General features: G+C 70.8%; 109 protein-coding genes and 2 riboswitches (2 of these 111 running past the window's edge). Of the genes, 36 read left to right on the top strand and 73 right to left on the bottom strand.

The features are described 5' to 3' along the window. From ACFLIM_RS01410 to pyrR, 17 genes are all read right to left on the bottom strand, one after another. Positions 1-842, bottom strand: partial view of a hypothetical protein gene (locus tag ACFLIM_RS01410; protein WP_393160975.1) — the 5' portion only. Its footprint begins 511 nt before the window's first position; only the first 842 of its 1353 coding nucleotides appear in the window; its start codon is at positions 840-842; its stop codon lies beyond the left edge, outside the window. Between the two features lie 37 nt (positions 843-879). Then, positions 880-2343, bottom strand: coding sequence for a hypothetical protein (locus ACFLIM_RS01405; RefSeq protein ID WP_393160973.1), 1464 nt, complete (start codon positions 2341-2343; stop codon positions 880-882). A 49-nt stretch (positions 2344-2392) separates the two neighbouring features. Continuing rightward, the gene (locus tag ACFLIM_RS01400; RefSeq protein WP_393160971.1) at positions 2393-4555 is read right to left on the bottom strand and encodes a primosomal protein N'; all 2163 of its coding nucleotides are present in this window, start codon (positions 4553-4555) and stop codon (positions 2393-2395) included. 265 nt (positions 4556-4820) lie between these two features. Next, complete coding sequence (gene metK, locus ACFLIM_RS01395; RefSeq protein WP_393160969.1) at positions 4821-6008, bottom strand: methionine adenosyltransferase; 1188 nt, start codon at positions 6006-6008, stop codon at positions 4821-4823. 128 nt (positions 6009-6136) lie between these two features. Beyond that, positions 6137-6499 carry a hypothetical protein gene (locus ACFLIM_RS01390; protein ID WP_393160967.1) on the bottom strand — a complete coding sequence of 121 codons (363 nt, stop codon included), beginning with the start codon at positions 6497-6499 and terminating at the stop codon, positions 6137-6139. 150 nt (positions 6500-6649) lie between these two features. Further along, positions 6650-7903, bottom strand: a complete 1254-nt coding sequence (coaBC, locus tag ACFLIM_RS01385) for a bifunctional phosphopantothenoylcysteine decarboxylase/phosphopantothenate--cysteine ligase CoaBC (RefSeq protein WP_393160965.1) — start codon at positions 7901-7903, stop codon at positions 6650-6652. Positions 7904-7911: 8 nt separating this feature from the next. Then, positions 7912-8181: a DNA-directed RNA polymerase subunit omega gene (gene rpoZ / locus ACFLIM_RS01380; RefSeq protein WP_043638590.1), complete on the bottom strand. Its 270-nt coding sequence runs from the start codon at positions 8179-8181 to the stop codon at positions 7912-7914. A gap of 5 nt (positions 8182-8186) precedes the next feature. Further along, entirely contained in the window at positions 8187-8774 is a 588-nt protein-coding gene (gmk, locus tag ACFLIM_RS01375; RefSeq protein ID WP_393160963.1) for a guanylate kinase, read from the bottom strand. A 121-nt stretch (positions 8775-8895) separates the two neighbouring features. Further along, positions 8896-9219, bottom strand: coding sequence for an integration host factor, actinobacterial type (gene mihF / locus ACFLIM_RS01370; protein WP_020541698.1), 324 nt, complete (start codon positions 9217-9219; stop codon positions 8896-8898). A gap of 592 nt (positions 9220-9811) precedes the next feature. Then, the gene (gene pyrF, locus ACFLIM_RS01365) at positions 9812-10510 is read right to left on the bottom strand and encodes an orotidine-5'-phosphate decarboxylase (RefSeq protein WP_393160961.1); all 699 of its coding nucleotides are present in this window, start codon (positions 10508-10510) and stop codon (positions 9812-9814) included. Positions 10511-10550: 40 nt separating this feature from the next. Then, complete coding sequence (locus ACFLIM_RS01360) at positions 10551-11528, bottom strand: dihydroorotate dehydrogenase (RefSeq protein ID WP_344985232.1); 978 nt, start codon at positions 11526-11528, stop codon at positions 10551-10553. Next, positions 11518-12384 carry a dihydroorotate dehydrogenase electron transfer subunit gene (locus ACFLIM_RS01355; protein ID WP_393161587.1) on the bottom strand — a complete coding sequence of 289 codons (867 nt, stop codon included), beginning with the start codon at positions 12382-12384 and terminating at the stop codon, positions 11518-11520. The genes ACFLIM_RS01360 and ACFLIM_RS01355 overlap by 11 nt, the downstream gene beginning before the upstream one ends. Before the next feature lie 23 nt (positions 12385-12407). Then, positions 12408-15695: a carbamoyl-phosphate synthase large subunit gene (carB, locus tag ACFLIM_RS01350; protein WP_393160959.1), complete on the bottom strand. Its 3288-nt coding sequence runs from the start codon at positions 15693-15695 to the stop codon at positions 12408-12410. After that, positions 15682-16776, bottom strand: a complete 1095-nt coding sequence (gene carA / locus ACFLIM_RS01345; protein ID WP_393161585.1) for a glutamine-hydrolyzing carbamoyl-phosphate synthase small subunit — start codon at positions 16774-16776, stop codon at positions 15682-15684. Before carA ends, carB begins: the two co-directional genes overlap by 14 nt. 143 nt (positions 16777-16919) lie before the next feature. Further along, a complete protein-coding gene (locus tag ACFLIM_RS01340; protein WP_393160957.1) occupies positions 16920-18206 on the bottom strand; it encodes a dihydroorotase in 1287 nt (428 codons plus the stop codon). Beyond that, positions 18203-19120, bottom strand: coding sequence for an aspartate carbamoyltransferase catalytic subunit (locus ACFLIM_RS01335; RefSeq protein ID WP_393160955.1), 918 nt, complete (start codon positions 19118-19120; stop codon positions 18203-18205). The genes ACFLIM_RS01340 and ACFLIM_RS01335 overlap by 4 nt, the downstream gene beginning before the upstream one ends. Further along, positions 19117-19686, bottom strand: coding sequence for a bifunctional pyr operon transcriptional regulator/uracil phosphoribosyltransferase PyrR (pyrR, locus tag ACFLIM_RS01330; protein WP_393160953.1), 570 nt, complete (start codon positions 19684-19686; stop codon positions 19117-19119). The genes ACFLIM_RS01335 and pyrR overlap by 4 nt, the downstream gene beginning before the upstream one ends. 205 nt (positions 19687-19891) lie before the next feature. Here pyrR and ACFLIM_RS01325 point away from each other — a divergent pair, with 205 nt between their 5' ends. From ACFLIM_RS01325 to bldD, 5 genes are all read left to right on the top strand, one after another. After that, positions 19892-21139, top strand: a complete 1248-nt coding sequence (locus tag ACFLIM_RS01325) for an arginine deiminase (protein ID WP_393160951.1) — start codon at positions 19892-19894, stop codon at positions 21137-21139. A 3-nt stretch (positions 21140-21142) separates the two neighbouring features. Continuing rightward, complete coding sequence (gene arcC / locus ACFLIM_RS01320; protein ID WP_393160949.1) at positions 21143-22078, top strand: carbamate kinase; 936 nt, start codon at positions 21143-21145, stop codon at positions 22076-22078. Positions 22079-22088: 10 nt separating this feature from the next. Then, positions 22089-22811 (top strand): amino acid permease, encoded by a 723-nt coding sequence (locus ACFLIM_RS01315; protein WP_393160947.1) that lies wholly within the window; start codon positions 22089-22091, stop codon positions 22809-22811. Then, positions 22812-23678, top strand: coding sequence for a universal stress protein (locus ACFLIM_RS01310; protein WP_393160945.1), 867 nt, complete (start codon positions 22812-22814; stop codon positions 23676-23678). Positions 23679-23979: 301 nt separating this feature from the next. Then, positions 23980-24474 carry a transcriptional regulator BldD gene (gene bldD / locus ACFLIM_RS01305; RefSeq protein WP_049574916.1) on the top strand — a complete coding sequence of 165 codons (495 nt, stop codon included), beginning with the start codon at positions 23980-23982 and terminating at the stop codon, positions 24472-24474. A gap of 345 nt (positions 24475-24819) precedes the next feature. Here bldD and ACFLIM_RS01300 read toward each other — a convergent pair whose 3' ends face one another. The 3 genes from ACFLIM_RS01300 to ACFLIM_RS01290 all read right to left on the bottom strand — a co-directional run bounded on the left by ACFLIM_RS01300 (position 24820) and on the right by ACFLIM_RS01290 (position 27257). After that, positions 24820-25266, bottom strand: coding sequence for an SAV_6107 family HEPN domain-containing protein (locus ACFLIM_RS01300; RefSeq protein WP_393160943.1), 447 nt, complete (start codon positions 25264-25266; stop codon positions 24820-24822). A gap of 602 nt (positions 25267-25868) precedes the next feature. Continuing rightward, a complete protein-coding gene (locus tag ACFLIM_RS01295; protein ID WP_393160941.1) occupies positions 25869-26060 on the bottom strand; it encodes a ferredoxin in 192 nt (63 codons plus the stop codon). A gap of 6 nt (positions 26061-26066) precedes the next feature. Continuing rightward, positions 26067-27257, bottom strand: a complete 1191-nt coding sequence (locus ACFLIM_RS01290) for a cytochrome P450 (RefSeq protein ID WP_393160939.1) — start codon at positions 27255-27257, stop codon at positions 26067-26069. Positions 27258-27353: 96 nt separating this feature from the next. On the opposite strand from ACFLIM_RS01290, the gene ACFLIM_RS01285 reads away from it, so the two are divergent. From ACFLIM_RS01285 to ACFLIM_RS01275, 3 genes are all read left to right on the top strand, one after another. After that, positions 27354-27959: a TetR/AcrR family transcriptional regulator gene (locus ACFLIM_RS01285; RefSeq protein WP_393160937.1), complete on the top strand. Its 606-nt coding sequence runs from the start codon at positions 27354-27356 to the stop codon at positions 27957-27959. Positions 27960-28014: 55 nt separating this feature from the next. After that, positions 28015-28578 carry a hypothetical protein gene (locus ACFLIM_RS01280; protein ID WP_393160935.1) on the top strand — a complete coding sequence of 188 codons (564 nt, stop codon included), beginning with the start codon at positions 28015-28017 and terminating at the stop codon, positions 28576-28578. 69 nt (positions 28579-28647) lie between these two features. Beyond that, positions 28648-29031, top strand: coding sequence for a winged helix-turn-helix transcriptional regulator (locus tag ACFLIM_RS01275; RefSeq protein ID WP_393160933.1), 384 nt, complete (start codon positions 28648-28650; stop codon positions 29029-29031). Positions 29032-29113: 82 nt separating this feature from the next. Here ACFLIM_RS01275 and ACFLIM_RS01270 read toward each other — a convergent pair whose 3' ends face one another. Further along, the gene (locus ACFLIM_RS01270; protein ID WP_393160931.1) at positions 29114-29944 is read right to left on the bottom strand and encodes a L,D-transpeptidase family protein; all 831 of its coding nucleotides are present in this window, start codon (positions 29942-29944) and stop codon (positions 29114-29116) included. 98 nt (positions 29945-30042) lie between these two features. On the opposite strand from ACFLIM_RS01270, the gene ACFLIM_RS01265 reads away from it, so the two are divergent. Both ACFLIM_RS01265 and ACFLIM_RS01260 read left to right on the top strand, forming a co-directional pair. Continuing rightward, positions 30043-30522, top strand: coding sequence for a YbaK/EbsC family protein (locus ACFLIM_RS01265; RefSeq protein ID WP_393160929.1), 480 nt, complete (start codon positions 30043-30045; stop codon positions 30520-30522). A gap of 10 nt (positions 30523-30532) precedes the next feature. Continuing rightward, complete coding sequence (locus tag ACFLIM_RS01260; protein ID WP_393160927.1) at positions 30533-31138, top strand: GNAT family N-acetyltransferase; 606 nt, start codon at positions 30533-30535, stop codon at positions 31136-31138. A 554-nt stretch (positions 31139-31692) separates the two neighbouring features. Here the strand turns inward: ACFLIM_RS01260 and metF are convergent. Beyond that, complete coding sequence (gene metF / locus ACFLIM_RS01255; protein WP_393160925.1) at positions 31693-32610, bottom strand: methylenetetrahydrofolate reductase [NAD(P)H]; 918 nt, start codon at positions 32608-32610, stop codon at positions 31693-31695. 158 nt (positions 32611-32768) lie between these two features. Here metF and ACFLIM_RS01250 point away from each other — a divergent pair, with 158 nt between their 5' ends. After that, on the top strand, positions 32769-33836 hold the full coding sequence (locus tag ACFLIM_RS01250; protein WP_393160923.1) for a polyprenyl synthetase family protein: 1068 nt from the start codon (positions 32769-32771) through the stop codon (positions 33834-33836). A gap of 249 nt (positions 33837-34085) precedes the next feature. On the opposite strand, the gene thiE is transcribed toward ACFLIM_RS01250, so the two are convergent. The 3 genes from thiE to ACFLIM_RS01235 are packed head-to-tail and all read right to left on the bottom strand — an operon-like array spanning position 34086 to position 36276. Beyond that, entirely contained in the window at positions 34086-34724 is a 639-nt protein-coding gene (thiE, locus tag ACFLIM_RS01245) for a thiamine phosphate synthase (RefSeq protein WP_393160921.1), read from the bottom strand. Further along, positions 34702-35076 carry an Rv2175c family DNA-binding protein gene (locus tag ACFLIM_RS01240; RefSeq protein WP_393160919.1) on the bottom strand — a complete coding sequence of 125 codons (375 nt, stop codon included), beginning with the start codon at positions 35074-35076 and terminating at the stop codon, positions 34702-34704. Before ACFLIM_RS01240 ends, thiE begins: the two co-directional genes overlap by 23 nt. A gap of 30 nt (positions 35077-35106) precedes the next feature. Then, positions 35107-36276, bottom strand: a complete 1170-nt coding sequence (locus tag ACFLIM_RS01235) for an NAD(P)/FAD-dependent oxidoreductase (protein ID WP_393160917.1) — start codon at positions 36274-36276, stop codon at positions 35107-35109. A 52-nt stretch (positions 36277-36328) separates the two neighbouring features. After that, positions 36329-36445, top strand: a riboswitch (TPP riboswitch). Here ACFLIM_RS01235 and ACFLIM_RS01230 point away from each other — a divergent pair. The 4 genes from ACFLIM_RS01230 (at position 36414) to pknB (ending at position 40718) form a co-directional block, all read left to right on the top strand. Then, entirely contained in the window at positions 36414-37679 is a 1266-nt protein-coding gene (locus ACFLIM_RS01230; protein ID WP_393160915.1) for an FAD-dependent oxidoreductase, read from the top strand. It overlaps the preceding riboswitch by 32 nt. Continuing rightward, positions 37676-37876: a sulfur carrier protein ThiS gene (gene thiS, locus ACFLIM_RS01225; protein WP_393160913.1), complete on the top strand. Its 201-nt coding sequence runs from the start codon at positions 37676-37678 to the stop codon at positions 37874-37876. Before ACFLIM_RS01230 ends, thiS begins: the two co-directional genes overlap by 4 nt. Beyond that, positions 37869-38624, top strand: a complete 756-nt coding sequence (locus ACFLIM_RS01220; RefSeq protein WP_393160911.1) for a thiazole synthase — start codon at positions 37869-37871, stop codon at positions 38622-38624. Before thiS ends, ACFLIM_RS01220 begins: the two co-directional genes overlap by 8 nt. Positions 38625-38825: 201 nt before the next feature. Then, complete coding sequence (gene pknB, locus ACFLIM_RS01215; protein ID WP_393160909.1) at positions 38826-40718, top strand: Stk1 family PASTA domain-containing Ser/Thr kinase; 1893 nt, start codon at positions 38826-38828, stop codon at positions 40716-40718. Positions 40719-40804: 86 nt separating this feature from the next. Here the strand turns inward: pknB and alc are convergent, their stop codons facing one another. From alc to ACFLIM_RS01195, 4 genes are all read right to left on the bottom strand, one after another. Next, positions 40805-41749, bottom strand: a complete 945-nt coding sequence (gene alc / locus ACFLIM_RS01210; protein WP_393160907.1) for an allantoicase — start codon at positions 41747-41749, stop codon at positions 40805-40807. Then, the gene (allB, locus tag ACFLIM_RS01205; protein ID WP_393160905.1) at positions 41750-43054 is read right to left on the bottom strand and encodes an allantoinase AllB; all 1305 of its coding nucleotides are present in this window, start codon (positions 43052-43054) and stop codon (positions 41750-41752) included. Then, a complete protein-coding gene (locus tag ACFLIM_RS01200) occupies positions 43055-44209 on the bottom strand; it encodes a glycerate kinase (RefSeq protein WP_393160903.1) in 1155 nt (384 codons plus the stop codon). It lies immediately after the preceding gene. A gap of 85 nt (positions 44210-44294) precedes the next feature. Continuing rightward, entirely contained in the window at positions 44295-45611 is a 1317-nt protein-coding gene (locus tag ACFLIM_RS01195) for a nucleobase:cation symporter-2 family protein (RefSeq protein ID WP_393160901.1), read from the bottom strand. Positions 45612-45757: 146 nt separating this feature from the next. On the opposite strand from ACFLIM_RS01195, the gene ACFLIM_RS01190 reads away from it, so the two are divergent. Beyond that, entirely contained in the window at positions 45758-46933 is a 1176-nt protein-coding gene (locus ACFLIM_RS01190; protein WP_393160899.1) for a winged helix DNA-binding domain-containing protein, read from the top strand. Here the strand turns inward: ACFLIM_RS01190 and ACFLIM_RS01185 are convergent. The 8 genes from ACFLIM_RS01185 to ACFLIM_RS01150 form a co-directional block, all read right to left on the bottom strand. Further along, positions 46914-47123 (bottom strand): EF-hand domain-containing protein, encoded by a 210-nt coding sequence (locus ACFLIM_RS01185; RefSeq protein WP_393160897.1) that lies wholly within the window; start codon positions 47121-47123, stop codon positions 46914-46916. The two genes, ACFLIM_RS01190 and ACFLIM_RS01185, sit on opposite strands and share 20 nt — an antisense overlap. 63 nt (positions 47124-47186) lie before the next feature. Further along, complete coding sequence (locus ACFLIM_RS01180; protein WP_393160895.1) at positions 47187-48572, bottom strand: 8-oxoguanine deaminase; 1386 nt, start codon at positions 48570-48572, stop codon at positions 47187-47189. Further along, positions 48569-49039, bottom strand: a complete 471-nt coding sequence (locus ACFLIM_RS01175) for a (2Fe-2S)-binding protein (RefSeq protein ID WP_393160893.1) — start codon at positions 49037-49039, stop codon at positions 48569-48571. The genes ACFLIM_RS01180 and ACFLIM_RS01175 overlap by 4 nt, the downstream gene beginning before the upstream one ends. Further along, positions 49039-49899: an FAD binding domain-containing protein gene (locus ACFLIM_RS01170; RefSeq protein WP_393160891.1), complete on the bottom strand. Its 861-nt coding sequence runs from the start codon at positions 49897-49899 to the stop codon at positions 49039-49041. The genes ACFLIM_RS01175 and ACFLIM_RS01170 overlap by 1 nt, the downstream gene beginning before the upstream one ends. Before the next feature lie 5 nt (positions 49900-49904). Then, complete coding sequence (gene pucL, locus ACFLIM_RS01165; RefSeq protein ID WP_393160889.1) at positions 49905-50765, bottom strand: factor-independent urate hydroxylase; 861 nt, start codon at positions 50763-50765, stop codon at positions 49905-49907. Further along, on the bottom strand, positions 50766-51065 hold the full coding sequence (gene uraH / locus ACFLIM_RS01160; protein WP_393160887.1) for a hydroxyisourate hydrolase: 300 nt from the start codon (positions 51063-51065) through the stop codon (positions 50766-50768). Further along, positions 51062-51571, bottom strand: a complete 510-nt coding sequence (gene uraD, locus ACFLIM_RS01155) for a 2-oxo-4-hydroxy-4-carboxy-5-ureidoimidazoline decarboxylase (protein ID WP_393160885.1) — start codon at positions 51569-51571, stop codon at positions 51062-51064. Before uraD ends, uraH begins: the two co-directional genes overlap by 4 nt. 105 nt (positions 51572-51676) lie before the next feature. Continuing rightward, entirely contained in the window at positions 51677-52621 is a 945-nt protein-coding gene (locus ACFLIM_RS01150) for an NADP-dependent oxidoreductase (protein ID WP_393160883.1), read from the bottom strand. A gap of 159 nt (positions 52622-52780) precedes the next feature. Here ACFLIM_RS01150 and ACFLIM_RS01145 point away from each other — a divergent pair, with 159 nt between their 5' ends. Further along, positions 52781-53620, top strand: a complete 840-nt coding sequence (locus ACFLIM_RS01145; RefSeq protein ID WP_393160881.1) for a deoxyribonuclease IV — start codon at positions 52781-52783, stop codon at positions 53618-53620. Positions 53621-53979: 359 nt separating this feature from the next. Here ACFLIM_RS01145 and ACFLIM_RS01140 read toward each other — a convergent pair whose 3' ends face one another. The 5 genes from ACFLIM_RS01140 to ACFLIM_RS01120 all read right to left on the bottom strand — a co-directional run bounded on the left by ACFLIM_RS01140 (position 53980) and on the right by ACFLIM_RS01120 (position 58413). Next, the gene (locus tag ACFLIM_RS01140) at positions 53980-55470 is read right to left on the bottom strand and encodes a sodium:solute symporter family transporter (protein ID WP_393160879.1); all 1491 of its coding nucleotides are present in this window, start codon (positions 55468-55470) and stop codon (positions 53980-53982) included. A 28-nt stretch (positions 55471-55498) separates the two neighbouring features. Further along, positions 55499-55789, bottom strand: coding sequence for a hypothetical protein (locus ACFLIM_RS01135; protein ID WP_393160877.1), 291 nt, complete (start codon positions 55787-55789; stop codon positions 55499-55501). Positions 55790-55811: 22 nt separating this feature from the next. Beyond that, positions 55812-56552 carry a LytR/AlgR family response regulator transcription factor gene (locus tag ACFLIM_RS01130; RefSeq protein ID WP_393160875.1) on the bottom strand — a complete coding sequence of 247 codons (741 nt, stop codon included), beginning with the start codon at positions 56550-56552 and terminating at the stop codon, positions 55812-55814. A gap of 66 nt (positions 56553-56618) precedes the next feature. Then, a complete protein-coding gene (locus tag ACFLIM_RS01125; protein ID WP_393160873.1) occupies positions 56619-57761 on the bottom strand; it encodes a sensor histidine kinase in 1143 nt (380 codons plus the stop codon). A gap of 55 nt (positions 57762-57816) precedes the next feature. Then, complete coding sequence (locus ACFLIM_RS01120) at positions 57817-58413, bottom strand: molybdopterin-dependent oxidoreductase (protein WP_393160871.1); 597 nt, start codon at positions 58411-58413, stop codon at positions 57817-57819. 237 nt (positions 58414-58650) lie between these two features. On the opposite strand from ACFLIM_RS01120, the gene aroF reads away from it, so the two are divergent. Together aroF and ACFLIM_RS01110 are read left to right on the top strand one after the other, a co-directional pair. Continuing rightward, entirely contained in the window at positions 58651-59682 is a 1032-nt protein-coding gene (gene aroF, locus ACFLIM_RS01115) for a 3-deoxy-7-phosphoheptulonate synthase (protein ID WP_393160869.1), read from the top strand. A gap of 138 nt (positions 59683-59820) precedes the next feature. Continuing rightward, positions 59821-60108 carry a YiaA/YiaB family inner membrane protein gene (locus ACFLIM_RS01110; protein ID WP_393160867.1) on the top strand — a complete coding sequence of 96 codons (288 nt, stop codon included), beginning with the start codon at positions 59821-59823 and terminating at the stop codon, positions 60106-60108. Here the strand turns inward: ACFLIM_RS01110 and thiI are convergent, their stop codons facing one another. The 3 genes from thiI to macS form a co-directional block, all read right to left on the bottom strand. Continuing rightward, a complete protein-coding gene (thiI, locus tag ACFLIM_RS01105) occupies positions 60109-61305 on the bottom strand; it encodes a tRNA uracil 4-sulfurtransferase ThiI (RefSeq protein WP_393160865.1) in 1197 nt (398 codons plus the stop codon). A gap of 63 nt (positions 61306-61368) precedes the next feature. Further along, positions 61369-62010 (bottom strand): response regulator, encoded by a 642-nt coding sequence (locus tag ACFLIM_RS01100; protein WP_393160863.1) that lies wholly within the window; start codon positions 62008-62010, stop codon positions 61369-61371. Between the two features lie 123 nt (positions 62011-62133). After that, complete coding sequence (macS, locus tag ACFLIM_RS01095) at positions 62134-63231, bottom strand: MacS family sensor histidine kinase (protein ID WP_393160861.1); 1098 nt, start codon at positions 63229-63231, stop codon at positions 62134-62136. 114 nt (positions 63232-63345) lie between these two features. Between macS and ACFLIM_RS01090 the strand changes: the two genes are divergently transcribed. Next, positions 63346-64299 (top strand): MHYT domain-containing protein, encoded by a 954-nt coding sequence (locus tag ACFLIM_RS01090; protein WP_393160859.1) that lies wholly within the window; start codon positions 63346-63348, stop codon positions 64297-64299. Positions 64300-64419: 120 nt separating this feature from the next. After that, the gene (locus ACFLIM_RS01085; RefSeq protein ID WP_393161583.1) at positions 64420-65178 is read left to right on the top strand and encodes an MHYT domain-containing protein; all 759 of its coding nucleotides are present in this window, start codon (positions 64420-64422) and stop codon (positions 65176-65178) included. 136 nt (positions 65179-65314) lie between these two features. Here the strand turns inward: ACFLIM_RS01085 and ACFLIM_RS01080 are convergent, their stop codons facing one another. The 3 genes from ACFLIM_RS01080 to ACFLIM_RS01070 form a co-directional block, all read right to left on the bottom strand. After that, positions 65315-66340 carry a 6-phosphofructokinase gene (locus ACFLIM_RS01080; RefSeq protein ID WP_393160857.1) on the bottom strand — a complete coding sequence of 342 codons (1026 nt, stop codon included), beginning with the start codon at positions 66338-66340 and terminating at the stop codon, positions 65315-65317. A gap of 324 nt (positions 66341-66664) precedes the next feature. After that, entirely contained in the window at positions 66665-68008 is a 1344-nt protein-coding gene (locus ACFLIM_RS01075; protein ID WP_393160855.1) for a N,N-dimethylformamidase beta subunit family domain-containing protein, read from the bottom strand. Between the two features lie 52 nt (positions 68009-68060). Beyond that, positions 68061-68963, bottom strand: a complete 903-nt coding sequence (locus ACFLIM_RS01070; RefSeq protein WP_393160853.1) for a lactonase family protein — start codon at positions 68961-68963, stop codon at positions 68061-68063. A gap of 31 nt (positions 68964-68994) precedes the next feature. On the opposite strand from ACFLIM_RS01070, the gene ACFLIM_RS01065 reads away from it, so the two are divergent. Continuing rightward, entirely contained in the window at positions 68995-69909 is a 915-nt protein-coding gene (locus ACFLIM_RS01065) for a bifunctional helix-turn-helix transcriptional regulator/GNAT family N-acetyltransferase (RefSeq protein ID WP_393160851.1), read from the top strand. Here ACFLIM_RS01065 and ACFLIM_RS01060 read toward each other — a convergent pair. Then, positions 69878-72061, bottom strand: coding sequence for an MMPL family transporter (locus ACFLIM_RS01060; protein ID WP_393160849.1), 2184 nt, complete (start codon positions 72059-72061; stop codon positions 69878-69880). The two genes, ACFLIM_RS01065 and ACFLIM_RS01060, sit on opposite strands and share 32 nt — an antisense overlap. A 138-nt stretch (positions 72062-72199) precedes the next feature. Between ACFLIM_RS01060 and ACFLIM_RS01055 the strand changes: the two genes are divergently transcribed. Then, positions 72200-72796, top strand: a complete 597-nt coding sequence (locus ACFLIM_RS01055; protein ID WP_393160847.1) for a TetR/AcrR family transcriptional regulator — start codon at positions 72200-72202, stop codon at positions 72794-72796. On the opposite strand, the gene ACFLIM_RS01050 is transcribed toward ACFLIM_RS01055, so the two are convergent. From ACFLIM_RS01050 to ACFLIM_RS01035, 4 genes are all read right to left on the bottom strand, one after another. Next, entirely contained in the window at positions 72793-73815 is a 1023-nt protein-coding gene (locus ACFLIM_RS01050; RefSeq protein WP_393160845.1) for an alkaline phosphatase PhoX, read from the bottom strand. The genes ACFLIM_RS01055 and ACFLIM_RS01050 overlap by 4 nt on opposite strands. A 134-nt stretch (positions 73816-73949) precedes the next feature. Next, positions 73950-74561 (bottom strand): methyltransferase domain-containing protein, encoded by a 612-nt coding sequence (locus ACFLIM_RS01045; RefSeq protein WP_393160843.1) that lies wholly within the window; start codon positions 74559-74561, stop codon positions 73950-73952. Next, positions 74558-75040, bottom strand: coding sequence for a DUF2064 domain-containing protein (locus tag ACFLIM_RS01040; protein ID WP_393160841.1), 483 nt, complete (start codon positions 75038-75040; stop codon positions 74558-74560). The genes ACFLIM_RS01045 and ACFLIM_RS01040 overlap by 4 nt, the downstream gene beginning before the upstream one ends. A gap of 105 nt (positions 75041-75145) precedes the next feature. Then, positions 75146-75613, bottom strand: coding sequence for a Dps family protein (locus tag ACFLIM_RS01035; RefSeq protein WP_393160839.1), 468 nt, complete (start codon positions 75611-75613; stop codon positions 75146-75148). A 116-nt stretch (positions 75614-75729) separates the two neighbouring features. On the opposite strand from ACFLIM_RS01035, the gene ACFLIM_RS01030 reads away from it, so the two are divergent. From ACFLIM_RS01030 to mmuM, 4 genes are all read left to right on the top strand, one after another. Continuing rightward, positions 75730-76479, top strand: a complete 750-nt coding sequence (locus tag ACFLIM_RS01030; protein WP_393160837.1) for a helix-turn-helix domain-containing protein — start codon at positions 75730-75732, stop codon at positions 76477-76479. Then, positions 76476-78800 carry a VIT domain-containing protein gene (locus tag ACFLIM_RS01025; RefSeq protein ID WP_393160835.1) on the top strand — a complete coding sequence of 775 codons (2325 nt, stop codon included), beginning with the start codon at positions 76476-76478 and terminating at the stop codon, positions 78798-78800. Before ACFLIM_RS01030 ends, ACFLIM_RS01025 begins: the two co-directional genes overlap by 4 nt. Positions 78801-78911: 111 nt before the next feature. Beyond that, a complete protein-coding gene (gene otsB, locus ACFLIM_RS01020) occupies positions 78912-79739 on the top strand; it encodes a trehalose-phosphatase (protein WP_393160833.1) in 828 nt (275 codons plus the stop codon). Further along, the gene (gene mmuM, locus ACFLIM_RS01015) at positions 79740-80606 is read left to right on the top strand and encodes a homocysteine S-methyltransferase (protein WP_393160831.1); all 867 of its coding nucleotides are present in this window, start codon (positions 79740-79742) and stop codon (positions 80604-80606) included. A 9-nt stretch (positions 80607-80615) separates the two neighbouring features. On the opposite strand, the gene ACFLIM_RS01010 is transcribed toward mmuM, so the two are convergent. Next, positions 80616-81044 carry a DoxX family protein gene (locus ACFLIM_RS01010; protein ID WP_393160829.1) on the bottom strand — a complete coding sequence of 143 codons (429 nt, stop codon included), beginning with the start codon at positions 81042-81044 and terminating at the stop codon, positions 80616-80618. Positions 81045-81127: 83 nt separating this feature from the next. On the opposite strand from ACFLIM_RS01010, the gene ACFLIM_RS01005 reads away from it, so the two are divergent. Continuing rightward, positions 81128-81589, top strand: a complete 462-nt coding sequence (locus ACFLIM_RS01005) for a MarR family winged helix-turn-helix transcriptional regulator (RefSeq protein ID WP_393160827.1) — start codon at positions 81128-81130, stop codon at positions 81587-81589. Between the two features lie 29 nt (positions 81590-81618). Here ACFLIM_RS01005 and ACFLIM_RS01000 read toward each other — a convergent pair whose 3' ends face one another. After that, a complete protein-coding gene (locus tag ACFLIM_RS01000) occupies positions 81619-82326 on the bottom strand; it encodes a lysophospholipid acyltransferase family protein (RefSeq protein WP_393160825.1) in 708 nt (235 codons plus the stop codon). 151 nt (positions 82327-82477) lie between these two features. Between ACFLIM_RS01000 and ACFLIM_RS00995 the strand changes: the two genes are divergently transcribed. Both ACFLIM_RS00995 and ACFLIM_RS00990 read left to right on the top strand, forming a co-directional pair. Beyond that, positions 82478-83236: an alpha/beta hydrolase gene (locus ACFLIM_RS00995; protein ID WP_393160823.1), complete on the top strand. Its 759-nt coding sequence runs from the start codon at positions 82478-82480 to the stop codon at positions 83234-83236. A 46-nt stretch (positions 83237-83282) separates the two neighbouring features. After that, positions 83283-83753, top strand: coding sequence for a hypothetical protein (locus ACFLIM_RS00990; RefSeq protein WP_393160821.1), 471 nt, complete (start codon positions 83283-83285; stop codon positions 83751-83753). Here the strand turns inward: ACFLIM_RS00990 and ACFLIM_RS00985 are convergent. From ACFLIM_RS00985 to ACFLIM_RS00955, 7 genes are all read right to left on the bottom strand, one after another. Further along, a complete protein-coding gene (locus ACFLIM_RS00985; RefSeq protein WP_393160819.1) occupies positions 83750-84862 on the bottom strand; it encodes a hypothetical protein in 1113 nt (370 codons plus the stop codon). The two genes, ACFLIM_RS00990 and ACFLIM_RS00985, sit on opposite strands and share 4 nt — an antisense overlap. Positions 84863-84899: 37 nt before the next feature. After that, positions 84900-85595, bottom strand: coding sequence for an endonuclease/exonuclease/phosphatase family protein (locus ACFLIM_RS00980; protein WP_393160817.1), 696 nt, complete (start codon positions 85593-85595; stop codon positions 84900-84902). Between the two features lie 12 nt (positions 85596-85607). Continuing rightward, positions 85608-86540 (bottom strand): ROK family glucokinase, encoded by a 933-nt coding sequence (locus tag ACFLIM_RS00975; RefSeq protein ID WP_393160815.1) that lies wholly within the window; start codon positions 86538-86540, stop codon positions 85608-85610. 14 nt (positions 86541-86554) lie between these two features. Then, a complete protein-coding gene (locus ACFLIM_RS00970; protein WP_393160813.1) occupies positions 86555-86953 on the bottom strand; it encodes a hypothetical protein in 399 nt (132 codons plus the stop codon). Between the two features lie 89 nt (positions 86954-87042). Then, on the bottom strand, positions 87043-88203 hold the full coding sequence (locus ACFLIM_RS00965) for an ArsA family ATPase (protein WP_393160811.1): 1161 nt from the start codon (positions 88201-88203) through the stop codon (positions 87043-87045). Between the two features lies 1 nt (position 88204). Next, positions 88205-88642 (bottom strand): SRPBCC family protein, encoded by a 438-nt coding sequence (locus ACFLIM_RS00960; protein WP_393160809.1) that lies wholly within the window; start codon positions 88640-88642, stop codon positions 88205-88207. 61 nt (positions 88643-88703) lie between these two features. After that, positions 88704-89471, bottom strand: coding sequence for a metallophosphoesterase family protein (locus tag ACFLIM_RS00955; protein ID WP_393160807.1), 768 nt, complete (start codon positions 89469-89471; stop codon positions 88704-88706). A 137-nt stretch (positions 89472-89608) separates the two neighbouring features. Between ACFLIM_RS00955 and ACFLIM_RS00950 the strand changes: the two genes are divergently transcribed. Continuing rightward, positions 89609-91357, top strand: coding sequence for an AMP-dependent synthetase/ligase (locus ACFLIM_RS00950; RefSeq protein ID WP_393160805.1), 1749 nt, complete (start codon positions 89609-89611; stop codon positions 91355-91357). Between the two features lie 87 nt (positions 91358-91444). On the opposite strand, the gene ACFLIM_RS00945 is transcribed toward ACFLIM_RS00950, so the two are convergent. Next, positions 91445-92278 carry an ABC transporter ATP-binding protein gene (locus ACFLIM_RS00945; RefSeq protein WP_393160803.1) on the bottom strand — a complete coding sequence of 278 codons (834 nt, stop codon included), beginning with the start codon at positions 92276-92278 and terminating at the stop codon, positions 91445-91447. 1370 nt (positions 92279-93648) lie between these two features. Between ACFLIM_RS00945 and ACFLIM_RS00940 the strand changes: the two genes are divergently transcribed. The 3 genes from ACFLIM_RS00940 to ACFLIM_RS00930 are packed head-to-tail and all read left to right on the top strand — an operon-like array spanning position 93649 to position 96718. After that, a complete protein-coding gene (locus tag ACFLIM_RS00940) occupies positions 93649-94932 on the top strand; it encodes an ABC transporter substrate-binding protein (protein ID WP_393160801.1) in 1284 nt (427 codons plus the stop codon). Then, on the top strand, positions 94932-95804 hold the full coding sequence (locus ACFLIM_RS00935; protein ID WP_393160799.1) for a carbohydrate ABC transporter permease: 873 nt from the start codon (positions 94932-94934) through the stop codon (positions 95802-95804). The genes ACFLIM_RS00940 and ACFLIM_RS00935 overlap by 1 nt, the downstream gene beginning before the upstream one ends. Further along, positions 95801-96718, top strand: a complete 918-nt coding sequence (locus ACFLIM_RS00930; RefSeq protein WP_393160797.1) for a carbohydrate ABC transporter permease — start codon at positions 95801-95803, stop codon at positions 96716-96718. Before ACFLIM_RS00935 ends, ACFLIM_RS00930 begins: the two co-directional genes overlap by 4 nt. Here the strand turns inward: ACFLIM_RS00930 and ACFLIM_RS00925 are convergent. From ACFLIM_RS00925 to ACFLIM_RS00895, 7 genes are all read right to left on the bottom strand, one after another. After that, entirely contained in the window at positions 96715-97800 is a 1086-nt protein-coding gene (locus tag ACFLIM_RS00925; RefSeq protein ID WP_393160795.1) for a glycosyltransferase family 4 protein, read from the bottom strand. The genes ACFLIM_RS00930 and ACFLIM_RS00925 overlap by 4 nt on opposite strands. A gap of 20 nt (positions 97801-97820) precedes the next feature. Next, positions 97821-99398, bottom strand: coding sequence for a M48 family metallopeptidase (locus tag ACFLIM_RS00920; protein WP_393160793.1), 1578 nt, complete (start codon positions 99396-99398; stop codon positions 97821-97823). A 10-nt stretch (positions 99399-99408) separates the two neighbouring features. Then, complete coding sequence (locus tag ACFLIM_RS00915) at positions 99409-100230, bottom strand: hypothetical protein (RefSeq protein ID WP_393160791.1); 822 nt, start codon at positions 100228-100230, stop codon at positions 99409-99411. A 273-nt stretch (positions 100231-100503) separates the two neighbouring features. Continuing rightward, entirely contained in the window at positions 100504-100839 is a 336-nt protein-coding gene (locus tag ACFLIM_RS00910) for a C40 family peptidase (protein ID WP_393160789.1), read from the bottom strand. A gap of 256 nt (positions 100840-101095) precedes the next feature. Then, a riboswitch (cyclic di-AMP (ydaO/yuaA leader) is annotated at positions 101096-101261 on the bottom strand. 268 nt (positions 101262-101529) lie between these two features. Next, the gene (locus ACFLIM_RS00905; RefSeq protein ID WP_393160787.1) at positions 101530-101859 is read right to left on the bottom strand and encodes a hypothetical protein; all 330 of its coding nucleotides are present in this window, start codon (positions 101857-101859) and stop codon (positions 101530-101532) included. 114 nt (positions 101860-101973) lie between these two features. Beyond that, complete coding sequence (locus ACFLIM_RS00900) at positions 101974-102948, bottom strand: C40 family peptidase (protein WP_393160785.1); 975 nt, start codon at positions 102946-102948, stop codon at positions 101974-101976. 95 nt (positions 102949-103043) lie between these two features. Further along, a complete protein-coding gene (locus ACFLIM_RS00895; protein ID WP_393160783.1) occupies positions 103044-104315 on the bottom strand; it encodes an NYN domain-containing protein in 1272 nt (423 codons plus the stop codon). A gap of 195 nt (positions 104316-104510) precedes the next feature. Here ACFLIM_RS00895 and ACFLIM_RS00890 point away from each other — a divergent pair, with 195 nt between their 5' ends. After that, positions 104511-105584, top strand: a complete 1074-nt coding sequence (locus tag ACFLIM_RS00890; RefSeq protein ID WP_393160781.1) for a phosphotransferase family protein — start codon at positions 104511-104513, stop codon at positions 105582-105584. 249 nt (positions 105585-105833) lie between these two features. On the opposite strand, the gene ACFLIM_RS00885 is transcribed toward ACFLIM_RS00890, so the two are convergent. The 3 genes from ACFLIM_RS00885 to ACFLIM_RS00875 are packed head-to-tail and all read right to left on the bottom strand — an operon-like array spanning position 105834 to position 110317. Then, the gene (locus tag ACFLIM_RS00885) at positions 105834-107378 is read right to left on the bottom strand and encodes a hypothetical protein (protein WP_393160779.1); all 1545 of its coding nucleotides are present in this window, start codon (positions 107376-107378) and stop codon (positions 105834-105836) included. Positions 107379-107397: 19 nt separating this feature from the next. Beyond that, positions 107398-108825 carry a serine/threonine-protein kinase gene (locus ACFLIM_RS00880; RefSeq protein WP_393160777.1) on the bottom strand — a complete coding sequence of 476 codons (1428 nt, stop codon included), beginning with the start codon at positions 108823-108825 and terminating at the stop codon, positions 107398-107400. Beyond that, the gene (locus ACFLIM_RS00875; RefSeq protein ID WP_393160775.1) at positions 108815-110317 is read right to left on the bottom strand and encodes a serine/threonine-protein kinase; all 1503 of its coding nucleotides are present in this window, start codon (positions 110315-110317) and stop codon (positions 108815-108817) included. The genes ACFLIM_RS00880 and ACFLIM_RS00875 overlap by 11 nt, the downstream gene beginning before the upstream one ends. Before the next feature lie 75 nt (positions 110318-110392). Between ACFLIM_RS00875 and ACFLIM_RS00870 the strand changes: the two genes are divergently transcribed. After that, on the top strand, positions 110393-111501 hold the 5' portion of the coding sequence (locus tag ACFLIM_RS00870) for a DEDD exonuclease domain-containing protein (RefSeq protein ID WP_393160773.1). 616 nt of this gene lie beyond the right edge of the window; only the first 1109 of its 1725 coding nucleotides appear in the window; its start codon is at positions 110393-110395; its stop codon lies off the right edge, out of view.

The following is a 111501-nucleotide window of genomic DNA, read 5'->3' as shown; positions in this document are numbered from 1 at the left end:
TGCGTGGCCGAGCCCTTGACCAGGGCCGCCACCAACTCGGCCGCGGACAGGTCGGCGAACACCTGCACCTCGGCCGCCGTCGGCGCGTCGTGCCCCTCGCGCAGCAGGTCGCGGCGGATGGCCCAGACCCCGAGCGGGGTGAGCGCGGTGCGGCCCGCGGCGGTCTGCTCGACCAGGCCGCAGTAGGTCAGCAGTGACAGCGCTTCGAGCAGCTCGGCGGGCAGCGCGGCGGCGAGCCTGCGCATCTCGACGGGGCCGGGGGCGCAGGCGACCTCGTGGGACTGGAGGATGCCTCTGGCGAGGTTGGCGGTGGCGACGCCGGAGCGTACGGAGTAGATCGTGGCGAGCATCTCGGCCAGGTGGCCGTCGACCACGGCGGAGCCCGTCAGGCCCGCGTCGGCGCGGTCGAGCACGTCCATGACCACGCCGTCCCAGAACTCCAGGGTGGCCTCGACCGTGAGCCGCATCGACAGCGGCCCTCTAGAAGTGCGCCCGCCCAGAATCTGGAGCAGTCCGGTGTTGACGGCCACGATCCAGACCAGGCGGAGCCGGGAGGCGGGCAGGCCGAGCTCCGCGACCGCGCCCTCCGCATCGGCCTCGGACAGGTGCCCTTCGGCGGTCACCTGGCGGGTGCCCGTCCAGGTCGTGAGACGGATGGCGTCGGCCACGAGCGGCACCACCGGGACCGCCGCGGCCAGCTCGGCGTCGGCCGCCAGCAGGACCGGCGGGAACGTCAGCGCCTCGTGCTCCACAGGAGCCTCCTCAGGAGGCCGTGAGGGCACGGCAGCCTGCTCATCGATCAGCTTGCGCAGCTCGGCGAGGTCGAAGACGTTGTTGGCCACCCACGAAACTTACTGCACACGAGTCACAAGAGCGTACTCAACGGATGGCTCGGGAGCGGGCTTTGAACGCGGCCTTGCGCGCCGCCTTGGCCACCGTGCCGTCGGGAATGGAGCGTCCGAGCAGCTCCAGAACCTCGACCACATCGGGGTGGTCGACCCGCCACATCTCCTCGATCATGTGGGCGGGCGGGCCGGAGGCGGCCATGTTCTCGGCGAAGATCTCGGGGTCCTCCTCGGCCGCGGGCATCGCCAGCGCGAGCATGTCGACGCTGACCCAGAGCAGCTCCTCCTGGGTGAGCGGCGGCGCGGGCAGCCCTCTGGCGGCCAGCCAGTGGATGGCGTGCGGCCGCAGCTCCTGGTCGTCGAGGTAGCCGCGCACCTGCGGCTCGGCCGCGGCTTCGAGCCGGTCGACGATAGTGATCGCGATGCCGCGGGCCACGGCGGGCGCGCCAGAGGCGGCGGCCAGCAGCTCGGCCGCGGCCTCACCGGGCGCCCTGCCGGTCAGCCAGCGGCTGATGTCGTGCTCGGCGAACTCGGTCGGCACGCCGTCGAGCAGCCCTTCGATGAGGCCTAGCGCATCGGCCTCGGCCAGGTCGGGGGCCTGCGGGGCATCGAGCCCGAGCGACAGGTAGTGCTCACGCAGCCCCCAGACGGCCAGGGACGTCAGCTCGGCGTCGTCGCCGGTGACCTGGATCATGCCGTGCCAGGCCAGCCGGTCGAGCACCGCGGCCAGGTCGATCTCGCCGTCGTCGGCGAGCTCGCCGAGGTAGTCGCCGATCACGGTGACGGGCACCCGCACCTGCAGCCTGTAGAGCAGGTCGAACAGGTCGTAGAGCCCCTCGTCGAGCTCGGCCGAGCCGGTGACGGCGCCGCCCGTGCCGGGTTCGAGCAGGCGGGCGACGCTCGCCGCCCAGGCGGCCAGCGGGTCGCCGTGCGGCGGCTGCCCGGCCAGCATCGGTACGCCGCCCAGCGCGGCGACCAGGTCCTCCGCCGAGGCCAGCCGTACGGCGGGCAGCGGCGTGCACCCCGGGCAGTCGCAGGGCGCCTCGCCCAGGTCGGGCACCTCGCCGGAGGGGATGGCGATCGACTGCTCGAGCGACTCGGGGCCGATGGAGCTGAACAGGCTCTTGGCCATGCCGAAGTTCGCCGGGTCGGCGAGGGCCTCGCTCATCCGCGGCGCGATGCCGTCGAGCCGGTCACGCATCCGCGCCGCCGCCGTCTCGCCCACCTCGCCCGCCTCGCTGAGGTAGGCGATCAGGGTACGGGCGGCGGCGACGGTCTCCTGCGCGCTCTCCGGCGGCGCGATGACCTTGCGCGGATAGATGGACAGCAGCAGCTCGTCGAAGGTCTCGGGGGTGAAGTCACCCAGCTCGTTGACGTTGAGGTAGTCGCTGGCGTAGTCGCAGAGCAGGCGGACCTCGTCCGCGTCCACTTCGACTTCCCGCGTGCGCCCCCAAGCACGCAGGTCGTCGATGGCCTGGTTCACCCATTCGATCGACACAGGGGCACGCTAACGGCTGGTCTCCAGATGAGCGAATCGGGGAAACGGTCTAAATCAGGTCGAGGGGGTCGACACTGACCCTCACGACATCTGGTGTCTTACGCGCCGCACGTACCCCACTGGCCCCTTTGAGCGCGGCGGCCAGCGCGGCGCCGCCACCGCGGCGCACCCGGATCATGGCGCGTTCCTGACCGGACTCGTCCACGGGCACAGGGCCCAGCACCTGGGCGTCGGGCGGGAGGCGTACCTCGTCGAGCATCTGCCTGACCGCGCTCGCCGCGCCGGTGAGCGTCGCCATCCGCACCGCCGGGGGGAAGCCCAGCTCGGCCCGGTCGCCGAGCTCGCGCTCGGCGTGCGTGACGGGGTCCCACCGCAGCAGGGCCTGTACGGCGGGCAGCGCGGCGTCTCCGAGCACCACCAGCTCGGCGGCGGGGCGGAGCAGGGCGGCGGCGTTCATCCACCGGCGCACCGTCTCCTCGGCGGCCCGCAGGTCGGCCCGGCCGAGCAGCGCCCAGGCGTCCAGCAGCACGGCCGCCGCATAACCGCCGTCGGCCACGGGCTCCGCGCCCGGGGTGGCCACGACCAGGGCGCGGGTGGACGGAACGGTGGCCAGGACGCCGTCGCGGCCCGACGTGCGCACCGATACGGATGGGAAGGCCCTGCCGAGCTCCTCCGCCGTACGCCTGGCGCCGGTGACCACGGCCCGCATCCTGGGGCTGCCGCAGGACGGGCACCGCCAGTCGGCGTCGATCCGGCCGCACCAGCGGCAGTAGGGGGCCGCGTGACCGCCTCTGAGCGCGAGCGGGCCATGGCACAGCAGCTCCCCGGGCGCTGCGCCCAGCGGAATCGTCGTCGTCGCGTGGCCGCCTGCCTGGGCGCGCAGGTGCGGGGCGAGGCCGGCCGTGCGGGTGGGAGGCAGGACGCAGCGGGCGGGGGCGCGGCAGTGCTGGCAGGCCAGGGCGGGGAGATAGCCGCGCCTGGGCACCTGTACCAGCACGGGGCCGCTCTCCAGGCCCTGGCGCAGGGCCCGCCAGGCGATGCTGGGCAGCCTGGCCTGGCGTGCGGCCTGGTCCTTGGCCAGTTCCGCGTCCTCGCCCGCGGGGCGTACCCGGGGGGCGAGGCTCCTGATCGTCGTACGGGCGGCCACGATCGGCCTGGCCCAGCGGCCGGCGATGAGCTGGGTGGCCTCGGCGGTACGCGCGTAGCCGCCGATCAGCATGGCCGCGCCGGTCCTGAGGGCTCTGAGGCCCAGCACCTCGCGGGCGTGCGGGTAGGGGGCCAGGCGTTCCGCGTGCAGGTCGTCGCCGTCGTCCCAGATGGCCACCAGGCCGAGCTCCGCGACGGGGGAGAACATGGCGGCCCTGGTGCCGGCAACGGCCCGTACCTGCCCTCTCAGCACCTTCAGCCACCGCCGGTAGCGCTCGGCCGGGCCGAGGTCGGCGGTGAGCGCCACGTGCCGGCCGGGGCCGAGCACCCGCTCGAGCTCGCCGTCCGCCAGCGCCACGTCCTTGCCGTCGGGGACCACGACGACCGCTCCCCTGCCGCCGTCCAGCGTCGCCCGCACGGCCTCGGCCATCGCCCGCGCCCACCCTCCGCCACCGGGCAGAGCCGACCACACGGCGCGGGGCGCACGCCCCTTGCGCAGCGCGTCGAGGAACGAAGAGCCGGTCGGGTACGCGTCCCACGCGCTCTCGGAGCCCCCGGTCGCGGGAGCCTCTGAAGCACCGCCGGGCTCGGGGGGTTCAGCGGCGGCGGCTGGTTTGTCCGGTTTCGGGGCCTCCGACTCGGCCTTGGCGTGGCGGGGTGGGATGGCCAGGCGGAGCACGTCGGTCAGGGTGCCCGCGTACCGGTCGGCGACCGCCCTGGCCAGCCCGGCGATCTCCGGCGTGAGCACTCGCTCGGCGGACACCACCCGTTCGAGCGGCGTCAGCCTGCCCTCGTGATCGCTCTCGCTGACCCGTTCCAGCAGGAACCCGTCGACCAGCTTGCCCGCGAACCGCACCCGCACCCGCACCCCCGCCTCGGCCGTCTCGTGCATCGAGGCGGGCACCAGGTAGTCGAAGGGGCGGTCGAGGTGGGGCAGCGGGCTGTCCACGGCCACCCTGGCCACCGGCCGCTCGGGAGCGGGAACGGGCGCCCCCTTGGTGTCCTTCGACGACGCTGGGGGCCGCACGGCGTCGAGCGGCAGGAGGGCGTCGTCGGAGTCGGTCACGCATAACGTCTACCAGACCGCACCGCCCGGAACGCCCGCCGCCCGAGACGTGACCAACGCCGCGGAAACGGCGATCGCCGCACCCCACCTGGTGGGATGCGGCGATTGTGCAAGCGGGTCACAGACCCGCGGCACCACGAACGTGACACCGCGAGCCAGAGGCAATGCAACAGCCAAGCCCGCGTTGGGCTCGCGGTCCCGGGGACACCCTCGAATCGAGGGCCGTCACCGACGAAGCAGGGTCCGCACCACCGAAGCCGTGTCGTCAGAGCCCGGCGGCGGTCCGCAGGGCCTCGGCGCGGTCGGTCGACTCCCAGGAGAAGCCCTCGCGGCCGAAGTGCCCGTAGGCGGCGGTCTCCGAGTAGATCGGGCGCAGCAGGTCGAGGTCGCGGATGATGGCGGCTGGACGCAGGTCGAACACCTGGAGAACGGCGGTCTGGATCTGCTCCACCGGCAGCTTCTCCGTGCCGAAGCACTCCACGAACAACCCCACCGGCTGGGCCTTGCCGATCGCGTACGCCACCTGCACCTCGCACCGGTCGGCGAGCCCGGCGGCGACGACGTTCTTGGCGACCCAGCGCATCGCGTAGGCGGCCGAGCGGTCGACCTTGGACGGGTCCTTGCCGGAGAAGGCACCGCCACCGTGGCGGGCCATGCCGCCGTAGGTGTCGATGATGATCTTGCGACCGGTGAGCCCGGCGTCGCCCATCGGACCGCCGATCTCGAAGCGGCCGGTCGGGTTGACCAGCAGGCGGTAGCCCTCGGTGTCGATGTCGAGGCCCGAGATCACGGGGTCGACCACGTGCTCCTTGATGTCGGGCGTCAGCATCTCCTTGAGGTCGATCTCGGCCGCGTGCTGCGTGGAGACGACCACGGTGTCGAGGCGGACCGGCGTGTCACCGTCGTACTCGATGGTGACCTGGGTCTTGCCGTCGGGACGCAGGTAGGGGACCGTGCCGCTCTTGCGCACCTCGGACAGGCGCTGGGCCAGCCGGTGGGCCAGCATGATCGGCAGCGGCATCAGCTCGGGGGTCTCACGGCAGGCGTAGCCGAACATGAGGCCCTGGTCTCCCGCGCCCTGCCGGTCGAGCTCGTCGATGTCGCCGTCGATCCGGTGCTCGTAGGCGTCGTCGACGCCCTGGGCGATGTCCGGCGACTGCGCGCCGATGGACACCGACACGCCGCACGAGGCGCCGTCGAAGCCCTTGTGGGAGGCGTCGTAGCCGATTTCCAGGATCTTCTCCCGGATGACGCCGGGAATGTCGACGTAGGTCTCGGTCGTGACCTCGCCTGCGACGTGGACCTGGCCGGTAGTGATCATCGTCTCGACGGCGACCCGGCTCTTGGGGTCGTCCTTGAGCATGGTGTCGAGAATCGCGTCACTGATCTGGTCGGCGATCTTGTCCGGGTGGCCCTCGGTGACCGACTCGGAGGTGAACAGGCGACGTGACAACTCAGTGGCTCCTCATGCAGCGGCTGCTGACGGATGTAAGGCCCGGGGCGGATGGGCATGCCTGGGCTTCGCCGAAGTCTAGCCCTACCCGGTGCCGGGTCGCGAAACCGTCCACCATCTGTCTCCCATCACAGCTCGGGCAGGGGGTCGGGCGGCAGGGTCTCCGGCGCGAAGATCTCCGCGTCGGCGGCCGCCACCACCGCGGCGTACTCCTCATCGAACTCGAACGCCATCAAGCCCAGCTCGAGGATCGGTCCAGGCATGATGGGGCCGAGCCTGGTGTACCGCGGGAACTCCGCGAACACCGAGACCGGCCGATCACTCCTGAGCGTCCTGGTGGCCAGCACCGATATAGCCGAGTCGGTGACCACGATCAGGAAGTTCCCCGTCCCCGTCGGCCCCACGGATAACGCGGGAAAGACGTAGTGGATCTCCCCTTGGTCGCCGAGCAATGTTCTACAACGATCCCTGACAGCAGAACCCACCGGCATTCCGTCCCCCTTCGCCCCAAGTATCCGCAGGCGCGCGGGGGTGTCGCAATATGTGATCGAGAAATCGGTCTTACACGCTTTGTACGTTGTACGGGTTTGCATCCCATTCGTGGTACGTACGTGATGCATGGTAGACGCGAGGTGGATCTCTCAGGAGAGGCGTGCCGCGACGAGGTCCCACACGGCGTCGGCCACGTCATCCTTGGGCCCGAACGGCACCTCGACCGGATCACCGCCCGCCACGAGCACGGTGGCCGCGTTGTCGGGAGTGCCGAAGGCGAGGCCCTCCCCCACCTGGTTGACGACCAGCAGGTCACAGCCCTTGCGGGCGAGCTTGGCCTGCCCGTTGGCGAGCACGTCGTGCGTCTCGGCCGCAAACCCGACGATCACTTTCGGGTACGCCCCCTCGGCCCCGGTGGGGACGCCCGCACCCGATGGGACGCCCGCGTCCGGTGCCGTGGCCCGGGCCTGGCGGCGGCGTTCGCCGAGTTCGGCGAGGATGTCGGGATTTTTCGTCAGATGGATGGGCGCAGGCTCGCCATCCGTCTTCTTGATCTTCTCATCGTGCCGCGTCGCGGGCCGGAAGTCGGCCACCGCGGCGGCCATCACCACCACGTCGGCGTCACCCGAGGCGGCGAGCACCGCCTCGCGCAGCTCGGCCGTCGACTCCACCCGCACGACTTTCGCCCCGGCGGGATCGGCCAGCGAGATGTTCGCCGCCACTACGGTCACCTCGGCGCCCCTGGCGACGGCGGTGCGGGCCAGGGCGTACCCCTGCAATCCCGACGAACGGTTGCCGATGTAGCGCACCGGGTCGATCGCCTCGCGGGTGCCGCCCGCGGAGACGACCACCTTCCGCCCGGCCAGGTCGCGCGGCCGGCCGCGCAGCACGAGCAGGCAGACCTGGAAGATCTCGGCGGGGTCGGGCAGGCGTCCCGGGCCGGTGTCGGCGCCGGTGAGCCGTCCCACGGCCGGGTCGATCACGACGGCGCCACGCGAACGCAGCGTCTCGACGTTGGCGCGGGTGGCGGGGTGCTGCCACATCTCGGTGTGCATCGCGGGCGCGAACACGACCGGACATCGGGCGGTCAGCAACGTGTTGGTGAGCAGGTCGCCGGCCAGCCCGTGCGCCGCCTTGGCGAGCACGTCGGCGGTCGCGGGCGCCACCACGACGAGGTCGGCCTGCTTGCCGATCCGCACGTGGGGCACCTCGTGAACGTCGTCCCACACCTCGGCCGTCACGGGATGGCCCGACAGGGCGGCCCAGGTGGGCTCGCCCACGAACTTCAGGGCCTCGCGGGTCGGCACGACCCGCACCTCATGCCCCGACTCGGTGAACAGGCGCAGCAGCTCGCAAGCCTTGTACGCGGCGATGCCGCCGCTGACGCCCAGGACGACCTTCATCGAAGGGGTCAGACCGCGCCTTCGATGGGCTCGGCGTTGAGCAGGCCCTCGGAGACCTCACGCAGCGCGATGGACAGCGGCTTCTCCTGGGCGTGCGTCTCGACCAGGGGCCCGACGTATTCCAGCAGGCCCTCGCCGAGCTGGGAGTAGTAGGCGTTGATCTGGCGAGCGCGCTTGGCGCCCATGATCACCAGGGAGTATTTGCTGTCGACGATGTCGAGCAGCGCGTCGATCGGCGGGTTGGTGATGCCCTCCGCGGCCGGGGTGGTGCCTGCCACGATTGTCAGACCTCTCGGTTGGTGGTTGTCGTGACCCCCTGAGGGTCAGTCATCAAGGCTATCAGCCGATGGCACACGTCTTGGACACTCGTGTTCACCAATGTGAGGTCGAACTCCGACTCCGCGGCCATCTCGATCCGCCCCGCCTCCAGGCGGCGCGCGATGACGTCCTCGGGCTCGGTGCCGCGGCCGCGCAGCCGCTTCTCCAGCTCCTCCCAGGTGGGCGGGGCCAGGAACACCAGCAGGGCCTCCGGCATGCTGCGCCGCACCTGCCTGGCGCCTTCGAGGTCGATCTCGAGCAGCGTCGGCACGCCCTCGGCGAGCTTCTTCAGTACGGGCACACGCGGCGTGCCGTAGCGGTTGCCCGCGAACTCCGCCCACTCCAGCAGCTCGCCGGCCGCGACGAGCCGGTCGAACTCCTCGCCGTCGACGAAGAAGTAGTGGACCCCGTTGACCTCACCGGGCCGGGGCCTCCTGGTGGTCACCGAGACCGACAGCCACACCTCGGGGTGTGCCCGCCGGAACTCGGCGACGACCGTGGACTTGCCGACGCCCGACGGCCCTGAAAGGACCGTCAGCCGCCTTTCGCTCAAGGGCGGGAAGCCGACCTCCGCTCCCGATCCGACTGCCTCGTGGGCACTGACTTCGCCGGACCAGGACCTGTCGGTCACTTCCTACCCCCCGTTGAACCTGCGCTTTCGTGTGGAACAGAGATTAGCTCTCGTTGCCACCGAACTCGCGCTCGAGGGAAGCCCTCTGGTTCGCGCCGAGACCCCGCACGCGGCGGGACTCGGCAATGGCAAGCCGCTCCATGAGCTGCTTGGCGCGGACCTTGCCGACGCCAGGGAGCGATTCCAACAGGGCCGACACCTTCATCTTGCCGATGACGTCGTCGGTCTGCCCATCCTTGAGCACCTCAGCCAGAGAAACCGCGCCATGCTTGAGCCGGTTCTTGACCTCGGCACGCTCTTTACGGGCCTTGGCAGCCTTCTCCAGGGCTGCGGCGCGCTGCTCAGGGGTCAGTGGAGGAAGAGCCACGCCGGGTCACCTCGAATTTCTGTCGATGTACGCGGACGGGAAGGGAAACTAGCTGGTCATCGCCCCCTAAGCAACGTCAAGAGCGGTTTCTCTCCTCACAAAATCCACTTCATCACTCTCCGTATTCGTAAAATCACATTGTGCTGATCAAATCGCCCTCACTTCCCGCTTCACGCGTCGGCGTACGACGGTGTCGCGAAACGCAACGATGATCGCATTCCAGTCACGGGTCGATGTCCGAAACCCGGCCCGCACCTGGGCCGAAACCCGAATCCGAAGTGGCGTGCTACGGCCTGCACGGATACCTTATGATCTTGTGAACGGACCCGGAACCGGCGGCATCGGCACGCCCGTGAAGGCACCGCGAACGGGCGCGGCCAGGGTGACGATTCACCACGGCCGGGGTCAAGTGTGCGCTTCGTCACGGCGAGCGCCACGTGAGCCTTCACGACCGGCCATGACAGCCGGAGACCAGCGTCGGCGCGTGCGGGCAACTCGGCTCGCGTAAAAGATGGTCCTCACCCAGTGCGGCGGGCGAGGACCAGTGGAGGCCGGCCGTGACGGCGACGAGCAACCAGACGCAGTGGGGAGCCTATGGGACGTGGCGGCGCAGGGAGGCGGCTATGGCGGCGGCGGCCGCGCCCGGGTCGGCGGCGCCCGTGATGGGGCGGCCGATGACCAGCAGGTCCGCCCCGTCCGCCAGCGCCTGCTCCGGCGTGGCCACCCGCACCTGGTCCTGCATGGCGGCCCCCGTCGGCCGCACGCCCGGCGTGATGAGGGTGATCCCCGCCCCCACCTCCGCCCGCAGCGCCGACACCTCGTTGGGCGAGCACACCAGCGCCGTGGCCCCCGCCTCCACCGACAAGGCCGCCAGGCGGCGCACCGCGTCGTCGGCGGGCCCGGCGAGCCCGATGCGGCTCAGGTCGGCCTCCGTCAGGGACGTCAGGATGGTCACGGCGGCGATCTGGGTGTTGGACGCGGCGGACTCCACCGCGGCCCTGATCATGGCGGGCCCGCCGGCGGCGTGCACCGTGAGGATCGCCGGGCGCAGCCGGGACACGGCGCGGGAGGCGCCGGCGACGGTGTTCGGGATGTCGTGCAGCTTGAGGTCCAGGAACACCTGCACGCCGCTGGCGCCCCGCACGGAGGCGATCACGTCGGGACCGTAGCGGAGATAGAGCTCCAGGCCCACCTTGACCGTGCTGACGTGCGGCGTCACCAGGGCCGCCCACCGGGCGGCGGTCTCCAGGTCGGGCGCGTCGAGGGCGACGGCGATGGGTGCGGGAGTCAAAAGGTGCCCTCCTCGGAATCGCGAGTCAACGAATCGGTGGTCACGGGGTGCTCTCCTCGGAATCGACCAACAGGTGCCGGGGCGCGCTCCCCGGCGGGCGGTGTGCCAGACCGACGGCGTCGGCCAGCCGCTGGAAGCCGCGCGCCCTCAGGAGGTCCTCGAGCTCGCGTTCGATGCGCAGGCAGGCATAGGGGTCGTGGAACAGCGCGGTGCCCACTCCGACCACGCAGGCGCCCGCCAGGACCAGCTGGAAGGCGTCCCTGCCGCTCATCACGCCGCCGATGCCGATCAGCGGCACCCCGGGGAGGGCGGCGTGGACCTGCCACACGCACCGTACGGCCAGCGGCAGGATGGCCGGCCCCGACAGCCCGCCGGTCACGGCGGCGAGCGAGGGCCGCAGCGCCTCGGTGTCGATGGCCATGCCCAGCGGGTTGTTGATCATGGACAGCGCGTCGGCCCCGGCGTCCACGCAGGCCCGCGCGACGGACACGATGTCGGCCACGTCGGGGGCCAGCTTGGCGACGACCGGCACGTCGTACCGCATGATGGAGCGCACGGAGGCGATCACCTCGGCCGCCGCGCTGCCCTCGCGGGCGAAGACGCGGCCGCGGTCCTCCATGTTCGGGCAGGAGAGGTTGACCTCCAGTGCGGTGACCCCGGGCGCGTCGGCGAGCCTGCGGGCCAGCTCGGAGTATTCGGCGACGGTGCCGCCGCCGATCGAGACGATGGTCTTGATGCCCCTCTGGGCCAGCCAGGGCAGCTCGCGCTCCAGGAACGCGTCGATGCCAGGCCCCTGCAGCCCGACGGCGTTCAGCAGGCCCGAGGGCGTCTCGGCCATGCGCGGCGTGGGACGCCCGGCCCGGGGCGCCATGGTGATCGAGCGGGTGGTGAGCGCGCCGAGCCGGTGCAGGTCGAAGAACTGGGCCAGCTCCCGCCCCGAGGCGGCGCAGCCGGCGGCGGTGGTGATCGGGTTCGCGAGCTCCACGTGCGCCAGGAATGTACGCATATCAACTGACATGTCGTGCACCGCCCCCGGGGGCGCCGAGCGCGTCGAACGGGATCGTTCCCACGTCCTCGAACCGCACCCGCTCCCCCCGGAACACCGGCCCCTCAGCGCACGCCCTGACCATCCTGGTCACCCCGTCGTCCCCGATGACGGGCAACACGCACGTCATGCACACCCCGATGCCGCAGGCCATCGACTCCTCGACGGCCACCTGCACCGGGATGTCGAACTCCATCCCCACCGCCGTCACCGCCCGCAGCGTCTCCATGGGCGCGCAGGCGTAGACGGCGTCGGCCCGCGCGTCGGCGATCACCGAGGGCAGCGCGTCGGTGACCTTGCCGCGCAGGCCCAGCGAGCCGTCCTCGGTCGTCAATGTCGTGGTCTGGGCCATCCTGCGGGCCCGCATCGCCCCGAACACCCGCTCGGCCCCCGCCCCGCCCAGCACGAAGTCCACCCGGCAGCCCCGCGCCAGCAGCGCGTCGGCCAGCGGGAACAGCACGGCGGAGCCGTACTCGGCGCCGACCAGCACGCAGTTCGCGGGGTCGCGCGGCAGCGGAAAAGGGCGCCCGAGCGGCCCGACCAGGTCGAGCGTGTCACGGGCGCGCCGCTCGGCCAGCCAGGCCGTGCCGGGCCCGCCGCTGGTGAAGACCAGCTCGACCGTGCCGCCGTAGTCGGACTTGACGTCGTGGATGGAGAACGCGCGGCGCGTCACCATCGAGGTGTGAGCCCCGCCGACCGCCACGGAGACGAAGTGACCGGGGCGGTAGCGCTCGGCGATGCCGGGCGCCACCACCGTCAGCGCATGATAGGCGTCGACCCGGCGCGTCGTCAGCACCGTGCCCGTCACCTGCACCGGAGTGCCGGCCAGCCGTCTTCACCTCCCGTGCGGGGTCAGCCCCGGAGTGCCTGCGCGTGCTCCTGGAGCGACCGTACGCCCACGTCGCCGCGCACGATCGCCTGGATGCCCGCGGCCGCCGCGGCCAGCCCGGCGACCGTGGTGATGCACGGGATGCCGCGCAGCACCGCGGCGGTGCGGATGTCGTAGCCGTCGAGCCGCGGCCCGGACTGTCCCGGGCTGCCGAACGGCGTGTTGACGATCAGGTCGACCTCGCCGTCGAGAATGCTCTGCACGCTCGTAGGCTCACCTCCGGGCCCTGGTCCCTCGCTCTGCTTGCGCACGATCTTGGCATGGACGCCGTTGCGGCGCAGCACCTCGGCTGTCCCCTCGGTGGCCAGGATCTCGAACCCGAGATCCGCCAGTGCCTTCACAGGGAAGATCATCGCACGCTTGTCCCTGTTGGCCACGGACACGAACGCGCGTCCCTTGGTCGGCAACTCGCCGTAGGCCCCGGCTTGGGACTTCGCGTACGCGATCCCGAAGAACTCGTCGATGCCCATGACCTCGCCCGTGGAGCGCATCTCGGGCCCGAGCACGGTGTCGACGCCCCGGAACCGGTTGAACGGCAGCACGGCCTCCTTGACCGCGATGGACGCGTCCAGCGGCAGCGTCCCGCCGTCTCCCGTGGCGGGCAGCATGCCCTCCTCCCGCAGGGCGGAGATCGACGTGCCGAGCATCAACCGGGCCGCCGCCTTGGCCAGCGGCGCCGCGGTGGCCTTGGACACGAACGGGACCGTACGGCTGGCGCGCGGGTTGGCCTCCAGGACGTACAGGACGCCGGCGGACATGGCGTACTGGACGTTCAGCAGCCCGCGCACGCCGACCCCCGCGGCGATGGCCTCGGTGGCGGCGCGGATGCGCTTGATGTCGTTGCCGCCGAGCGTGATGGGCGGCAGGGCGCACGCCGAGTCGCCCGAGTGGATCCCGGCCTCTTCGATGTGCTCCATGACGCCGCCCAGGTAGAGCTCCTCGCCGTCGTAGAGCGCGTCCACGTCGATCTCGATGGCCTCGTCCAGGAACTTGTCCACCAGCACCGGATGGCCGCCCTCCTGGGCCGCCATGTACGTGGTCAGCGTCTCGTCGTCGTACACGATGGCCATGCCGGCGCCGCCGAGCACGTACGAGGGGCGTACCAGCACGGGGTAGCCGATCTCCTCGGCGATCTCCAGTGCCTCCGGCACGGTGAGCGCGGTGCCGTGCTTGGGCGCGGGCAGGCCCGCCTCGGCCAGCACCCGGCCGAACGCGCCGCGTTCCTCCGCCAGGTGGATGGACTCGGGCGAGGTGCCGACCACGGGCACGCCCGCGTCCTTGAGCGCCTGCGCCAGGCCGAGCGGCGTCTGCCCGCCGAGCTGCACGATCACGCCCGCGACCGGACCCGTCTGCTGCTCGGCGTGCACGACCTCCAGGACGTCCTCCAGCGTGAGCGGCTCGAAGTAGAGCCGGTCGGAGGTGTCGTAGTCGGTCGAGACGGTCTCGGGGTTGCAGTTGACCATGACGGTCTCGAACCCGGCCCTGGACAGCTCGAACGATGCGTGCACGCACGCGTAGTCGAACTCGATGCCCTGCCCGATGCGGTTGGGCCCGGAGCCGAGGATGATCACCTTCGGCCGCTCGCCGTAGGGGACCTCGCTCTCCTCGTCGTAGGTCGAATAGAGGTACGGCGTCTTCGCGGCGAACTCGGCGGCGCACGTGTCCACCGTGTTGTAGACCGGCCGCAGCCCGAGCGCGTGCCGCAGGTCGCGCACCCTGGCCTCGTCGATGCCGCGGATCTCGCCGATCTGCGGGTCGCTGAACCCGTGGTGCTTGGCGCGCTGGAGCACCTCCGCGGTCAGCTCGGGCGCGTCGGCGACCGCCTCGGCCTCCTCGTGCAGCAGGAAGAGCTGATCGATGAACCATGGGTCCACGTTGGTGGCCTCGAAGAGCTCCTCGGCCGTCGCGCCTGCCCAGATGGCCTGCTGCATCGTACGCAGCCGCCCGTCGTGCGGGGTGCGGCACGCGTCGAGCAGTTCGGCCTTCTCCCCGGGCGAGCCCGCCCAGGAGAAGGACGCGTCCTTCTTCTCCAGCGACCTCAGCGCCTTCTGCAGCGCTTCGGGGAAGGAGCGGCCGATGGCCATGGCCTCGCCCACGGACTTCATGTGCGTGGTGAGCGTCTGGTCGGCCCCGCGGAACTTCTCGAACGCGAAGCGAGGCACCTTCACCACGATGTAGTCGAGCGTCGGCTCGAAGGAGGCCGGGGTCTCCTTGGTGATGTCGTTGGGGATCTCGTCGAGCGTGTAGCCGATGGCCAGCTTGGCGGCGATCTTCGCGATCGGGAACCCGGTGGCCTTGGAGGCCAGCGCTGAGGACCTGGACACGCGCGGGTTCATCTCGATGACGATCATGCGCCCGGTGCGCGGGTCGACCGCGAACTGGATGTTGCACCCGCCGGTGTCTACGCCGACCTCGCGGATGACGGCGATGGCGACGTCGCGCATGTTCTGGTATTCGCGGTCGGTCAGGGTCAGCGCGGGCGCGACGGTCACGCTGTCGCCGGTGTGCACGCCCATGGGGTCGATGTTCTCGATGGAGCAGACGATGACCACGTTGTCATGCTTGTCACGCATGACCTCCAGCTCGTACTCCTTCCAGCCGAGGATCGACTCCTCCAGGAGCACCTCGGTGGTCGGAGAGGCGTCGAGCCCGGAGCCGGCGATGCGCCGCAGGTCCTCCTCGGTGTAGGCGAACCCGGAGCCGGCGCCGCCCATGGTGAACGACGGGCGTACCACCAGCGGGTAGCCCAGCTCACCCGCCGCGGCCAGGCTCTCGTCCATCGTGTGGCAGATGACCGACCTGGCCGACTCGGCGTTGAGCCCGTGCTCGCGGACGACCTTGGCGACGATCTCCTTGAACCGCTCGCGGTTCTCCCCCGCCTGGATCGCGTCGAAGTCGGCCCCGATCAGCTCGACCTCGTACTTCTCCAGCACGCCCGACTCGTGCAGCGCCACGGCCGTGTTGAGCGCGGTCTGGCCGCCCAGTGTGGGCAGCAGCGCGTCGGGCCGCTCCTTGGCGATGATCTTCTCGACGAACTCGGGGGTGATCGGCTCCACGTACGTGGCGTCGGCGAACTCGGGGTCGGTCATGATCGTCGCCGGGTTGCTGTTGACGAGCACGACGCGGAACCCCTCGGCCCGCAGCACCCGGCACGCCTGGGTGCCCGAGTAGTCGAACTCGCACGCCTGACCGATCACGATCGGCCCCGAGCCGATCACCAGGACTGACCTGATGTCCTCACGCTTGGGCACGGCTCATGACCTCACAGAACTCGTCGAAAAGGTATGCCGCGTCATGGGGCCCGGCCGCGGCCTCCGGGTGGTACTGGACACTGAAGGCCCGCCCCTCGAGCAGGCGCAGCCCTTCCACGCAGCGGTCGTTGAGGTTGACGTGACTGACCTCGGCCTGCCCGTACGGGGTGTCGAAAGGCCCGTCCAACGGCGCTTCCACGGCGAATCCGTGGTTGTGCGCCGAGATCTCCACCTTCCCGGTGCGCACGTCCTGGACCGGCTGGTTGACCCCCCGGTGCCCGTAACGCAGCTTGTACGTGGAAAGCCCCAGAGCCCGCCCGAACAGCTGGTTGCCAAAGCAGATCCCGAAAAATGGCACTTCGGCGCGCAGCACACCCTGAAGCGCCGAGACGTCCGCCGTGGCCGGGTCGCCCGGCCCGTTGGAGAAGAAGACGCCGTCCGGCTCGACCGCCATGATCTGATCGAAGGTCGCGTCAGCGGGCAACACGTGCACCTCGCAGCCGCGTTCGGCCATCCGGTGCGGCGTCATGCCCTTGATGCCCAGGTCCACGGCGGCCACGGTGAACTGCTTCGCACCGATCGCGGGCACGACGTAGGGCTCGGTGGTGGCCACCTCGGCGGCCAGGTCGGCGCCCTCCATGCGGGGCGACCGGCGTACCCGCTCGACGAGGTCCTCCACCGGCTCGGAAGGCGCGGTGAAGATGCCGGCGCGCATGGCGCCGCGCTCGCGCAGGTGGCGGGTGAGCGCGCGGGTGCCGGGGATCGCGATGCCGACGACGCCCTGCTCCTTGAGGTAGTCGTCGAGCGATCGGTTGGCCCGCCAGTTGGAGACGACCCTGGACGGCTCGCGCACGACGTAGCCGGCGACCCAGACGCGCGCGGACTCGGGGTCCTCGTCGTTGACGCCGGTGTTGCCGATGTGCGGCGCCGTCATGGCGACGATCTGCCGGTGGTAGGACGGGTCCGTGAGGGTCTCCTGGTAGCCGGTCATGCCGGTGTTGAAGACCATTTCGCCGAACGTCTCACCGTCGGCGCCGTACGGAGATCCCTGGAAGACGCGGCCGTCCTCCAGGACGAGCACCGCCACTCGGGGGGCTTCGCCCCCCAAGTACCCCCCGGAAAGCGAGGAGCCGCTACGCGGCACGCTCTGCACCGCCCCTCGGGGGGCTTCGCCCCCCGAGGGGCTACGCGGCACGCTCTTGACAACGTCAGCGTGGCTGTCGTTCACACCAGCTTCCCTTCGAGAACGGTCGGCCTGCCGCGCAGGAACGTGGCCACCACCCTGCCGGGCAGCGTCATCCCCTCGTACGGGGTGTTCCTGCTCTTCGAGGCGAAGGCGGACGGGTCCACCTCGGTGCGTACGGACGGGTCGTACAGCGTGATGTTGGCCGGCGCGCCCGCCTCCAGCGGCTGACCCTGACCGCCCAGGCGGCCGATGCGCGCGGGCACCACGGACATGCGCTGGGCGACGCCCGCCCAGTCGAGCAGGCCGGTCTCGACCATGGCCTGCTGGACCACGCTGAGCGCCGTCTCCAGCCCGACCATGCCCATGGCGGCGGCCGACCACTCGGTCTCCTTGTCCTCGACCGGGTGCGGCGCGTGGTCGGTGGCGACGATGTCGATCGTGCCGTCGGCCAGCGCGGCCCGCAGCGCCTCGACGTCGGCGCGGGTGCGCAGCGGCGGGTTGACCTTGTAGATCGGGTTGTACGCGCCGACCGGCGACTCCTCGACGAGGTCGTCGGTGAGCAGGAGGTGGTGCGGGGTGACCTCGGCGGTGATGTTCCAGCCCTTGGACTTGGCCCAGCGCAGGATCTCGACGGAACCGGCGGTGGAGACGTGGCAGACGTGCAGCCTGGAGCCGACGTGGGCGGCCAGCAGGCAGTCGCGGGCGATGATCGCCTCCTCCGCCACGGCCGGCCAGCCGGTCAGGCCGAGCCTGCCGGAGACGACGCCCTCGTTCATCTGGGCGCCGGAGGTGAGCCTGGGCTCCTGGGCGTGCTGGGCGATGACGCCGTCGAACGCCTTGACGTATTCCAGGGCGCGGCGCATCAGCACGGCGTCGTCCACGCACTTGCCGTCGTCGGAGAAGACGCGCACGCGGGCGGCCGAGTCGGCCATCGCGCCCAGCTCGGCCAGTTGCCGGCCCTCCAGGCCGACGGTGACGGCGCCGACCGGATGCACGTCGCAGTGCGCGAACTCGCGGCCGAGCCGCCAGACCTGCTCGACGACGCCCGCGGTGTCGGCGACGGGCGAGGTGTTGGCCATGGCGTGCACGGCGGTGTAGCCGCCGCGGGCCGCCGACTGGGTGCCGGTCTGCACGGTCTCGGCGTCCTCCCTGCCGGGCTCGCGCAGGTGCGTGTGCAGGTCGACCAGCCCGGGCAGCGCGATCGCGCCCCCGCCGTCGACGGCCTCCCCGCCGGTCAGCCCGGGTGCGACCTCGGCGATCCGCCCGTTCTCGACGCGGATGTCCACGGCGTCCCCGCCAAGGACCCTGACATTCTTGATGATCATGCTGTGTCTCCCCCGAGCAGCAGGTACAGGACGGCCATGCGGATGGTCACACCGTTGGCGACCTGCTCGACGATCGTGGAGCGCGCCGAGTCGGCCACCTCGGCGGCGATCTCCATGCCCCGGTTCATTGGCCCGGGGTGCATCACGATGGAGTCCTCGGGCATCTTGGCGAACCGGTCGCGGTCGAGGCCGTACCGCCGCGAGTATTCGCGCTCCGAGGGGAAGTAGGCGGCGTTCATCCGCTCCTTCTGCACCCGCAACATCATCACCACGTCCGACTTGGGCAGCACCGCGTCGAGGTCGTAGGAGACCTCGCACGGCCAGGTGCCGATGGACACCGGCAGCAGCGTGGGCGGCGCCACCAGCGTGACCTCCGCGCCGAGCGTGTGCAGCAGCAGCACGTTGGAGCGGGCGACCCGGCTGTGCAGCACGTCGCCGACGATCGTGACCCTGCGCCCTTCGAGGCTGCCCAGGCGGCGGCGCATGGAGAAGGCGTCGAGCAGCGCCTGCGTGGGGTGCTCGTGGGTGCCGTCGCCGGCGTTGACGACGCTGCCGTGCACCCAGTTGGCCAGGCGGTGCGGCGCGCCGGAGGCGCTGTGGCGGATGACGACCGCGTCCGCGCCCATGGCCTCCAGGGTGAGCGCGGTGTCCTTGAGCGACTCGCCCTTGGACACGCTCGACCCCTTGGCCGAGAAGTTGATCACATCGGCGGACAGCCGCTTGGCCGCCGCCTCGAACGAGATCCGGGTACGGGTGGAGTCCTCGAAGAACAGGTTGACCACCGTGCGCCCGCGCAGCGTCGGCAGCTTCTTGATGGAACGTTCCGAGACCCTCGCCAGCTCCTCCGCGGTGTCGAGGATGAGCAGCGCGTCGTCCTTGGTGAGGTCGCCCGCGGAGATCAGATGCCGGTTCACTTGGCGTCCCCCTTCATGAGCAGCACCGCGTCGCGGCCGTCGATCTCCTGCAGGTAGACCTTGACCTTCTCGCTCTTGGCGGTCGGGAGGTTCTTGCCCACGTAGTCGGCGCGGATGGGCAGCTCGCGGTGGCCGCGGTCGACCAGCGTGGCGAGCTGCACGGCCGTCGGGCGGCCGAGGTCGTTGAGCGCGTCGAGCGCGGCGCGCACGGTGCGGCCCGAGTAGAGGACGTCGTCGACGAGCACGACGACCCTGTCGTCGATGCCGTCGGGCGGCAGCTCGGTGCGGCCGAGCGGCCGGGCGGGCTTGAGCCTCAGGTCGTCGCGGTACATCGTGATGTCGATCGAGCCGACAGGCGTCTTGACGCCTTCGAACTGCTCGATGCGCTCGCCGAGCCGGCGCGCCAGCGTCGCGCCGCGGGTCGGGATGCCCAGGAGGACGACGTCACCGGCGCCCTTGGTGCGCTCGAGGATCTCGTGCGCGATCCGGGTCAGCGCCCGATGGATATCTGGGGCCTCAAGCACGGCCCTCGATTCCGACACGGAGTCGGACATGGAACCGGACATGGCGAATCTCACCACCTTTCCCGCCTCACGGGACGGGTCTTAAAAGGGTGTTGGTCGGGACACACAGTACCAGGGGCTACCAGGAACAACGCGCGAGCCCTCCCGTGGCGCGGATTCCCGGCGAGCCGCCGTGTCAACACGCTGCGCGCAGGGCACGTCACCGGAGGTCGGCGTCGCGCACACCCGGGGAGGGGATACCTCAGAGATGACCTTTCATGTCGATTCCGAGGTCGGGCGCCTCCGGCAGGTCCTGCTGCACAAGCCGGACCTGGCGCTCAGGCGGCTCACCCCCACCAACAAGGACGAGTTCCTCTTCGACGACGTGCTGTGGGTTCAGCGCGCGATGGAGGAGCACGAGGAGTTCCAGCAGGTGCTGGACAAGCGCGGCATCCGCGTCTACCTGCTGTCCGACCTGCTCACGGAGACGGTCGACATCCCGGAGGCGCGCAAGCACATCCTCGACGCGGTCATCGACGAGCGCTGGCTCGGCCCCGGGGCCATCGACGACATCCGCAACACGCTCGACGGCATGGACGCGGCGACGCTGCAGGTCTACCTGACCGGCGGCATCACCAAGCGCGAGCTGGTCGCGATGGGCTGCCACCCCGACGACGCGGTGACCTTCCACGCGATGGGCGAGGAGGACTTCATCCTGCCGCCGCTGCCCAACCACCTGTTCACCCGTGACACCTCCTGCTGGGTGTACGACGGCGTGTCGATCAACGCGATGAAGAAGAAGGCCCGCATGCGGGAGACGGTCAACATGGAGGCCGTCTACATGTACCACCCGACGTTCGCCGACGGCTTCAACCGGCCGGGGCAGGGGGGCTACCACTGCTGGATGCCGGGCCAGCCGGTGGCGCCTGCGACCATGGAGGGCGGCGACGTGCTGGTCATCGGCCGGGGCGCGGTGCTGATCGGGATGAGCGAGCGCACGCAGCCGCAGGCGGTCGAGATGCTGGCGCAGCGGCTGTTCAGGGCCGGCTCGGCGACGAAGATCGTGGCACTCGACATGCCGAAGGCGCGGGCGTTCATGCATCTGGACACCGTGATGACGATGCTGGACGTGGGCGTGTTCACCCAGTACGCGGGCCTCGGCATGCTGCCCGCGTACACCATCGAGCCCGGCGAGACGCAGAAGGAGCTCAAGGTCACCGACCACCCGCCGCAGGACATGCACAAGGCGATCGCGCACGCCCTGGACCTGGCCGACATCACGGTCCTGACCCCTGCCCAGGACGTGTCGGCCGCCGAGCGGGAGCAGTGGGACGACGGCTGCAACGGGCTGGCGCTGGAGCCCGGCGTGGTCGTCGCCTACGAGCGCAACACCACCACCAACAACTACCTGCGCGACAACGGCATCGAGGTGATCACGATCAGGGGCAGCGAGCTCGGCAGGGGACGCGGCGGGCCGCGGTGCATGAGCTGCCCCCTTGAGCGAGAGGGCATCTGAGGGATGCGGGTCATCGTCGCGCTGGGCGGCAACGCGGTGCTCAAGCGCGGCCAGCAGCCGGACGCCCACGTGCAGCTGGGCAACGTACGCACGGCCGTCAGGACGCTCGCCAGGCTGGCCGCCGGGCATGAGCTGGTCATCACCCACGGCAACGGCCCCCAGGTCGGCCTGCTGGCCCTGGAGAGCGCCGCGGACCCCAACCTGACCAGGCCCTACCCGTTCGACACGCTCGGCGCGCAGACGCAGGGCATGATCGGCTACTGGATGCAGCAGGCCCTGCAGAACGCGCTGCCGGGCAGGCAGGTCCTCGCGATGGTCACGCAGACGCTGGTGACGGCCGTGGACCCGGCCTTCGACCACCCGGCCAAGTTCGTCGGCCAGGTCTACGGGCGGGAGGAGGCCGAGAAGCTGGCCGGCGAGTACGGCTGGACGGTCGCGCAGGACGGCTCGCACTGGCGGCGCGTCGTGCCCTCCCCCACCCCGCGGCGCGTGGTCGAGACGCGGCTGATCCGCCAGATGATCCGCGAGGGCGTGGTCGTGATCTGCGCGGGCGGCGGCGGCATCCCGGTCGTACGCGACGAGCACGGCCGGCTGACCGGCGTCGAGGCGGTCATCGACAAGGACCTGACCGCCTCGATGCTGGCCGAGGCGCTCGAATGCGACGCGTTCCTGAGCCTGACCGACGTGCCGCGCGTCATGCGGGCCTTCGGCACGCCGCACCAGACGGAGATCGCCCACACCACGCCGCACGAGCTGCGGGCCATGGACTTCCCCGACGGGTCGATGGGGCCGAAGGTGGAGGCCGCGTGCCGGTTCGTCGAGACGACCGGCGACATGGCCGCCATCGGGAAGCTGGACGAGGCCGAGCGCATACTCGACGGCTCAGCGGGCACGATCGTCACACCCAACGGCAGGTGGCCGCTGACGAGCACCCTGTAGGGGGTGTCCGATGACACTGGCGCAACGGCTCTTCCGTACCAAGCCCACCGAGCGGATCGTGGCCGAGGGCGGGCACGACCTGCCGCTGGCGATCATCCTGTCACTGGCCATCGTGACCGCCGTCTACGTGCTGGTGGCCCTCGCCGCCGTCGGGGCGATGCCGTGGACGGACTTCGACGCCGAGGGCACCGAGGCCGGCCTGGCCAGCATCGCCGACCTGGCCGCCGGGGCGACCTGGCCGGGCCTGATCGTGTCGTTCGGCGCGGTGATCGCCATCGCCAGCGTCGTGCTCACGGTCATCTACGGCCAGACCTGCATCCTGTTCGCGATGTCCCGCGACGGGCTCATCCCCCGCGTCTTCCAGCGGGTCAACCCGCGCCACCAGGTGCCCGTCGCCAACACCCTCATCGTCGCCCTGTTCATCTCGGTGCTGGCCGGGCTGATGCCGCTCGGCCAGCTCGCGGAGGCGACCAGCATCGGCACGCTGTTCGCCTTCGCCATCGTGAACGTCGGCGTGCTCGTCCTGCGCCACCGCAGCCCCGAGCTGCCGCGCAGCTTCCGCACCCCGCTCTTCCCCGCCACGCCGGTGCTCGGCGCGATCTTCTGCGTCATCGTGATGGCGGGCCTGGCCGGGGTCACCTGGCTGGCGTTCGGGTTGTGGATGCTGGTGGGCCTGATCTGCTACTTCCTGTACGGCTACGGCCATTCGCGGCTGAATGCCGAGGTGACCTGAATGAAGCTCGACAACGTGCTGGCGGGCTACATCCCCGGGTCGCGGGGCAAGGACGGGCTGGCGCTGGCCGTACTGCTCAGGGACCAGGCGCACGGGCGCCTGACGGTGGCGGCCGTGCAGCCGCCCGCCTGGTCCCCGCCCGGGCCCGCCAGGGCAGATCTGAGCGCCTGGCGCGCCTACCTTGAGGAGCAGGCCGACGCGACGCTCGCGCAGGCCCGCGAGCTGGCGGGCGAGGACGCCGACTACGTGGTCCACACCAACAAGGGCAGCGGGCGCGGGCTGGTGGAGCTGGCCCGCAAGCGGGGCGCGGACGTCGTGGTGATCGGCTCGGCGCCGCGCGGCGGGAGGGACCGCATCACCGTCGGCAGCACCGCCGACCAGCTCCTGCACTCCTCCTCCGTCCCCGTCCTGCTCGCCCCGCGCGGCTACGGCGACAAGCCGCCCGCCGCCTTCGACCGCCTCACCGTCGGCTACCGCCGCGGCCCCGGCTGCGACGCCGCGGTCAGGGACGCCGCCAGGGCGGCGGTCTCGCTCGGCGTCCCGCTGCGGCTGGTCACGCTGGTGATCAGCAGCGCCAGGCGCGCGAAGGTCGAGGAGGAGATGCTGGTACGCCTGCGCGACCAATCGGCGGCCGACCTGCGAACCGTGGCGCGCGGGCCGCGGCGGCGACTGCCGGTGGAGGTCGAGGTGCTGGAGGGCCGCAACGTCGCCCAGGCACTCGGCACGACCTCATGGCTCCCCGGCGAGATGATCATATGCGCTTCGAGCAACACCGGGCCACTCAGGCGGGTCTTCCTCGGCGACACCTCGATCAAGATCGTACGTGCCTCGACCTGCCCAGTCATGATTCTCACCCGCGAAACCTGACTGCGGGGAGTCACTCGTCAAACTCTGACGAAGTACTGTTAGCAGTGGGACATGAGGGGCGTTTGTTGCGTTCCCTCCCGGACCGGATTCGGCATCTTTTTTCCAATCAGCTTGACCTTAGGCGTCCACCCCTTTACCGTCACTGTGCGTAACCACACCGCGCGGCGTTCTGGGGTAAACCCAGGGCCATGGCTACCGTTGGTGCCGAGCATGGCACCTCACCCCCCGGTGGCTCGGGCATTCGCCGCAAGGGAGCACAATCTACTGAGAGCGATACATACGAGAGCCGGGGGGCCACACGATGCCGTCTGAGTACGCAAAGTCGCTGGGTGCACGACTCCGCGCCATCCGCACCCAGCAGGGCCTGTCCCTGCATGGAGTCGAAGAGAAGTCCCGCGGCAGGTGGAAAGCCGTAGTCGTGGGCTCATATGAGCGTGGCGACCGAGCGGTGACCGTGCAGAAGCTTGCCGAGCTTGCCGACTTCTACGGGGTGCCCGTCTCCGAGCTGCTGCCGGGCGGAGCCGCGCCCAGCCCGCTCGGGCCGACACCCAAGCTTGTGATCGACCTGGAGCGCCTTGCGACGCTGCCGAAGGAGAAGGCGGGGGCGCTGGCCCGGTACGCCGCCACGATCCAGAGCCAGCGTGGTGACTACAACGGCAAGGTCCTGTCGATCCGCCAGGAGGACCTGCGCTCCCTGGCGGTGATCTACGACAAGTCGCCGACTGAGCTGACCGAGGAGCTCATCAGCTGGGGCGTCCTCGACGCCGAGGCCCGGCGAGCAGTCGAGTCGTTCTGAGGGCGCCTGAACCGAGGCGGTTCCTGACCTGAGGTTCGCCCGGCCTGGAGGCCACCCTGGTCGCCCGCTCGTGAGGCCTCCTGCGCCGGTTCGAGGGCTCGCCGCACCCCTGGCGAGCCCTTCGGCCTTCACCCCATCGCGTAACGCTCACTGAGGGGACGGCAGGAAGCGCCGCCACCAAGCGCGGCGGCGTCGGCCTGGCCCCTGCCGCGCCATCGCCCTGTGGCGCGCTCGAAGCGACCCCGCACCCCGGAATGGTGCTGTCCAGCGGGGGTCGCACGACTCGCGGGGGTCGCACGCTTGAGCGCGGGTTGCGCTCAGGAAGGTCGCGGGTGGTTGGGGTCGTCAGCCGGCCAGGGGGACGTCCACGGGGAGTTGGGGTTGGGCGGGGACGCCGAGGAGGTCTTCGACCGTGGAGACGAACGTCTCCGCCTCGGCCAGGATCTCGTCGGCGTCCGCCGCGCTGACTCTGCTGACCATGCCCGCCTCCGCGGCGGCGCGCTTGGCGGCGCTCACCGAGAAGTAGGCGGCCCACTCGGCCAGGTGCGGCTCGGCCTCGGGCAGCAGCTCCCACGCACTGCGCAGGCGACGCCTGCGGCCCTCCATGGGACGAGGCCGGGCGGCCAGGATCGCCGCCGCCGCTCGAAGGGCTGCCAGGTGTGCTGCCACATATCGGGATGCCGGGGTGCGAGCGCTCGTCGCCTCCGCCAGGCAGGAACGTGAATCGGTCAAGTGTGCCCGAACCGCAGGCGACAGCCGGGGCCCGGGTGTGTCTCTAGGCCTTGGTGCCATCTTGCGCGCCTCCTTGGAGTCGTGGGCGGCCGCCGGCGTCTCCGCCGGTGGAGCCAACACTTGCAGACCCCACCGACATTTCCGCCGGGCTGGCCGGACGAGGAGCTTCCCCTCACCCCGTCCGGCCAGGACACGCCCGCTCGTCTCCGCCGACGACGAGGACGCACCCTTCGCCCGTGGGCCTGGCCGCGGGCGATCGCTTGGGGAAGCGAACGGCCCGCGGCCAGGTCCTGGTGACGTTGAGCCGCGAGCCTCACCGTCACTAGGTCGAACATAATTTCGATCACCTTTGGTGTCAACCAGTTCCACGAACACAGGTTCGATGACCATGAAGTGAAATGACCGACACACACGGGGATAGCACGATGTTCACCCGACTGCACCATCCGCCATCGCCGCGTCCGCACCGCCGCAAGAACGCGCGGCCTGGGGCGGGAGAGGTGCGGGGTGCTGACGGCACAGGCGGCGTGACAATGCGGGCGGCATGACAACGCGGGTCGCATGGGCGGCAGCCATAAGAGCGCAGGCATGGGTGGGCCGTCGCCGCGCGGTAGGGAGCGGCGACGGCCGGTGGTTTCAGGGGGGTGTCAACGTGGTGGTGGTCATGAGGCGGAGATGGCCCCCGACGGGCACAGGGTCACGGCGCGGCGGACTCCGTCCTCCAGCTCCTCCGGCGGCACCTGCTGCAGGAGCACGACCGTACCCTCATCCTCGCTCTGATCGAACACCTCCGGCACCGTCAGCGCGCACATGCCCGCCCCGATGCACACCGTCGTATCCGCCTTGATTTCCATCGTGACCTACCAAGTGACAGGGAGGCGGTGCACTCCATAGATGCTCATGTCCGAGCGCATCGGCACCTCCTCGGGTGTTACGGCCAAGCGTAGGCCAGGGAAGCGGCGCAGCAGCGCGGGGTACCCGATGCGCATCTCGGCGCGGGCGAGCTGCTGGCCGAGGCACTGGTGGATGCCGTGGCCGAAGGTCAGGTGCCCGCCGGCGGGCCTGGTGACGTCGAGCGCGTCGCCGTCGGCGAAGCGGGAGGGGTCGCGGTTGACGGTGGGCAGGTGGATGCCGACCGTTTCGCCCGTCTTGATGAGGTTGCCCTCGATCTCGACATCCTCCAGGGCGGTCCTGAACGGGCCGAGGTGGATGATCGTGAGGTAGCGCAGCAGCTCCTCCACGCCGTTGTCCACCACCGACGGGTCGTCCCGCATGGCGGCGAGCTGGTCGGGGTTCGTGAGCAGCGCGTACGTCCCCAGCCCCAGCATGTTCGCGGTCGTCTCGTGCCCGGCCACCAGCAGCAGGAACGCGACCCCGGTCAGCTCGTCGTCGTCGAGTTCCCCGCTCTCGATGAGCCCGCCGAGCAGGTCGTCGGCCGGCTCCTTGCGCTTGCGCCCGATCAGCCCGTACAGGTACGCCATGACCCGCCCCAGCGCCGCGATCGCGTCGTCGGCCTTGGTCTCCAGGTTGACCAGGATCTTGGAGTCCTGCTGGAACTGCGCACGGTCCTCGTACGGCACCCCGAGCAGCTCGCAGATCACCAGCGACGGGATCGGCAGCGCGAACGCCTGCACGAGGTCCACGGGCCCGCCGGAGGCGGCCATCTCGTCCAGGCAGGCGTCGGCGATCTCCGCGATCCTGGGCTCGAGCATCTTCATCCGGCGCACGGTGAACTGCCCGGTGAGCAGCTTGCGGTAACGCGTGTGCTCGGGCGCGTCCATGCGCAGGAAGAACCCGGGCGGCATCCGGAACTCCTGCTTCTCCGTGAACCTCATCCTGGCCGGGATCGGCGGGTGCATCGTCTCCGGCCGGTTGCTGAAGTGCGGGTGCGCCAGCACCGCGCGGGCGGCCGAGTAGCCGGTCACCAGCCAGCCGAGATGGCCGTCGGCGTACCTCATTCGGTGCATAGGCGCCTGTTGTCGCAGCCGCGTGACCTCGTCTGGCGGGTCGAGCGGCCGCTGGCGGGCGGTGGGATACGTGACTTCGGACATGCTGCGGGTCCTTTCCTCGCTTGGCTCCCAGAAAACATCAACCGTTGCAAAATTTCAACCGATGAAAAACCTATATGCGTGCAGTATAGTTCCGGCATGGTGGGACTGCGGGAGCGCAAGAAGCAGCGCACGCGCCGGGCGCTGATCGAGGCGGCGCTCCGGCTGTTCGACGAGAAGGGGTTCGAGGAGACGACGCTCGCGGAGATCGCCGCCGCGGCCGACGTGTCGACGCGCACGTTCTTCAGCTACTTCGCGAGCAAGGAGGACGTCGTCTTCTACGACACGCATGAGCGGATAGAGCTGGCTCTTTCGACGCTGGCGAACAAGGCGGCCGGGCAGTCGCCGGCCGACGTGCTGGTCAGGTTCATCGAGGACAGCTTCGTGTGGTCGGCCGCGCACGAGGAGCTCACGTTCGAGGACGCGGAGGTGCGGCTGCGGCTCATCATGACGGAGCCGACGTTGCAGGCCAAGGCGTTGCTGGTGCTGTTCGACAGCCAGCTCAGGCTGGCGCGGGCGCTGCACGACGCGTACCCGGACAAGCTGGACCCGACCGAGGCGGCGGCGGCGGTGGGGGCGTTGGTCGGCGCGGTGAAGCTGGCGGTGATGGTCAACATGGAGCACGATCGGTCGCTGGAGGAGATGTGGGCCACGGCCCGCCGCGGGGCCGAGGTCGCGGTGCGGGGGCTGAGCTCCCTCTGCTAGGCAGGTACGGCGCGCATTTGAGAAGCTGTCCCCTCGGAGCTGGAGAGGAGAGCGGATGGCGGGGAGCGGTCGAGGGCAGCCGGTCGGCTTCGTCCTGCTCGCGCTGGGGCCGATCTTGGCGGCGGCGTACGCGGCCGTCAACCACGTCGCCATCCGGACGGCAGTGCAGGCGCAGATCGCGGGCCCGGAGTGGGAGGGGGGCCGGGTGGACGCCGACGGGATGACGGCGGTCGGCGTGGACACGTGGCGGCTGGTCTGGTGGACGGCCCTGTTCGTGGGGGTGGTGGCGGTGGCCTTCGTGCTGATCGGCGTGCTGCTACGGCGGCGCGGCCGGGGCCGCACGCTCCTCCTCGTGTTCTCCGGTGTCCTGATCGTGCCGTACGCCGTCGGGTTCCTCGTCGCGCTCATCAACCCCGTGAAGGGCCTCGGGGGGCTCTACGACGTTCCCGACTTCGTCGACGGCGTTCCCCCATGGCAGCCGGGCACGGCCTTCATCCTGCTCGCGGCCGGGCTGGCGCAGGCCGTCGGCCTGACGATGGCGGCCGGTGCGGGCAGGCGCCAGGCGGCGGCCGGCCAGGAGGGCACGCGAAGCACGCCGTCAGGGTCCGGACGCCCCTAGGGTGGATCTGGCAGGTCAACGGGTCCCGGCATGGGCAGAGGCCGGCGTTCGCCGCAAGGAGGCACTTTCATGTCAGTCGCGCACATAACCTCTCCGGTCAGTGGCCCCTGCGGGGACGACGACTGCGGGATCCGCGACGTGCTCGACCGGATCGGCGACAAGTGGACGGTGCTGGTGATAGTGGAGCTGGCCAAGGGGGTTCGGCGGTTCGGGGAGTTGCATCGGGCGATTCCCGGCATCTCCCAGCGCATGCTGACCTTGACGACACGGCAGTTGTGCCGTGACGGGCTGGCCGAGCGGACCGCGTACCCGACGATCCCGCCGCAGGTCGAATACCGGCTGACGCCGATGGGCCGCAGCCTCGCCGAGGCCATCGAGCGCCTGGCCGGCTGGTCGCGCGAGCACAAGGACGCCATCGCGGACGCCCGCGAGCACTGGGACGCGGCTCACTAGGGCGGCGCGGGTCCGACCAGGCGGTCCAGCCCTGCCGGGCGCGATCGCGGTCCACGACACCCGGCACGACAGCACCCGCCGCTCAGGGACGCTTGAACTTGCCTCGGACGTAGACCGGCACGCCCTTGCCGAGCATCCCCGGCAGGACCTGTGCCACGTTCATCGGCATCCGCACACAACCATGCGAAGCCGGATAGAGCGGCACCGACAGTGCCCCGTGGAAGGCGATCCCGCCGTTGAAGAAGATCGGGTTGTAGAGCTGCCCGAGATAGGACTTGTGCCAGCCGCTCGTGCGCCACGTCGTCTTGTAGTTGCCCGTCGGCGTGCCGGCCGAGCCGCAGAACCGCTGCTGCTTGCCCTGCCACGTCGCCGTCTCGCAGTACGGGATGCCGCTCCCGGACGACACGTGGGTGATCAGCTCCACCTCGCCGTCGACGTACAGGACCATGATCTGCTTCGTCAGGTTGACCTCGGCCCGCGTCGGCTTGCCGTTCTTGACCAGGACCTTGGGCGACTTCGGGGTCTCCAGGGCGGCCCAGGTGCGGTTGGCGATCTTGCTCGTCGGCTTGATGCCGTTGACCTTCTGGAACGCCCACACGGCCGCCAGCGTCGTCCCCCCGTACTTGCCGTCGGCCTTGCCGGGACGGTAGCCGAGCTCGGTGAGGCGCTTCTGCATCCACTTGACGTCTTCGCCCTTGGCGCCGAGCTTGAGCGTCTTGCGCGGCGCGACGACCGTGGCCGTGGCGGCCGGGCCGGACTGGGCGGCCGCCGCCGTGCTCGCCTGGGTGGCGGCGGGGATCACCGACGTCGCGACCGGCGAGGACCGCGCGGGCGCCTGCGTGCCGCAACCCGTGAGAACGACGGCGCCAGCCGTCAGGAGAGCAGCCACCCCGGGCAGCCGTCGAGCCCCCACCAGTACCACCTCTCATACCATTTACGAACAGATCAGTGGACCCTACACCACTCACCATGAACCGGTAATCAAGCGGTCAACTTGTTTAGAGTGTCTTCATGCCTGAGAAGTTGTTGCCGGCGAATGCCGTTGTCGTGGAATCCGCACTGCGCGAACTGGGGGCGAACGGCGAGATCGTCGTACTGCCGGAGAAGGCGCCCACGGCCGCGACCGCCGCCGCCCAGCTGGGGTGCGAGGTCGGGGCCATCGCCAACAGCCTGATCTTCGAGGCGGACGGCGCGCCGCTGCTGGTGCTGACGAGCGGGGCGCACCGCGTGGACGTGGAGCTCGTCGCCCGCACGGCAGGAGTCCAGCGGGTACGCCGTGCGACCCCGGAGTTCGTCAGGGCCGCCACCGGCCAGCCCATCGGCGGCGTCGCCCCGGTCGGGCACCCGGCGCCGGTCCGGACCCTGGTGGACAACTGGCTGAGCAAGCACGAGGTGGTGTGGGCGGCCGGAGGGCATCCGCTGACGGTGTTCCCGACGACGTTCGACGAGCTGGTGCGCATCACCGGGGGCGTCCCTGTGGACGTCGAGTAGTGTGCGACGGGTGATCGAGTTTCGCGGAGCGGGTCCGGCCGAGTTCACCGAGCGGCTGGAGACGGTGATCGACATCTACACGGCGGCCATGAACCCGCCCGAGGACCAGATCAACGGCCGCAAGACCATCATGCGAAATCACGGGACATATCCCCATTTCCAGTGTTATTTCGCGGAATTGCGCGATTCGTCCCCTTCTCTTCCCGACCTCGAACCCAAACAGGACGTCGAACTCAAAGACGTGGAGCCGAAAATCGTCGGCTTCGCGTACGGCTTCCGCGGCGCACCCGGGCAGTGGTGGCACGACGTGGTCCTCAGGGCACTGACGGAGCGGGCCGGCCGGGAGGCGGCCAACGCCTGGCTGGGACACGCGTTGGAACTGGCCGAGATCCACGTCCACCCCGACTACCAGGGCAAGGGCATCGGCCGCGCCATGATCCGGACGCTGTGCGCGGGCCGCCACGAACGCTCGGCCGTCCTGTCCACACACGACCAGCCCACGGCCGCCCGCCACCTCTACGCCAGCATGGGCTTCACGGACCTCCTGACCAGGTTCGTCTTCCCGGGGGGCTACGAGGAGTACGCGATCGTGGGCCGCCCGCTCCCCCTGCCCTGACCATCACGCCTGATACTCACGTGACTCGTGGGTTTACCGTGCATGACCATGGGCATCATCCATTACAGAAAGTAACTGACCTTTTACCCGTCGGCTACTATCCCCTACCCGTCACCCGCCCGGTCCCCCTGCGGGCGGGTGACGGGCCCCTGGCCGGGAGACGGTGTATCGGCCCCGGTCAATGCTTCTGGAACCCGCTTGTCCGGCCCAGTTGCGGCGTGGCAGCAGCTGTCCCTCCCCCGGTCAACGCTTTTGAACCACTTGTCCGGCCCACGTTGCGGCGTGGCAGCGGCTGTCCCTTGCCCGGTCAACGCTTTTGAACCACTTGTCCGGCCCACGTTGCGGCGTGGCAGCGGCTGTCCCTTGCCCGGTCAACGCTTTTGAACCACTTGTCCGGCCCACGTTGCGGCGTGGCGGCGGCCCGCCCTGTGCGGGTCAGCGGGCGTCTTCCTGGAGGCCATCAGCGCTGGTCGGCGGGTGGTGTGCCGTTGGCTCCGCCGTACAGGATGGGGGTTGGGGTTTTCGGGGGGAGACAGCGATGGGGGTTGGGGTTTTCAGGGGGAGACAGCGACTTCGAGGCGCTGGAAGACCTCGCGGGAGGCGCTGGAGCGGTTGAAGGTGATGAAGTGGATGCCCGGCGCGCCCTCCGCGAGCAGCCGCTGGCACAGCGCCGCCCCGTGGTCGATGCCCAGCCGCCGCACCGCCGCCGGGTCGTCGGCGACGGCCTCGAAGCGGGCCGCCACGTCCGGCGGGAACGGCGCCCCCGACAGCTGCTCCGACCGCGCGATCGTGCTCATCTGGGTGACCGGCATGATGCACGGGATGATCGGCGTCTCGCACCCCTCGGCCGCCACCCGATCCCGCAGCCGCAGATAGTCGTCGGCCTGGAAGAACATCTGCGTGATCGCGTAGTCGGCCCCCGCGCGGCACTTGCGCACGAAGTATTCGGTGTCGGACTCGATGGACGGCGAGCGCGGATGCTTGTAGGGGAACGCGGCCACGCCGACGCAGAAGTCGCCCGCCTGCCTGATCAGCCGCACCAGTTCCTCGGCGTAGAGCACGCCCTCGGGGTGCCGCACCCACTCGGCCGCCGGGTCACCAGGGGGGTCGCCGCGGACGGCCAGGATGTTGCGCACCCCGGCGTCGGCGAAGCGCCCCACCAGGTGGCGCAGCTCGCGTACTGAGTGGTTGACCGCGGTGAAGTGCGCCACGGGGGTGAGCGTGGTGGCGTGGGCGATCCGCTCGACGATGTCGACCGTGCGATCGCGCGTGGTGCCCCCGGCGCCGTAGGTCACCGACACGAACGTCGGCCGCAGCGACTCCAGCTCCCTGATCGCCCGCCAGAGCTGCCGCTCGCCCTCGTCGGTCTTCGGGGGGAAGAACTCGAAGGAGAACGTACGGCCACCGGCGGCGAGCATGTCGCGGACGGTGGGAACACGATCGGGCCGGATGGAGGGTCGACCAAGCGCCATGGCCCCAAGGCTACAGGTACCCGCCCGAGGCGGGACTACAGCGCTGGTCGAGCCTCGGGCTCCGGCAGCGGACCGGGCAAGGGTCACATCGGCGGGACCGGCGGCTACAGAGGCACCTGGAGATCGAAGCTCATCCACCCGGCCACTACCCTCAAGGCATGACCACTGACGCCGCCGGCATGGACGCCCTGCGCACGCGGGTCGAGCACGCCCTCGGAGAGTTCGTCGAACGGCGGTTGCCCGCCACCGGCGACACCGAGTTCGCGCCGCTGCGCACGTTCGCCGCCGAGTTGCTGTCCGGCGGCAAGCGGCTGCGTCCGGCGTTCTGTTACTGGGGCTGGCGCGGCGCGGGCGGCACGGACGTGCCGGAGATCTTCACCGCGGCGGCCTCGCTGGAGCTGCTGCAGGCCAGCGCGCTGGTGCACGACGACGTGATGGACAAGAGCGACCTGCGCCGGGGCATGCCGTCGGCGCACCGCCGCTTCCAGGCGATGCACGAGAAGTCCGGCTGGTACGGCTCCGCCCCCCAGTTCGGCGAGGGCGCGGCGATCCTGCTGGGCAACCTGCTGCTGATCTGGTCGGGCGAGATGTGGCGCACCAGCGGCCTGCCGCGCGAGTCGCTGGAGGCGGCCCAGCCCGTGCACGACCACATGCGCACCGAGTTGATGTGCGGGCAATACCTCGACCTGCTGGAACAGGCGCACGGGGAGAACACGTTCGACTCGGCGCTGCGGGTGGCGCTGTACAAGAGCGGCAAATACTCGGTGGAGCAGCCGCTCAGGCTCGGGCTGGTGCTCGCGGGAGCGGAGCTCGCGCCGTGGATGGACGAGCTGTGCACCGGGTACGGCACGCGGGTCGGGATCGCGTTCCAGCTTCGCGACGACATCCTGGGGGTGTTCGGCGACCCTGCGCAGACGGGCAAACCCGCCGGGGACGATCTGCGTGAGGGCAAGCGGACGATGCTCGTGGCCCGTACTCTCGTGGCCGCCTCCCCTGACGACGCGGCGACCGTGCGGCGGTTGCTCGGGGATCCTGGGCTGGACGAGAGCGGGGTGGAGACGCTGCGGCGGATCATCGACGACACGGGCGCGCTCCAGGAGTGTGAGGACTTGATCGGCGACTACCTGGGCGATGCGCTGGCCGCCCTCGACGAGGCGCCTGTCACGCCGGAGGCCCGCGCCGCCCTGACCGAACTGGCCATCGCCGCCACCTCCCGCAAAACCTGACCGGCCCGGACCCACGACACCCCGCTGCGTCCCGCCCGCCCCGGACGCACGCCGCTGCGGGCAGTTGCAGGGGCCGACCGGGCGTCGCGCACCGCGTCCGAGGCCGGCCGGGCGGTCGCGCGTCGTGTGCAGGCCCACCGGCCGACGCGTGTGCCGGGCAGCGCTGATCGGCTTTGCGGGCATGCTCGACTCACATTTCGGCGGACCGCCGTGGAGGCACCCACGTGTGTGGGCGGGTGCCTCCGTGTGTCAGTGCGGTGACAGGCGCTTGGCGAACTCCGCCGCGGCCGCCCCCGGGTCGTCCGCGTCGGTGATCGCGCGTACCACCACCACCCGGCTCACCCCGTACGACATGACCTCGTCGAGGTTGTCGAGGGAGATGCCGCCGATCCCGAACCACGGCCGCGCGACGCCCAGCGACGCCGCGTGCCTGAGCAGCGGCGGGCCGGGAGCGGGGCGGCCGGGCTTGGTGGGCGTGGGCCAGATGGGGCCGCAGCAGAAGTAGTCGACGCCCTCCTCCACGGCCGCGGCGGAAGCCTCGGCGGCGGAGTGGGTGGACCGTCCGATGACGATGTCGTCGCCGAGTATCTCTCGCGCGACCGTCACAGGAAGGTCGTCCTGCCCCAGGTGGAGCACGTCGGGCCGGGCGGCGTAGGCGAGATCCGCCCGGTCGTTGACGGCCAGCAGCTTGCCGTGCCGGTCGCAGGCGTCGCGGAAGACCTCGAGGAGCGCGAGCTCTTCGCGCGCCTCCAGGCCCTTCTCGCGCAGCTGGACGATGTCCACGCCGGCGGCCAGCACCGAATCGAGGAACTCTGCCAGGTCGCCGCGGTCGCGGCGGCCGCCGGTGCAGAGATAGAGGCGGGCCTCAGAAAGCGAGGGCTTGGGCACGCCGCTTGACCTCGGTATGACGGCCGGCCTTGATCGCCTGGATGGGCGACCCCGGCAGGGACTCGTCGGGGGTGAAGAGCCAGCGCAGCGACTCGACATCGTCGTAGCCGGCATCCAGCAACACGGTCAGCGTGCCGGGCAGGCCCTTCATCACGTCCTTTCCATCCAGGAACACCGCGGGCACCTGAGGCCCGCCGCTCCCCCGGCGCACGCCGAGGAGCTTGTGATCCTTGAGGAGTTGCTTGGCCCGCCCTATTGAAAGGTCCAGGCGCGAGGCCACTTCGGGGAGAGTGAGCCACTCGTCTACGAGCTGGTCGGTCTCCCGGTCGATCTGTGCAACAGAAAGCGTCACGAAACCACAACTACCACATGCCGTCCTTGCTCAAACAACACAATCCCGTAGGGAGACTTCTGGATCTACCAGGCGTTCCGCGTCGAGACGATGGCCTGCGTCGATGATCCTACGCCCCTGTACGAGGTCGCGCGGCCGGTCCACGGCGAGCACCGCGGCGAGGGCGTCGTCGGCCGTGAGCCAGACGGCCGACCACTTGCCCTCGGGATCGCCGCGGTGGATGAGGCGCTCGCCCGCCGGATGGTGACCGGCGTATTGCACCATGTGCCCGAACTGCTCCGACCAGAAGTACGGAACGGGATCGTACGCGACGTCCTCCCCCAGCAGGCTGGCGGCGGCGACCTCGGGGGCGTTGAGTGCGGTGTCCCAGTGTTCGACCCTGAGCCTGGTCTGCCAGCGGCGCGACCACCAGGCGGCGCAGTCTCCGACGGCGACCGTGTTCGGCAGCGAGGCGCGCAGGTGCTCGTCGGTGACAACGCCGTTGTGGAGGTCGATGTCGGCGCCGGTGAGCCATTCGACGGCCGGGCGCACGCCGATGCCGGTGACCACCACGTGCGCCTCGACGAACTCACCCCCCACCAGCCGCACGCCGCCCTCGTCCACGGAGTCGACCATGGTGTCGAGCCGCAGGTCGATGCCGTCGTACCAGCGCTGGGTTTGGGCGCCGAGCTCGGTGCCGAGCGCGGTGGCGAGCGGCGTGGGACCCGCCTCGATCACCGTCACCACGCACCCGGCGCGGCGGGCGGCGGTGGCCACCTCCGCCCCGATCCATCCGGCGCCGATGATCGCGACGCGGACGCCCGGGACCAGCATGGCTCTGAGCTCGTGGGCGTCGTCGATGGTCCGCAGCACGTGCTGGGGGCCGTCGCCGGGCAGTGTGATCGGCTCGGCTCCGGTGGCGATGACCAGGCCGTCGTAGCCGAGCTCGCCCTCGGTCGTCTCCACGACGCCGCGGCGCAGGGCCTTGGCGCTGACGCCGGGCCAGAAGTCGACCTCGAGCGCGTCCAGGTCGGTGTCGATGTAGCTGGTGTCGGCGTCGCCGAGCAGCACGGCCTTGGACAGGGGCGGGCGATCGTAGGGGTGGTGGCGCTCCTGGCCCATCAGCGTGATCCTGCCGCTGAATCCTCGTCCGCGCAGCGCCTCCACCGTGCGCAGTCCGGCCAGTCCCGCTCCTACCACCACGACATGGTTCACGTTCATGACCATAACGGGGGCGGTGTCTGGATGTGGCACCGAGGCCGTAGGCTGGGGTCGTAAGACGCGCGGGAGTCCGGCCGTTACCGGGCTGAGAGGAAGGCTTCACCGGGCCTTCGACCGCAAGACACCTGATCCGGATCATGCCGGCGAAGGGAGCGCATGTGGACGTGATCGTGGGTGGCGGGGTCGTCGGGCTGTCGATCGCCTGGCGGCTGGCTCGCGACGGGCGGCCGGTCACTCTGGTGGACCCGGCCCCGGCCTCGGGGGCCTCGCACGCGGCCGCGGGAATGCTGGCTCCGGTCAGCGAGGTCACCTATACGGAGGCGCCGCTGCTGCGGCTGGGGGTGGCCTCGTTGCGCCGCTGGCCCTCCTTCGCCGCCGAGCTGGCGGCCGACGCCGGGTTCGGGGCCGACGACGTTCTCGGTGAAGGGTTCGGCATCGGCGAAGCGGCCCGGGCGGGGCTGGATCTGCGGGCGGAGGGGACGCTCGACGTGGCGTTCGGGGCCGACGATCTCGCGGCGCTGGACGAGCTGGCGGCGTTCATGGACAAGCTGGCGCTGCCGGTCGAACGGCTGACCGGGCGCGAATGCCGCCGCCTGGAGCCCATGCTGGCCCCCTCCGTGCGCGGTGGGCTGCTGGCGCCCGGCGACGCCTGGGTGGACCCGCGCCGCGTGACGGCCGCGCTGCTCGCGGCCCTGGACCGGCTGGGCGTGCCGCTGGTGCGGGCGCGCGCGACCGAGCTCCTGCGCGACGGCGGCCGGGTCGTCGGGGTACGCCTGGCGCCATCCGGAGACCGCGACGCCCGGGCCGCCGGTGACGTGCCGTCGGAGATGCGAGCCGATCAGGTGATCCTGGCGGCCGGGGTCTGGAGTGCCGAGCTGGCCGACGTGCCCGTCCGGCCGGTGAAGGGGCAGATCATGCGGTTGCGTTCCGCGCGGCCGCTGCTCACCCGGTGTGTGCGGGGCACCGTGCACGGCGCGTCCGTCTACCTCGTGCCCCGGGGCGACGGCGAGCTGGTGGTCGGGGCCACTCAGGAGGAGATGGGGTTCGACACCAGGGTGACGGCGGGCGGGCTCTACGAGCTGCTGCGCGACGCCAGGGAGCTGGTGCCGGGGGTGACCGAGCTGGAGGTCGCCGACGTGGTGGCGGGGCTGCGGCCTGGGACGCCGGACAACCTGCCGCTCATCGGCCCCAGCGGGACGCCGGGGCTCACACTGGCCACCGGGCATTACCGGGGCGGCGTGCTGCTGGCTCCGCTCACGGCGGCCCTCGTGGCAAGCGCAGTGGCAGGCATTCCGGCGGGCGTGCCGGGCGGAGCAGGCGGGCTGGTGGGAGATGGCGTGCTGGGCGAAGAGGGTGAGCTGGCGGCGTTGTGCTCGCCGGGGAGATTTCGGGAAACTTCATGATTGTGATGATCAACGGGGCCGCGCACGAGGTGGCCGACGGGCTTACCGTGGCGCAGGCCGTACGGACTTTGACCTCGGCCACCACCGGAGTGGCCGTGGCCGTGAACGACGAGGTGGTCGCGCGGAGCTCGTGGGAGACGACGGTGCTCGGCGACAGCGACCGCGTGGAGGTTCTGACGGCGGTGCAAGGTGGATGATCTGATCATCGCCGGGGAGAAGTTCTCCTCCCGGCTCATCATGGGGACCGGTGGCGCGCCCTCGCTGGAGGTGCTCGACCAGGCGCTGGCCGCGTCCGGGACCGAGTTGACCACGGTGGCCATGCGGCGGCTCGACCCCGGCTCGCGCGGCTCCGTACTGGACGTGCTGCGCGAGCGGGACATCAAGGTGCTCCCGAACACGGCGGGCTGCTTCACCGCGGGCGAGGCCGTGCTGACGGCGCGGCTGGCCAGGGAGGCGCTGGGCACCGGCTGGGTCAAGCTGGAGGTCATCGCCGACGAGCGCACGCTGCTGCCGGACCCGATCGAGACGTTTGACGCGGCCGAGCGGCTGGTGGCGGACGGGTTCGTGGTGCTGCCGTACATCGGCGACGATCCGGCGCTGGCGCGGCGGCTGGAGCAGGCGGGCTGCGCGGCCGTGATGCCTCTGGGCGCGCCGATCGGCTCCGGGCTGGGCATCCGCAACCCGCACAACATCGAGCTGATCGTGGAGGCAGCCTCGGTGCCGGTGATCCTCGACGCGGGCATCGGCACCGCCAGCGACGCCGCGCTGGCGATGGAGCTGGGCTGCGACGCCGTACTGCTGGCCACGGCGGTCACCAGGGCGCAACGGCCCGATCTCATGGCGGCGGCCATGAAGGCGGCCGTGGCGGCGGGACGGCTGGCGCGCCAGGCGGGCCGCATCCCACGCAGGCGCTACGCCGAAGCATCCTCACCGATGACCCCCTGACAACCCATCCGACCATGGCGCAGCACCCCGGCCGCGGCGCTGCCGGCGGGCTCGTGGCGCCGCGCCGGAGCGTGTTCGACGTGACGCAGGCAGGGCTATGTCCGCTTCGGCGGGGGTCGTAACGTTCCAACGGGAACGTCTCCGCATCGGTTTCGGGCGGTCAGGCCCTGCCAGTGGCAAAACGCCCGTAAACTCTGCGGGGTGGATACGACGACTGCGGACCCCCTGGTCGGGCGGCTCCTCGATGGGCGCTACCGCATCGAGAGCCGGATCGCCCGGGGCGGTATGGCGACCGTCTACCTGGCGCTGGACATCCGGCTCGACCGGACGGTGGCGCTGAAGGTCATGCACCGTTCGCTCGCCGAGGATCCGGCCTTCGTCAGGAGGTTCATCGGCGAGGCCAAGTCGGTTGCCAGCCTCTCTCACCCCAACGTCGTGCACGTCTTCGACCAGGGCACCGACAACGACATCGTCTACCTGTCGATGGAATACGTGCCGGGCAAGACGCTGCGCGACATCCTGCGCGACCGCGGCAGGCTGCCTGCCCGCGAGGCGCTCGAGATCATGATCCCGGTGCTCGCCGCCCTCGGCGCGGCCCACCAGGCCGGGATGGTCCACCGCGACGTGAAGCCGGAAAACGTCCTGATGACCGACGACGGCCGGGTCAAGGTGGTCGACTTCGGGCTGGCCAGGGCCATCGAGGCGACCAACCAGACCCGTACGGGCGTGATGATCGGCACGATCGGCTACATGTCGCCCGAGCAGGTCACCACGGGCGGCGCCGATGTGCGCAGCGACGTCTACGCCGCGGGCATCATGCTGTTCGAGCTGGTCACCGGGCAGCAGCCGTATGACGGCGAGACCCCGATGTCGGTGGCCTACCGGCACGTGCACGACACGGTGCCGCGGCCGTCGTCCGTGGTTCCCGAGGTGCCGCCGCTGATCGACACGCTGGTGGCGCACGCGACGGCCCGTGAGCCGCACGACCGCCCCGCCGACGCGACCGCGATGCTGGTGGCGGCCGTCGACGCGCACCGGATGTTGCCGCGGATGACCAATCCCCCGGCGTCGCACTCCCAGCCGCACGTCATGACGGCCTCCGCGGCCCCGTCGATGCCGCGACCCGCCCCCGCCCACACGATGGTCCAGCCGCGGGTGGAGGTGCCGGCCCGGCGCGGGTTCAGGCCCAACTGGTTCCTGGTGACGCTCGCCGCCGTGATGGTGGTGGCGGTCGCGCTGACCGGCTGGTACTTCGCCCAGCCCGAGTTGGTCTCCGTTCCCCGGCTGGTCGGCAAGAACCTGGCGCTGGCCGAGAAGAACGCCGCCGCGGCCGGCTTCGTCGTGAAGACGGCCGCGGGCCAGAACGACGAGAAGGTGGCCGAGGGCCTGGTTCTCAGCACCGACCCGGCCGAAGAGACCCAGGTGGAGAAGGGCGCCACGATCACGCTGGTGCCCTCGCTCGGGCCCAAGCGCGTGGTCGTGCCCGACACGACGGGCATGACGGGCAACGACGCCCGCGCCACGATCGCCAAGGCCGGGCTGACCGTGGGCGCGGTCAAGCGGCTGGCCAACCTGCAGGTCGAGCGCGACAAGGTGATCCGCACCTCGCCGCAGAACGGCGAGAAGGTGAAGGAGGGCGCGAAGGTCGACATCTTCGTCAGCGCCGGGCTGGTCATGCCCGACGTCGCCGGCATGCCGAAGGACGAGGCCGCCGCGTACCTCGGCGGGCAGGGCTTCCAGGTGCAGGTCAACGAGGTCGACGACGACGCAGAGCCGTGCACGGTCATCGCCCAGGCGCCGAAGGCGAAGTCCGAGGTGGACAAGGGCGCACCGGCCATGATCACGGTGGCCCGGTGCCAGACGGACTTCTTGGACTGGTTCCGTGGCGGCGACAACCAGGCCGGCGACGACCAGCAGTTCAGCCTGGTTCCCCAGGTGATCGGCAAGGACGTCAGGGACGCGCAGAGGGAGTTGCAGGCGCTGGGGTTCCGGGTGCGGGTGCAGCGGCTCGGCAACGGTGGTGTGGTGCAGTACCAGCGGCCGTTGCCCAACAGCGAGCGCCCGGCCGGCAGCACCGTCTACCTCTGGCACTGACGGCGCCGGGGTTCCACTGGCGAGGAAGTGGCGGGCGGCTCGGGCCAGGAGTCGCCCCGGCCTCGTTGACCGAGGGTGACACAGGCTCAGGTCAGGTGGCCGTGAAGGCGGGCTCTGGCCAGGCCGCCGTCCGGGTAGATGTCCACGCGCACGTGGGTGACCGGGTCCTGGTCGTGGATCCGGAAGCGGTGCGGTGTATCGGGCTGGAGCCTGGTTCTGGGCAGCAGCTCGACCTCGCGCTCCCCGTCGAGCCCCGTGAGCGAGACCCAACCGGGGGCGTTGAACAGCAGGTTGGTGGTGTCGATCTCGGCCAGCTTGATCACGCCGCGGCCGGCCAGCCGGATGAGGAGCCAGTCGTTGCCCTCGCCCCTGCGGCGCGCGGTCTCCCAGCCCTCCGCCTGGTGGCGGGCCAGCCCGGGGGAGATGACGTTGTTGGGGGCGGAGTAGAAGTCGTTGGAGCAGGCGGTGACCAGCGCGCCGTTCGCCAGCGCGGCCAGGTCGAGGCCGAGGCCGTCGTAGACGGACAGGTCGGGGCGGACCTCGCCGTGCACGCGGAGCCGGGCGACGCCGCCGTCGGGGTGGATGTTCAGCCGTACGTGGGTGTAACGGGTCTCGTCGGCGACCTCGAAGTGGTGCTCGGAATCGCCCTTGAGCTCGGCTTTCTGGACGATCTCCACCCACTCGGCGGCCGACAGCTCGGCCGGTGACGGATGGCCCTCGACGGCGGCGGCCTCGACGGAGGCGTGCGGCGGGTAGTTGCCCTTGAACCAGGCCGTGTCGATCACCACGCCACGGATCACGCCGGGGAGCCCGAGCCGGATGAGTGCCCAGTCGTGGCCGGGTTCGCGGCGGCGGCGGGTCTCCCAGCCGTCGTACACCTGCCCCTTGTTGCCGAACGTCTCCGCCTGGAATCCGGGCCGCCCCGGCCTGATCAGGCTCTCCTTCTCGGCGAACGACTCGTCGCTGGCCGCCACGACGGAGCCGCCGAGGGTGCGCAGGGCGAGGTCGGGCAGGGTGGTGAAGCGTGACATCTACTGCTCTCCCAACAGGAATCGTCCGTGCGGCGCGCCGTCCACGGGCCGGCCGCGCAACCAGGTCGTCAGTACGGCGCCCCTGAGCACACGGCCGTGGTACGGGGTGACCGGGTTCTTGTGGTGCAGGAGGGAGGCGTCGACCAGGTTGCCGGCAACGGGATCGAAGGCCACCAAATCCGCATCATTGCCAGCCTTAATACCCCCTTTTCCGGAAATTTCGGCCATTGAGGCTGGATTGGATGACATCCAGCGGACCACGTCCCTCAGCCCGTACCCCCTCTTCGAAGCCTCCGTCCAGATCGCGGGCAGGCCGAGCTGGAGCGAGGCGATGCCGCCCCAGGCGGCAGCGAAGTCGGGCACCTTGAGCTCGGCCGTCGACGGCGAGTGGTCGGACACGACGCAGCTCAGCACGCCCCTGGCCAGGCCGTCCCACAGCAGGTCGCGGTTGGACTCGGAGCGGATGGGCGGGCAGCACTTGTACGCGGTCTCCCCCTCGGGCACCTGCTCGGCCGCCAGCGTCAGGTAGTGCGGACAGGTCTCCGCCGTGACGGCCAGCCCCTCGGCCTGGGCCGCCTCCAGGACGTCCAGGCAGTCGGCGCTGGAGACGTGCAGGATGTGCGCCCTGGCGCCGGTCTCCCTGGCCAGCCGGACGACCTGCGCGACGGCGCTCCGCTCCGACGCCCCCGGCCGCGATTCCAGAAATTCGCGATAGGCCGGGCCGCCAGGCTCACCCAGCAGCGCCGGGTCCTCGGCGTGCACCACCATCACCCCGCCGAACCCGGCGATCTCCTCCATCGCCAGCCGCAGCTCGGCCAGGCCGAGAGGGGGGAACTCGTCCACGCCCGACGGCGACATGAAGCACTTGAACCCGTAGACTCCGCGTTCGCGCAGGGGCGCGAGGTCCTTGACGTTCCCGGGCACGGCGCCGCCCCAGAACCCGACGTCCACGTGACACTGCCCCGCCGCGGCCCGCAGCTTGGCCTCGAACGCCTCCACGTTCACGGTGGGCGGGAGCGAGTTGAGCGGCATGTCCAGGATCGTGGTGACGCCGCCGGCCGCCGCCGCCCTGGTCGCCGAGTCGAAGCCCTCCCAGTGGGTCCGCCCCGGCTCGTTGACGTGCACGTGCGTGTCCACCAGGCCGGGGAGGAGGGCCAGATCGCGCAGGTCGATGTCCTCGGCGGCGTCGAGGGGCGCGGCGTAGTCGTACAGGGCCGTGATCTTCTCACCTTGTACGGCGACCGCCGCCGCCCGCTCGCCCTCCGGCGTGACGGTCCTGCGGGAGCGGACCACGAGATCGATCATCTATTCCCCTTGGAGGTGAGCGGCGGCGAGCCGGGCGGCGAGGCGTTCGAGCAGGGGTCCGGCCTCCGACATGCAGCGGTCCAGGTCGGGCTCCAGGTCGGTGAGGGCGTAGGCGGCCTCGATGCCCGCGGCCCGCAGCTCGGCGTCGGTGAGCGTACGGCGGCCGCAGACGGCCACCACGGGCACGCCCGCCTTGGCCGCGGCCTGGGCCACCCCGATGGGCGCCTTGCCGCGCAGCGACTGCTCGTCCAGCGAGCCCTCACCCGTGATCACCAGCCGCGCGCCCTCGACCAGCTGCCCGAACCCGAGCAGGTCGAGCAGGTAGCCGATGCCGGGACGGATCTCGGCGCGCAGGAACGCCAGCGCGGCGAACCCGACCCCACCGGCCGCCCCCGCCCCCGGCGCTCCGGCCACGCCCATCGCGCGGGGGGTGTCATCATGCTCGACCGCCCCCATGAGCCCGTGGGTCGTCGTAGCCACCGCCGCCAGCCGCGACAGGGCCGCCTCCAGCGTCTTGACGTCCTCAGGAGTGGCGCCCTTCTGGGGCCCGTAGACGGCGGCGGCGCCGTGGGGGCCGAGGAGGGGGTTGTCCACGTCGCTCGCCACCACGAACTCGACCCCAGAAATATCGATAAATCCGGACATGTCGATGCGGGCCAGGCCCCTCAGCGCGGCCCCGCCACGCGGGAGGTCGTTGCCCTCGTCATCGAGCAGGCGGGCTCCCAGGGCCTGCGCCATGCCCGCTCCCCCGTCCGTGCACGCACTGCCGCCCAGGCCCAGGACCACCCGTTTGGCGCCGCGGCGTACGGCGTCGGCGATGAGCTCGCCGGTGCCGTAGCTGGTGGCGGTCAGGGGCTCGCGCCCGCCGGGGAGCCGCCGCAACCCGGACGCCTCCGCCAGCTCCACCACGGCCGTGACATCGTCGGGGTGCCAGGCGTACGAGGCCGGGATGCGCTCACCCGTGGGCCCGGTGACCTCGATCGTGACCCGGGTGAAGCCCCCGGCCACGGCGGCGTCCACGGTGCCGTCACCGCCGTCGGCGACCGGCAGCTCCACCGTGTCCACATCTAGCCCCGCCGAGACCCGGGAGGCCACTTCGGCCGCCGTCAGCGACCCCTTGAACTTGTCAGGGGCGACCAGAACATGCTGAACCACTACGAACTCCCACATGATGATGAACAATGTCCTGACACGTCTTCCTGCCCGGTGCGAGCGGGCAGGAAGGCGTGACTCATCATCATCACATCCCGGGCCGTTCAGCCCCGGAGCGCAGGTGGTTGAAGACGGCGTTCAGGACGATCACCAGCAGACTGCCGGTGCTGATGCCGCTGTTCAGGATGGTCTGGGACCAGTCGGGGAACTTGTCGTAGAAGTCCGGCGCGCCGACCGGGATGGCGGCCACGCCGATGGAGACGGCCACGATGACCAGGTTGTGGTTGCCCGCGAAGCTCGCCTTGGTCAGCGTGCGAATGCCTGAGGCGGCCACGGTGCCGAACATGACGATGCCCGCCCCGCCGAGCACGGGTTGCGGGATGGCCGCGATCACCGCGCCGAGCACGGGGATCAGGCCGAGTATCACGAGGATGCCGCCGGAGGTGGCCACGACCCAGCGGCTGCGTACGCCGGTGAGCCCGACGAGGCCGACGTTCTGGGCGAAGGCGGTGTAGGGGAAGGTGTTGAAGACGCCGCCGAGCGCGGTCGAGAGCCCGTCGGCGCGCAGCCCATCCGCCAGCCGCCGCGGCGTGAGCTCCGAGGCGGTCATCTCCGACACGGCCACGAAGTCGCCGGTCGTCTCGGTCATGGAGACCAGCATGACCACGCACATCGAGATGATCGCGGTGACCTGGAACGTGGGCAGCCCGAACGCGAACGGCGTGCTGATCCCGAACAGATCGGCCGAGCCGACGTTCGAGAAGTCGGTGAACCCGAGCGGGATCGCGGCCAGCGTGCCCACCGCGATGCCCACCAGCACGGCGACCCGGCCGAGGAACCCCTTGGAGAGCCGGTAGACGGCCAGGATGAGCAGCAGCACGGCGGCGGCCATGGCGATGTTGCGCGGCTCGCCGTACGAGGGGCTGCCCACGCCGCCCGCGGCCCAGCCGGCGGCGACGGGCAACAGCGACATCCCGATGATCGTGATGATGGTGCCGGTGACCAGCGGCGGGAAGAACCTGACGATCTTGGCGAAGTAGGGGGCGACGGCCACGACCAGCAGCCCCGACACGATGACGGCGCCGTAGATGGCCGGGAGCCCGCCCTGCGCGGTGCCGATCAGCACCATCGGGGTGACGGCCGCGAACGTGCACCCCTGCATGATGGGCAGCCTGATCCCGAACCGCCACACGCCGACGCACTGGATGAGCGTGGCGACGCCGCTGATCAGCAGGTCGGCGTTGATCAGGTACGCGAGCTGGTCCGGAGGCAGCTTGAGCGCGCCGCCCACGATGAGCGGCACCGCCACCGCCCCCGCGTACATCGCCAGCACGTGCTGCAACCCGAGCGTGCCCAGTTGCGCGATCGGCAGGCGGGCGTCGACCGGATGCACCTCAGTCGTCATGGGCCACTCCAGGTTCGGGGGTGACCTCCAGTGAAACAACGGATCCCCGGGCAAACCTATGCACGAGGTCATCAACCGCCGCCCGCTCCGCCCGTCGCCAGGTGTGTGATCCTCCAACTAAGCTCACTGCAGGAAAGGGGGCCTTTGTGCGGATTTCAACGCGGCAGCGGCAGGCCAGGCTCGGCTCGCGGCACCGGCTCTCGGCCAGGGCGGCCACCCCGGAGGAGGCGGCGGCGTCCGTGGTGGCGCTGCACGGCACCGACCCGGCGACCGTGTTCCTGTCGGCGGGCGCGCGCCTCACCACCCCCGGCCCCGGGCCGGTCGAGCGGGCCCTGTACGCCGACCGCACGCTGGTGCGGATGACCGGGATGCGGCGCACGGTGTTCGTGGTCCCGGCGGGCCTGGTGCCCGTCGTGCACCACTCCTCGATGCCGGCGATCGCCCGCAAGGAGCGCGCGTCGGTGCTGAAGGTGTTCGGCCCGGAGGGCTGGGACGAGGCGCGGCTCAAGGACCTCGAGGCGGCCGTGCTGACGGCGCTGGCCGAGGCGGGCGAGGCGACCACGGCGGAGCTGGGCGCGCTGGAGCCGCGGCTGCGCGAGCAGGTCAGGGTGGCCGTCGGCAAGCCGTACGAGGCCCTGGTGAGCATAGGGTCGCGGCTGCTCGGCCTGATGGCGATGGACGGCCTCCTGGTACGGTGTGGCCGCCCGTCCGGCACCTGGACCAACGGGCAACACCGCTGGGGCCTGGCCCCCGACATGGCGGAACTGGCCGTGCACGAGGCGCAGGCGGAGCTGGCGGGCCGGTGGCTGGCGGCGTTCGGGCCCGGCACGGAGGCCGATCTCAAATGGTGGACCGGCTGGACGCTCTCCGAGGTCCGCCGGGCCCTGGCCGCCGTCGGCGCGGTCGCGGTGGAGCTGGACGAGGGCGCCGGTTACGTGCTGCCGGACGATCTGGAGGAGGTCACGGAGCCGGAGCCGTGGGCGGCGCTGCTGCCCGCGCTCGACCCGACGCCGATGGGCTGGCAGGCCCGCGACTGGTATCTGCCTCAGGCGCACCGGGCCGAGCTGTTCGACCGCAGCGGCAACGTGGGGCCGACCGTCTGGTGGGACGGCCGGGTCGTGGGCGGCTGGGCGCAGCGGGCGGACGACGGCGAGATCGTGTGGCGGCCGCTGAGCGACGTGGGCGCCGACGCGAAGGCCGCCATCGAGGCCGAGGTGGCCGGGCTGGCCTCCTGGCTCGACGGGGTCAAGGTGACACCCCGCTTCCGCACACCCCTGGAACGCACGCTGTCCAGCGGACTGCCTATGACACCGTGCGGATGAACTCCTCGAACGAGTAGCGGCCGTCCTGATCGGAGTCGGCCTCCTGGCTCAGCGCGCCCAACGCCTCGGCCGGGAGGTCGGGAAAGTGGCTCTTCAGCTCGATCTCGCTGATGTAGCCGTCACCGTCGGTGTCGATCGACGCGAAGGTGCTCTTGAGCCGCGCCAGCCGCTCACCTGAGAGTTCCGCCACGGGCCCGCCTTTCGATGCTCGTTCCGGACATTTCACAACCATAGTCCTGGCATGTGACGGCGGTCAGTGGACCTCCCGGGCGGCGGTGAAGCCCCGCTCCTCGGCCAGCCGCATCAGCCGCCGGTGGGCCTCGGCCCCCGCGCGACCTGCGGCGTCCTGGGAGACGGTCCTCAGCTCGCCGTCCGCCACCACGCTCCGCCCGCCGACCAGCACCCGGGCCAGCGGCGGCGGGGGGCCGAAGACCAGGGCGCACACCGGGTCGGCGATGGCCGAGGTGAAGGGACCGTCGATCCGCCACAGGGCGAGGTCGGCGAGCTTGCCGGGTTCGAGCGAGCCCAGCTCGTGTTCGCGGCCCAGGTTGCGCGCGCCGCCGAGCGTGGCCAGCTCCAGGGCCTGCCTGGCCGTGAGCGCCGCGGGGCCGTACCTGGCGCGCTGGAACAGCAGGGCCTGCCGCATCTCCCCCGCCAGCGGGGTCAGCTCGGAGGAGGCGTTGCCGTCCACGCCGAGCCCCACGTTCGCGCCGCGGCGCAACATCTCGGACACGCGGGCGATCCCGGCGCCGAGCCGCCCGTTCGAGGAGGGGCAGTGCGCGGAGCCGGTGCCGGTGGCGGCCAGCTTGCCGATGTCGGCGTCGCTCAGGTGTACGGCGTGCGCGAACCACACGTCCGGCCCCAGCCAGCCCAGCTTCTCCATGTAGTCGACGGGACGCAGCCCGAACTGCTCCACGCAGTGCTCGTCCTCGTCCAGGGTCTCGGCGAGGTGCGTGTGCAGGCGTACCCCCTTGGCCCTGGCCAGCGCGGCGGCCTCGGTCATCAGCTCGGCGCTGGCCGAGAACGGCGAGCACGGCGCCACGGCCATCCGCAACATCGAGGAGAACGACGGGTCGTGGTAGGCGTCGATGGCCTCGGCCGTGGCGGCCAGGATGTCGTCGAGCTCCTCGACCACGACGTCCGGCGGCAACCCGCCGCGCGACTTGCCCCGGTCCATCGAGCCGCGTGCCGGATGGAACCTGATGCCCACTTCGCGGGCGGCCTCGATCTCGGCCGCGAGCAGGTCGCCCCTGCCCTTGGGGAAGACGTAGTGGTGGTCGCTGGAGGTGGTGCAGCCGGACAGCGCCAGCCAGCCCAGCCCCGCCGAGGCCGCGCCCCTGACCACTTCGGCGTCCATGGCGGCCCACACCTGGTAGAGCGCCACCAGCCACTCGAACAACGTCGCGTCCTGGGCCAGCCCCTGCGAGGCCCACTGGTACAGGTGGTGATGGGTGTTGACCAGGCCGGGGGTGGCCAGGCAGCCGGTGCCGTCGATCCGTACCGTGCCGTCGGGCATGCCGGGCGCGGGTCCGGCGCCCAGCTCGGCGATCAGATCTCCCTCGATCCGGATATATCCGGATTCGATCTCCGGCCCGACGACGGGCGCGATGTGCACGTTCTCGATGACCAGTTCGCTCATTGGGCGGCCTTTCGCGCGGCGGCCAGCCGTACCGCGTCGAGGATCTTCTCGTAGCCGGTGCACCGGCAGAGATTGCCCGCCAGCGCCTCCCTGATCTCCGCGTCCGACGGCCGCTCCACCCGCTCGATCAGGTCGTGCGCCTGCACGATGAGCCCCGGCGTGCAGAACCCGCACTGCACGGCCCCGCACTCCACGAACGCCTCCTGCACCGGATCCAGCCGGCCCCCGTCGGCCAGCCCTTCGACGGTACGCACCCGCCGCCCCTCGGCCTGCCCCGCCGCGACCAGGCACGAGCAGACCGGCACGCCGTCGAGATAGACCGTGCACGAGCCGCATTCCCCCTGCTCGCAGGCGTTCTTGGAGCCGGGCAGCCCGAGGCGCTCGCGCAGCACGTACAGGAGGCTCTCGCCCTCCCAGACGTCCTCGGCGCTCTCCTCGCGGCCGTTGACGGTGAAGGTGACGCGCATCAGGCGGCCCTCCTTCCGAGGTAGTCGTTCCAGGCCCAGGTGAGCGTGCGGCGGGCCATCACGCCGATGGCGTGCACGCGGTATCCGGCGGTGCCGCGCACGTCGTCGATCGGCGCCGCGGCGGCCGCGCAGAGCTCGCCGAACCGTTTGACCAGCGTGAGGTCGAGCGGCGCGGCCCAGTCGAGCTCCCGCGCCAGCAGGTACTCGGCGTCGTAGGCCCGGCGCGGGGTGGGCGCGGCGGACCCGATCCCGGTCCCGACCCGCCGCTCCTCGGGATGCAACGCGATCGCGAACGAGCACACCGCGATCACCATGGCGTTCCTGGTCCCGACCTTGGAGAAGTATTGGGGCCCGGTGGCGGGCCGCACGTGCACGGCCCTGATCAGCTCGTCCGGCTCCAGCGCGCTGCGCTTGACCCCGAGATAGAACTCGGCGGCGGGGATCATCCTGATCCCCCGGTCGCGCGACTCCACCTCGACGATGGCATCGGCGGCCAGCAGCGGCGGATGGCTGTCGCCCGCGGGCGAGGCCGCGCCCAGGTTGCCGCCGACGGTTCCGCGGTTGCGGATCTGTGGCGAGCCGACCGTGCGCGACGCCTGCGCGAGCCCCGGCAGCGGCCCGCCCAGCTCCTCGATGACCTTCGTGTACGGCACCCCGGCCCCGACCCGGCAGACCCCGTTCACCATGGTCCATTCCCGCAGCTCGGCCACCTGGTTGAGGTCGAGCAACGCCGGCGGCCTGCGCACGTCGAAGTTGATCTCGACCATGACGTCGGTGCCTCCCTGGATGGGCACCGACTCCGGCTGGTCCGCCTTGGCGGCCAGCGCTTCCTCCCACGTCGTGGGGCGCAAGAAGTCCATCTCACCTACTCCCAGGCGAATCCGGCATCGGGTGCGTCCTCCCGCAACACGCTGCCCTCGATCAGGCCGTAGGGGCGGTCGGCGGCGTAGTAGACCTCGTTGTCGTTGTCCAGCCCGAACGGCGACAGGTCCACCAGGAAGTGGTGCTTGTTCGGCATCGCGAGCCTGACCTCGCAGATCTCCGGGCAGGTGTCGAGTGCGCGATCGCCCATGGCGTACAGGGTCTGCTGGAGCGACAGGCTGTGCGTGCCGGCGAACGCCTCGAGCATGGCCTGCCGCACCTCCTCGTACGACTTGCCGTACGAGGAGGTCTCGCCGGTGTGCCGCCACCGGGCGTTGACGGCGGTGGCCAGGACGCGGTCGTCGGTGGGCGGGAGCGTGGTGTACTCGTCCACGAGGTAGCCGTGGAACTCCGAGCCCGTCGAGTTCAGCACCACCATGTCCTTGAGCCCCGACACCACGGTGCTGCGGCCGTCCCGGTCGTGGTGGACGACGCAGGTGCGCACCTCGCCGCCCTCGCGCACGAACGAGTGGGGGCCGCGGCGGCTCCACGCGTACTCGTCGATCTCCACTCTGGCGTGGTGGATCGTCGGCTGCGACTCGACGAAATGCCTGGCCAGCAGGAGGGCGAACTCCTCGATCTGGCCGACGCCGTGTTTCTGAGCGAATGCGTACGCGGTGTTCTTCTGCGTGTCGGTCGGCAGCACGGCGGCGTTGTCGCCGGTCAGGTGCACGGCCTGCATGTCGCCGGAGAGCGAGGTGCTGACGTTCAGGTCCTTGATGTGGTGCACGGGGCCGTCCCGGACGACGCGGACGAGCCTGGTCTCCGCCTTGCCGTAGCGGTTGGGGCCGAGCTTGGTGGCCATCTAGCTCCCTCGGTAGGTGGAGTACGCGTACGGGCTGAGCAGCAGGGGCACGTGGTAGTGCCGCTGGGGGTCGGTCACGGTGAAGGTGATGACGACCTCGGGATAGAACGTCTCCGGCAGGTACGCCCCGGTGTCGAAGACGACGCGGTGCACTCCGGCCCCCGGGTCCCAGCCCTTGACGCGGCCGTCGTCATCGGTGCGCCCCTCGGCGATGACCTGACCGCCGTGCTCCAGGCGTACGCGGAGGCCGGCGGCGGGGAGCCCGGTGACCGCGTTCAGTACGTGCGTCGAGAAGCTCATGACTCCTCCATCCACTTCGCGATCCGCAACCGCGTGATCGCGGCCAGCTCGTCGCGGACGACGCCGCGTTCGGTCGCCTCGTCGTTGCGCAGCCGCTCGCGAAGCCTGGCGAGCATCTGGGCGCCCGTCAGCCCGGTGGCGCAGATCAGGTAGACGTGCCCGAACCGCTCCTCGTAGGCCCTGTTGCCCGCGGCCAGCGCCTCGCGCAGCTCGTCCGCTGGCTCGCTCTCCAGGCCCGACTGCTCCTGCCGCGACCACGCCGCGTCCCTGCCGTCCCCGCCCGCGCGCTCGCCGATCCTCGGGTGCGCCGCGAGCGCCTCCAGCACCTCGGCCCACCCCAGCTCCCGCACGGCCGCGCCGGCGGCCGCGGCCAGTTCGCCGAGATCCTGGTACGGCCGCAGGGCCGCCACCTTCCCGGCGAAGGCACGGGAGGCGCAGCAGGCGAGCAGTTCCTCCTCGGCGTCGGACGGCGACCGCGCGTTGAAGGCGTCGAGAGCGATGAGCATGTCAGCAGTACACACAGGCGACTCGTGCCCGGTCCATCCGCGAGAACTCCCAACTGCCCGCCCGGATGGCCAGGACTTTTCGTGTCATGCTCCAACACCCCGGGTTCACATCGTGATGACCGTCTTGCCCCGGGCGCTCCGCGCGGCGATCTCACGCAACAGGGTGGGAGCGTGCTCCAGCGGCACCAGGGACTCGACCCGCACCCGCAGCTCGCCGCTGTCGATCACGTCGGCCAGCTCCGCCAGGATCGGGCCGGTGACCTGGTTGACGACGTTCACGCCGCGGATCTCCCTGGCGGCCAGGGCCTCGGGGTCGAGCGCGTGGATGGTGCTGCAGATCACGCCGCCGGGGCGGACGAGCGCGGCCACGGAGTCGACGGCGGCGGGCGGGGTGACCAGGTCGAGTACGGCGTCGATCCCGTCCGGGTGGCCCGCGAGCACCTGGTCGGCCACCCCGCCCTTGGTGTGGTCAACGGTCTCCGCCGCGCCCAGGGCACGCATGATCTCGTCGGCGCCGGGCGCGGCGGTGGCGATGACGTGGGCGCCGCGTAGGGCCGCGAGCTGGGTGGCCGACTGGCCGACGCCGCCCGTCGCCCCGACGATCAGGACCGTCTGGCCCTCCTCCAGGCGTGCGGCCTCGACCAGGTCGCGGGCGGTCGCGGTGGCGGTGGGCACGGCCGCGGCCTGCTCGGGGAGCATGCCCTTGGGCATGAAGGCCACCGGGCCGTCCTGCGCGACCACGGCGTACTCCGCGAAGCTGCCCAGGCCGCGCGACGGGTCGGCGAAGCGGCCGTAGACCTCGTCGCCCGGCCTGAACCCGGTCACCTCGGCCCCCACGGCCGCCACGACCCCCGCGCCGTCCTGGCCCATGATCAGGGGGAAGCGGGGCGACATCCGATCCTTCATGGCGCCGCTCGCGATCTTGGTGTCGACCGGGTTGTAGCCGGCGGCGCGCAGCCGTACCAGCAGCTCGCCGGGGCGCGGCTCGGGCTCGGGCGTCTCGATGAGCTCCGGGTCCGCGCCGAAGTCGGAAATGGCGATGGCACGCATGTGGCTGTCCCCCGTCTTGGCATGCGCTGTGACGAGGTAGGCGTTCCCCGCGCCCGCCCCGGCCAAGGGGGCGGAACCCGCGTCTTGGAGCAAGCTTTGTGCAGCACCGGCTGCGGGCCGGAGGGAGTGTCGGCCGCCGCGCCTACACTGAGACCCATCATGACCCCAACATCCCTGATCGGCGGGCACGTGCTCGTGACGGGCGGCCTGGCGACGGGCGGCCTCAAATACATGGCCGAGATCGGCGCCGAGATGATCCAGGTGTTCGTCACCAACCCGCGCGGCTGGGCGCTCACGGAGGGCAAGCCCGACCAGGACGCCAAGCTGGCCGAGTCGGGGGTCGACACGTTCATCCACGTGCCCTATCTCGCCAACTTCGGCTCGCCCAGCCCGGAGACGCTGGCCAACTCCATCGCGATCGTGCGGCACACGCTGCGGCGCGGGGTGGAGACCCGCGCCAAGGGGGTGGTGGTGCACACGGGCTCGGCGGTGACGCAGTCGCGCGACGATGCGCTGCGCCAGACGCGGGAAAACCTGCTGCCGCTGCTCGACGAGATTCCCGACGACGGGCCCGACCTGCTGCTGGAGCCGATGGCGGGCCAGGGCGCCATGTTGTGCGCCACCGTCCAGGATCTGGAGCCCTACTTCGCGGCGCTCGACTGGCATCCGCGGGCCGGCGTCTGCCTCGACACGTGCCACGCCTATGCCGCCGGTCACGACCTCGCCGCGGAGGGCGGGGTGGCCGAGACGTTCGACGCCCTGCACAAGATCGCCCCCGGGCGGCTCAAGCTGATCCACGCCAACGACTCCAAGGACGTGTGCGGCGCGAAGAAGGACCGGCACGAGAACATCGGGGCCGGGCACATCGGCAGCCGCCCGTTCGCCGACATCATGCGGCACCCGGCCGTGGCGGGCGTGCCGATCTGCATCGAGACGCCGGGCAAGGCGCCCAAGCACGCCGAGGACATCGCCCTGCTGAAGAAGCTCCGCGACGGCTGACCAGAAGCCGGGACAGGACCCTACCCGAGCAGAAAAGCGTGATAGGGGCGCCTGCGCACGATCCGGCCGCCCCCGAAGGCCGGATCGCGGGGCCGGTCTCGCGGCCTCAGCAGGCGCCCCCTCACGAATCGGCGTGGCGGGCCCTACCCCCGGTCGAGGGCCCGGCAGCCGCGGTGACCTGCGTGGTCACCGGAGAACCCGGCGCATCAGATCTGTGTGAGCCTCCCGGCTCGTTCCCCCCCGATGCGCCGGGGTGGCTTTCCGATGCCGAAACACTACGGTCGCGATCTTGTGGGCGAAACCCCGTTTATGGACAGCTCGTCGAACGGTCTGTAGTCATCGCCATACGGAGAGTGCTCCTACGACGAGTGGTCCCCGGAACGCGGCGAACGGTAGATTCCCGGGCCCGCGAGATGCTCCGGCAGGTGCATCCTGGTCATCATCCGCCCCACTCCCCGCGGCAGCCGACCCGGTGTGACCAGGGAAATCACTATCATCGCGGCAAAGGCGACCGGTACGGCCACCGGCGCGGGGTAGGAAGTCAGCACGCCCATTTTCACGCCCGCCTCCTCGCAGGCCACGAGCGTCGCCGTCAGGCCCCCGCCCAGCCCGAGCCCGGCCACCACGCCCGCGTCCGTCAGCCGCCGCCACCAGATCCCGAGCACCAGCAGCGGGCAGAGCGTGGCCGCAGAGAGGCTCAGGCCGAGCAGCACGAGCGCCACCGACGCCCTCGGGCCGGTGGCTGCCGTCAGGGCGAGCGCGGCCACCAGGACCGCACCCACGGCGGTGCGGAAGGAGCGCACCCCGGCCCGCGTCAGGCACGCCGACACCGCGCCCCCGACCGCCACCAGCACCCCGCCCGTGGTGGCCAGGAAGGCGGCGAACGCCCCCGCCGCCAGCAACCCGGTGAGCAACTCGCCGACGAGCCCTGGATTCATCCTGGCGGGCAGCAGCAGCACGATCTCGTCCGCCGCCGCGCCGGTCACGTGTACGTGCCCCAGAACGCCGTAGAGCGGCGGCACGACGCAGAACACGGCCAGCATGGCCTGCGTCGCCACGATGGACCGGCGGGCCCCGTGCCCGTCCCTGTTGGTGTAGAGGCGGACGATCACGTGCGGCAGCCCCATCGTGCCCAGCGCGCACGCCAGCAGCACGGTCAGCACCCCGGGCAGCGACGGGTCACCGGCCCCCGCCAGCCCCGTGGCCCCGCCCCCGTAGGCCCCCTCGAACCAGGCGACGGGCCGTGCGCCGGACATGCACCAGCAGACGGCCCCCACCCCGACGAACACGATCAGCTTCAGCCAGAACTGCGAGGCCTGCACGCTGGTCACGCTCCCCAGCCCGCCCGCGAACGCCATGGCCAGCGCCGCCACCCCGACGGCCGCCCAGCCCAGCCACGGCGGCAGCCCGGTCAGCAGCCGCACCACGACCCCGGCCGCGTGCAGCTGGGCCACCAGGAACGTCAGCCCGATGACCAGCACGAAACCCGTGGTGAACCGGCGCAGCCTGGCCGATCCCAGCCGCCATTCGGCGAAGTCCGGCAGCGTGTACGTGCCGGAGCGCCGCAGCGGCGCGACGACCAGGGCCAGGATGACCACGAACCCGGCGGCGGCCCCTGCGGGATACCACAACATCGGCCCGCCACGGGTGGCGATGAGCCCGGCGGTGCCCAGGCAGGTCGCGGCCGAGGTGAACTCGGAAGTGATCGCGGCGCCGTTCCACCAGGGGGGAACCGCCCTGGCCGCCACGTAGAAGTCGGAGACGCCGCTGGAGCGGCGTGGTCGCGCGGCGCCCACCATGACGCCCAGAACCAGCACGAAGGCGATCCCGGTCAGCACCGCGACGGTCATCTCGCCGGCCGCCTCAGCCGCAGCACTCTCATCTCTCCAGCCGCTCCGCCCGCCTCAGCTGCAGCACGGCCAGCCCCACCCAAGCCCCCTGCACGGCCAGCGACAGCGCCACCCAGGCCCCGGGGGCGGGCACCCACAGGGCGATCACCGGGGCGCCCACCAGCAGTCCGGCCACGGCGCCCACGGTCAGCAGCGCCTGCCGTAACTGCCGCCCCACGATGGCCGGCACGTCGGGGACGCCATCCTCCGGCTCGGACGGCCCGCGCGCCCGCCCGAGCGCGGCCGGCCGGCGCGAGACGACCACCCGCCGCCCCGTCACCACACGACACCCTGGCGAACGGTCACGAGATCACACCCCTGTGCTGGCGTACGAGCTGCTCGCGGACCTGGCGGCTGTGGCGCCTGCTGACCTGCAGGGTCTCGGTGCCGACGGTGAGCGTCACCCGCCCGCCCTCGAACCTCAGCTCGCTGACGTGCCTGCCCGAGACCAGCGTGCTGCGGTGGATGCGGATGAAACCGGCCTCCGACCAGCGGCGCTCCAGCGCGGCCAGTGACATGCGCACCAGGTAGCTGCCGTCCACGGTGTGCAGGCGCACGTAGTCGCCCTTGGCCACGGCGAACCAGACGGACTGCTGCGGCACGAACCTGGTGCGCCCGCCGAGCTCGACCGGGATCACGTCGTCCTGGCCCGGCTCGGGGGTGGGCGAGGAGGCGGCCTCCAGCCTGCGCACGGCCTCGGACAGCCGCTCGGCCCTGACCGGCTTGAGCAGGTAGTCGACCGCCTCCAGGTCGAACGCCTGCACCGCGCACTCCTCGTGGGCCGTCACGAACACCAGCCGCGGCGGGCTCGGGAAGCCGCCGACGAGCCTGGCCAGGTCGAGCCCGTCGAGCCCGGGCATCCTGATGTCGAGGAACACCCCGTCGAGCCGCTCGCCCCCGCCGATCATCTGGACCATGTCCTGCAACGCCGTGACGCCGTCGGCGGCGGTCGTGACGTGTTCGATCCGGTCGTCCTGGCGCAACAGGTAGGCGAGCTCCTCCAGAGCAGGCACCTCGTCGTCGACGGCCAGAACTCGCAGCATGTCCTCCACGCTGCCGTATGAAAGCAAAGGTCACAAGCGACACGCCAGCCCAGCGTAAGGATTTGACTACATTGAGCTAAGTTGTGTCTTGGGCACCCGCAGCCGCACCTTGGTGCCCGCGCCCAACGCCGTCTCCACGACGAGCCCGTAGCCGTCGCCGTAGATCTGGCGCATGCGGAGGTCCACGTTCGCCAGCCCGATGCCGCTGCCCTCGCGGGCGGGGTCGTCGTCGAGCATGCGCCGGGCGTTCTCCGGGTCCATCCCCGCGCCGTCGTCCTCGACCGTGATGTGCGCCTCGGGGCCCGCGTCGCGCACTACGACCCGCACCTCGCCGGTGCCGCCGCGGCCGCGCATGCCGTGTTTGATGGCGTTCTCGACCAGCGGCTGCAGGCACAGGAACGGCACCGGCACCGGCAGCACCTCCGGCGCCACCTGCATGCTGAAGCGCAGCTTGTCGCCGAAGCGGGCGCGTTCCAGCAGCAGGTAGCGGTCGACGCAGGTCAGCTCGTCGGCCAGGGTGGTGAAGTCGTGCGCCCGGCGCAGCGCGTACCGGGAGAAGTCGGCGAAGTCGAGCAGGAGCTCGCGGGCGCGCCGGGGGTTCGTGCGGACGAACGAGGCGATCGTCGTGAGCGCGTTGTAGACGAAGTGCGGCGAGATCTGCGCGCGCAGGGCGCGCATCTCGGCCTCCAGCGCGCGCCGCCGCGAGGCGTCCAGGTCCGCCAGCTCCAGCTGGCCCGACACCCAGCGGGCGACCTCGGTGACGGTACGCACGAGCGCGGCGCTCACCTCGTCGTCGAAGGCCGCCAGCGTCCCCACGACCGTGCCGTCCACGGTCAGCGGCACCACGACCGCCCCGTGCGGCTCCCCCGCGAACACCTGCGCCCGTCCGGCGGCCAGCGCGGCCCTGGCGTAGGTGAGCACGTCGTCGGTGCACGGCCCGTCCCAGGCCAGCGCGGCCTCGGTCGAGGTGATCGCGAGGGCGTGGGTGCCGAGCAGCGTGTGCAGGTGGCTCACGGCCTTGCGGGCGGAGTCGCGGTTGAGCCCGGTACGCAGGGCCGGGGCGGCCATCGCGGCGATGTGCAGCGTGGTGAACGTCGCCTCGTCCGTCCTGCGGCCATCCGGCGACGGATGGCGCCTGGGAAATCGGGCAAGGGCGTAGCCGGCGACGAAAGTCAGGGAGGACAGCGCCACGCACGCGGTGGTCAGCATGCGGGCAACCGTAGCCAAAAACAGAGCGTGTTCGAGGGAAAACCCGGCGTGAAGTCTAAGGGGGTCCCTCGCCGGGTTCTTCCTGGTAGGAGTAACGCTGCTCGCGCCACGGATCGGCGACGTTGTGGTAGCCGCGCTCCTCCCAGAAACCCCGGCGATCTTCGAGGAGGTATTCGATGCCGCGCACCCATTTGACGCTCTTCCACGCGTACAGGTGCGGCACCACGATCCGCAGCGGGAAGCCGCGGTCGAGGCTGAGCGGCTTCTCGTCCAGCTCCATGGCGAACAGGGTGTCCGGCGCCGTGAAGTCGGACATCCGCAGGTTGGCGCTGTAGCCGTATTCGGCCCAGATCATCACGTGGCGCACGCCGGGGTCGGGCGGGGCGGCCGCCATGATCGTGGCGGGGGCGACGCCGCGCCACTCGTTGGCCATGAGCGAGAACTTGGTGACGCAGTGGAAGTCGGCGATCCGGGTCGTGCGGGGCAACTGCTCGAAGTCGTTCCAGGCGAAGCAGTGCTCCGCGCCCGAGGCGGTGGCCCCGAAGACGCGGAAGTCCCAGGTCTCGGGCTTGAACCGGGGCACCCTGCCGTAGTGGATCACGGGTCGGCCGCGCGGCACGTACTGGCCTGGAGGCAGGCGCGACTCCTCCACGATCACTCCCCTCACCGGTCTCGCGTCTTGGGCCATCCTGCCATCGGATGGTCGATGCCTCGCCAGCGGGTGCGGTGCGCTACCATTGGCAGCTATGCGCGCAGCGTTCCTGTTTTGGTATGGCGACGGACCCGAGTCCGTTCGCCATCTGACGCTGCGCTAGCAGACAGGCGAACGAAGGCCCCGGGTCCACAGGACCCGGGGCCTTTCGTGTTTTCAGGAGAAGGAGAGCAGAAAATGGTGATCGTGATGGGGCCCGAGGCCACCGCGGACGATCTGGCGTCCATCGTGTCGGTCGTCCAGGCGGCCGGCGTCGAGGCGTTCGTGAGCAAGGGGGTGCGGCGCACGATCGTCGGCCTGGTCGGCGACGTGACCCAGCTCGACGCGGCCGGCCTGCGCGGCATGCGCGGGGTGCGCGACGTCATGCGCGTGTCGACGCCGTACAAGCTGGTCAGCAGGGAGAACCACCCGGAACGCTCCACGATCCACGTGGGCGGCGTGCCGATCGGTCCCGACACCGTGACGTTGATCGCGGGGCCGTGCGCGGTGGAGACGCACCAGCAGACCCTCGACGCGGCCAGGATGGCGCAGGCGGCGGGCGCGGCCCTGCTGCGCGGCGGGGCCTTCAAGCCGCGCACCTCGCCGTACGCCTTCCAGGGGCTGGGCGAGAAGGGCCTGCGCATCCTGTCGGACGTGCGCGAGGAGACCGGGCTGCCGATCGTGACGGAGGTGGTGGACGCCCAGGACGTGGAGCTGGTGGCCTCCTACGCCGACATGCTGCAGGTCGGCACCCGCAACATGCAGAACTTCGCGTTGCTGCAGGCCGTCGGCGCGGCCGGGCGCCCGGTGATGCTCAAGCGCGGCATGAACGCCACCATCGAGGAGTGGCTCATGGCCGCCGAGTACATCGCGCAGCGCGGCAACCTGGACATCGTGTTGTGCGAGCGGGGCATCAGGACGTTCGAGACGGCCACCCGCAACACGCTCGACGTCTCGGCCGTCCCGGTGGCGCAGCGCCTGTCGCACCTGCCCGTGATCATCGACCCCTCGCACTCGGGCGGGCGCCGCGACCTGGTGTTGCCGCTGACCCGCGCGGCCATCGGGGTGGGCGCGGACGGCGTGATCATCGATGTGCACCCGCAGCCGGAGCAGGCGCTCTGCGACGGCCCGCAGGCGCTGGTCGACACCGACCTGGGCGAGCTGGCCCAGGTCATGAACGACTTCCCGGCGCTGCTGGGCAAGTCCGCGGCGGCCGCGGTCGCCGCCTGACCTGATGCCGGAGCGCCACCCGCCACAAGCGATCCCGTGCGGCCGGCCGCGCCACGAGCCCCTCGTCGGCCGTACTCAGCGGTAACTTGAGTACTCGAACCCATGCGCCGGGCTTCGTCGCGGGCCCACGATGGCCCCATGACGAAGCCCATACGACCCACCCAGACCACCGCGTTCTACGTCCAGGCGATCCTGTCGTTCGCCGTCTCGCTGTCCTCCGTGGTGATCGCCCTGATCTACCTCCCCACCGCGGGCTGGATCAGGGCGTTCCTCGGGCTGGGCCTGCTGTACGTCGTCACCTCGACCGTCACGCTGTGCAAGGTCGTACGGGACCGGCAGGAGCAGTCGGAGGTCACCAATCGCGTCGACCAGGCCCGGCTCGACAAGCTGCTGGCCGAGCACGACCCGTTCAAGGTCGACGCCTGACTACAGCGTGTACTCCTGGATCGAGTCGGCGAGCTGCACGCACAGCTCCTCGGCGTCGAGCCGCTTCTCGATCTGCTTCAGGTCCTCGATCTTGGCCCGGGTCTCCGCGCGCTTGGGCGCCAGCAGGGTGCAGCAGTCCTCGTCGGGCAGCTCCGAGATCTCCAGCGTGCCGATGCGCCGGGCCTCGGCCATGATCTCGGTCTTGTCCCAGCCCACCAGCGGCCGCAGGATCGGCAGGTCCACCGCGTTGTCCTGGGCGGCGATGTTGGTCAGGGTCTGTGAGGAGACCTGACCGAGGGCGTCACCGGTGACCAGCGCGGCGGCGCGGATGCGGTGGGCGACCTCCTCGGCCGTCTTGAGCATGAGCCGCCGCTGCGCGATCACGGCCAGCCGGTCCTGCCCCGAGGTGCGGATCGACTGCTGCGCCTTGCCGAACGGCACCACCCACAACCGCGACCTGCCCTGGAACCGGTCGAGCTTCCTGACCAGCGCGTACGCCTTGTAGATCGACTCGGACGTGGTGAAGGGGATGCCGGAGAAGTGCAGGAAGTCGACGTGCAGCCCGCGCTTCATCATCCGGTACGCCGCCACCGGCGAATCGATGCCGCCCGACATGAGCGCCAGCGCCCGGCCGCTGCTGCCGACGGGCAGGCCGCCCTGGCCGGGGATGCCGCCGGTGAAGACGAACACCTCGTCCCTGTCGACCTCGATGAACACCGTCAGCTCCGGGTTCTTCAGGTCGACGGGGAGGCCGTACTCGTCGTTGATCGCGCCGCCCACGAACCGGTCGAGCTCGTTGGAGCGCAGCGGGAAACGCTTGTCGCGGCGGCGGGAGCGGACCGCGAAGCGGGCGCCGCGCTTGGCCTCCTCGCTCTCGCCGACCAGCTCGAGACCGGCCTTGAGCACGGTGTCGGGGTCCTTGGCGACCCGCCAGGCCCGGTGGATCCAGACCAGTCCCGGCACGTCGGCGACCCGCTGGGCCACGGCCTCGGCCTGCTCGGTGGTGGCGCCCTGAGGCAGGAAGATCGCGATGACGCCGTGCCGCCTGCGCACGTCGACCTTGAGGTCGAGCGTCTGGAGCGCGTCGCGGATGTTGCTGATCAGCCGGCGTTCGAACAGGTCGCGGTTCTTGCCTTTGAGGACGATCTCGCCCAGCTTGAGCAGAACGCACGGCTCGCCCAGGGCGGACATCGTCATGGTGGAACCTCCGGGAAGACGGGGAAATGCGCGCGTTGATGGCAACGTTGCACCCCATCGAGTTTAGTCCGCGTCGAGTCCCTTCTCGATCGCATATCGCACCAGCTCCACCCGGTTGTGGAGCTGGAGTTTGCCGAGCGTGTTCTGGACGTGGTTCTGCACGGTGCGGTGCGAGAGCACCAGCCGGTCGGCGATCTGCCGGTAGGACAGCCCCTTGGCGACCAGCCTGAGCACCTCGGTCTCGCGCTCGGTCAGCCGCGGCCCCTCGGCGGGCGCGGGCTGCGCGGCCAGCCGCCGGTACTCGCCGAGCACGAGCCCGGCCAGGCCAGGGGTGAACACCGCGTCGCCGTCGGCGGTACGCCGTACCGCGTCGAGGAACTCCTCCCGGCCGGCCGACTTCACCAGATAGCCGCAGGCGCCCGCCTTGACCGCCGCCAGCACGTCGTCCTGCTCGGCGCTGGCCGACAACACCAGCACCCTGGGCGGCGGCTCCATCCCGGCCAGCCGGGCGGCCACCTCGGCACCCGACACGTCCGTCAGCCGCAGATCGAGCACCACGACGTCAGGCAGCACCGCCGCGGCCACCCGCACCGCCTGCCGCCCCTCCCCCACGGCGGCCACGACCTCGTAACCGGCCTCGGCGAGATCCCTGGCGACCCCGTCACGCCACATGGGATGATCGTCCACCACCATCACCCGCACCATGCCCGCCACTCTAGGACCCGCCACCCGGAAACGGATGACGCCCTCCGATCCGCCGGCCCGCTCGGGAGACCACACAGGGCTGGACGTCGTGCTGATGACGGCAACGGACGTGACCGCGCACTCCTAGACGGGTACGGTGATCTCGATCTCCGTGCCCTCGCCCGCATGGGTGGCGATGGCGACCGCGCCGCCGAGGTCGGCGATGCGGCCCCGGATCGACTGCGCGATGCCCAGGCGGCCGTCAGCGGCGGCCTGGTCCAGGCGGCCGTCGGGAATGCCCGGGCCCTCGTCCCGTACCGTGACCGAGATCGTGCCGTCCGACGACTCGGCGAAGATCCACGCGCGGGCGTCAGGGCCGCAGTGGTCGCGGACGTTGTCCAGGGCGGCCCGGACGGCCGCGGCCGTCCCCTCCGCCACCGGCGTGGGCAGGACCAGCGGCGTGGCCGGGGTGGAGACCGTCACCTGGGGCGAGGCGTGGCGCAGCAGGAGAGTGCGCAGGTCGGTGGCGCCGGTGGCGGCGGGACGTGCGGCGACGAGCTCGCGCAGGGCGGCCTCCTGCTCACCGGCCAGGCGGCCCAGCTCGGCCGCCTCGCCGCCGATCTGCCGCCCGCGCCGCTGGACCAGGGCGAGCACCTGCAGGACCGAGTCGTGGATGTCGCGGGCCAGGCGGTCGCGCTCGCGCTGGGCGGCCTCCATCTCGGTGGCCTGTTGGAGGCGTTCCTCGGCCTGCCTGGCCAGCCGGGCCACGTGGCCGACCACGACGCCTGACAGGAACAGTAAGACGGCGCCGTTGATCAGGATGGGCGCCTCTGGAGTGCGCACCCGCAGCCACAGGTCGCCCGCCGCGACGACGGCCGCCGCCACCGCGCCCGAGCGCCGGCCGGCGTGCACGGCCCAGGCGAGCACCGGCCCGGCCACCCAGGTCGCCGGGACCGGCATCGTGCCCATGGCACCCTGCTGCGCGCCCTCGACGTACGGCGAGGCGAGCAGGCACGCCACCGCCACCAGCAGGTCGATCGCCAGCAACGGCCACCGGCGCAGCGCCGCCACCGAGTACGCGAACGTCGCCCCCGCCGTCCACGCCACCATCACCCCGATCACCAGCCAGCCGAGGACCGGCTGCTCGTAGCCGCGGTGCTGCGCCATCAGCACGGCCGCGTACACCAGCGACGCGACCCGGAAGACCGCGATCGCGCGCCAGAACGCGCCCTCAATGGCCATGAGACCTTCTCATGTTCTCGACTGGTGAGTTGACAGATAGTCGAGGTATCCATGCGAAAGGGACATGTCGGATGCCAGAATCCGGGGACCCCTAATGCAAGGAAGCTCGAACATATGACCGCAGTGAATCATTTCACCTACGGCCTGCTCACGCCGCTGCTCGCCTACGTGATGTCATGCATCGGTTCGATGCTCGGGCTGCGGCTCACCGCGCAGGCGCACGCCTCGCGGGGCGGCTCCCGGGTGCGGTGGCTGCTGGGCGCGGCCATCTCCATCGGCGGCACGGGCATCTGGGTCATGCACTTCATCGCGATGATGGGCTTCGAGGTGGAGGGCACCCAGATCAAGTACGACGTGTGGCTCACCGTCGCCTCGGCCGTGGTGGCCATCGTGGTCGTGGGCACCGGCCTGTTCCTGGTCTCCTACGGCCGCGGCCGGATCCTGGCCCTGCTCGGCGGCGGCCTGCTCACGGGGCTCGGCGTGGCCTCCATGCACTACCTGGGCATGTACGCCATGAACATGTCCGCCCACGTCTCCTACGACCGCGTCACCGTGGCGGTCTCCGTGGGCATCGCCGTGGTCGCGGCGACGGTGGCGCTGTGGTTCACGCTCAGGGTCAAGAAGCCCATCTGGATCACCGGCGCCGCCCTGGTCATGGGCATCGCCGTGGCGGGCATGCACTACACCGGCATGTACGCGATGCAGGTGGCGGTCGACAGCGAGCCCGGGATGGTCTCCGGAGCCGACGCGCTCGACTTCCTCGTGCCCCTCATGACCGTGATCAGCCTGATCACGCTGACCATGCTCCTCATGGTCATCCTCTCCCCGTCCGAGGAGGAGCTGCACGAGGACGCGGAGCTGGTGGCCAAACTCGAACTGCGCCGGCGCACCGGCCAGCAGCAGCAACTCAGCTATCCCGCGCCGCCGGTCGCGCCGATGCCGTCGAACCGGCAGCAGGCGATGCAGCCGATGGCCGCCCCCATCATGCCGGCCCCCACGCAACAGGCCCCCTCAGTGCCGCCGCAGCAGCGCCGGCAGCCGACGCGGACGCGCGCGCGCCGAAGGTAGTTGCGCCAACGGCGACACCCTGCTCATACTCCCTTATCGGTGCGTAAGGGGATGGGTGGGGTTATGTCGCCGATTGACCATTTTTCCTTCGGGCTCTTAACGCCCGTACTCGCGTACATCATGTCCAGCGTGGGCTCGATGCTGGGCCTGCTGCTGACTTCAAGGGCCCGCCTCATCGGCGGGCGTGAGGGGAGGTACTGGCTGGTCGGGGCCGCGTTCGCGATCGGCGGCACGGGCATCTGGACCATGCACTTCATCGCCATGCTCGGTTTCTCCGTGAGCGGCTCGGTGATCAGATACGACGTGCCGATGACCGCCGCCTCGGCGCTCATCGCCGTCACCGTCGTGGGGATGGGGCTGTTCCTGGCCTCGTACGGCGGCGAGCGACTGGGGTTCCTGCTCGGCGGCGGCGTGCTGACCGGGTGCGGCGTGGCCAGCATGCACTATCTCGGCATGGCCGCCATGAACATGTCCGGCAACGTCTCCTACGACCCCGTGGTCGTGGCGATCTCCGTCCTGATCGCGGTCGCGGCGGCGACGGTGGCGCTCTGGTTCACGCTGCGGGTCAGCGGTGCGCTCAGGATCGGCGGTGCGGCGCTGGTCATGGGCGTGGCGGTCTCGGGCATGCACTACACGGGGATGTACTCGATGTCGGTGGCGACGCATTCGGAGATGGTGCCGGTGCCGGGCGCGAAGTCCATCGACTTCCTGCTGCCGCTGATCGTCGGCATCAGCGTGATCACCGTGGGGCTGCTGCTGGCCGTGGTGTTGTCGCCGTCGGAGAAGGAGCTGCGCAGCGAGGCCGAGTTCAGGGAACGGTTGCGCGGACGCGACGAGGGCGCGCCGGAGGTGGATCTCTTCGGCACGCCCCGCGGTTGAGCTATCTCCTAGGTACGGCTTGCGTCACAAAGTGGGCCGCCGACTCGCTGTGACGCAAGCCGTACCCTGAGGGGGGTTGTAGCGGAAACCCCGCTGGTTCAGAACCTACGGGGGCCCGCTTGCAACCCGCTTACAGTCAGCCGAAGAAAACCTCCGCCTCGGAGTAACGTGACACCGGCACGGTCTTCAGCTCGGCCGTGGCCTCGTCAAGCCCGACGCGGACGATCTCGGTGCCGCGCAGCGCGACCATCTTGCCGTAGTCGCCCTCGTGGGCCGCGTCGATGGCCTGCAGCCCGAACCTGGTGGCCAGCACCCGGTCGTAGGCCGTCGGGGTGCCGCCGCGCTGGATGTGGCCGAGCACCGTGGTGCGGGCCTCCTTGCCGGTGCGCTTCTCGATCTCCTTGGCCAGCACCTCGGCGATGCCGCCCAGCCGTACGTGGCCGAACGCGTCGAGCTCGCCCGCCTGCAGCTCCATCTGGCCCTCGATCGGGTGCGCGCCCTCGGCCACCACGATGATCGGCGAATAGCGGGTGCGGAAGCGGGACTCCACGTATTCGCAGACCCGGTCGATGTCGAACGGCTTCTCCGGGATGAGGATGACGTTCGCGCCGCCCGCCATGCCCGCGTGCAGCGCGATCCAGCCGGCGTGCCGGCCCATGACCTCGCAGATGAGCGCCCGGTGGTGGGACTCGGCGGTGGTGTGGAGCCGGTCGATGGCCTCCATCGCGATGTTGACGGCGGTGTCGAAGCCGAAGGTGTAGTCGGTGCCCGACAGGTCGTTGTCGATCGTCTTGGGCACGCCCACGACGTTGACGCCGCGGTCGTAGAGCTGCTTGGCGACGCCCAGGGTGTCCTCGCCGCCGATGGCGATCAGCGCGTCCACGCTGGTGGCGGCCAGGTTCTCCTTGATCCGGTCGACGCCACCCTCGATCTTGATCGGGTTGGTGCGCGAGGAGCCGAGTATCGTCCCGCCGCGCGGCAGGATGCCGCGCACGGCCTGGATGTCCAGCGGCATCGTGTCGCCTTCGAGCGGACCGCGCCAGCCGTCGCGGAAGCCGACGAACTCGTGGCCGTAGACGCTCACTCCCTTTCGCACCACTGCCCTGATCACGGCGTTGAGACCGGGGCAGTCGCCGCCCCCGGTGAGCACTCCAATACGCATGCCGGGTTCCTCCCGATGGGGTTCACTAACCGGAACCATTGGTGTTAAGACGTCAGTGTTCAGAGTCGCATTCTGCCCGCCTGCGCGGGCAGTGGTCTAGACCAAACGCCAGGCTCCGCAACCTAAACGCGTATTGCGAGGAGATTTCGTGACTGTGCTGGCCATCGATGCCCGGACAACAGGTGTAACGGCTCTCGTAGATACCGAAAACGGGCAAATCTAGTCCCGAGGATAACGAGGAATTCGCCCAGCATTTGCCTTCCCCCGGCTGGGTCGGGCACAACCCTGAGGACAGCCGGCAGGCCACGCCGTCCGCCTGCGCCGCTACAGGAGGCCGGCCGGGCCCTTGGCGAATCGGGTCAGGACGTTGATCGTGGCGCGGCGGGTGAAGGCGGCGGCGGACTCCGTGACGCCGTGCCCGCAGCGCCTGCCCCGCATCGCGCACACCCAGCGCATCGTGCCCGACGCGAACACCCCGGCCCCGCCGGGCGCCTCGTAGTAGGTGCTGTGGGTGACGGTCGACCGGCCGCCGCACGAGAACGGCGACTCGGCCAGCACCTCGACGTTCTCGGGCGAGCCCGGCGACACCTTGTCGGTCTCCACCCCGACGAGCCCCGGGAAGCGCCTGCCCTGGGTGCCGTCGAAGATCCAGTGTCCCGGTCTGCGCACCTGGTAGACGCCTTCCGCGGGGAAGCAGTCGTACATCTGCCCCACCAGCCTGCTCTCCGGCCGCGACGCGCGCCAGAGCCGGCACAGGCGCTCCTTGTCGCAGGCGACCTTCCTGTCGTGCAGCCCGATCCGCCAGTAGACGGCGTTGGCGCCGAGGAAGGCCAGGTTGGTGCCGTGGTCCCTGGCCTCGGTGACGACCTTGCGCATGCCCGGCGACCAGTACTCGTCGTGGCCGAGCGAGACCACCGCGCGGGCGCCGTCCAGCGCGCCGGGCTTGAGGTCGAGGTTGGTCAGGTACGCCAGCGGCACGTCGCTCTGCTCGGCCACGGCCAGCGCGTCCTTCTCGAAGTCCAGGAACAGCCGGGCGCCCGTGCTGTCGTACGGGCGGTCGAAGGTGACGGTGCGGGAGCGTCCGGCGAAGCCGCCGGGGCCTTCGTAGAGGCTGCGGCCGCCCCACAGGTTGTACGCCTGCCAGGTGGTGACGGCGTTCACCATCACGACGCGGCCCGCGGTGGAGGCCGAGCGCACGGTGACGGGGACGTAGCGCTGGGCGCCGGAGGAGGCGTCGAGCCTGATCAGGTACGCGCCCTCCGGCCAGCCCGCGGTGTCCACGGTGAGCGATGGGGCCCAGTGCGCGGCGGTCACGGTGCCGTTCACGAGCTTCATCCGCGGCTGCCGTACCCCCCGGACCTGGGGTGATTCCCACACCTTGGTGGGGTTCGCGCCCATGCGGAAGGCGCGGGCGGAGAAGCGCGGCGCGGTCGTGGAGACGTGCAGGCTGAAGCGTTCGCCGGGCAGGACGCTCACCCGGTCGGCGTAGCCCTCGATCTCGTGGTCCGCGCCGTGCCTGGTGATGCGCCACGACTCCTGCACGTCCACGGTGGGCGGCGGGGTCGTCCTGACGGGTGGCCCAGCGGCGGGCCCAGCGGGAGTCACTGCGGCGGGCGCGCCGCCGCACCCGGCGGCCAGCAGGACGAGGGCAACGATGATCTTACGCACACGCCCATGGTCATGACCGAACCGCTCGTTGGGCCGTGACTTGGTGAACTCCTTACATGATCAGCACGCAGGCTGGGCTTTCGACCTCGTACGCCTGGCCGACCGGCTCGGGGACGCCGTCCTTCAGCGCGAAGGTGGTGACGGCGTCGGAGTGCTGGTTGGCCACGTACAGGCGGTCGCCGTCGATGGCGAAGTGCCTGGGCCAGTCGCCGCCGGATGAGACCTCGGCCACCGGCGACAGGTCGTCGGCGCGCAGCACCGAGATCGTGTTGGGGCCGCGGTTGGCGACGTAGACGAGGTCGCCGTCGAGCTGCAGGTGGGAGGGGTTGTTCTCGTCCTCGTGGCGGGAGGCGGGGGCGACCGTGTGCCAGTCGCCGTCGATGAGGGTGACGGTGCCGTCGAGCTCGCCCGCCACGTAGAGCCGCGAGCCGGAGAAGGCGAAGTGGCGCGGGCCGGTGCCGGGGTGCAACGTGATCGGCTCCAGCGCCGTGCCGTCGTATTGGTAGCGGCGGATCTCATCGGTGCCGAGGTCGGAGACGTGCAGGATGTCGTCGTGGAAGACGGCCTGGTGGGCGTGCGGGCCCTGCTGGCGGTCCGGGTTCGGGCCCGAGCCCTCGTGGGGCAGCACGATCGGGTCTCCCTCGAACGCGCCGCGGGAGTCCAGCGGGTAGAGGATCGCGGTGCCGTCGCCGTAGTTGGCCGCCGCCAGCAGGCTGCCCGTGGGGTCCACGGCGACGTGGCAGGGGCTGTGGCCCTCGCTGGGGCGCTCGTCCAGCGGGGCGAGCGTTTCCCCTGCCTCGTAGGCGGTGAGCCACCCGCGTTCGAGCTCGCCCACGGCGTACAGCACCGGCAGGGACGGGTGTGCGGCCAGGAACGACGGCGCCGCCACTCTGGTCAGCTCGCCGCCGATCGTGACGATGCCGGGGCCGTATCCGCCTACGCGCAGGTGCTTCACAGCGAGGATCCTCTCATGGTTGACTATGACAATGAGTTCGTTGACAGAGGCAAGGGTCTCTGAGGTCCGAGTCTTCAACCGGTTCTATACGAAGGTGATCGGCGCGCTCCAGGCGGGGATGCTCGACTCGCCGTACTCGTTGACCGAGGTGAGGGTGCTGTTCGAGCTGGCGCGGGCCGAGCTGATGGAGACCGGCGACCTGCGCGGGCTGCTCGACCTCGACGCGGGCTACCTCAGCAGGATCCTGACCCGGCTCGACGGCGACGGCCTGATCGTGCGCGAGCGGTCCGCCTCCGACGCCCGCAGGCAGCTCGTACGCCTCACCCCGGCGGGCTCCGGCACCTTCGCGGGGCTCGACCGGCGCTCCGCCGAGGAGGTCGAGCGGCTGCTGTCCGGGCTGGCGGAGGAGGACCAGCAGCGGCTGGTCGCGAGCATGGCGACGATCAGGCGGCTGCTCGGCTCCGCCGGCTCCGGGCGCGAGCCCTATGTGATCAGGCCCCCGCGCACCGGCGACCTGGGCTGGGTCGCCTACCGGCACGGCGTGCTCTACAGCGAGGAATACGGCTGGGGCACCGGGTTCGAGCAGCTCGTCGCCGGGATCGTGGCCGGCTTCGACTTCTCGCGGGACGCCGGGTGGATCGCCGAGGTGGACGGCGAGCGGGCCGGGTGCGTGTTCTGCGTGCGGCAGGACGACACGACGGCCAAGCTGCGGTTGTTGCTCGTCGAGCCGTCCGCCCGGGGGCTCGGGCTCGGGCGGCGGCTGGTGGAGGAGTGCCTGCGGCACGCGCGGGCCGAGGGCTACAAGCGGATCACGCTGTGGACGCGCGACTGCCTGGTGAGCGCGCGGCGCATCTACCAGGCAGCCGGGTTCGAGCTGGAGTCGGAGGAGCAGGGCAGGGAGAACGGGATCGAGCTCATCGAGCAGGTGTGGTCCCGCGATCTCTGACCCTGCTGGGCCACCAGTTGAGCGGGCCCGCCAGGCGCATCAGGCTCGGCACGAGCACTGCCCTGATCACGGTCGCGTCCACCAGCACGGCCACCGCCATGCCGACGCCCAGCATCTGCACGAACATCACCTCCGCCGTGGCGTACGCGGCGAACGTGAGCGCCAGGATGCCCCCGGCCGCCGTGATCAGCGGTGCACTCCGTTGCAGGCCCGTGGCCACGGCCTCCTCCGTGTTGCCCGTCCTGTCGTATTCCTCCTTGATCCTGGACAGCAGGAAGACCTCGTAGTCCATCGACAGGCCGTAGGCGATGCAGAGCATCAGGATGGGGATGCTCGCGTCGAGCGTGCCCGTCGGGGTGAAGCCGAGCAGCCCCGACAGGTTGCCGTCCTGGAAGATCCAGACGATGGCGCCGAACATGACGCCGAGGCTGAGGACGTTCAGCAGGGTCGCCTTGAGGGGGATGATCAGGCTCCTGGTCATGAGGAACAGGACCAGGAACGTCACGCCCAGCATGAGCGCCAGGACGAGCGGGAGCCGGTCCACGACGGAGGCCCGATAGTCGGACAGCTCGGCCGGGTAGCCGCCCACCAGGACCTCGAACGGGGGGGCGACGGAGCGTACGGACTGCGCGAGCCGCACGGGGTCGTCGGCCAGGGCCGCGGCGGACGGGACCACGGACAACCAGGCGCCTTCGCCCTGGAACCTGGCCGGGTCGCCGGCTCCCACCCGCCGGCCGTTCGCGAACGAGCCCGCGGCCGAGTCGACCTGGGCGACGCCGGGTAGTTGGGACAAGTTCACGGCATACTGCGAAATATCGCCTGACGCCGTATTTTTCGAGATCAGTTGGATGGCGTCTGTTTCCTCCGCTGGGAAGGACTGGCGGACGATCTCCTGGGTCTGCCGCGAGGGCGCCTCCAGGGGCAGGATGCGGTCGTCGGCGACGCCGAAGCGCAGGCCCAGGAACGGGGACGCGAGCAGCAGCAACACCGCCGTGGCCAGGCCGCCGAACACCAGCGGGCGGCGCATCACCCGGGTGGCCAGCCCGTGCCAGAACCCCGCCTCGCGCTCGGGCCTGACTCGTTTGGGCAGCATCGTGCCGCCGATCGAGGCGAGCACGGCGGGCAGCACGATCATCGCCGCGACCAGGCCGCCCGCGACGACGGCGATGCCCGCGTACGCGAAGGAGCGCAGGAAGTCGAACGGCAGCGCGAACAGCACGGCCAGGGACGTGGCCACGGTCAGCCCGCTGAACAGCACGGTCCTGCCCGCGTGCTCGACGGCGCCCGCGACCGCGCTCGCCCGGTCCGCGCCGCGCCGCGTCTCCTCGCGGAAACGCTGGATCAGGAACAGGCAGTAGTCGATGCCGAGGCCGAGGCCCATGGCCAGGGTCAGGTTGAGGGCGAACGTGGAGATCTCGGCGAACTGCAGCACCCCGCTCAGCAGCGCCAGCCCGATCACCATCGCGAACACCCCGGCCAGGATCGGCACCAGCGCCGCCATGGCCCGCCGCAGGTAGAGCCAGAGCAGCACGAAGGCCAGCGGGAAGACGACCAGCTCGGCGCGTACGAAGTCCTGCCTGGCCAGTGGCACCGTCTGGCGGAACACCTCCTCCCCTCCCCCGGCCCGCACCTGGAGCATGCCGGCGCCCTGGGTGATCTCGGGCACGAGCCTGGGCAGCACCTGGCCCCGCACGTGGTCGGCGTCCCCCGGGATGCGCACCACGACCAGGGCGTGCCTGCCGTCCTCGCTGCGCAAGGTGGCGGGCTTGCCGCGGGTCCAGTAGGAGGCGGACTCGGCGACGCCGTCCTCGCGGCCGATGCGCGCGGTCAGCTCCCTGCCCTCGGCTTCGACCGCCGGGTCGTCCACGGTGCCGTTCTTCGCGGTGACCAGGAAGATCATGTCGGGGCTGCCGGTGCCGAACCGCTCGATCAGCTCGGCCTGCGCCCTGTCGGACTCCGAACCCGGCGCCTCGAACCTGGCCAGCGACAGCCGCGGCACCGCCCCGGCGGCGAGCACGCCCGCGCCGATCAGCACGGCCAGGGCCAGCGACAGGACGAGCCTGCGGCGGCGTACGAGGAGGAATCCGAGCCTGCGCAGCGGCGGCCCCGCCGTCGCGTCGCGGGCGGGCCTGACCCGCGTGTTCACCGCCATGCCCGCACCACCGCCGCTCGCGCTGTAACGAGCACCGTTCTCATGGGATCTCCCGATTCAAAACTCGGTAAACTACTCGTGTTTGACTCCCGAACCAGAAATACAAGTAAATGCTCGCATTTGTCAACGAGGAGACCCATGCCTGAACGCACGGTCCGCCGGCAGGCGCGCGGCCTGAAGCGCATGGCCGAGATCCTCGACGCCGCCGAACTGGTCATCGCCGAGGTCGGCTACCCGGACCTGACGACGAACCAGGTCGCCGCGCGGGCCGGGATGTCACCCGGGTCTCTGTACCAGTTCTTCCGCAACAAGGAGGAGATCCTGGAGGGGCTGGTGGTCCGCTACACCGACGAGCGTCAGGAGTTCTGGGCCGCCCGGCTGGCCGCCGTCACGCCGGACGTCCCGGTGGAGGCGCTGGTCGGGCAGCTCGTGGACGAGAGCGTCAGGTTCAAGAGCGCGTCGCCTGCGTACTGGTCGCTGCTGTACGGGACGGCCACCGGCGATCAGCTGGCCTCGGCCTCGCAGCGGCTGCACGAGGACATCGCCCGGCAGATCGCCGCCATGCTGCGCCGCCTGTCCCCTGACCTCTCCGAGGAACGCGCCCAGCTCACGGGCACGATGACGCTGGCGATGGTGAAGGCGGTGATGCCGATGATCACGTCGGCGTCCCCCGAGCGCAGCGCCGAGCTGGTGAACGAGCTGAAGGTGGTGCTGGTGCGCTATCTCCGGGTTTAGGCGCGGAAGGGGCCCGTCACCTCGAACGTGTGACCCTCCGTGCGGCCGCGCCTGGCCGAGAGGTAGAGCCGCTCGCCCCCCGGCGAGAACGCCAGCCCGGTCAGCTCGGCCCCGTCGTGCCCCTGGAGCCTGAGGAACGGCGTGACCGCCCGGTCCGGCGCGATCACGTCGATCTCCGTCGTCTCCCTGGCCACATAGAGGTCGCCCGAGGGCGCGGCGGTGATGGCGCGCACGCCCTCGCACAGCCGGTCGAGCGTGGAGGTCTGCGCGTCGTAGGCCCACAGGCCCGTGTCGCCCTTGGTGGTGAAATAGCAAACCCCGCCCGCGTAGTGGCAGCCGTCGCCGCCGTCGAAGTGGCGGGCGTCCTCGACCTGGTGGCGGGCCGCCTTGAACAGGGCCGCCGGCGAGGGGACCGTCTGCCAGCCGCCGGAGGCGCACAGCACCTCCAGCGTGCCCTCCGTCAGGTCGCCCCAGTCGCCCGGCCTGAACCGGTAGAAGCACCCGTCGGGCTCGTCCTCGGTCATGTAGACCACGTGCCGCTCCGGGTCGCAGGCGGCGGCCTCGTGTTTGAAGCGGCCCATGGCCAGGCGGGGACGGGCGGCCCGGGCGCCGTAGGGGTCGCATTCGAAGACGCGGCCGCGGTGACCGAGCTCGCACGACAGCCAGGTGTGCCACGGCGTGGCGCCGCCCGCGCAGTTGAGGTCGGTGCCCGACAGGATGCGATAGGCGTCGCCGATGCTGCCGTCGGCGCGGAAGCGCAGCGCCGAGGCACCCCCGAGCAGGGGCAACTCGGAGTTGGACACGTAGATCCAGCCCGCACCGTCGGGGAAGCAGGCGCCGCCGTCGGGGGCGGCGTGCCAGGTCAGCCCGGCCACCTTGTCGCCCGAGCAGGCCACGACCCGGCCGGTGAACCCTGCGGGCAGCGCGAGGCCGTCGGCGCCCGGCAGGCCGAGCGGTCCATACGGGCTGATGCCGCCCTGCAAGAGCGGGCCCGTGCGGAGGAGAGTCTTGTGGGACATCGTGGGGCCTCCCTCTAGGTGCCACGCTAGTCGACCGCACCGACATGAATGGCAGGGACTCGCGACATCAAACTCTGCGCAAACCTCGTGCTCACGCTCCGCGATCAGGCGCGTCTTGGTCACGTTCGGTACGCCTAGCCCAGGTACGCGAACCAGCGACCGGCCTCCTCATGACAGTCCGTGACCGTGAAACCGGTCTCGCGGGCCAGCGGGGACACGTCGGAGGCCGAGACGTCCGCCCATCGGAACCAGGCGGCGGCGACATCACCGTGGCGGAGCCGTACACGTTCGGTCGTGCTCGGCGTGCCCGGCGGCGCGACCTCGGCGATCACCTCGCCGCCCGGCCTGACGAGTTCGCGCATCCGGCGGAGCAGGGCCGCCGGGTCGCCGCCGATGCCGATGTTGCCGTCGGCCAGCAGCGCCGTCGTCCACCGGCCGCTGCCGGGCACCGGGCCGAACACGTCCCTGCACAGGGCCAGGCCGCCCGCCTGCCGCGTGAGTCGTACGGCGTGCGGGGTGACGTCTATGCCGAGCGCGGCGACGCCCCGCCTGGCCAGCGCGACCGTCAGCCGTCCCGGGCCCGAGCCGACGTCGAGCGTGGGGCCCGTGCAGCGGGACAACATGGCCTCGTCCCCGTCGATGGGCTCCAGCCAGCGCATGGCTTCGAGCGGCCGGCGGCGGCCGTCCTCGTACTCGAGGTCGATCTCGGCGCCTTCCAGGGAGTCCGCGTAGAGCTCACCGATCACCTGACCGCTCCCGCGCCGAGGCGGGCCAGGGTGGCGGCGAAGCGGGTGTGCGGGGCCAGCCCGGCCACCTCGCGGGCGTCCGCCGCGTCGTCCACGTCGGTGAGGGGCGGCAGCGTCGCGACGGACAGGCCGCGCAGGCGTCGCAGCTGGGCCTCGCCCGTGTCGGGCCTGGACATCGGCACGCCCAGGAGCAGGGCGGGGTCGGGGCGGCGCAGGCCGAGCAGCCAGAAGCCGCCGTCGGTCGCGGGGCCGAACACCGCTTCGTGTTCTTCGAGCGCGGCCGCGGCCTGGGTGAGGAGGTCGTCGATCGCCAGGACACGGGCGGCGGCGGGGGTGGCGGCGACGGCGTCCAAAGTGTCGTCCAGAGCGGCCGCGGCCGGCTCGGCCGCCTCGGCCGGAGTGTACGGCGGCGTCAGGCGGGTCTTCACCCGCCCCGGCCGCGGCCGCTTGAGCACGACGATCTGCGTGCGGTTGTTCATGCTCAGGCACGCTAGATCCGCAAGAGATGATCAGCTCTTACGTGCCGCTTACGGCATGCGAAAGCCCGGGCACCGTGCGTCGGCTCCCGGGCTTCCCGGGGTCGCTCAGCCCTGAGCCTGGAACATCCAGTGCTGCTTGTCGATGTCCTGGGCGACGGAGATGAGCAGGTCCTGGCTGACCGGGTCGGGCTCGTCGGTGGCCCGGACGCGCTCGTGCATCCGCTTGCTGACCATGCCCAGGACGTCGGTCATGGTCGCCACGACCTTGCCGTCATCCAGCCAGTTGCCTTCGAGCTGCGGCAGCTTCGTGGTCCTGGCGACCGTGGCTACGCGGCCGTCCGGGTTGACCCCGATGGCCACGGTACGTTCCGCGATGGTGTCCATGTGCGCCCGCGCCATGCTGGTGAGCTCGTCGAGCTGAAGGTGGATCGGGCGGAAGTGGGCGCCGATGAGGTTCCAGTGCGCCTGCTTGGCGATCAGTGCGAGATCGATCAGGTCTACCAGGGCACCCTGGAGGGCCTCCGCGACGGTGTTCTTGGCATCGCCCGAGAGTGGGCCGGTGATCGTTGCCATGTCTAATTCCTCCCCCGTCGGTCGGATTTTTCCCTTTTTACAACGAAATCTCGGCCGCCATTCTTCCGCTCGCCTCGTTGTTGACAGTGTAATAGTGACAGTGTCATTGTGAAGGTATGAGCGACACCTGGACCATCGGCGAGCTGGCCTCGCGCGCGGCGCGAGCGCTGCGCGACGGCGCGCCGCCGCCTCCCGTCAACGGCCGTGTCCGCGACGTGCCCGGGGAGCGGCTGATCAGGTGGTATATGACCATCGGGCTCGTGGACCCGCCGCTGACCAGGCGCGGCAGGATCGCCCAGTACGGGCGGCGGCACCTGCTGCAACTAGTGGCCGTCAAGCGACTGCAGGCGGCGGGGCACTCGATCGCGCAGATCCAGACGGCGCTGGCGGGGGCGACGGACCGGATGCTGGAGACGGCGGCCGGCTTGGGGGCCACACCCCTGACGGATGCGCCACCCGTTAACGCGCCGCTCGGTGAAACGGCACGAGCGGACACGGCGCTGGGCAGCGCGCCCCTCGCGGATGCGCCACTGGACGGCGGGATCGTGCCGCAGGGCCGTGCCGGGCTCGGGAGTGAGCCCGGTGGTGCGCGGGCCGGTGACGGTGCGGGGCTCGGCGGCGATCCGGCGCGCGGGCGATTCTGGGCGGAGCGGCCGGGTAAGGGTGCCGAGGCGCCGGGACGCCGTTCCGAGGCGGTCGGTGGCCCGGTCCACGGGCCGGATGCCGTGGTCACGGGGGTCAGGTTGGGGGACGGGGTGCGGCTGCTGCTGGATGCCGGCCGGGCGCCGTCCGCGGAGGACGTTCAGGCGGTGCTGGCGGCGGCGGCTCCGCTGCTCGCGGTGCTCGAAGAAAGGGAGCTGATATGAAGATCACTTCGCTGGAGCCCGCGCGGTGCCTGCCGGTGCCGGACGCCGGGTTCGGCGCGCTGCTGACAGAACGCGGCAACCTGCCGCTGGAGAGCGTGGACGTGACCGCCGCGATCTCGGGGCTCATCGCCGGGGTCGAGGTCACGCAAGGGTTCAGGAACCCGTTCGACGTCACCCTGGAGGCCACGTACGTCTTCCCGCTGCCCGATCGCGCGGCGGTGACGGCGTTCCGGATGGAGGCCGACGACCGGGTGATCGAGGGCGTGCTGAAGGAGCGCGGCCAGGCCAGGGCGGACTACGACCAGGCGTTGCGCGAGGGTAGGCGGGCGGCGATCGCCGAGGAGGACCGGCCTGACGTGTTCACGATCAGGGTGGGCAACATCCTGCCCGGCGAACACGTCTCGGTCAGGCTGACCATGAGCCAGCCGCTCCCGTACGAGGACGGCGCGGCCACGTTCCGGTTCCCGCTGGTCGTGGCTCCGCGGTACATCCCGGGCACCCCGATCGACGGCGGGCCGGCCGGGGACGGCGCCGCGCCCGACACCGACGCGGTGCCGGACGCGTCCAGGATCAGCCCGCCCGTCCTGCTGCCCGGCTTCCCCAACCCCGTGCGCCTGTCGCTCAGCGCGAGCGTGGACGCGGCGGGCCTGGAGCTGCGCGAGCTGGCCTCCAGCCTGCACGTGGTCGAGGAGGAGGGCCACACCGTACGCCTGCGCCCGGGCGAACGCCTCGACCGCGACTTCATCCTGCGGTTGTCGTTCGAGGCGTCCACGTCGTTGCAGCTCGACGGCCAGGGCACGTTCGCGCTCACGGTCGTGCCACCGCCACTGCAGTCCACCCGCACACCGCGCGACCTCGTCGTGCTGCTCGACCGTTCCGGCAGCATGGGCGGCTGGAAGATGGTCGCCGCGCGCAGGGCCGCCGCGCGCATCGTCGACACGCTGACGCCGCAGGACAGGTTCGCGGTGCTGACCTTCGACTCCGTGGTGGAGCAGGCGTTCGAGGGGCTCGTCGAGGCGTCCGACCGCAACCGCTACCGCGCCGTCGAGCACCTCGCGCGGGTGGACGCCCGCGGCGGCACCGAGCTGCTCGAACCCCTGCGCCAGGCCATCGCACTCCTGGGCGCCCAGAACGAACGGGAACGCGTCGTGGTGCTGGTCACCGACGGCCAGGTGGGCAACGAGGACCAGATCCTGGAGCAGGCGGGCGGCCCGCTGTCGGCCATGCGCGTGCACACGGTCGGCATCGACAGGGCCGTGAACGCCGGGTTCCTCGGCAGGCTCGCCGGGCTGGGCGCGGGCCGGTGCGAGCTGGTCGAGTCCGAGGACCGGCTGGACGCCGCCATGGAGCAGATCCACCGCAGGATCGGCGCTCCCCTGGTGACCGACCTGTCGCTCAAGGGCCTGGAGGCCGAGCCCGGCACGGTCACGCATCTCGGCTCGATCTTCCCCGGGGTCCCGCTCCGGGTGTACGGGCGCTACCGGGAGGGCTCGTCGCTGACCGTACGCGGCATGGCGGCCGGTGGGCCCTGGGAGGAGCAGGTCACGGGCGTGGTGGTGGACAACCCGGCCATCCGCGCCGTCTGGGCCCGCGCGCATCTGCGCGAGCTGGAGGACCGGTACGCCATGGGCGAGCACGACCTGGAGTCGCAGATCGTACAGACCTCGCTCGAACACGGCGTCCTGTGCCGCTTCACCGCGTACGTGGCGATCGACACCAGGCAGGTCGCCGAGGGCGGCCCCGAGCATCGGGTCATCCAGCCGGTCGAGCCGCCGAGCGGGTGGGAGCTGCCTCAGGCCCCGCCGATGATGGGCGGCTTCGTGGCGCAGGCGGCGGTGATGGCCGCGCCGGCGGGGTTCGGGCGGATGCGGCTTCCCGAGTCCGGCCTCGGCGCCGCCGACATGGATCAGGGGTTCGTCGCCGGTGGCCCGGCCGGGCAGCCGCTTCCGGGAGCGTCCGGTGGTGGGCTGCGCGGGCGCCTCGGTGGCCGGTCGCCGAAGTACGCGCCCCGGCCGGCGCACCGGCTGGAGTCGGTCAGGCCGCAGCTGGTGGCCGAGCTCGACCGGCTCAAGGCGCAGCCGGTGCCCGACCTGCTGTACCTGGCCGATCTGGGGTCGCGGCTGTCGGCGCTGGCGGCGTACCTCGGGGGGAACGCGGAGCTGGAGGCGCTGGCCCGCGAGCTGGAGGCGGCCGAGCGGCCGGGCGCGGACGCGCAGGCCCTGCACGACCGCGCCGTCGAGGTCCTCACGGGACTGGTCGGCGGCTCCGCACCGGCCACCGATCCCGGTGGCCGGCGCGGCCCCTTCTGGAAGCGCACCTGACCCGGCCGCCCGCCCCCTTCGGGGCGGGCGGCCACCCGGCGGGTTCATGAACGTCACCATTACGAGGAGGCGTCTATCCGAGCCGGTCAGGCTGTTCTATCGTTCCTGAACATGGCGACCTCTCGCGCCCCGCTCCGCTTCGTCGAGGCAGTGTCCGCCACCGTCGCACAAAGCGCGAAATCCGGCTTCTTCTTCGACTACGACGGGACGATCGCCCCGATCATGCGCGATCCCGGCGCGGTGTTCCCTGTCGCCGGTGCGGTGGAGCGGCTGCGGGCGCTGACGAAGCTGGTCGGCAGGGTCGCCATCGTCTCCGCCCGCCCGGCCGCGTTCCTCTGCGACCGGTTCTCGGGCGCCCCTCAGGTGCGCCTGTTCGGCCTGTACGGCCTGCAGACCGTCGTCGACGGCCACGTACGCACCGACGCCGAGGCCCAGCGGTGGGCCCCCGTCGTCCGGCGCCTGATCGAGGACGCGGCCCGCGACCTGCCGGGCGAGATCCTGGTCGAGGACAAGGCGCTGATGGTGGCGCTGCACTATCGGGCGGCCCCGTCGCTGCGTGGCGCGGTCGAGCGCTGGTCGTCGCGCAAGGCGGCGGAGCTGGGCCTGAGGGAGCAGCACGGCCGCATGGTCGTCGAGCTCAAACCGCCGTTGGAGCGCGACAAGGGCACGACCATCGCCCGCGAGACCGAGACGCTGGCCTGCGCCTGGTACTTCGGGGACGACCTCTCCGACGCCCGGGCGTTCGACGCGCTGCGCGGCAGGGAGGCGCGGGATCCGGCGTTCATGGGCGTGCGGGTCGCGGTGGCCAACGGCGAGACGGGCGACGAGCTGGCCCGCGTGGCGGACTTCACGGTCGACTCGCCCGAGCACACGCCGACCCTCCTCGACCAGGTGATCAGCGCGTTCCCGGGCACGCGGGCGGGCTCATACTCTGGATGAGTGACCACACTCGTCCTGGACGGCGGCCTGTCCACCCGGCTCGAACGGCTCGGCGCCGACCTCGGCGACGAGCTCTGGTCGGCACGGCTGCTGCTGGAGGAGCCCGAGCTGATCCGGCGGGCGCACGCCGACTATTTCGCCGCGGGCGCCGACGTGGCCACGACCGCCAGCTACCAGGCCACGATCCCGGGCTTCGTACGGCGTGGGCTCGGCGTGGCGGGGGCCGAGCGGCTGATCAGGCTGTCGGTCGAGCTGGCCGGGCAGGCGCGCGACGAGGCCGGTCGCGGGCTGGTGGCGGCCTCGGTCGGCCCGTACGGCGCCTACCTGGCCAACGGCGCCGAATACACCGGCGACTACGACCTCGACGAGGACGGCCTGTTCGGCTGGCACCTGCCCCGCTGGGAGATCCTCGCCTCGGCCGGCGCCGACCTGCTGGCCTGCGAGACGATCCCGTCCTACCCGGAGGCGCGGGCGCTGGCACGGCTGCTGGAGCTTACGCCGGGAGTCAAGGCGTGGGTGAGCTTCTCCTGCCGGGACGGCGAGCGGCTCAACGACGGCACGCCGATCCGCGTGGCGGCCGCCCTGTTCGGCGGGAACCCGCAGGTGGTGGCCGTCGGCGCGAACTGCACCGCGCCGCGCCACATCCCCGGGCTGATCTCGTGCCTGTCCGGCGGCCTGCCCGTGGTGGTCTACCCGAACTCGGGCGAGACGTGGGACGCCGACCGCCGCGGCTGGCTGGGCCTGACCGACCCGGTGGAATTCGGCCAGGCCGCCAAGGAGTGGGAGCGGGAGGGCGCCTCACTGATCGGCGGCTGCTGCCGCACGACTCCCGAGCACATCAGGCAGATCCGCGCCCACCTGTCCTGAGCGAGTTCTCTAGGCGATCACGGAGGCGCTGCGACGGCGGCTGCCGACCACGCTGTCCAGCGCCAGCGCGCCACCGCCGGTGAAGCCGACGGCCAGGCTGCCCGCGGCCAGCGCCAGCACGAACTCGTAGCCGCCGTCCCCCACGCTGAACCCGCTCGCGCCGTGCGCGAACACGATCGCGCCCACCATGTCGATCGCCAGCAGCGTGCCCGCGATCGGCAGCGCCGCGCCCAGGATCAGCGCCAGACCGCCCGCCACCTCCAGCACGGCCACCGCCGGAGCGGCCACGCCGGCCAGCGGGATGTCCAGGGACTCGAAGAACTTGGTCGTGCCAGCGAGGCCCATGGTCGCGAACTTCTGGTAGCCGTGCACCAGGAAGATCGCCCCGATGGCGATCCTCGCGAGCAGCAGTACGGCGGGACGCGCCTGGTCGAGCATGTGCTCTCCTTAGGAGTCGTTCAGTTTTGAACAACAACCTTAGCATCGAAGGTTCAAATCTGAACGACAGATAGACTGAATCGGTGACAGACCCCCGATGGCTGGACGCGACGGAGATGGCGGCGTGGCGTGCCTTCCTGTCCACCTCTCACCTGCTCGAGCGGCGCATCGAAGAGCAGCTCAAGGCGTCGGCCGGGCTGACGCACCCGCAATACGAGATCCTGGCGCGCCTCGCCGACGCCCCCGGCCGCCAGATGCGCATGACGGAGCTGGCCAGGGGCGTGGTGGTGTCGAAGAGCGCGCTGACGTACCAGATCAACCAGCTCGAGAAGGCGGGCCTGGTGGAGCGCGCCACCTGCCCGTCCGACGACCGCGGCGTGCTGGCGGTGCTCACCGAGGCGGGTGCGCGCTGCCTCGACCGCGTGGCGCCGGGCCATGTGGAGGTCGTGCGCGCGTACCTGATCGACCGGCTCAGCCGCGAGGAGCTGCACGCGATGACGAGCGCCATGCAACGGACCGAGGAGGCCTTACGGGGCTCCGTGTGACCGCCTCCGGCGGACGCACGGAGGTCAGGTTATCCCTTCGCGGCCGCGGCGCGGGCGGCGCGCTCCATCTCGACCCGGGCGCTGGCCGCGTACTTGTCGACGTATTCCTGCCCCGACAACTCCATCAGCGCGTACATGATCTCGTCGGTCACCGCGCGCAGCACCAGCCGATCGTCCTCCATCCCGTAGTAGCGGGAGAAGTCGAGCGGCTTGCCGAACCTGACGCCCGGCCGGATCCCGAATTTGGGCAGCAGCCGCCCCGGCGGCATCATCTCGTAGGTGTTGACCATGGCCCAGGGGATGACCGGCGCCCGCGACTCCAGGGCGAGCCTGGCCACGCCGGTCTTGCCCTTGTAGAGGCGGCCGTCGGGCGAGCGGGTGCCCTCCGGGTAGATGCCCAGGATGTTGCCCTCGCGCAGGATGCGCAGCCCGGTGCGCAGCGCCGCCTCGCTGGCCTTGCCGCCGGAGCGGTCGATCGGCACGGTGCCGACGCCGCTGAAGAACAGCCGGGTGAAGAAGCCCTTGATGCCGCGCCCGGTGAAGTAGTCGGCCTTGCCCAGCGAGATGACCTTGCGGCGGATCTGCAGCGGGCCAAAGAAGTGGTCGGCGAACGACAGGTGGTTGCCCGCCAGGATCACGGGCCCGTGCCTGGGCACGTTGTCCGCGCCCTCCGTCCACGGCCGGAAGACGGCGAGGAGGAACGGACCCAAGATGGCCTTGACCACCCAGTAGAACACCCCGGCACCTCTTCTCCAGCACACTATCGGCGGCCAGTGTCATCTTCCCATCCCGAACGTCATGCTCCTACACCAGCTCTCGCACAAACACCCCGGAACGTGCGACGATCGGGCAATTCCGGATGGAATGAAACTGCATGGAGGAGCTGTTATGCCGCTCATGCCAGGTGCGGAGCCCTACCACCACGATGCGGGTCAGGTCGGCGTGCTGCTCTGCCACGGGTTCACCGGCACGCCGCAGTCGCTGCGGCCGTGGGGTGAGTTCCTGGCCGGGCACGGGGTGAGCGTCTCGCTGCCCCGCCAGCCCGGGCACGGCACCAGGTGGCAGGAGATGAACCGGACGCGCTGGGAGGACTGGTACGCCGAGGTGGAGAAGGCGTTCGCGGACCTCCAAGGCCGTTGCCCGGAGGTGTTCGTGGCAGGGTTGTCGCTGGGCGGCTGCCTGGCGCTACGGCTGGCCGAGGTGCACGGCGCGGCGATCAGGGGCGTGATGGTGGTCAACCCCTCGATCGCGAACGACGTGCCGCTGCTGAAGCTGGCTCCGCTGCTCAAATGGTTCGTGCCGTCGGTGCCCGGCGTCGCCAACGACGTCAAGAAACCCGGCGTGACCGAGCTGGCCTACACCCGCACCCCGGTGAAGGCGGCCGCGTCGCTGCCGGGGCTGTGGTCGCTGGTGCAGGCCGACCTGGCGAAAGTGACACAGCCGCTGCTGGTCTTCCACAGCGCGGAGGACCACGTGGTGAAGCCGACCAGTGTGGCGATCATTCGCGAGAAGGTCCCGCAGGCCACGATCGAGGAGCTTACCGATAGCTACCATGTTGCGACGCTTGACAACGATGCCGACAGGATCTTTGCCGGGAGCCTCGACTTCATCAGGACACATGCCTCGGTACCCTTGCAGAGGGACTGATCGCACCCAGGGGGAAGTCGCGATCGCTGCGGAGAGGCCCATCTAGGTGACGCCCCAGAGTGACGAGGACGAGGTCTGGCGGCAGATCGTCGCGTCCTTCAACGACACAGCCGAGCGCGACTCGGCCGACCAGCCATGGCCGGACAGCGAAAACGTCCCCGCCGAGCCCACCCGCAGGGTCGTGAAACCCCCGGAGGAGCCGGAGCCCGACGAGGACCCGGAAATCGACGACCCGGAAATCGACGACCCAGAAAAAGACGACGAGAACGAGGGGCACTTCGAGCCCCCGCCCCCGCCGCCGCTGCCCAAGCTGGACCTGCCGACCAAGCTGGCGTGGGTGGCGCTGTTCGGCGGCCCCGCCTACCTGCTGGTCGCGGCGATGGCGAGCTGGCACATGGAGGGCTGGGCGCTGTTCACGGCGGTGGCGGCGTTCATCGGCGGGTTCGTGGCGCTGGTGGTGCGCATGGGCGACGACCGGCCCAACGACTCGGGCTGGGACGACGGCGCCGTGCTCTAGGACTTCGTCGTGGTGGCCCTGGGCGCGAACGACTCCACGACGTCGGTGTAGCGGTCGGCCGTGTCGACCTCGTGCCCGACCGCCCAGACGGTGCTCTTGCCCGCGAGATAGGCCACCGCCTGGAGGCGTACGCTGCTCCTGCCCTGTTTGGCGCCGCCGCGGATGATCTCGCAGTCGCCCTTCTCGCACCGCATCATGAACGGCTCCGTCGCCCGCGAGGGGTCGTAGCCGGCCATCCAGTAGCGGCCCTTGCCGTCGCCGGTCACGCCGTAGAGCCTGGCGTCGGACTCGGGCACCGGCTGCTCCCGCCAGCGCTTGCCGTTCCAGGTCAGGACGAGCGGCGAGATGTCGCCGGGGCCGCGGTAGACGCCGCCCACGGCCATCGCCCGCTTGGAGTTGTCGACCTGCACGTCGCGCAGGTAGCCCCCGGGGATCGACGGCACCGGCATCGACTTCCACGTGCCGCCCGAGTAATGCACGATCAGCGGCGCGGCGCCGGTGTCGCCGACGGCGAACCCGCCGTCCGCGGCGTAGAGCGCGCCCTTCTCCTTGGTCTCCTGCGCGGTCCAGGTGTTGCCCTGGCCGGTCAGGATGAGGCCGCGCTTCTCGCGGGTGCCGACCGCCACGACCCGCCCGGACCTGGCGTCGATGCCGCCGAGCCAGTCTCCTGCCCGCAGCCCCTGCGGCCTGACCCGGTCGAACCCGGTCACGTCGCCATGCGCCAGGTATGGCAGCCCGTCGTGCCCGTCGCCGACCGCCCACAGGTCGGACGGCCCGGCGGCGGCCAGGCCGCGCAGGTTTCCGGGGGCCGTGGCGTCGCGCACGGGCACCTCGGCCCAGCCGCTGCCGTTCCAGTGACGGACGGTGCCGCGGTTTTTCCAGACGTCCCAGATCTCCTGCTGGCCCACCGCCCACACGTCGGTCGGCGAGATCGCGAGCACGTCGGACAGCGAGCCGTCGGCCTGGAGGCGCACGCTGGTCGACTGCTGCCACGCCTCTATCGTGGGCGGGCGGCGGGGATCGGCATGCGCGGCGGGCGTGACCTGAGACCAGGCCACGGACGTCGCCAAGATCAAGGAGAGCGCACGCCGCCGAAAGCGACGGGTCATGAACAAATGCTACGGGTTGGAGAGCCCCTCTTGCCCGTTAGGGCCCAACTCGCAACTCGGCGACGACCGGCAGATGATCCGAAGCCGCGGCCAGATCGGTGATCGGGGCGTCCACTCCCCCGCACGACACGACGTGGGCCTCGGGTGCGGCGAACACCCCGTCGATGCGGGCCGAGGGGTTTCGCGCGGTGAACGTCAGGCCGTCGCCCTTGGGCTCGGCCGCGTAGCAGTCGGCCAGCCGCCCGGAGAGGTAACGCCAGGCCGGCTGGTGCGCCTGCTCGTTGAGGTCGCCGCCGAGCACGATCGTCGCGCCGAACCTGGTCGCCGCGCGTTCCATGATCGCCATGGCCTCGGCGGCGTGGTGCACCCTGGCCGGGTCGTTGAGGTCGAGGTGCAGCGAGCCGATCGCCAGGCGTACGCCCTCGGCCTCCACCACGGCCACCGCCAGCCCGCGTGCCTCCAGCCCGAAGAAGACCCGCAGCGCGTGGCTCTCGGCGCGCCGCACGGTGACGCGCGGCCCGATGAACACGGCCACGCCGCCGACCCTGCCGTTCGTGGCCACCCGGAGTCCCGCGGCGGCGGCCAATGCCCTGCGCCTGGCCCGCCAGCGGACGAACCTGGGCGCCTCCTGCACGCACAACACGTCGGCTCGCATGGCGGTGATGACCCTGGTCAACGCGGGTACGCTGTCGCGCATCCCGCGGACGTTGTAGGTGGCGACCCTGATCGTCACGTACGGGCGGCTCTAGCGCTGCCTGGCCAGGTCGGCGGCGCCCACCACGGCGGCGGAGGCGCCCAGCTCGGCCAGCCGGATGTCGGCGAGCGGCCGGTGTCCCTTGCCCGTGAGCCGCTGGGCGAAGGCCTCGCGGGCCCGGTCGATGAACAGGTCGGCGGCCCGGGAGACGCCGCCGCCGACGATGAAGCAGCCGGGGTCGAGCACGGCGGCCAGGTCGGCCAGTCCCTGCCCGAGCCAGTCGGCGAAACTGGCGAACGCGGCCAGCGAGGCGTCGTCGCCCAGCCGCGCGGCCTCGGTCACCTCCTCGCCCTCGATCTTGCCGTCGGCCAGCCCGAGCAGGATCCGCGCCCGCTCCGGCCGGTCCTCGGCGATCTCCCTGGCGTTCTTGACGAGGGCCTGGCCGCTGACGTACTGCTCCCAGCAGCCGACGTTGCCGCAGCCGCACGGCCGCCCTCCGGGAAGGACCTGCATGTGGCCCATTTCGCCACCCATGCCCCAGCGGCCGCGGTAGAGGACGCCGTCGAAGACCAGGCCGCCGCCGATGCCGGTGCCGAGTGCGACGCACACCACGTGGGACTGGTCCCGCCCGGCGCCGAACCTGCTCTCGCCCCAGGCCATGGCGTTGGCGTCGTTCTCGATCACGACCGGCAGGCCGACGAGGCCGCTGATCTTCTTCTGCAGCGGCTCCTCGCGCCAGGCGAGGTTGGGGGCGAAGCGCACCATCGACCGGGTCTCGTCGACGAACCCGGCCGCGCCGACCCCGACCGCCTCGATCTCCTTGCCCGCGGACAGCTCGCGAACGACGTCGGCCACCGTCTCGGCCACCACGTCGGGCCGGTCGGCGGCGGTCGGCCTGAGCGTGTGTTCGACGATCTCGCCGTGTTCGTCGACCACACCCGCGGCGACCTTGGTCCCGCCGATGTCGACACCGATCGTGAGCATGCCCCGTCTTCTCCCTATCCCAGATCTATGTGTTCCACGTCGCCGCGGTCGCGCCGATCATGGAGGTCGCGCGGCCCACGCGGTGCGGGCCTGCTCAGCGCGTCGAGCGCCCCGCGGACCGCGGCGAACAACTCGCCGCCCGCGGCCACCAGGTGCCCGGTCACATCGGAACCCGACTCGCGCTGCGCCGCGATCGCCCGGCAGACCGGGCAGGCGCGGCAGATGTACTCGTCGTGGGGCTCGGACACGGCCTCTTCCCACACGTCCCGCTCCCTGCGGCCACCGCCGCCGGTGAACGAGTTGAACACCGTCTTGCCGACCTGGCGCGTGGCCCGCCCCTGGATCGACTCGAACAGCTTGCGCGCCTCGTCGGCGACGCTCCCGATCGGGTCTCTGTCGTTGCTCTCGGTCATCTGGCCCTCCCTGCGTATGGGTCGCTCATCCTCCTCAACTCATCAGGTTGCGGATTCGCTCCCCGAATTGAACGCTAGTGCAGAATCCGCTAGTCCGGCGGATCGCCGGACTCGCCCCACCGGACCCGGAGGACGCCGTCACGGAGCACCGCGCCGCTGATCTTCCTGCGGGCCAGCGCCGCGGGCAGGGCCAGGATCCGCCGGTACGGCCCCGCGGTGACGATCAGCTCGTCACCCTTGCGGGCCAGGTCGATGTCGTCGCGGTCGGCGCCGGGCAGGGCGAGGGTCAGCTCGTCGGCGCTCATCGTCAGGGGCGGCTCGACGCCGTGGGGGGCGAACGGGTCGCCCTCGCCGTACATCGCCTCGCCGACCTTCGCCAGCGCGTCCTTGCCGACGGGCTCGGCGGGCAGGTAGGGGACGACGTGGATGGGCAGCGGCGCGAACGACTGCTCCGCCTCGGCCAGCAGCCTGGACTGCGCCACCACCCACTGGGCGCGCCACTCGTCGGCGCCCTCCGAGGGGAAGACCCGGTTGGCGATGACGGCGTCGACGCGGTAGCCGTACAGGTTGAGCGAGGTGAGGGTGCGCCTGGCCTCGGCGAGCACCACGGACTCCGGCGTGAGCACGAGCCGCACCGAGGCGTGGTCGCCGGTGAGCAGCTCGCGCACCTCCATCAGGCCGCGGTGGAAGCGCTCGGCCGCGCTCATGACGCCCTCGCCGGGCGCGCTGACGTGGGCGACGCTGCGCACGAACGGCGAGACGAGCTTCACGATCTTGCGGCCGACCGGCATGAGCCTGGTGACGTGCCAGTCGAGCGCCTCGGGCAGGGCCAGCAGCCGCAGCGTCTCGGCGGTGGGCGCGCAGTCGACCACGATCACGTCCCAGCGGCCCTCGCGGGCGTGCTCGCGCAGCTCCAGCAGCGCGATGACCTCCTCCGCGCCGGGCAGCACGGTGATCTCCTCGGAGGTGATCTCGTCGAGGCCCAGCTCGCCCAGCACTCCCCTGGCGTAGTCCTGCAGCTCGCCCCAGTGGCGCTCCAGCGTCTTCTGCGTGTCGACCTGGTGCAGGTGCAGGCCCGGCGCGACCTCGCCGGGCTCGACGGCGAGCGCGTCGGCCAGCGAGTGGGCGGTGTCGGTCGAGACGATCAGCGTCTTGAGCCCGCGGCTGGCGGCGAGCGTGGCGGTCGCGGCGGCGGCCGTGGTCTTGCCGACGCCGCCCTTTCCGGTGAAGAGCAGAACGCGCGGGCTCAACTCAACGGCCCTCGACGCGCTTCTTGAGGCCCTTGAGCGCGGTGTCCACGATCACCTTCTCCGCCTTGCGCTTGATCAGGCCGATCATGGGCACGCTGAGATCGACCGTCAGCTCGTATGTCACCTCGGTGCCCCTGCCCGTCTCGTCGAGCCGGTAACTCCCCCTGAGCTCGGAGACCATCTTGCCGGGCTCGACCACCTTCCAGCTCACGCCGTCGTCGCCCTGCCAGGTGTAGCCGAGGGTGTAGGTGTCGCTGATCATCCCCGCGTCGAGGACGAACCGCACCGTCTCCGGCCTGCCGTCCGAGCCGGTGCTGAGGACCTCGGCGCTCTTGACCTGCCCGGCCCACTCCGGGTAGGCGGGAAAGTCCGCGATGACCGCCATGATCTCAGCGCGTTCGGCGCTGATGGTGGTGCTCGACGTGGTGCGATCAGCCATGCGACCACCGTAGTGCAGAATCCGCCACTTGCGGCGGACCGCTGGGCCCTTACCGGCCGGGTCACCATTCGAGGACGAAGGGAACGCCCTTTCCCCGGAAATGGCCCACGTTCACGCATTCGGTACGTCCCACACGCGTGCGCCCGTGGAGCGGCTGGTGCACGTGGCCGAACAGGGCATATCGCGGCTGGGTGCGCCTGATCAGCTCGAGGGTGGCCTCGCTGCCCCGCTCGAACCGCCGGGCCACCACGTCGTAGAGCAGCTCGGGCACGGCCGGCGGGATGTGGCAGCACAGCACGTCCACCTCGCCGACCGCCGCGACCTTGGCCGCGAACTCCTCGTCGCCCAGCTCGTACGGGGTGCGGTAGGGGGTCTTGAGCCCGCCGCCCACGAACCCGAACCGCAGGCCGCCGATCTCCGCCACCTCCCCGTCGAGCACCTGCTGGCCTGGTCTGAGGTATTCGCTCCACAAGCGCGGGATGTCGACATTGCCGTACGTGAGGTAGGCCGGGGTCGGCATGGCGGCGAAGAGGGACTCGTACTGGGCTCGGACGTTGCGTTCGATGTGCTCGCGCGGGTCGCCGTCGAGCGTCGCCCACAACCGCGCGGACATGGCCCTGGCCTCCTCGAACCGCTTGGCCGTGCGCAGGCCGATGAACTCCGCCGCCTTCTCCGCGCCGAACAGGTCGGCGAAGATGCCCTGCGCGTGGTCGTCGTAGTCGATGAAGAGGATCAGGTCGCCCAGGCAGACGAGCGCGTCCGCGCCGTCGCCCGCCCTGGCCAGCGCGTCGGCCCTGCCGTGTACGTCGCTCACCACGTGGACCCTCATGGGGCAAATCCTAGGCGGCCACCTTGCGTGTGGTGGCTGCTAGCGTGATGAATGCCCCATGGATCGGCGGGCAGAGGCTACCCGTCCGTAACTTGACGCGGTAACGTCCTGGCGGTCCCCCGAAGAGGAGTTGATCCGTGCGCGAGTACAGCGTCCCCGTCCTGGTCGACGTTCCCGCCTCCGCCAGCCTGCCCGACACGGTCTTCAGGCGGGCCGAGCAGGAGCCGGGCGCCGTGGTCATGCGGCGCAAGACCGGCGCCGGCTGGCCCGTCGTCACCGCGTCCGAGTTCCGCGACCAGGTGGTCGAGGTGGCCAGAGGGCTGATCGCGGCGGGCGTCGAGCACGGCGACAGGGTCGCGCTCATGTCGCGCACCCGTTACGAGTGGACGCTGGTCGACTACGCCATCTGGTCCGTCGGCGCGGTCACCGTGCCGATCTACGAGACCTCGTCGGTCGAGCAGGTCAGGTGGATCCTGTCCGACAGCGCGGCCAAGGCCGCGTTCGTCGAGCTGGACACGCACGAGGAGACCGTACGCCAGGCGGCGCCCGAGCTGAAGGCGGTCTGGCGAGTGGACGGCACGCTGGAGGCGGACGGGGTGCCCGGCTCGGCCGTCGACGAGCGCAGGAAGCGGGTCGTCTCCTCCGACCTGGCCACGGTCGTCTACACCTCGGGCACCACGGGGCGGCCCAAGGGGTGCCGGATCACGCACGACAACCTGCTGTTCACCGCGCTCAACGTGCTGCGGGGGCCGCTGGAGCCGCTGTTCGCGACGAAGGAGCCCGCGGCGCTGCTGTTCCTGCCGCTGGCGCACATCTTCGCGCGGATGATCCAGGTGGTGCTGATCGAGGCGGGCGCGATCATGGCGCACACCCCCAACATGAAGAACGTCGCCCCCGACCTGCAGGACTTCAAGCCGACGTTCCTGCTGGGCGTGCCGCGTGTGTTCGAGAAGGTCTACAACGGCGCCGAGCAGAAGGCCGTCGCGGGCGGCAAGGGCAGGATCTTCGCCCGCGCGGTCGACGTGGCGGTGGCGTGGAGCCGCGCCGAGAGCTCGGGCGGCGCGCCGCTCGGGTTGCGGCTGCGGCGGGCCGTGTTCGACCGACTGGTCTACGCCAAGCTGCGCGCGGCCACCGGCGGGCGGCTCTCGGCGGCGGTGTGCGGCGGCTCGGCGCTGGGCGAGCGGCTCGGCCACTTCTTCAGGGGCGTCGGCATCGAGGTCTTCGAGGGCTACGGCCTGACCGAGACCTCGGCGCCGTGCTCGGTCAACATGCCGGGCGCCAACAAGATCGGCACCGTGGGCAAGCCGCTGCCCGGCGTCTCGCTGCGCATCGGCGACGACGGCGAGATCATGGCCAAGGGCAGGAACGTCTTCCACGGCTACTGGCAGAACGACGCCGCCACGGCCGACGCGATCGACGCCGGCGGCTGGTACCACACGGGCGACGTAGGCGAGCTGGACTCCGACGGCTACCTGCGGATCACCGGGCGCAAGAAGGAGATCCTGGTGACGGCGGCGGGCAAGAACGTCGCCCCTGGGCCGCTGGAGGACGCGCTGCGCGCCCATCCACTGATCTCCCAGGCCATGGTCGTCGGCGACGGGCAGCCGTTCGTGGCGGCCCTGATCACCCTCGACCCCGAGGCCATGCCCGAGGGGGCTTCCGTGGCGGACCTGCGAGCAGATCCGAAGATGCGGGCCGAGATCCAGGGGGCCGTGGACCGGGCGAACCTGTCGGTGTCGAAGGCCGAGCAGATCAAGAAGTTCACGATCCTGGAAGCGGACATCACGGAGGACAGCGGGCACCTCACGCCGACGCTGAAGGTCAAGCGCAACCTGGTCATGCGCGACTTCGCCAAGGAGATCGACGAGCTCTACGGCTCGCACTAGACGGGCCATCCGGCGTTTCCTGCACCGCACCGTCCTGGCGTTCCCGCAGCGTGCCGGCTTGAAGTCGCCTGCGCACGCGGGCGCTTCTCACGGGCTGAGCCCCGGCGGGGGCGGCGTCGAGTGGAAACCGCCGGGCGCGATCCCCTGTGGCAGGGGCGGATGGAAGCCGTCCGGCGACGGGCTGGGCCCCGTCTCCTGGTAGCCGCTGGCCTGGAGGCGGAACATGCGGGCGTACAGGCCGTCGGCGGCCATCAGCTCGTCGTGGCCGCCCAGCTCGGCGATCACGCCGTCGTCCAGCACCGCGATCACGTCCGCCTCCCGCACCGCGTTGAGCCGGTGCGAGATCAGCAGGCTGGTCCGGTCGGCCCGGTAGCGGCGCATGCGCAGGTGCACGTCGTGCTCCGCCTCCGGGTCCAGCCCCGAACTGGGCTCGTCGAGGATCATGAAGTCGGCGTGGTCGCGCAGGAACGCCCTGGCAAGTGCCACCCGCTGCCACTGCCCGCCCGACAGCGTCACGCCGGTCTTCGGCGTCTTCCCGAATTTCAGCGCGAAGACGAACATCCTGGTCAGCGCCGTGTCGTAGCCGTCGGGTAACTCGGTGATCGCCTCGTCCACCCCGGCGTTGACGGCCGCGGTCTTGATGCGTTCGAGGTCGTCGAGGGCGCTCAGGTCGCCGACGGCGATGTTGTCGCGGGCGCTGAAGTCGTACGTCATGTGGTCCTGGAACACCGCCCCGAGCCGGGCGCGCAGCTCGGGCGGATCCAGGTCGCGCAGGTCGACGCCGTCCCAGTGGATCGACCCGCGCACCGGGTCGTAGAACCGGCACAGCAGCTTGGCCAGCGTGCTCTTGCCCGCGCCGTTGAGGCCGACGACCGCGACGGCCTGCCCGTACGGGATGGTGAGGGTGATGCCGCGCAGCACCCAGGGCAGGTCGTCGGCGTAGCGGAACCACACGTCGCGCAGCTCGATGCCCGCGCCGAGCCGGCCCGCGGGCGGGGCTCGTCCGCGACGGGCAGGTCGGGCTCGGCGTGCACGACGTCGGCGTAGTGGCCGAACAGCAGGAGCTGCTGGTGCGTGCCGGCGATGCCGCGCACCAGCGACGACAGCCCGCCCTGCAGCCCCGCCACGGCGGCGATGAACATCGAAACGTCCCCGATCGTCAGCGTCCCGCCGCTGGCCGCGAGCACCGCCCAGACCAGCCCGCCGCCGGAGATCAGGGCGCCGAGGAACTGAAGGCCGCTCTCGATGGACAGGCTCCTGCGGTCCAAGGTCCGCTCGGCGTCGTTGGCCACGCCCCGCTCGGCCAGCATGCGTCCGCGCAGGAACGCCCCCAGCCCGAACAGCCGCACCTCCTTGGCCGCCTCGACGCTGCTGAGCAGGGTGGAGTAGAAGATCTCGCGGCGCTGTACGGGGGCGATGTCCAACATCATCTTGGCCCTCCGCCTGGCCAGCGACACCTGCGCGAACAGCGCCGGGACCCCCGCCACCAGCACGATGCCGGCCATCGCCGGCGAGATCAGCACGACCGCGGTGAGGAGCCCGCCCAGCGTCAGCACGGTTCTGCCCAGGTCGAAGGCGCTGTTGACGAATGTCCTGGCCATCGCGCCGCCCTGCGAGGCCAGCCGGAGCCGGTCCAGGAACGCCGGGCTCTCGAACGGCTGGAGGCCGACGAAGCGCTCCATGGCGACGTACAGCCGGTCGAGAGCGCGCACGGAGACCTTCCTGCCCATCTCGGCCCCGATGTACGTGCTGAGCTGCGGCAGCGCGGCCGTGGCCAAGCCGACGGCCACCAGCGGCACGAGCAGGACCGCCAGGTCGGCGACCGGGGCGCCGCGGACGAGGTCGTCGAGCACCAGCTTGGTCAGCCAGGCGACGGAGACCGGGAGTCCGGCCTGGATCAGGGTGACGGCCGCGTAGCACACCGCCCGTACCGGGCCCGCGCGCCAGACTAAGCCGGCTGCCTCGGCGATACTGCGTCTCGTCGAGCTCATGCCGACAGGCTAAGTCGCCGGCTGGCGGCCTCCACCAGAATCGCCTGCTGACGCTGCGGCGCGCAGCATCGCATCACCAGATCCCAACAGGTTCCGACACGATGGGCCGCGTCCGGCGGCCCTGCAGGTTGCGGAGTGTGCATCTCCCATCCCGATCGCATCATGACACGGCCGCGGCGCGGCGACTGTCGTCAATTCGTCATGAAACCGGGCGTTGACAGTTGGAAATGTTCGCTTTTCGATGAATGAAGATGAGCGAACTCGGGGGAATCTGAAGGGTCCGGCAAGGAGGAACCCACCATGGACCAACGTCTGCCGATCTCCCGCCGCAATCTCCTGCTCGGCGCGGCCGCATTCGGCGTCCCCGCCGTCCTCGTCGGATGCGGCTCCGACACTCCCGCCCCCGCTCCGGGCAATGCGTCCGGCAACCTGGGCACGGTCACGATCGGCTCGAACGCCTCCGACGAGATCCCGAAGAAGTCCCTGGAGACCCAGATCAAGGCCTTCACCCAGGCCACGACCAAGATCAACACTGTGGACCACAACACGTTCCAGGAGAACATCAACCGCTATCTCAGGGGCACGCCCGACGACGTGTTCACCTGGTTCGCGGGCAACCGCATGCAGTTCTTCGCCGAGCAGGGGCTCGCCATCGACATCTCGGACGTGTGGCGGGAGATCGGCGGCGACTACACGCAGGCGTTCAAGGACCAGTCGACCGGGACCGACGGCAAGCAGTACTTCGTGCCGTCCACGTACTACCCGTGGGCGGTCTTCTACCGCAAGAGCGTCTGGCAGGACAAGGGGTACGAGCCCCCGGCCACGCTGGACGAGTTCACCGCGCTGGCCGGGAAGATGAAGGCCGACGGGCTCATCCCGATCGCGTTCGCCGACAAGGACGGCTGGCCGGCGATGGGCACGTTCGACATCCTGAACATGCGGACGAACGGCTATGACTTCCACATCTCGCTCATGGGCGGCAAGGAGTCGTGGACGGATCCGAGGGTCAAGCAGGTCTTCGACACCTGGCGGGGGCTGATGGAGTACCACCAGCCCGCCGCGCTCGGCCGTACGTGGCAGGAGGCCGGGCAGTCGCTGGCACAGAAGAAGACCGGGATGTACCTGCTCGGCATGTTCGTCGCCCAGCAGTTCCCCGAGGCCGACCGCGACGACCTCGACTTCTTCACCTTCCCCGAGATCAACCCGACGTACGGCACCGACTCGATCGACGCCCCGATCGACGGCTACATGATCTCCGCCAAGGCCAAGAACGTGGACGGCGCCAAGGCGCTGCTCAAGCACTTCGCCCAGGCGTCGTCGCAGAACATCGCCACCGGGCTGGATCCCGGCACGCTGGCGGCCAGTTCCAAGGCCGACACCTCCGGCTACAGCGCCCTGCAGAAGCGCGGCGCGGAGCTGGTGTCGAAGGCCACGCACATCGCGCAGTTCCTCGACCGCGACACGCGGCCGGACTTCGCCTCCACCGTGATGATCCCGTCCCTGCAGTCGTTCGTGAGCAAGCCCAACGAGCTCGACTCCTTGCTGACGAGCATCGAGAAGCAGAAGGCCAACATCTTCCGCTGATGGCAGTCAAAACCCGTCGCTACTCCGCCCGCGACGTGACCATCCTGGTCATCGGGCTGGGGGTGGCCATCGTCGTCAACGTGGGCCTCATCTGGGGGCCCACGGTGGCCTCCATCGGGCTGTCCGGCACCGACTGGAACGGCATCGGGCCCATCGAGTGGATCGGCGGCCAGAACTATCACGACCTGTCCGCCGAATACCCGCCGTTCTGGTCGGCCGTCCGCAACAACCTGCTGTGGCTGGGCTTCCTGGGGTTGATCGCGACCCCGTTCGGGCTGTTCTGCGCGGTGCTGCTGGACCGGCGGCTGCGGCTGTCGCGGGTCTACCAGAGCGCGCTCTACATGCCCGTCGTACTATCGCTGGCCGTAGTCGGCTTCATAGCCCAGCTCGTCTACTCCTCCGACTACGGTGTGCTGAACGCGGTGACCGGGCTGACCGTGGACTGGCTCGGCGACAGCTCGATCAACATCTGGGTGGTCATGGTCGCGGCCGGCTGGCGGCACGTCGGCTACGTGATGATCATCTATTTGGCCGGGTTGAAGGCCGTCGATCCCGCGTTGAAGGAGGCGGCGGCGATCGACGGGGCCAGCGAGCGGCAGGCGTTCTTCAGGGTCGTGTTCCCCACCCTGCGGCCCGTCAACGTGATCGTGCTGGTCATCACGGTGATCGAGGCGCTGCGGGCGTTCGACATCGTCTACGCCATCAACAAGGGCAGGAACGGGCTGGAGCTGCTGTCCGTGCTGGTCACCGAGAACATCGTGGGCGAGGCCAGCAGGATCGGGTTCGGCTCGGCGATCGCGGTCATCCTGCTGGCGATCTCGCTGGGGTTCATCGTGACCTACCTGTCGCAGATGTTCAGGGAGGAACGATGACACTCACGGCCCCCGCCTCCGCTCCCCCTGCCCAGTCGCAGCGCGCTCCCTCGCGGGCTCCCGTGCGGCCGTTGCGGATCCTGCTGCACGCCTTCCTGGTGCTGGTGGCGCTGGGGTGGCTGCTGCCGCTCGTGCTGGCCGTGTACGCCTCGCTGCGCCCGTACGAGGAGACCGCCCGCCTGGGCTACCTCTCGCTGCCCGAGCACCTCACGCTCGACTACTACGGGAAGGCGTGGAGCCAGGCCGAGCTACCCCACTACTATCTGAACACGTTGATCATCGTGATCCCCGCCGTGCTGGTCACGTTGTTCCTGGCGTCGTTCACGGCGTTCGCGATCTCGCGGCTGCGCATTCCGGGACGCAAGGCGCTGCTGATCGTGTTCACCGCCGGCAACCTGCTGCCGCCGCAGGTGCTCATCACCCCGCTCTACACCCTCTACACGCTCATCCCACTGCCCGCGTGGTTGTCGGACTCGCAGTCGCTCTACGACTCCTACCTGGGGTTGATCCTCATCCACGTGGCGTTCCAGTTCGGCTTCTGCGTCTTCGTCATGTCGAACTTCATGCGCACGATCCCCGAGGAGATCAGCGAGGCCGCGCTGGTGGACGGGGCGGGCGTGTGGAAACGCTACTGGCGGCTGACGCTGCCGCTGTGCCGGCCGGTGCTGGCGGCGCTGTCCACGTTGCAGTTCACGTGGATGTACAACGACTTCCTGTGGGCGCTGGTGCTGATGTCGTCGGGCGACAAGCTGCCCGTCACCTCGGCGTTGAACAACCTGCGCGGCCAGTTCTTCACCGACTACAACCTGCTGGCGGCCGGATCGGTGCTGGTGGCGCTGCCGACGCTGATCGTCTTCCAGATGCTGCACAAACAGTTCGTCGCCGGGCTCACGCTGGGGGCCACGAAAGGCTAGAGGAGGCTGTGGAAGCGGGCCGCGACCTGGTCCCACGACCATTCGCGGGCGATCCAGTCGCGGCCGCCCGCGCCCATCTTGCGCGCCTTGTCCGGGTCGCTCAGCAGCTCGACGATGGCCTGCGCGATCTCCGCCACGTCCTCGCCGTCCACGACCAGCCCCGTCTCACCGGGCCGCACGGCGTCCGGCGCGCCGCCGGACGACCCCGCCACCACCGGCAATCCGGTCGCGGACGCCTCCAGGAACACGATCCCGAGCCCTTCCACGTCCACCCCCTTCCACCGGGTACGGCACGGCATCGCGAACACGTCCGCGGCCGCGTAGTAGCCGGGCAGAGCGGCGGCCGGCACCGTACCCGTGAACCTGATGGACTCCTGCCCCGCCGCCAGCCGTTCCAGCGTCGCGCGGTAGGGCCCGCCGCCCACGAGCAGCAGGACCGCCTCGGGCACCGACCGCAGCACCTGGGGCCAGGCCCTGATGAGCTGGTCCTGGCCCTTGCGCGGCACCAGCCTGGACACGCAGGCGACGACCGGCCTGCCGCCCAGGCCCAGCTCGGCCTTGCGCGCCTCGGGGTGGAACTGGGTGACGTCCACGCCGGGCGCGAGCCGTACGAGCTTGCCCGGCGAGATGGCGGCGGCCAGCCGCGCGCGCGTGTACTCGCCCAGATACGTCACCACGTCGGCGTGCTCGCCGATCCTGCGCAGCGCGGCCCGGAAGCCCGGCGCGCCCGCCCACGACGCCTCGTGGCCGTGCGTGAGCATCACCACGCGCCGCGCGCCCGCCCTGCGCAGGCGCGGGGCGAGCAGGCCGAGCGGCGCCGCCGCGCCGAACACGACGGTGTCCGCGCAGTGCTCGGCCACCAGCCCGGCCGCCCTGCGCGCGACGGCCGGGGTGGGCAACATGAGCCGCGTCGGATGCCGCACGATCCGGTACGGCTGGCGCCGGTCGAACTCCGCGCAGCCCGGCCAGGCGGGGGCGTAGACCGCCACGCCCGGCGTGCGCAGCGCGAGCCCGTGCACGAACGACTGGATGCCGCCCGGCCGGGGCGGGAAGTCGTTCGTGACGATGACCACGTTGGGCACGGCACCTGTCACGGCGCCTGTCACGGCACTGGGACGCCGTTCATCTTGGCCCACGAACGGGCCATGGCGATGCGCTCGGGGCTCGAAGGATGGGAGGCATAGAGCACATATTCCACCGCATTCGGCGACAAGTCGGAAATATTGGTGATTGCCAGGCGTTTCTGCATGGCTATGAACATGGCCGGATCATGCGTGAGGTCCAGCGCGTGGCGGTCGGCCCTGGCCTCGATGTGGCGGCTGATCAGGTTCTGGGCGGGGCCCATGATGATCGAGCCCAGGGTCATCAGGCCCATGAGCGCGCCGACCGCGCGTGGATCGGTGATCGACGTGACGCCCGTGCGCCGCCGTACCGGACCGAAGATCAGGAACAGCAGGATCGCGCCCAGCGCGGAGCCCAGGCCGCCGACGAGCGTGCCGTAGAGCACGTCGCCGTACTTGGCGTGGCCCAGCTCGTGCGCCACGACCAGCTCCACCTCCGGCTGCGGGGCCTTGAGCAGTGTGTCGTAGACGACGATCCGGCGCGTGGCGCCGAAGCCGGACACGTACGCGTTGAGCGCCGTCGTCCGGCGCGAGGCGTCGGCGACCAGCACGTCCTCGACCGGCACGCCGTCCCGCTCGGCCATGGCCAGCAGGTTCGTCCGCAGCGAGCCCTGCGGCATGGACGTGAAGTCGTTGAACAGCGGCTCGAACACCACCGGATACACGAACGACGCCACCACCGCCAGCGCGAACGCCCCCGCCGCGGCCGGGATCCACCAGCGCCTGATCTTGCGGGCCAGCGCCACCAGGGCGAGCAGCATCACGCAGAGCAGGACCGCGTCGATGCCCATGTTCTTGAGCCGGTCGCCGGCCCAGCCCGCCCAGTCCTGGGTGGACAGGCCGTAGTCGCGCATCAGCGACTCGAACCACATCCCGAGCGGCCACGTGACCAGCTCGACGATCGCGCTGATCACCACGACGCCCAGGATCACCCGCACCCACCAGGGGCCTTTGAGCCTGCCCAGCACCCTCGCGCCGAACGGAGTGCCGACGAGCAACCCGGCGAAGATGATCGTGAGAGCCAGCGAGAGGTAGCTCGGCAGGCTCGTGGCCGCGTCGAACGCGTCCCCCCTGGCGATCTGGGCCGCGGTGAAGTCGCGGCCGGGATCGGGCGGTCCCGCGGCCAGCACGTTCCAGGGGGTGGTGAAGGCGGCCACGGCCAGGATCACCGCGCCCAGCAGCACCAGGGCCGCACCGGCCTGCCGCCGCAACCGCCGCTCGCTCGCCACGCCGCCTTCCGGCTGGTCGCCTCTCTTCACGGACACATCCCCACCATGCCCCCGCTGCGCACCCTCGCCGGCACCGCTCCGGCCACGCCGCCCGGCTGAGCCGATCCTGCCACCCGAGCCGCCCTCTCCCGCCGAACCGACCTTCTCGGCCGTGCCGGGCTTGTCGGTCGGGCCAGGGTCCGCGATGTCCGTCGCCGCCGTTCCTCCGACGGCCCCGGTGGCGCTCACAGCCGCCGCGCCGTCTGGCCGCTCGGCGCCCATGGGGCCCACCGCGCCGCCGGGGTCGTCGCCTTCCTGTGATGGTTCGTCTGTTTCTCGCCGTTCGCTCATTTGCCTCCCCTTACGCGAGCTGGTCCCGCACGTAGTCGCGCCACCGTGCCGTCAGCGTGGCCACGGAGAGCCCCAGCGAGGCGAGTGCCTGATCGACGCCGATCGCCCGGGCATCACGGTAGAGCCCCACCAGGGTCTCCTCACCGAACCGGTCAGCGAGGAAGCGACACGCCAGCCAGGCCTCTTGGTACGCCCGCGCGAGCCGTACGGGGTCCCGCCCGTCCGCCGCGAAAGCCGCAGGTCCGGGCAATTCACTCGGCACATGCCCGGCCCGCACCTCGGCGGCGAGTTCGGCGGCGGCCGTCTTCACGGGGAGCCCGGCGTCACGGTAGCCCACGTAGTCGGCGAACCCTTCGTAGAGCCAGACGGGCAGCCGGTCGGTGCCCGCCACGACGTGGGCGAGCTCATGGATGAGGACCACGTCCTTGCCGGTGGGGTTGAGCATGGCGAAGAACTCGGGAACGACGATCACCCGCCCGCCGTCGGCCACCGCGGCCAGCCCGTCGAGCCGCGCCACCCCGGCGAGTTCGGCGGCCTCGCGGGTGGTCCGGGGAACGACGACCAGCGGCCGCACCGGCCCGCCGAGGACGGCCGCCACCCGCTGCCCGGCCGTGTCGGCCCTGCGCGCCATCTCGTCGAGCGAACCCGGCGCGGCGTGGTGGCCGACGACCACCGAGCGCGTTCCCCGGGCTACGACCATGCCTTCGGGCCACAGGTCGCGTAGTTCGGGGGGAAGGAGGGGGGATCCGGGGGCCGGGGAGCCGGCGGGGGTGGCGAAGGCGAGGAGCAGGAGTCCGGCCACCATGGCTCGTCGGCTCACCTGCTCGGACACGATGCCTGATGGTAGTCGGCCCACCGCACATGAGCTCCGTGGTCCAGCCCGCCGCACTCCCGTCATCGGCCCACTCCTTCACCGCTCGGCCTTGCGCCGTTGCGGCGGGGCATGTGTGCCGGTCAGCGGGCGTCTCCCTGGATGTGGCCCGCCACGTGCGGTGGGTGGCGTGACGTTGGCTTGCCGTACCAGAAGGAAGAAGAACGGCGGGGTGAAGACGTGAGAGCCCCGCCCGAATCCTGGAAAATATCCATAAATCCGGACGAGGCTTCTTCACATGCCGGGGCGGACCGCGCCGACGAACGACGACTTGCGCCATCCGCCCAGCTTGTCGATGCGCACCCGTTCGCCTGTCCGCGGCGAATGGATCATCTTGCCCTTGCCGACGTACATGCCCACGTGGCCGAGCCCGCTGAAGAACATCAGGTCACCGGGCTGGAGATGCCGCCAGGAGACCTTGTTGCTGATGCGGGCGAACTGGCTGTTCGTCACGCGCGGGATCTTCACCCCGGCCTTCCTCCAGGCGTACTGGACGAGGCCGGAGCAGTCGAACGAACCAGGTCCAGTGCCCCCATAACGGTACGGGTCACCGATCTGGTCCTTGGCCACGGCGACGGCCTTGCCGGCCTTCGATTTCTGACGAGCGATCTTGGCTGCTCGAGCGGCCCTGGCCGTACTCGCGGTTCCGGCGGTTGCGGCCGCCTTCGCCGTGGAGGTACTGGCCGAATCGCTCGCCGTCGCCGCCTGAGCCGTTGGGGCATGGAGGATCAGACCTCCGGCCGTCACGGTCATCGTGAGCACTACGCCACTCAGGGCACGTCGGGACAGACGGGGGTTTTGCAGGGAGGTAGACAGGATTTCTCCTTGGGTCTTCCACGAACGCCTACCGGGTTAGCTGACGGATTCGGGCCTGGAAGTCGCCCTACGGCGCGATGTGCGCGCCGATTCACCCCTGATCCCTAGGGGAATGTGGGATCGCTGGTTCCCCGGCTCCGTGCCTCCTGGCTGCACGGACTCGGCAGGTCGCCGCCCGATTGATATGTCGAAATCGGGATATCGAAGGCGACCAACGGATCTTTATCTGTCTCACATCGGGAGGGACCGATGCCGGTTCGCGGCGACATGGCTTGTTCGCCGCGACGAGGCCCGAAGCTACGCCGACAGGTCAAGGATCAGCAAAGCGGCGGTCATGCTGTAAAGATCAGATAAAGGGGTCAGTAAGGCTTGAAACCCCTGCTGGAACACCAGGTTCCGTTATCCAAATGTGACACTGCTCACACTTGCGAATGGACCGTCTTGTCAGGCGACGATTGTCGCTTTTGTCACATCTTTCGCACCGTCAACCTGAAGCCCGTAGGTGGGAGCGTTCCCGCCGCGATTCGTTCCCGTTCGATGCGCCACAGCTGTACGACCTCTGCGACCTTGAACCGCTGCTCGACGGCGGCCAGTGGTCGGCAACGATCCAGCGTCGTAGAACCACGCGGACGCTCGGTCGAGCAGCGCCTCCAGCGGGTGCATGTGGTGCAGCGACAACGACATGACGATCACGTCGAACGGCTCGTCGTCGTAGTAGTGCCCGAGGTCGGCCCGGCGCGCGCACCTCCGCCGGCCTGGCAGCGAGGCGATCACCGTTCGGGGCCTGCCGTAACGAGGCGGCAACGAGGAAGAGCGTCCGGCGGTGACCGAAACCCGGGCCGTCACCGCCCGGAACCGAGCCGCTACAGGACCAAAGGAGAACGTACGTTACGGCCGGATGGCGCCGACGATGCGGTTGCCGTAGTCGGAGAGTTTGACCACCTTGACCACATCGCCCGTTTGCGGCGCGTGGACGATCTGCCCGTTCCCGGCGTAAATGCTGACGTGGCCCAAGCCCTCGCTGAAGATCAGATCCCCAGGCTGAAGATCGTTGATGTCCACCTTGCGGCCGGCCCCCCACGCCCACTGCTGCCACGTCGTACGAGGCAGCGACACCCCCGCCGCCCGCCACGACGCCTGGGTCAGCCCCGAGCAGTCATAGCCGCCCGGCCCCGTCCCGCCATAGACGTACGGCTTGCCCACCTGCGCGAACGCGAACCGCAGCACCGCCGCCGCGTTCCCCGACGCCGGCCCCGTGTACTTGATGCCGACGCTGTTCGGGTTGCCCGCGTTGTACGCGCCCAGCTTCGTCAGGAGCTTCTTCTGCTCGGCGATCAGCTTGCGGATCTCCGAGCGCTCCTTCTCCACCCCGTCCCGTTCCTTGTCCGCCGACACCAGCGCGTCCTGCGCCTTGTCGCGCTCGGTCTTCAGCCCGCGGTTCTCGCGGTCGAACGCGGCCAGCTTCTCCGCCCGCTCCGTGGACAGCTGCCCCGCCAGCGCCAGTCCGTTCAGGCGGTCCTCGGGGTTGCCCGTGCCGATCAGCCCGGGCCAGGAGGTGACGTCCCCGCCGAGCGTGTAGCTGTCGACGGCCATGTTGATCACCTGGGAGCGCAGGGTGGCAACCGTCGCCAGCTTGCGCTTGTAGTTGTCGTTCAGCTTGCTGTAGGTGGTCTTGGCGTTCTTGTATCGCTCAGTGGCCGTGTTGAACCGGTCGACGACCTTGTCGGCCTTGTCGTTGAGCTTGTCGAGCTTGGCCTTCGCCTGGCCGATCGTGGGCTTGGGATCGGCGACCGCCGCACCCATCGGCAACAGCACCAGCCCGATCGCGATACCCGCGGCCACCGGCCACCGGCCAAAACTCACAGTGTCGCCTCCCAGGGATTACATCTGGGGCGAAATAGTACAGAAGTGGCAGGTGAGGTCACACCTAAACCACCCAAAATCCAGCAACTCGTAATTTAGGCTCGGCCCAGCCTGCGCAGCAGCAAGCCAGACGGAACGGGTCTGGCTCCCATCCGCCTGACGGACTCGGCCACCTCGCGGTCCGACGACACGACGGCGATGGCCCTGCCGGGCGGCTCAGCGCGTACGAGCTGGCGGATCAGGTCGTCGGCGATCTCCCCCGGCGCGCTGAACAGCACCCGCACCCCCCGCGGCGCCACCACCTGCACCGGAGCGTTCAGCTCCGCTCCGTCGAACACCACGGTCACCTCGACCCTGGTCTGCGCCACCAGCCCGCCGAGCCCGGTCATCAGCCGATTGCGCTGGTCGGCGAGGGTGAGCGTGCCGTAGCCGGTCTTGGTGACGTTGTAGCCGTCGATGATCAGGTGCACCTGCGGCAACGCCAGGAGCTGGTCGAGGAGTTGCGGGTCGTCGTCGGCCAGCGCGCGGGCGGGCACCCCGCGCACGCCAGGACGTTCGCCCGTGCTCGCGGCGACCGAGTCGGCCGGCCTGCTGATCGTGGTGGGCAGGGCCAGCTCCCTGCGCAGCCCGGCGGAGGCGTCCTGCAGCGCGTCGAGCAGCACCCGGATGCGGGCGTCCTCGATGCTCCTGCCCTCACGCGCGGCCCGCCGCGAGGCTTCGAGCTGCTTCTCCACGTCGGCCACCCGCTCGCGCAGCCGCCGCAGCTCGGACTCGCCCGCGCTGCCCGCGGCCGAGGCGGCCGACCTGGCCTCGTCCGCCGCGTGCTCCATCTCCTCGGCCCGGCGGACCGCGCCCTTGGCGCGCTCGCGGACGTCGTGGAGCTTGCGCCGCAGATCGGAGTTCTCCGCGCGGGCCGCCCTGATCTGCTCGCGCAGCCGGTCGGACTCCTCCTTGGCGGCGTTCTTCTGCGCGGCGAGCTGCTCGCGCAGCCGGGCCACGGCCTCCTCGCGCTCCGTCCCTTCGGCCGCCACCGCCGACTGCTCGAGGTCGGTACGGGCGGCCTCGATCATCTCCGCCCACCCCGGCGGCCGGGTCAGGTAGGCGGCCGCGGCCACCAGCACGGGATCGGCGGCCGGCGGAACGTTGCCGTCGGCCAGCGCCATGACCAGCTCAGGCCATCCGGCGGCCACCGACTCGGCGACCAGCTCGCGAAATTTCTTGTCGTTCTCCAGCTGCGCGGCTATGGGCGCGCTGCCCAGCTTGGCCCGTTTGCGCGGATCGAATTTCGCGATCCCCCGCAAGGGCTGCGGGATGGAGACAGCGGGCATCGTCCCGAGAACTTGAGCCGCCAGGTCGACGACATTCATCCGCACCTGCTCGGGAAGCGGGCGAGACAGGCCTTCACCCGCTGAACTCATCCCACTTGTCCCTTCGTGACATGCCCTTTCAGACAAGGGTACGGCTGCCGCGTACCTGACCGTAACGGTCACTTGGATATGGACAAGCGCTTGGTCGGGGGTATACGACTGTGCCGGGGCAAGTGTTCGGCCAGGAGGCCCACCGTGACGGAGCAGATGCGTACCTCCACCCGTGACCTGGAAGAACTGCGCGAGCACGTGACCGGCTGGCTCCGCGGCAAGGTCGGCGAGGGCGCCACGGTGTCCGAACTGTCAAGGCCGTCGGAAAACGGGCTGTCCAGCGAGACCCTGTTCTTCACCGCCACCTGGCGTGAGGGCAGAACGCGCTGCGTAGCCAGGCTCGCACCTGCGGTGGAAGCCGTTCCGGTATTCCCTTCCTACGATTTGCGGGCCCAGTTCGAGATCATGCGCCTGGCCAGGGAAAAAGCTGGAATTCCAGCGCCGAGGGCCCTTTGGTTCGAGCCCGATCCCGGGCCTCTCGGCTCGCCGTTCTTCGTCATGGAGCGCGCGGACGGCGAGGTGCCGCCGGACGTGATGCCGTACACGTTCGGGGGCTGGCTGCACGACGCCGCGCCGGCGGACCGGCGCCGGCTGCAGGACGCGAGCGTGGGGATCGTGGCGGCGCTGCACGAGGCCGCTTTCACGCCGGAGGAGTTGTCCCCGCTCGGAGCCGGGGGGTTACGCGCCCACCTCGAAGCGCAGCGGGCCTACTACGAATGGGCGCACGGCAAGGTGCGCATCCCCGTGCTGGAGCGGGCCTTCGGCTGGCTGGCCGAGCACTGGCCAGAGGACCCAGGGCCCGACGTGCTGTGCTGGGGCGACGCCAGGATCGGGAACATGATGTTCCAGGACTTCACGCCGGTCGCGGTGCTCGACTGGGAGATGGCCGCCGTCGCGCCGCGCGAGCTGGACCTGTCCTGGATGATCTTCCTGCATCGCTTCTTCCAGGACATCACGGTCGGCGCGGGCCTGCCCGGCATGCCGGACTTCATGCGCCGCGACGACGTCTGCCAGAAATATCGCGAAATAACGGGCTACGAGCCTCGCGACATGGATTTCTATGAAATGTACGCAGCCCTCCGGCACGGCATCATCATGGCCAGGATCTGGCACCGCCGGATCCACTTCGGCGAGCAGACCATGCCCGACGACCCCGACGACCTGGTGCTGCACCGGGCCACCATCGAGGAACTGCTTACCAGCCAGCCGGCGTCGTAGACCCGCCCGGACCATCGGCGTCGTCGGCGAGGGGCTGGAACTCGCCTCGCACGCCGTCCCCGGCCTGCTCGAACCCTTCCTGAGCCGGGAAGAGCCATGAGCCGCGTGATCCCCCTCGGCTTGCCCATGCCCCTGTACTGGACAAACGTGATCGCGCGGCTCAGGCTCTTGCAAGACATAACGGTATTTGTCGCGCTTGCAACCGGGTTGCAGGCTCATTAACCGTCGACGCGGATCATCAGTCAGGAGCTAACTGCCCACCGGCTGCTTGGCCAGCTCCGCCATGTACGCCCTGGCCAGGGTGAGCGCGCCGGCCATCGCTTCCTGCTCGGCCATGAGCTTGACCTTGGGCGAGTTGGTCGGCTCGTCCTCCGGCCGCTGGTGGCCCGAGAAGTCGACCCTGACGACCACCGCGCCCCTGCGCATCAGCACCGTGCCGCTGGAGGCGGAGACCTCGCCGTGCCTGGTCTGCACGAACTGCTGGTACGCCTGGTCGCCCAGCCCCTCGACGTCGGTCAGCTCGCCCCAGGTGATGCCGCCGATCGACGATTCGGCGGTGTTCTTGTCGCCACCGTACTCGCTGACGTAGTAGGCCTTGGCCGCGGGCTCGTCGAGGTCGCCCGCCCGGTTGGAGAACCGGTGCACGGTGATCAGCGCGCTGCGGATCTTCTTCGTCCCCTCGCCGCCCGGCAGGTCCAGGTTCAGCCAGCGGCACTCGGTCTGGCTGTCGCCGCTGACCTCGGTGCCGCGCGCGCGGGTGGTGGGCTCCGGCACGAGCCCGGTGGCCACCTCGCTCACGGCCTGGCAGCCGGCCGGGAACGCGCCCAGCACCGTCGGCGAGGGCGTCGGGCGGGCGCTCGGCGACGCGGTGGCCCGCGACGACTCCGGCTGGGCCAGCACGTCGGGGTGCTGCGCCTGCCAGGCGGCCACCCCCTTGGCGAAGTGCCCCACCAGGCCGCTCACCTCGCGGATCGCGTTGTCCTCGTTGATGGACTGCGCGGTTTCGTTCGACAGGATCTGCGCGTCCTTGCGCTGCTGGCCCGCCTGGAACTTGACCTCGATCGTCATGTCGTCGACCCGGGCGAACGCCTTGCCGAAGGAGTACCACAACAACTTCCCGTCGCGGCGCCAGGTGTATTGGGCGAACGCGCTGTCGCCCACGCCCTGGATGTCCTTGACCGGGGAGACGTATTCCTTCTCGTCCGGGTCCAGCGACGGCTTGGCGGTCTCGCCGTATTCGCCGCCGCGGTAGTCGATCTCGTACGAGTTCTGGGCCATCGCCCTGCCGGTCTTGGCGCCCTCGCCCTTGTGCTGCAAGATCTTGACGTCGATCTCCCTGCTGCGCCAGAACTCGCCGAACGAGATGCGCTGGTTCATCCAGTTGCAGGTGAAGGTGACCGCGTAGTCGGCGTCCCTGGAGGACTTGGCCACGGTCGCGTCGGGCACGAGCCTGTCGGCCTCCTCCTGGGGCAACATGGCGCACGCGTCGGGGCCCTTGGCGGCGGGCCTGGACGACGACTTGCCCGTCGGCGCGGGGGACGTCGTGGTGGCGCCGGAGAGTCTGTCGTACACGAAGTAGGCTCCGACGCCGCCCGCCGCGACCAGCACGACGAGGGCGGCGGCCAGCGCGGGCAGCAGCCAGGCGGGCCGCCGCGGCGGCCGGGGCGGCGGCATCGACGGCATGGTGGGGGGCATGGCGGGCGGCATGGGCGGAGGCATGCGCGGTGGCTCGAACTGCCTGCCTGGCACCTGGTACGGGTTGGTGGGCGGCTCGTACTCGCTACCGGGATTCACTGAGGCTCCTCAACCGGGCTCACTTCGATAGAGCCGCGGAGACCAGGCGGGCGGCGGCGATGGCCGTCTCCTTGTCCGCCGGCTTCGTGGCGGGCACGTCGTCACGATGCCAGATCACTTCCCCGAGCAGATTACTCGTCCGGAAGAGCACCGTGCTGTCGGATGCGCCGCTCTTGTTGGTGTTGATGAAGCGCTTGAAGCTGTTCTGGATGATCGCCGACTCCCCGACCCCCGTGACGTCCGCGACCGAGCCGCGGGCCTCGCGCAGGACCGTCCCCTTCGACGCGGCGCGGTTGGCCTTCTCGCTGGTGAAGCGCCGCAGCGCGACCTGGGGGCCGCCGAGGTCGCCGTCGGGCCGCTCCGCCCAGGCGCGGACGATGAGGCGGCGGCCGGGCTGGCGGACGAGCCACTGGCATTCGCCCGGCCTGGTCAGGCTGCGTTCGGGGGTGCCCTTCATGAGCCGGGCGGCCTGGGCGTCGCTGAGGAGCGTGCACGGGTCCGGCGCCTTGGCGAACCTGCCGGTGTCCTGCCGGCCGCCGAGCGCGGCGACGGCGTACCAGCCGCCCGCGCCCAGCGCTACGACGGCGGCCAGCGCGGCGGGCAGCAGCCAGCGGCGGCGTCCGGGCGCGCCGGGAGCCGCGACGTAAGCGGTCAGCGCCTGGCGGACCTGGGGGACCGTGGGGCGGGCGGCGGGGTTCTTCGCGAGCATGGCCACCAGCAGGCGGCCGAGGTCGCGGCCCGCCCGGGCCGGGAACGGCGGCTCGTGCAGCAGCACCGCGGCCGCCACCGCGGCGGGCAGCTCCCGCTCGAACGGCGCGCGGCCCTCGACGGCGGTGTAAAGGCTGGCGCCGAGCGACCACACGTCGGAGGCGGGGCCCGAGGGCTGCTCGTTGAGCCGCTCAGGGGCCATGTAGCCGGGCGAGCCCGCGCTGCCGTACCTGTCGCCGCGGCCGTCCATGGGGGCCGCGATGCCGAAGTCGGTGAGCATGGCCGAACCGTCGGCGTCGAGCAGGATGTTGGCCGGCTTGACGTCCTGGTGCAGCATGCCGTGCGCGTGCGCGACCTCCAGCGCCGACAACACGCGCAACCCGACCGCGGCAACGAACCCGGGCGGGAGCGGCCCCTGCTCCTTGATCACCTTGTCCAGCGAGCGTCCGGAGACCAGGTCCATGATGATCCACGGCTGGCCGCCCTCGAGGACGACGTCGTGCACGAGCACGATGGCCGGGTCGCGCAGGCGGCCCGCGGACCTGGCCTCGTGGATGGCCCGGTCGGCGAACTCCGCACGCTCGTGCGGGCTCAGCCCTTCCGGCACGCGTACCTGCTTGACCGCGATCTGCCGGTCGAGCATCTCGTCGATGGCCCGCCACACGGTGCCCGCGCCGCCCTGCCCGAGCCGCTCGATCAGCCGGTAGCGGCCCGCCAGGAGGTAGAGGTCACCCGGCATCGCGCAACGCCCGCTCGCTCGCCTGCGCCGCTCTCAGGGCCGACTGCTTGACGTCCTCGTCGGTCGGCTTGTCGGCGAGGGTGGCGTATTCGACGCTCACCACCAGGTTGGCCAGCCGGTAGTAGACGTAGGCGGAGAGGACCCGGCCCGTGGTGCCCTTGAGCTCGAAGCCGAACGCCTCCTGCCCCACGCCGCCGACCTGGTGCACCGGGGTGCGCTTGGCCTTCGTGGCGTCCTTGACGCCGATCTCGGGCCAGGTCCAGTCGACCTCGTCGTATTTCGCCCAGTAGCGCTGCTGGTTCTGGAAGAGGGCGCGAGCCGAGACGGCGGTCATCGACCACGGGTCGACGGTGTCGGAGTCCTTCTGCACCTGCAGGCCCACGCCGCTGCCCGGGATCGGCCAGCCGCACTTGGGGCCCACCTCGTCGGCGCCCGGCTGCCCCTTGGGCGGGCTCTGGGTCCGCAATAACCTGCCCACCTCCTGCGGGCCGATGAGCGTGCACACGTCCATGGGCACGTTGAAGGCCGCGGGCACGCCGTCGTCCTGGCTTGTCAGGATGACGAAGCCGGTCGTACCCGCTCCGACGACGAGCACCGCCGCGGCCACGATCCAGAGCGCGGCCCGGCCGCCCCGCCTGACCTTGCCCGGTGCGGTCACGTCCTGGTTGACCGGCAGCCGCGGCGCCTGCCCGCCCGCGGCGACCTGCCGCAACGCGTCGGCGAGCACGCGCGGGCCGGGACGGGCGCCGGGCTGCTGCGCCATCATGGCGGCCAACAGCGGGCCCAGCGGCCCCGGCGCGACCGGCACCGGCTGGGTCAGCGTGGCGCGCAGCCGCTGGGCGGCCGACCCCTCGTAGGCCGGCGCGCCCGTCAGCGCGACGTAGAGCGTGGCGCCGAGCGACCACAGGTCGCTGGCGGGGCCGCCGGGCTGGCCGTCGAGCCGCTCGGGCGCGATGAACCCGGGCGAGCCGATCATCAGCCCCTGCTCGGTGAGCGTGGCCTGGCCCTCCTGCCTGGCGATGCCGAAGTCGGTGAGCACCACCCTGCCGCTCTCGGTCAGGAACACGTTGCCCGGCTTCACGTCGCGGTGCTGCAGTCCCTGCGCGTGCGCGACGGTCAGCGCCTCCAGCACGTCGGCGCCGATCCGCGCGGCATAATCAGCCGGCATGGGTCCGAACTCGCGTACGGTCTCGCCGAGCGTGCGGCCCCGCAGCAATTCCATGACGAGCCACGGCCGCTCGTGCTCGACGACCACGTCGTGCAGGGCCACGATGCCGGGATGGCGCAGCCGCGCGGTGGCCTGCGCCTCGCGCACGGCCCGCTTCACCGAGTCGGCCCGCTCCTTGGGCGACATGCCCTCGGGCAGCGTGAGCTCCTTGACCGCGACGTCGCGGTCAAGCATCTCGTCCCTGGCCAGCCACACCTTCCCCATGCCACCGGCGCCCAGCGGGCGCAGCAGGGAGTAGCGGCCGGCAAGTCTTCCGGCGGACATAAAGGGAAGGGTAACTAAGGATCAAGAGGGTTGGTTATTCGATCCTGTCGGTCGGCCTCTCTATGGTCTTGGTTCGTGGACCCGGTTCAAGGCACTCTCGACGAGCTCGGCACTCCGCTGAGCGACGTCACCTTCGTCGTGTTCGACCTCGAGACGACCGGCGGCGCCCCGGCCGACGACGCCATCACCGAGATCGGCGCGGTCAAGGTGCGGGCGGGCGAGGTGCTCGGCGAGTTCTCCACGCTGGTCGATCCTGGAGGGCCGATCCCGCCGTTCATCTCCGTGCTGACCGGCATCACCGACGCCATGGTGATGGCCGCGCCGCGGATCGAGGCGGTGTTGCCGAGCTTCCTGGAGTTCATCCGCGGCGCCACGCTGGTGGCCCACAACGCGGGCTTCGACACCCGCTTCATCAAGGCCGCCTGCGCCGCCCAGGGCTATCCCCCGCCGGCCAACCCGGTCGTCGACACCGTCGACCTGGCCCGCCGGGTGCTGACCCGCGACGAGACGCCAAACGCCAAGCTGTCCACGCTGGCCAGGTTCTTCCGCAGCCCCACCGAGCCGTGCCACCGCGCCCTGCAGGACGCCAGGGCCACCGTGGACGTGCTGCACGGGCTGATCGAGCGGGCCGGGTCGTTCCAGGTGCACACGCTCGAGGAGCTCAAGTCGTTCGTCCGCGCCCCCACGCCGGAGCAGCAGCGCAAGCGCCACCTGGCCGAGTCCGTCCCGCACGCCCCCGGCGTCTACCTCTTCGAGGACGAGCGCGGCGAGGTCCTCTACATCGGCAAGAGCACCAACCTGCGCAACCGGGTGCGCTCCTACTTCACCGCCGCCGAGACCCGCCCGCGCATCCGCGAGATGATCGGCATCGCCGAGCGGGTGCGTCACATCGTCTGCTCGACCGGCCTGGAGGCGGAGGTCAGGGAGCTGCGCCTGATCGGCGGCGCCAAGCCCCGCTACAACCGCCGCTCCCGCTTTCCCGAGAAGGTCGTGTGGCTCAAGCTCACCGGCGAGCCGTTCCCCCGCCTGTCGATCGTCCGCGATCTCAAAGACGACGGCGCCACCTACCTGGGTCCGTTCAGCAACACCCGGCTGGCCGACGAGGCCCGCATCGCCCTGCACGAGGCGGTCCCGCTGCGCCAGTGCACCCAGCCGATCACGCTGCGCACCCGGCGGGCGGCCTG

The sequence above is a fragment of the Nonomuraea marmarensis genome, from assembly GCF_043197025.1.
GTDB lineage: Bacteria > Actinomycetota > Actinomycetes > Streptosporangiales > Streptosporangiaceae > Nonomuraea > Nonomuraea marmarensis.
This window is presented reverse-complemented; position numbering and strand designations above follow the sequence as displayed.

Excerpts from the sequence above, each read along its gene's own strand:
- ACFLIM_RS01390 (WP_393160967.1), bottom strand. The coding sequence starts at position 6,499 with ATGCCGGTGGGTTCTGCTGTCAGGGATCGTTGTAGAACATTGCTCGGC.
- coaBC (WP_393160965.1), bottom strand. The coding sequence starts at position 7,903 with ATGAAGGTCGTCCTGGGCGTCAGCGGCGGCATCGCCGCGTACAAGGCT.
- ACFLIM_RS01360 (WP_344985232.1), bottom strand. The coding sequence starts at position 11,528 with ATGTCAGTTGATATGCGTACATTCCTGGCGCACGTGGAGCTCGCGAAC.
- ACFLIM_RS01340 (WP_393160957.1), bottom strand. The coding sequence starts at position 18,206 with ATGATCATCAAGAATGTCAGGGTCCTTGGCGGGGACGCCGTGGACATC.
- pyrR (WP_393160953.1), bottom strand. The coding sequence starts at position 19,686 with ATGTCCGGTTCCATGTCCGACTCCGTGTCGGAATCGAGGGCCGTGCTT.
- ACFLIM_RS01325 (WP_393160951.1), top strand. The coding sequence starts at position 19,892 with ATGACCTTTCATGTCGATTCCGAGGTCGGGCGCCTCCGGCAGGTCCTG.
- arcC (WP_393160949.1), top strand. The coding sequence starts at position 21,143 with ATGCGGGTCATCGTCGCGCTGGGCGGCAACGCGGTGCTCAAGCGCGGC.
- ACFLIM_RS01315 (WP_393160947.1), top strand. The coding sequence starts at position 22,089 with ATGACACTGGCGCAACGGCTCTTCCGTACCAAGCCCACCGAGCGGATC.
- ACFLIM_RS01310 (WP_393160945.1), top strand. The coding sequence starts at position 22,812 with ATGAAGCTCGACAACGTGCTGGCGGGCTACATCCCCGGGTCGCGGGGC.
- bldD (WP_049574916.1), top strand. The coding sequence starts at position 23,980 with ATGCCGTCTGAGTACGCAAAGTCGCTGGGTGCACGACTCCGCGCCATC.
- ACFLIM_RS01300 (WP_393160943.1), bottom strand. The coding sequence starts at position 25,266 with ATGGCACCAAGGCCTAGAGACACACCCGGGCCCCGGCTGTCGCCTGCG.
- ACFLIM_RS01295 (WP_393160941.1), bottom strand. The coding sequence starts at position 26,060 with ATGGAAATCAAGGCGGATACGACGGTGTGCATCGGGGCGGGCATGTGC.
- ACFLIM_RS01290 (WP_393160939.1), bottom strand. The coding sequence starts at position 27,257 with ATGTCCGAAGTCACGTATCCCACCGCCCGCCAGCGGCCGCTCGACCCG.
- ACFLIM_RS01285 (WP_393160937.1), top strand. The coding sequence starts at position 27,354 with ATGGTGGGACTGCGGGAGCGCAAGAAGCAGCGCACGCGCCGGGCGCTG.
- ACFLIM_RS01280 (WP_393160935.1), top strand. The coding sequence starts at position 28,015 with ATGGCGGGGAGCGGTCGAGGGCAGCCGGTCGGCTTCGTCCTGCTCGCG.
- ACFLIM_RS01275 (WP_393160933.1), top strand. The coding sequence starts at position 28,648 with ATGTCAGTCGCGCACATAACCTCTCCGGTCAGTGGCCCCTGCGGGGAC.
- ACFLIM_RS01265 (WP_393160929.1), top strand. The coding sequence starts at position 30,043 with ATGCCTGAGAAGTTGTTGCCGGCGAATGCCGTTGTCGTGGAATCCGCA.
- metF (WP_393160925.1), bottom strand. The coding sequence starts at position 32,610 with ATGGCGCTTGGTCGACCCTCCATCCGGCCCGATCGTGTTCCCACCGTC.
- ACFLIM_RS01250 (WP_393160923.1), top strand. The coding sequence starts at position 32,769 with ATGACCACTGACGCCGCCGGCATGGACGCCCTGCGCACGCGGGTCGAG.
- ACFLIM_RS01235 (WP_393160917.1), bottom strand. The coding sequence starts at position 36,276 with ATGAACGTGAACCATGTCGTGGTGGTAGGAGCGGGACTGGCCGGACTG.
- ACFLIM_RS01230 (WP_393160915.1), top strand. The coding sequence starts at position 36,414 with ATGCCGGCGAAGGGAGCGCATGTGGACGTGATCGTGGGTGGCGGGGTC.
- thiS (WP_393160913.1), top strand. The coding sequence starts at position 37,676 with ATGATTGTGATGATCAACGGGGCCGCGCACGAGGTGGCCGACGGGCTT.
- alc (WP_393160907.1), bottom strand. The coding sequence starts at position 41,749 with ATGTCACGCTTCACCACCCTGCCCGACCTCGCCCTGCGCACCCTCGGC.
- allB (WP_393160905.1), bottom strand. The coding sequence starts at position 43,054 with ATGATCGATCTCGTGGTCCGCTCCCGCAGGACCGTCACGCCGGAGGGC.
- ACFLIM_RS01195 (WP_393160901.1), bottom strand. The coding sequence starts at position 45,611 with ATGACGACTGAGGTGCATCCGGTCGACGCCCGCCTGCCGATCGCGCAA.
- ACFLIM_RS01180 (WP_393160895.1), bottom strand. The coding sequence starts at position 48,572 with ATGAGCGAACTGGTCATCGAGAACGTGCACATCGCGCCCGTCGTCGGG.
- ACFLIM_RS01175 (WP_393160893.1), bottom strand. The coding sequence starts at position 49,039 with ATGCGCGTCACCTTCACCGTCAACGGCCGCGAGGAGAGCGCCGAGGAC.
- ACFLIM_RS01170 (WP_393160891.1), bottom strand. The coding sequence starts at position 49,899 with ATGGACTTCTTGCGCCCCACGACGTGGGAGGAAGCGCTGGCCGCCAAG.
- pucL (WP_393160889.1), bottom strand. The coding sequence starts at position 50,765 with ATGGCCACCAAGCTCGGCCCCAACCGCTACGGCAAGGCGGAGACCAGG.
- uraH (WP_393160887.1), bottom strand. The coding sequence starts at position 51,065 with ATGAGCTTCTCGACGCACGTACTGAACGCGGTCACCGGGCTCCCCGCC.
- uraD (WP_393160885.1), bottom strand. The coding sequence starts at position 51,571 with ATGCTCATCGCTCTCGACGCCTTCAACGCGCGGTCGCCGTCCGACGCC.
- ACFLIM_RS01150 (WP_393160883.1), bottom strand. The coding sequence starts at position 52,621 with ATGCGTGCCATCGCCATTTCCGACTTCGGCGCGGACCCGGAGCTCATC.
- ACFLIM_RS01145 (WP_393160881.1), top strand. The coding sequence starts at position 52,781 with ATGACCCCAACATCCCTGATCGGCGGGCACGTGCTCGTGACGGGCGGC.
- ACFLIM_RS01140 (WP_393160879.1), bottom strand. The coding sequence starts at position 55,470 with ATGACCGTCGCGGTGCTGACCGGGATCGCCTTCGTGCTGGTTCTGGGC.
- ACFLIM_RS01130 (WP_393160875.1), bottom strand. The coding sequence starts at position 56,552 with ATGCTGCGAGTTCTGGCCGTCGACGACGAGGTGCCTGCTCTGGAGGAG.
- ACFLIM_RS01125 (WP_393160873.1), bottom strand. The coding sequence starts at position 57,761 with ATGCTGACCACCGCGTGCGTGGCGCTGTCCTCCCTGACTTTCGTCGCC.
- aroF (WP_393160869.1), top strand. The coding sequence starts at position 58,651 with ATGGTGATCGTGATGGGGCCCGAGGCCACCGCGGACGATCTGGCGTCC.
- ACFLIM_RS01110 (WP_393160867.1), top strand. The coding sequence starts at position 59,821 with ATGACGAAGCCCATACGACCCACCCAGACCACCGCGTTCTACGTCCAG.
- thiI (WP_393160865.1), bottom strand. The coding sequence starts at position 61,305 with ATGACGATGTCCGCCCTGGGCGAGCCGTGCGTTCTGCTCAAGCTGGGC.
- ACFLIM_RS01100 (WP_393160863.1), bottom strand. The coding sequence starts at position 62,010 with ATGGTGCGGGTGATGGTGGTGGACGATCATCCCATGTGGCGTGACGGG.
- macS (WP_393160861.1), bottom strand. The coding sequence starts at position 63,231 with ATGGCCATTGAGGGCGCGTTCTGGCGCGCGATCGCGGTCTTCCGGGTC.
- ACFLIM_RS01090 (WP_393160859.1), top strand. The coding sequence starts at position 63,346 with ATGACCGCAGTGAATCATTTCACCTACGGCCTGCTCACGCCGCTGCTC.
- ACFLIM_RS01085 (WP_393161583.1), top strand. The coding sequence starts at position 64,420 with ATGTCCAGCGTGGGCTCGATGCTGGGCCTGCTGCTGACTTCAAGGGCC.
- ACFLIM_RS01080 (WP_393160857.1), bottom strand. The coding sequence starts at position 66,340 with ATGCGTATTGGAGTGCTCACCGGGGGCGGCGACTGCCCCGGTCTCAAC.
- ACFLIM_RS01065 (WP_393160851.1), top strand. The coding sequence starts at position 68,995 with ATGAGTTCGTTGACAGAGGCAAGGGTCTCTGAGGTCCGAGTCTTCAAC.
- ACFLIM_RS01060 (WP_393160849.1), bottom strand. The coding sequence starts at position 72,061 with ATGGCGGTGAACACGCGGGTCAGGCCCGCCCGCGACGCGACGGCGGGG.
- ACFLIM_RS01055 (WP_393160847.1), top strand. The coding sequence starts at position 72,200 with ATGCCTGAACGCACGGTCCGCCGGCAGGCGCGCGGCCTGAAGCGCATG.
- ACFLIM_RS01050 (WP_393160845.1), bottom strand. The coding sequence starts at position 73,815 with ATGTCCCACAAGACTCTCCTCCGCACGGGCCCGCTCTTGCAGGGCGGC.
- ACFLIM_RS01040 (WP_393160841.1), bottom strand. The coding sequence starts at position 75,040 with ATGAACAACCGCACGCAGATCGTCGTGCTCAAGCGGCCGCGGCCGGGG.
- ACFLIM_RS01035 (WP_393160839.1), bottom strand. The coding sequence starts at position 75,613 with ATGGCAACGATCACCGGCCCACTCTCGGGCGATGCCAAGAACACCGTC.
- ACFLIM_RS01030 (WP_393160837.1), top strand. The coding sequence starts at position 75,730 with ATGAGCGACACCTGGACCATCGGCGAGCTGGCCTCGCGCGCGGCGCGA.
- ACFLIM_RS01025 (WP_393160835.1), top strand. The coding sequence starts at position 76,476 with ATGAAGATCACTTCGCTGGAGCCCGCGCGGTGCCTGCCGGTGCCGGAC.
- otsB (WP_393160833.1), top strand. The coding sequence starts at position 78,912 with ATGGCGACCTCTCGCGCCCCGCTCCGCTTCGTCGAGGCAGTGTCCGCC.
- ACFLIM_RS01010 (WP_393160829.1), bottom strand. The coding sequence starts at position 81,044 with ATGCTCGACCAGGCGCGTCCCGCCGTACTGCTGCTCGCGAGGATCGCC.
- ACFLIM_RS00995 (WP_393160823.1), top strand. The coding sequence starts at position 82,478 with ATGCCGCTCATGCCAGGTGCGGAGCCCTACCACCACGATGCGGGTCAG.
- ACFLIM_RS00985 (WP_393160819.1), bottom strand. The coding sequence starts at position 84,862 with ATGACCCGTCGCTTTCGGCGGCGTGCGCTCTCCTTGATCTTGGCGACG.
- ACFLIM_RS00975 (WP_393160815.1), bottom strand. The coding sequence starts at position 86,540 with ATGCTCACGATCGGTGTCGACATCGGCGGGACCAAGGTCGCCGCGGGT.
- ACFLIM_RS00970 (WP_393160813.1), bottom strand. The coding sequence starts at position 86,953 with ATGACCGAGAGCAACGACAGAGACCCGATCGGGAGCGTCGCCGACGAG.
- ACFLIM_RS00960 (WP_393160809.1), bottom strand. The coding sequence starts at position 88,642 with ATGGCTGATCGCACCACGTCGAGCACCACCATCAGCGCCGAACGCGCT.
- ACFLIM_RS00955 (WP_393160807.1), bottom strand. The coding sequence starts at position 89,471 with ATGAGGGTCCACGTGGTGAGCGACGTACACGGCAGGGCCGACGCGCTG.
- ACFLIM_RS00940 (WP_393160801.1), top strand. The coding sequence starts at position 93,649 with ATGGACCAACGTCTGCCGATCTCCCGCCGCAATCTCCTGCTCGGCGCG.
- ACFLIM_RS00935 (WP_393160799.1), top strand. The coding sequence starts at position 94,932 with ATGGCAGTCAAAACCCGTCGCTACTCCGCCCGCGACGTGACCATCCTG.
- ACFLIM_RS00930 (WP_393160797.1), top strand. The coding sequence starts at position 95,801 with ATGACACTCACGGCCCCCGCCTCCGCTCCCCCTGCCCAGTCGCAGCGC.
- ACFLIM_RS00920 (WP_393160793.1), bottom strand. The coding sequence starts at position 99,398 with ATGAGCGAACGGCGAGAAACAGACGAACCATCACAGGAAGGCGACGAC.
- ACFLIM_RS00895 (WP_393160783.1), bottom strand. The coding sequence starts at position 104,315 with ATGAATGTCGTCGACCTGGCGGCTCAAGTTCTCGGGACGATGCCCGCT.
- ACFLIM_RS00880 (WP_393160777.1), bottom strand. The coding sequence starts at position 108,825 with ATGCCGGGTGACCTCTACCTCCTGGCGGGCCGCTACCGGCTGATCGAG.
- ACFLIM_RS00875 (WP_393160775.1), bottom strand. The coding sequence starts at position 110,317 with ATGTCCGCCGGAAGACTTGCCGGCCGCTACTCCCTGCTGCGCCCGCTG.